Genomic DNA, 115,343 nt, shown 5'->3' on the forward strand with positions numbered 1-115,343 from the left:
GGAGGCGCTGGCCGGGTCCGGCATCCACATCGCCGCGGTCGCCACCGCGTTCCCGTCCGGCCGGGCGCCGCGAGAGGTCAAGCTCGCCGACACGAAGGCGGCCGTCGCCGCCGGGGCCGACGAGATCGACATGGTCATCGACCGGGGCGCGTTCCTCTCCGGCCGCTACGGCCAGGTGTTCGAGGAGATCGTCGCGGTCAAGGAGGCCTGCGGCGACGCCCACCTCAAGGTGATCCTGGAGACCGGCGAGCTGGTCACGTTCGACAACGTGCGCCGGGCGTCCTGGCTGGCGATGCTGGCCGGCGCCGACTTCATCAAGACCTCCACCGGCAAGGTCTCCCCCGCCGCGACGCTGCCGGTGACGCTGGTGATGCTGGAGGCGTGCCGCGACTTCCGCGACACGCACGGCCGCCAGGTGGGCATGAAGCCCGCCGGTGGCATCCGCACCGCCAAGGACGCGATCAAGTACCTGGTGATGGTCAACGAGATCACCGGCCCGGACTGGCTCGACCCGGACTGGTTCCGCTTCGGTGCGTCCAGCCTGCTCAACGACGTCCTGCTGCAGCGCCGGAAGATGGCCACCGGTCATTACGCCGGCTCCGACCACGTGACCCTGGACTGAGGCATGACCTTCGAATACGCGCCCGCACCCGAGTCGCGGAACGTCGTCGCGCTGAAGAACTCCTACGGCCTGTTCATCAACGGCGAGTTCACCGACGGCAGCGGCGTCTTCAAGACCGTGAACCCGGCCGACGAGGAGGTGCTGGCCGAGGTCGCCGAGGCCGGCGCCGCCGACGTGGATCGGGCGGTCTCCGCGGCCCGCACCGCGTTCGAGCAGGTCTGGGGCCCGATGCCCGGCCGCGAACGGGGCAAGTACCTGTTCCGGATCGCCCGCATCCTGCAGGAACGGGCCCGCGAGTTCGCGGTGCTGGAGTCGCTCGACAACGGCAAGCCGATCCGGGAGACCCGGGACATCGACCTGCCGCTCGTCGCCGCGCACTTCTTCTACTACGCGGGTTGGGCCGACAAGCTGTCGTACGCCGGCCTCGGCGCGGCGCGGCCGCTGGGCGTCGCGGGCCAGGTCATCCCGTGGAACTTCCCGCTGCTGATGCTGGCCTGGAAGATCGCACCGGCGCTGGCCACCGGCAACACCGTCGTGCTCAAGCCGGCCGAGACGACGCCGCTGAGCGCGCTGCTGTTCGCCGAGGTGTGCCAGCAGGCCGAGCTGCCGCCGGGCGTCGTCAACATCGTGACCGGTGCGGGCGAGACCGGGCGGGCGCTCGTCGCGCACCCGGGGATCGACAAGGTCGCCTTCACCGGGTCCACCGACGTGGGCCGGGAGATCGCGAAGGCGGTCGCGGGCTCGTCGAAGCGGCTCACGCTGGAGCTCGGCGGCAAGGCCGCGAACATCGTGTTCGACGACGCCCCGGTGGACCAGGCGGTCGAGGGCATCGTCGACGGGATCTTCTTCAACCAGGGGCACGTGTGCTGCGCCGGGTCGCGGCTGCTCGTCCAGGAGTCGGTGGCCGACGAGGTGCTGGCGGCGCTGCGCCGTCGGATGGCGACGCTGCGGGTCGGCGATCCGCTGGACAAGAACACCGACGTCGGGGCGATCAACTCGTCCGCGCAGCTCACGAAGATCCAGGAGCTGGCCGCGGCGGGCGAGGAGGAGGGCGCGGAGCGCTGGTCGCCGCCGTGCGAGCTGCCCGACCGGGGCTACTGGTTCGTGCCGACGCTGTTCACCGGCGTCTCGCAGGCGCACCGCATCGCCCGGGAGGAGATCTTCGGGCCGGTGCTGTCGGTGTTGACGTTCCGGACGCCCGCGGAGGCCGTCGAGAAGGCCAACAACACGCCGTACGGCCTGTCCGCCGGCATCTGGACGGAGAAGGGCTCGCGGATCCTCTGGATGGCCGAGAAGCTGCGCGCGGGCGTGGTGTGGGCCAACACGTTCAACCAGTTCGACCCGGCGTCGCCGTTCGGCGGGTACAAGGAGTCCGGTTACGGCCGTGAGGGCGGTCGCCACGGCTTGGAGGCCTACGTCCGATGAGCCGGTTGACCGTTCGCAAGACCTACAAGCTGTACATCGGGGGCGCGTTCCCGCGCAGCGAGTCCGGGCGCACGTTCCCGGTGACCGACTCGGAAGGAGCGTTCGTGGCGAACGTGGCGCGCGCATCCCGGAAGGACGTGCGTGACGCGGTCGTCGCGGCCTCCAAGGCGTCGGCCGGGTGGGCGGCACGCACCGGCTACAACCGCGGCCAGATCCTCTACCGGGCCGCGGAGATGCTCGAGGCGCGCCGGTCGGAGTTCGGCGCCGACGTCGACGCCGCGATCGACCGCTGGGTGTTCTACGCCGGCTGGGCCGACAAGTACGCCCAGGTCGTCGGCGCGACGAACCCGGTGTCCGGTCCGTACCTGAACCTGTCGACGCCGGAGCCCACCGGCGTGGTCGGGGTGTTCGCGCCGACGGGTTCGCCGCTGCTCGGGCTGGTGAGCGTCGTCGCGCCGGTGATCACGACCGGCAACACGTGCGTGGTGGTGGCCACCGACCCGGTCGCGGCGATCACGCTCGCCGAGGTGCTGGCCACGTCCGACCTGCCCGGCGGTGTGGTCAACGTGCTGACCGGTGACGCGGCCGAGCTCGGCTCGTGGCTGGCCGCGCACGAGGAGGTCCGCGGCATCGACCTGACCGGGGCGTCCCCCGAGCAGGCCGCGGAGTGGGAAGGGCTGGCCGCGGGCACCCTCAAGCGGGTGCGCCGGCCGGACCCGGCGGAGGACTGGGCGGCCGATCCGGCGCTCTCCCGCCTGACCACGTTCACCGAGACGAAGACCGTCTGGCACCCGGTCGGGATCTAGGCTTCAGCGCAGCCCGGCGGCTCCCAGGTGGGAGCCGCCGGTGGCGTCGATCACCTGGCCGGTGATCCAGCGGGCGGCCGGGGAGGCCAGGAACGCGACCACGTCGGCGATGTCGTCGGGTTCGCCGACGCGGTCGAACGCGGAGTAGCTCGCCGCGTGGGCGCGGGCTTCGCCGTGCAGCCACGCCGCATTGGTGTCGGTGTCGGTGATGCCCGGCGCCACCGCGTTCACCGTGATGCCCCTGGCGCCGAGTTCGTGCGCCAGCGTGAAGCTGAACGTGTTCAGCGCGCCCTTCGTCATCGAGTACGCCAGGGTCTCCGGTAGCGCGATCCGGGTGACGCCGGAGGACACGTTGATGATCCGGCCGTCGTCGCGGATGCGGTCGAGGCCGCGCTGGACGAGGAAGAACGGCGCCTTGACGTTGACCGCGAACACCCGGTCGAAGGCCTCGGGCGTGGTCGTCGCGAGCGGCTCGGAACTTCCGATCGCCGCGTTGTTGACGAGGACGTCGAGGGTGGCGCCGGGCCCGAGTGCCTCGTCGAACGCCGCCCAGAGGCGCTCGACGTCGCCGGGGACGCCGAGTTCGGCGCCGATCGCGAACGCGTCGCCACCGGCGCCGCGGATCTCGTCCACCGTCGCCGCGGCGGCGTCGGCGTTGGTGCCGTAGTGCACGGCCACGCGGGACCCTTCGGCGGCCAGGCGGCGCGCGATGGCCCGCCCGATCCCCCGGCCGGCGCCGGTGACGAGGCTCGTCGTTCCGTGGAGCATGTCGGTCACTTTCTCTAGCGGTCGCTACAGAATCACCCTAACCACACTTCTCTAGCGAGCGCTATAGAATGTGCGGGTGACGACGAAGCGAGGCCGGCCGCGGTCGTTCGATCGCGACGCGGCCCTGGAGATCGCGCTCCGGGAGTTCTGGGCCCGCGGGTACGAACCGACGCCGGTTTCCGTACTCGCGAAGGCGATGGGGATCGGGATTCCGTCGCTCTACGCGGCCTTCGGAGATAAAAAAGCGCTGTTTCGAGAAGTGGTCGACGTGTACTCCCGGACATACGGCGCTTTCACTGAGCGAGCGCTCGCCGCAGAGTCGTCTGCACGTGCAGGCGTGGCGCGGATGTTGCGCGAGGCCGCCGCCGAATACACGACTCCGGATCGTCCGAACGGTTGTCTGGTAATTAGTGCGGCAACGAACTGCGGCCCGGATTCAGCCGATATCGAAGAACTGCTGCGTACCCGACGGAATGCGAATATCGCCGCGATCGAACAACGCGTCCGGTCCGACGTCGAAGCAGGCATTCTGCCCCCGGAGACGAACCCCGCCGCACTGGCCCGCCTGACCGCCGTAACGATTCAAGGCATGAGCCAGCAAGCACGAGACGGCGCCACCCGATCCGACCTCGAAGGCGTAGCCGAGCTGGCCATGAGCGCTTGGCCGAACGCGTGAGCGCGAGTGCTCTGACCTGGAGCCCGCTCAGAACGGCGCTGCCGCTCGGGCGCGAATCCGCCGCGTATGGGTGATACTCAAGGGTTCGCGCCCGCGCGGCAGCGCCGTCCTGAGCGGGCCGCCCACCTACAAAAGCCTTACGCGGTGGGATAGGGGGCCAATGCCTGCCCTGTCCCACCGCGCTTCGGCTGCGTCCGGCGCCCGGGGGGTCGGCGTCGGTTCGCGTGGTGTCTGACAACTGGAACGTTACGTTGGCGGATTGATCACCGGGAAGGCCCTTGAGGTTTCGTTAAGGTCTGTCTGAACGCGAGTTAACCCGCGTCTTCCGCATCGCTCGTAATGCGCCGACGGCGCGATGCAGCGGCCGGTAATCACCAGCACCACGAGGCACATCTGGCCACGTGCGATCGGAATCATCACGTTCCGGCATCGTTCCGCCGCCACGCGCCATGTTGCGGAACACAGCCGGATCGAGCATCGCGAGATCGACCCGAATTCGTGCGCCGCCCATCGGACTGGTGTCGATTCGAATCGATCCGCCCGCGGTCTCCGCGACTTTTCGAACGATGTCGAGTCCGAGCCCGGTGGAGCCGCCGCCGCTGTTTCCGCGCCGCACGGCCATCCGGGGGTGCCGGATGCCGGTGCCGGCGTCTTCGATGACGAGCGCGGCGACCGGGCCGCGCAGCACGAGCACGCTCACCGCGAACGCCACTCCGGGCGCGGTGTGCCGGAACACGTTGCCCAGCAGGACGTCGACGCAGGAGACCAGTTCGGTGCGGGAGACCGAGACCGGCACCCGCCGTCCGACGCCGGCCAGCCGGCAGTCGCGGTGTTCGTCCTCGGCGAGCGCGCCCCAGAACTCCACCCGCTCGGAGACGACTTCGGCCAGGTCGCACCATTCGGGCCCGCGCTCGGACAGCGGCCGGCGCGCGGTCTGGATGATGACGTCGACCTCGCGCTCGAGCGTCGCGACGGCGTCGCGGATGCGGGCGGCGTCCACGCCGTCGTCGAGCGCCTCGGCGTCCAGCCGCAGGGCGGTCAGTGGGGTGCGCAGGCGGTGCGAGAGGTCCGCGGCGAGTTCGCGTTCGGCGTCGAGGGTGGCGACGACGCGGTCGGCCATCGTGTTGAACGAGGCGCCGGCTTCGGACAGTTCGCGCGGGCCGGACGGCTCCACCCGGGCTTCCAGGTTGCCGTCGCCGAACGCGCGCGCGACCGCCGCGAGGTTGCGGGTGGCGCCGACGACCTTCGCGGCCAGCCGGTCGGCGACGACCACCGACCCGATGACCAGGCCCAGCGCCACCGCGATGAGCGCCGCGGACGCACCGGCGACACCGCGGGTCAGTGCGTCCGAGGGCACGAACACTTCGATGACCGCGACCTGGCCGGACGAGATCTTCGTGGGCTGCAGGTAGACGACGCCGCCGTCGACGTCGGAGGTGATCGACTTGTCCTCGCTGGCCCGGACCGTCTTGATGTCGGTCGGTTTGGCGCGGGTGGTGCCGATCACCGGGGTCTGCCCGTCGGGCAGGTAGATCGCCAGGCCGTCGGAGTTCCAGGCCGGGATCGTGCTGATCGCGTCCTCGATGACTTTGACGTCGTTCGTCGCCGCCAGCAGGGAGACCGCCTGGTTCGCCTGACGCTGCGCGTCACCGATCGCGCGCTCGCGGGCGATCTGGTGCACGACCAGCAACAACGGCACGACGAAGGCCAGCGAGACCATCGCCGTGGTCGCGAGCGCCACGAGCGCCAGAGCACGCCTCATCGGTGACCCGACCTCATGTGGTGGGATCCACGAGCTTCACACCTACCCCACGAACCGTCCGGAGGTACCGCGGAGCCGCCGCGGTCTCTCCTAGCTTGCGGCGTAACCAGGACAGGTGGACATCGATCGTCTGGTCACCTCCGACCGCCGGCTGGCGCCACACGGCCTCCACGAGTTCGCGGCGGCTGACCACGGTGCCGGGCCGGGCCGCGAGGTAGGCGAGCAGGTCGAACTCGCGCCGGGCGAGGTCGAGCGGGGCGCCGTCGAGCACGGCTTCGCGGCGGTTCAGGTCGATCCGGAGGCCACCGACGGTGAGCGTGGGGTCACGCCGGACCTCGCCCGGGCTGCTGCGCCGGAGCACCGCGGTCATCCGCGCGGTCAGGTGCTCGAACGAGAACGGCTTGACGAGGTAGTCGTCGGCGCCGGAGTTCAGCAGACGAACGATTTCCCGTTCGTTGTCACGGGCGGTCGCAACCACCACAGGAACATCACAAACGCCACGCAACATGCGTAAAGCGTCCGCTCCGTCCAAATCGGGTAGTCCTAGGTCCAGGATCACTACGTCGGGACGCGCAGAGGTGACTTCACGCAGTGCGTCCAGCGCGGTTCCCACAGCACGGACCACGTGGCCCGCCTTTGACAGAGAACGTACAAGGGCACTACGGATCGTGGGGTCGTCCTCGACGAGCAACACGGTCGGCATGTCCGGCACGGTAGCCGGATGAAAGGATGGACGGTATGCCTCGTGCCGTACGGCTCACCTTGCTGTGGCTCGGCACCACCGCCTTAGCTGTGACCGTTTCGTGGTTCGGCGTTCGACTCGTCCTTTATGCAGCCGTCCCAGATCGGTCGAAACTACTCTCAGTGTCGGACTTAAAAAGTGCGTCACCGAGAGCGACCAGGCCACCGCCGGCCGCGGGCGTGACACGCAGTCCGTCACCCACCGTCGAGACGAGCAACGATCCCGCACCGGTGCCGCAGCGGTGGGAGGACGACGAAGGGCTGGTCAACTACACCAGCACGGTGCCGACGGACGGCGGCTGGGCCAAGCTCCAGTGGAACGCCGACAAAGTGATCGTCATCGACATCCTCGCTGAATCCGGCTACAAATCGACGGTTCAGCAGGAAAGCGACACGAGAGTCAGCATCTCGTTCGAGTCGGCCGCGAGAACGACTCTGATCACGGCCTGGTGGGACGACGACCGGCCCCAGCTGGACGTCGACAACGGCAACGGATGAGTCGCGGGGGTGGCGCCCGCCACTCCGATGCGGGACGGCCCTAAGGTAGACGCGACGAAACGGCCGTACCCAGGAGGAGCTGTGGCGGGCAGGCACCCGGAAGACGTCGAGCCGCTCGAGGACGAGCTGTCCGACGATGCCGAGGCCGCCGAGGAGGACTCCTCCGACGAGGTCGAGGACGGCGAGCGCTCGGAGCGAGTGGTCGAATACTGGGCTGCGCTCGGTATCGACCCGGTCGAGATCGCGCTGCCGCGTGGTGGCGTCGGCCTGACGCTGCGCCAGTACCGCGTGGTCGAGGAACAGCTCGTCGAGGACGAGCCCGACGAGGACGACGACCCGGTCGACGGCGACGAGCCCGAGGCGCTCGAGGTGGTCACCGAGGACGCGGACGACGCCGAGCCGGCGCGCGACACCGCGAAGAAGACCGCGGACGACGACGAGGACGAGCCGGCCGCGGCCACCGACGAAGCCGACGAAGCCGACGACGAGGACGAGGACGACGCGAAGCCGTCCGCGCGAAGCCGTCGGGCGCAGAAGTACAGCGACGAGGCCCTCGCCGAGCGTTTCAACCGCGAGTACGAGGACGACTCGGACGACGAACCCGAGGACGAGGACGTCGACGAGGAGGAGGCCGGCCGGGCCCGCGTCGCCGCCGGCGAAGAGGAAGCCGTCTTCCTCGCCACCGACGGCAAGCTGCACCTCTTCCGCGACGCCGCCTCGCTCGTCGCGTTCGTGAAGTCGCCCGCCGTCCACGACCTGCTGGGCGGCGACACCTGGGCCGAGCTGGTCGAGACGATCACGCCCGACCTGGTCGTCCCGGACGACGAGGACCGCTACGAGCTCGACCTGGTCGTCGAGAACCTGCGTGGCGGGCGCGACGTCTGGGAGGGCGACCTCATCGTCGGAGCGGGCGAGCTGGCCCGGGACCTGGCCTACGCGCTCGACCTCCCCGAGGTCGACGCCAGCCTCGCACCCGGCTCCCCGCTGGACGACCTGGACGAGGCCCTGCGTGCGAAGGGCTTCTTCGCCCGGCGGAAGCTGCGTCGGATCGGCGCCGAGCAGGCCGCGCTGGCCTGGCGGAGCGTCATCGGTCGGATCTCGTCGTCGGTCGAGTGGCACGACTGACCCGAGCATGAGCCGGATGGGCCGGGACGCGGAGCTGATCGACGCGGCCGATCCGGCGGCCCTCCGCGCGGAGATCGTGCGGAGGGCGCTGCCCGGCGTCGAGGACGTGGTGCCGGGCGCGCGCACCGTGCTGGTGCGGTTCCGCCCGGGAACCCGCGCCGACCTGAGCTGGGCCGCGTCGTGGCGTGCACCGGAAGCCGCTGAGCGGGCCGGACACGAGGTGGAGATCCCCGTCCACTACGACGGACCCGATCTCGCCGAAGTGGCCGCCTACGCCGATCTCACACCCGGTGACGTCGTCGCCCGGCATTCGGGTGCGGTCTACACGGTCGCGTTCACCGGTTTCGCGCCCGGTTTCGGCTATTTGACCGGGTTGCCGGAGCCGCTGCGGGTTCCGCGCCGGAGCACCCCGCGCACCCGGGTGCCGACCGGCGCGGTGGGGCTGGCCGGGGAGTTCACCGGGGTGTACCCACGTCCGTCGCCGGGCGGCTGGCAGTTGATCGGGCACACCGACCGGACGCTCTGGGACCTCGCCGCCGACCCGCCCGCGCTGCTCACACCGGGTGACCGCGTGCGTTTCGTGCCGTGCTGAGAGTCCGCACCGCCGGGCCGCTGACCACGGTGCAGGACCTCGGAAGGGCCGGGTGGGCGCATCTCGGCGTTCCCCGGTCGGGCGCGCTCGACGTGCCGGCGCTCCGGCGGGCGAACACGCTCGTCGGCAACGACGGGTCGGCGGCGGCGCTGGAGATCACGCTGGGCGGCCTGGTGGTCACGTTCTCCGCCGACGCCGTGGTGGCGCTGACCGGAGCCCGGTGCCCGCTCACGGTGGACGGGGTCCCGGCCGCGCACGGAGCCGCGGTGGGAGTGCCGGCCGGCGCGGAGCTCCGAGTGAACGCCGCGAGCACGGGGGTGCGCGCCTACCTGGCCGTCGCGGGCGGTGTCGCCGCCGAGGAGGTGCTCGGCAGCCGCAGCACCGACACCCTCTCCGGCCTCGGTCCGCCGCGCCTGCGCGACGGCGACACGCTCCCGATCGGCCGCCAGGCCCGGAGCGAGGCCCCGATCCCGGCGGACCCGTGGTCGGCGGCCGCGGAGCTCGACGTGGCCGCGGTCCGGGCCGGGTACGCCGCCCGGTGCGTCGTCGAGCCGGCGATCGCGGCGGAGCCGGTGCTGCGGGTGTTCCCCGGCCCGCGCGAGGACTGGTTCGCCGCGGACGCGATCGAGGCGCTCTACGCGTCGCCCTGGACCGTCACGTCCGAGAGCGACCGGGTCGGCGCCCGGCTCGACGGACCGACGCTGCCCCGCCTGGTCACCGGCGAGCTCCCGAGCGAGGGCATGGTCGCCGGTGCGCTGCAGGTGCCGCCGTCCGGCCCGGTGCTGTTCCTCGCCGATCACCCGGTCACCGGCGGGTATCCGGTGATCGGCGTCGTCCATCCCGACGACCTCTGGGGGGCCGCGCAGGCCGCTCCCGGCACGACGGTTCACTTTCGACGCGAAAATACGTGAGCCGAGGCTCCTTTTCGTACGTGAGTCAGCCGAGGAGCCCGGGATTTCACGGCGCTTCATGGGACTTCACGGGCGACACCACGTGGTAAAAGGGCACACTTACGGGTGTCGGGTCCGAAAACGACGGTTACGGAGCAGCGATGCCCACTTTGGCCAACGGCAAGCTCGCCTATCTCGAGATCCCGGCCGTCGACGTGCGGCAGTCCGCCGACTTCTACAGCCGGGTGTTCGGCTGGGCACTACGTCGGCGTGGTGACGGCGCGCTGGCTTTCGACGACGCGGTGGGCGAGGTCAGCGGCGTCTGGGTGACCGGCCGACCGCCGGCCTCCGAGCCCGGGCTGCTGATCTACATCATGGTCGACGACGTCGAGAAGACGATCACGTCGCTCGTGCAGCACGGCGGCGAGCTGATCCAGCCGGTGGGGGGCGAGCCGCCGGAGGTCACCGCCCGGTTCCGCGATCCGGCCGGCAACGTGTTCGGCATTTTTGAGCAGTAACCCTGAGACGACAGGTCAGGGCGAGTCCCGATGGTGGCGGGACCGATCGGGGCGCACCGTTGATATCGACCCAGTCGAGCAAACGAAAGGTGCTCCCGATGTCCTCGGTGTCCTACGGCCGTCGCCTCGCCCGCCCGCGCAACGACCGGTGGATCGCCGGTGTCTGCGCGGCCATCGGCCGGCGCTTCGGTCTTTCCTCGAACACCGTCCGCCTGCTCTTCCTCCTGTCCTGCCTGCTCCCCGGGCCGCAGTTCCTGATCTACCTGATCGCGTGGTTCATGATCCCGACCGAGTGACGCCTAGCGGATGACCAGGTCGGCCACGATCGCGCGGTGGTCGGAGCCCGCGATCGTGTAGGCGTCGAACCGGGAAGCGTCGGCGCGGGAGTCGACGAGCACGTGGTCGAGCGTCACCGGCGGCGCGTTGTTGCCGTTCATCGGCCAGGTCGGTACGAGCCCCTTACCGACCTCGGCCGCGGCGTCCACGTAGCCGGTCCCGACGAGCTTCCGGAACGGTGAATGGTCGAGCGAGGCGTTGAAGTCGCCGGCCATCACCCGAACCGGGCCGCTCTTCGACGCCGAGGGCAACCGCGAGAGGTCCCCGACCCAGCGCGAGGTCGATCCCCACTCCGCGGCCCGGAAGATCGGCGGGCGCGGGTGCGCGCTCACCACCTCGTACACCCGGTCGTCGGAGACGCGCAGCTGCGCGTCCGTCTGGTCGAACCCCGACTTCGGATCGACGGTGCGGTTGTCGGTCAGCGGGTACCGGGCCCAGATCCCGGTTCCGGACGCACCGGGGAGCGCGCGCAGCGCCGAGTACGGGAACAGCCGCAGCGCCGCGAACTCGGCCGCCCACTCCGGCGTCAGCTCCTGCACGGTCAGCACGTCCGGTTTCTCCCGCCGGACCAGCGCCGCCAGTTCGGCCACCGAACCGGCGCCGATCTTCGTGTTGAACGCCATCACACGCAGCCGGTCACCGTCGGACGGCGCGCCCGACGGGACCGCCCGCGGCACCACGAACGCGCCGAACGCCACCACGACGACGCCGGCCGCCACCGCGACCAGCCAGCGCCGGGTGACCAGCGCGGCCACCAGCGGCACGAGCGAGAACGCGGCCACGTAGGGCGTGAACGAGACCAGCTGCGCGAACGGCGTCCGGTGGTCGTACCCGACGCCCCGGACAAGCAGCCACCCCGCCAGCCCGGCCAGGGTCAGCCAGAGGGCCGCGCTCCACACCCGCACCGCGGCCCGGCGGGCCACCCGTGCCGGGGCGGTCATTTCGAGAGCAGCTCTTCGTAGCCGGGTTTGATGACGTCCTCGATCAGCCGCAGCCGCTCGTCGAACGGCAGGAACGCGCTCTTCATCGCGTTGACGGTGAACCAGCGCAGGTCCGCCCAGCCGTACCCGAACGCCTCCGACAGCAGCGCGAACTCCTTCGACATCGACGTGCCGCTCATCAGGCGGTTGTCGGTGTTCACCGTGACCCGGAAGCGCAGGTCACGCAGGAGCCCGATCGGGTGCTCGGCGATCGACGTCGCCGCGCCGGTCTGGATGTTCGACGACGGGCACATCTCGAGCGGGATCCGCTTGTCACGCACGTACGCGGCCAGCCGCCCGAGCCGGGCCTCGCCCGGCTCCGCGTCGCCCGTCTCGATGTCGTCCACGATCCGGACGCCGTGGCCCAGCCGGTCGGCACCGCACCACTGCAGCGCCTCCCAGATGCTCGGCAGGCCGAACGCCTCACCGGCGTGGATCGTGAAATGCCCGTTCTCCCGCTTGATGTACTGGAACGCGTCCAGGTGGCGGGTGGGCGGGAACCCGGCCTCGGCGCCGGCGATGTCGAACCCGGCGACGCCGGCGTCCCGGTAGGCCACGGCCAGCTCCGCGATCTCACGCGAGCGCGCCGCGTGCCGCATCGCGGTGAGCAGCGTACCCATCCGGATCGAGTGCCCCTCGGCCGCGGCCTGGGCCGCACCGGCCTCGAAACCGTGCAGGACGCTGTCGACGACCTCGGTGAGCGCGAGGCCCTGCTCGATGTGGAGCTCCGGCGCGAACCGCACCTCGGCGTAGACCACGCCGTCGAGCGCGAGGTCGTAGGCGCACTCGGCGGCGACGCGGCTCAGCGCGTCCTTCGTCTGCATGACGCCGACGGTGTGGCTGAAAGTCTCCAGGTAGCGCACCAGCGACCCGGAGTCCGCCTGCACCCGGAACCACTCGCCGAGCTCGTCGGCGTCGGTGGTGGGCAGGTCGCGGTACCCGGTCTCGGCGGCCAGCTCGACGACGGTGCGTGGCCGGAGCCCGCCGTCGAGGTGATCGTGCAGCAGAACTTTCGGGGCCCGAACGATGTCGGGGTAGGCCAACGGATCACTCATGCCCGCAGAGGTTATCCCAGTCCGACACCGGGATTTTCATCGCATTGACCAGCAACGATGTCGTTGCGGGTTTGTTGCGCGACTAACCGTAGGAGTTCACCGGGGCGATACCTAGGTATTAGGGGTCGTCGTCAGGGACTAATCAGGGGGCCTACCTGATGCCCCTCCGTGCCGCACGACGAGAAAGTGAGCCCCGTCGACGTGCCCGACGGGGGTGCGGGCGCACGGAGGGGTACACCGATGTTCGGTCGGTTGAGCCAATTCTGTTTCCGGCACCGCCTGTTGGTGGTGGCCGTGTGGGTCGTGGCGGTCGCCGGTGGCGTCTTCGCCAGCGGCCCGGTGTTCGACTCCCTGGACAAGAAGTCGAACGAGGTGGAGTTCGAGTCGGCCACCGGTGACGACGTCCTCGACGCCGCTCGGACCGAAGGCGGCACGGTCATCGCGGTGATCGACCGCGTCGACCCGAACGCCGCGGCGACCAGGACCGCGGTCGACGCCGCCGCGGCCGACCTGAAGACCGAGCCCGGCGTCGTCGGGGTCGACACCCCCTACTCGGCCGGGCCCGCGCTGGTGTCCCAGGACAAGCGCGCGTTGATGGTCATCGTCCACTACCAGAAAGACCTCGCGGACGACGTCGAGGACAGCTCGGTGGAGGCCGCCCGGAAGCGGCTCGACGCGATCGACCTCCCCGGCGCGACGATCGAACTCGGCGGCGACCAGCTCCTCGGCCGTGAGATCAACGCCCAGGTGCAGAAGGACCTGTCGACGGCCGAGATGATCTCGCTGCCGCTGACCCTGCTGTTCATGGTGCTCGTGTTCGGTGGGTTCATCGCCGCCGGGCTGCCGGTGCTCGGCGCGGTCGCGTCGGTGGCGACCGCGATGGTGACGCTGTGGGGCTTCTCGAAGTTCGTCGGGTTGGGCAGTGACACGGTCACCGTCGTCACGCTGCTCGGGCTCGGGCTCTCGATCGACTACGGGCTGCTCGTCGTCTCCCGGTACCGCGAGGAACTGGCCGCGCTGGTGGCCACGGCCGGCCCGGACCTGATGCCGAAGAAGGTGCGTGTCGGCCGGCCGATCCTCCCGCTCGCGCTCCGCGAGGAGGCCGTGCGCCGCGCCGGTGCGACGTCCGGGCGGACGGTCGCGTTCTCCGCGCTCACGGTCGTGGCGTCGTTCGCCGGCCTGGTCGTCGTCCAGATGCCGTTCCTGCAGGCCATCGGCGCGGCCGGTATCTCGATCGCGCTGGTCACGATGCTCACCGCGGTCACGCTGATCCCGGCGCTGCTGCGGCTGGTGGGTCGCCGGATCACACCGGCCGGTACGAAGCGCTTCCGCCAGGCCCGTGCCACCGACCCGAACCGGGGGCTGTTCGCCGGCATCGCCCGGGGCGTGCAGCGGCGCCCGGTGGTCGTCCTGATCGGTTCGCTCGCCGTGCTGCTCGTCGCCGCGGTGCCGGTGCTGTCCACGACGATCAGCTCGCCGGGCATCGGCGAGATCCCGACGTCGATCGAGTCGCGCCGGGTGCTCGACACGCTGGACAACCGGTTCGGCCGCCAGGAGGCGCCGGCGATCTCGGTGGTGGCGCGGACCGACGCCGCCGCACTCGACCAGTGGGCCGCCGGTTTCGCCGACGACCCGGAGGTCCGCCGGATCGGTGCCGCCGAGCAGGTGCGACCGGGTACGTCGGTGGTCTCGATCGACGTCGAGGGCGACGCCAACGGGTCCGAGGCCCGCGAACTCGTGGAGCGGCTCCGTGCCGACCGCCCGGACGGCGGTCAGTCCTGGGTGACCGGTCAGGCCGCGTTCTTCCACGACGAACTGACGCTTTACCAGCGGGACCTGCCGCTGGCCGCCGGCGTCATCGCGGTCGCGATGTTCGTGCTGCTGTTCCTGATGACCGGTTCGGTGGTCGTGCCGATCAAGGCGCTGCTGATGAACCTGGTGTCGATGGGCGCCACGTTCGGCGCGATGGTCGCGGCGTTCAAGTGGGGCTGGGGCGCCGGCCCGCTGGACCTGCTGGTCAACCCCGGTCTCGACCCGGCCGTGCTGATGGTGATCTTCGTCTTCGCGTTCGGGCTCTCGATGGACTACGAGACGTTCCTCCTGGCCCGGGTGAAGGAGGAGTACGACAAGGGCCTGTCGAACGACGCCGCGGTGCGGACCGGTCTGCAGCGCACCGGGCGGATCATCACGTCGGCGGCGATCGCGATGGTGATCGTGTTCTCCTGCTTCGTGATGGGTGACATCGGCACCGTCGAGCAGATCGGGTTCGGCCTGGTGGTGGCGGTGCTGGTCGACGCGACGATCGTCCGGTGCCTGCTGGTGCCGGCCACGATGACGCTCCTCGGCCGGGCGAACTGGTGGGCGCCGCGTCCGCTGAAGCGGGTGTACGACCGGTTCGGTCTCAAGGAAGCGCCCTCGGCGCCGGAGCCGGTGTCCACTCCGGACGAGCCGGCGCTGGCCTCCAAATAGGGGCACGAACTTCTGGGTCGGCTCGTCAGTCGACCCAGAAGTTCGACCGTTCGGCGCGAATCGGGTTAACGGTCCTGCACGGAGAGTCCCACCCAGGGCAGGATGTGCCGGGTGACAACGTCGACGTACGACCTCCCCGCCGCCGTCGCGAACGTCCCCCTGGCTCAGGATCGGCTCGCCAACACGCTCAGCGCGCTCACCGACGCCGAGATCCGGGAGCCGTCGGTGCTCCCCGGGTGGACCAGGGGCCACGTCATCGCCCATCTGGCGCGCCACGCCGAAGCGATGGTCCGGCTCATCGACGGCGTGCTGACCGGGCGGCCGGCCCAGGCCTATCCGGGCGGCCCCACCGTTCGTGAGGCCGAGATCGAGCTCGGCGCCCGCAGCAGCGCGGACGAGCTGGCCGACGAGGTCTACTCCACGAACATCGCGATAGTGCACGCGTTCGCCCGGATGACCACGCCCACCTGGGGCCGTCAGGTGCAGTTCCCGAGCGGCTCGTTCCCGGCGTCCCGGTGCGCGTGGGCGCGCTGGCGCGAGGTCGAGATCCACCACGTCGACCTGGGGCTGGACGTCTACACGATCGAGTCGTGGCCGGAGGAGTTCGTCTCCACCCACCTGCCGCACGAGCTGGCGAAGCTGCCGAACCGGCTGCCCCCCGGCACGGCCGTGCAGGTGGGGCCGAGCCGGTTCGGCTCCGGCGAGGTCGTCGCCTCGATCGACGGCCCGGACGCGGCCCTCCTGGCCTGGCTGTTCGGCCGCGTCGGCCTGGCCGCGCCGTCGCTGACCATCACCGGCTCGGTCGAACTCCCACCCTGGAGCTAGCTAGGCCTTCGGCAGGGGCGACCAGGTTTTGCCGTCGGCGCTCACCCAGTTGCCCTTGGCGCCGTAGACGAGCACCTGGGCCCCCAGGTCGTAGACGGCGCCGCTCACCTCGGACACCGGGGTGAGCTCGCCGCCCGGCGACACCACGGCGACCCGGCCGTCGGACGCGATCACCGCGTCGCCGGAGTCGGTGACACCGATGCCGCTGCCGGTGTTGAGACGGTACTTCTCCGGCAGCTTGACGCTCTCGAACGAGCCACCGGAGTTCGTGCTGTAGAGCAGCGACTGGCGGGTGCGGCGGCCGGTCTCGGACGGCGCGGTGCCACCGGTGCCCCCGGAGACGCCCGGTTCGGCGAGCGACAACGCCCACGCCACCTCACCCGCGCCCGCGAGGTCGACCGACGACGCGGACGGCGCGGGCACCCGGTTGATCGTCCAGTTCCGGCCGTCGTCGCGGCTCACCGCCAGCACGATCCGCCCGACACCGTCCCGGCCCTGCACCCACAGCGAGCCCTCGGCCACCCGCGTCGCGCTGACGGTCTCGGTGAGCTGGGGCGGCGGCGGCCCGAACGACTTCGACGTGCCGTTGGGACCGATCACCCGGAGGAACGGTTCGGCGCAGTCGGCGTCCTGCGAACACCAGCCGACGAGCGCCGAGTTGGACGGCACCACGTTCGTGACGCCCAGCGGCTGGGCGCTGTGCTCCGGCCAGGTCTTGCCGTCGGTGGTGAGCCGGGCCGGACGGTCGGCGCCGACCTGGATCTCGGTGACGACCTGCCCACCCGGAAGTACCGCGGCGTAGGCGTCGTCGAGCGGCGTGCTCGTCACCGGCTCACCGGGCACTGTGGACGCCGTCCAGCTCTGCCCGCCGTCGGAGGTGCGCAGCAGCTGGTAGGAGCAGCTGTCCGCGGTGCACTTGGCGCGGACCAGCGCGCCGTTCTCGGCGTCGCGGAACCGGCCGCCGATCGGCAGGCCGTCGTACGCGACCAGGCTGGAGCTCAACGTTTCGTCGTTGCCCGTCGGCGACGCGGTGCTCTCGCTGTCGGCGGCGGAGCGGTCACCACAGGCGCCCAGCAGGAGCACGGTGGCGGCGAACAGGGCCAGGAACGCGTGGCGCTCCGTCACGGTCGAATCCCTCCGTCAACTTCCGGCACGGAGGTCCCGGGAGCATCCCGCGCCGCTTTGCCACTCTAGAGAGGCAAGGTCACGCTTCGGAGGGTTTTCAACTGGCCAGATCAACCTCATCCCAGCGTGGTGGAGCCTGATGGTACGGCCCGCGGAAGGTTACCGCCCATTCCAGCGCCCACCGTCGCTGACCGATCACGTACGGTAGCGTCACGCCGGGTGGTGGTTCGTCGTTCATCAACGCTTGGACGTGGCCCCAGTCGAGGCAGTAGTGGAGGTCGAGCAGGGCCGCCACCTCCGCCGCCGGGCGCGGGTGCGCACCGGCCCGCTGCTGCCAGTCCGTGAACGACTCATCGGAGCCGATGTCGGGCAGCCACGCCGCGAGGCCCTCGCCGCAGTAGCGGCCCGGGTCGAGGTCCTCCCCCACTCCGAGCACCCAGGCGAACGCCCAGAGCGCCTCGACGTGCAACCCGTACAGATCTCCCGAGCCCTTGCGCTCGGACAGGAACGCCCGCTCCGGCTCGGTGACCGCGTCGACCAGGCCGTTGCGCTCCAGCCAGCCGAACGTGAGCTCGGACGGGGCGCCGAACACCCCGGCGAGCACCGCGTTGAGCACCGCGCACCGGGCGAGGATCTCGACCGTCGGGCGCAACGCGACCGCGTCGCCGGGCTCCCAGACCAGCGGATACCCGTCCGGCGGTGGCGGGAAGCCGAGCTCTTCCAGGTCGGCCAGCGTGCCGTTGCGGATCATCACCGGGTCGGGCGCCGGAGTCTCCTCGCCCGGTGCGGGCTCGTCCGGCTCGGCCCCGGCCCGCCGCCTCGCCCGCGACGCACCGGTGGCCCCGTCGGCCCGCAACGGCGCCGCGACCGGCGGAGCGGACCCCGCACGGTTACGAGCCCGCCCAGCGGCCCCCGCGCTCTGGACCGCGGGGTCCGGGGCGAGGTCGGGTGGGGTCAGCACGCCGGCCTCCGGGTCGGGATCGTTCGCCATGGTCACCCCCGTCCGGGGCGGCACGGGGGCACGATCAGCCGCCGATCCGGCCGAGTACGAGCGGCCCACCGGTCACGGCCGAATCCGCCGGGCCGACGACCACGCCACCGGAGAGCGCGTCGAGCGCGGACGGGATGCGGTCGGCGTCCTCGGTGCGCAGTTCCAGGATCGGGTCACCGGCGGCGACCTCGTCGCCCTCCCGGCGGTGCAGCAGGATGCCTGCCGACGCGGAGACCGCGTCCTCTTTGCGCGCCCGCCCGGCCCCGAGGCGCCAGGCCGCGACACCGACCGCGAACGCGTCCAGCCGGCTGACGACACCGGCCTGCTCGGCCCGCACGACCTCGGTGACCGGCGCGACCGGCAGCGGCGCGGACGGGTCGCCGCCCTGGGCGCTGATCATCGCGCGCCACGTGTCCATCGCTTTCCCGGACGCGAGCACGTCGGCCGGGTCGACGTCCAGGCCCGCCGCCGACACCATCTCGCGGGCCAGCGCGACGGTCAGCTCGACGACGTCGGCCGGGCCCCCGCCGGCCAGCACCGCGACGCTCTCCTCGACCTCGACGGCGTTCCCGACCGCGTAACCGAGCGGGGTGTCCATCGCGGTGAGCAGTGCGACGGTGCGCACCCCGCGGTCGGTGCCGATCGCGACCATCGTCTCGGCCAGCTCCCGAGCCTGCGCTTCGGTCTTCATGAAAGCGCCGGTACCCACCTTGACGTCGAGTACTAGCGCCGACGCCCCTTCGGCGAGTTTCTTGCTCATGATCGACGACGCGATCAGCGGAATCGACTCGACCGTGCCGGTGACGTCACGCAGCGCGTACAGCTTGCGGTCGGCCGGCGCGAGCGTGTCGTTCGCGGCGCAGACCACGGCGCCGACCCGGTCGAGCTGGGCGAGGTACTCGGCCGTGGTGAGGCGCGCGCGCCAGCCGGGGATCGACTCGAGCTTGTCGAGCGTGCCGCCGGTGTGGCCGAGACCGCGCCCGGACAACTGCGGCACGGCGGCACCGCACGCCGCCACCAGCGGAGCCAGCGGAAGCGTGATCTTGTCGCCGACCCCACCGGTGGAGTGCTTGTCGACGGTGGGGCGCGGGACGGCGCTCAGGTCCATCTGCTCGCCGCTGTCGATCATCGCCGCGGTCCAGCGGGTGATCTCCCGCCGCTCCATCCCCCGCAGCAGGATCGCCATCGCGAGCGCCGCCATCTGTTCCTCGGCCACCCGGCCGTGGGTGTAGGCGTCGACCACCCAGTCGATCTGGGCATCGGTGAGGGCAGCGCCGTCACGCTTCGCCCGGATCACATCGACTGCCGTGAAGTGCACGCCTACCTCCTGCTCAAGACCCGGCCCACGATCGTACGCGTGAGTCGTCGCCCGATTTCCGCCCAGGAGCGTCGCGCCACATCTGTATGGCGTTTACCGGGTGACGAGATCCTCCGGCCCGAACGCGTCGGGCAGCACGTCACGCATCGGTTTGACGCCGGACACCGTGTCCAGCAGGCAGTCGGGGCCGCCGAACTCCCAGATCAGCTGCCGGCACCGTCCGCACGGCATCAGCCGGTTCCCGGACCGGTCGACGCACGCCACCGCGACCAGGCGGCCCCCACCGGAGGCCGCCAGCGCCGAGACCATGCCGCACTCGGCGCACAGCCCGATGCCGTACGACGCGTTCTCCACGTTGCACCCGACGACGATCCGCCCGTCGTCGACCAACCCGGCGACGCCGACCGGGAACTTGGAGTACGGCGCGTACGCCTTCTCCATCGCGGCGGTGGCCGCCGCACGCAGAGCGTCCCAGTCCGGCGTCATCCTTCACCTCGGCGATAGGGCAGACCGTCGGCCGCCGGCATCCGCAATCGCTGGGTGGCGAACGCGAGCACCAGCAGCGTGGCGATGTTGGGCGTGACGCCGACGAACTGGTTCGGCACTTCGAACCCGGTCAGGGTCAGGACACCGAGCACCACCGCGGTCGGGAGGTAGAGCGTCAGCGGACCGGCTTCGGTGGTGCGGCCCAGCCGGACACCGAGGTAGCCGATCGCGGCCGCGACCAGCAGGCCGAGAGTCACGATGCCGGTCGTGCCCCAGCCGTCGGCGACCGAGACGCCCAGCGCGACGAACCCGGCGAACACGCCGACCGCGACGAGCCAGACTCCGCTCGGAGCCAGCCGGCGCACGAGCCCGCCCGGCCCGTCGGTCTGGTAGATGCGCCACATCTGGCGGACCGCCAGGAAGATCAGCGCGACCGCGGCGAACGCGAGCAGCGCCGGCACCGACGAGTTGTCCGAGCGCAGGCGCAGCGCGTCGGTGTAGCCGAACAGCAGCGCACCGGCGAACGTGCCGCCGGGCGTCCAGTTGCCGAAGATCATCGCGGCGAGGCCGATGAAGCCGCGGCCACCGGTCTGGCCCTCCAGATAGGTGCCGCTGGAGACCGTGACCAGGTAGACGCCGCCGAGGCCGGCGAACGCGCCCGAGATGACGACCGCGAGGAACTTCGTGCGGTAGACGTTGACCCCCAGCGTCTCGGCCGCGGTGGGGTTCTCACCGCAGGAGCGCAGGCGCAGGCCGAAGCTGGTGCGCCACAGGATCAGCCAGCTCAGCGGAACCAGCGCGATCGCCAGCACGGTGAGGGGCGAGAGTCCGACGAACACGCCACGCAGGATGCCCGCGAGGTCCGACAGGATCACCCAGTGCTTGCTCTCGAGCGTGCCGAGCGGGCCGTCGATACCGGGGATCGACCAGGTGCCCATGTCGGGGATCGGCGGTGACTGCCGCTCGCTGGCCGACTCCTTGCCCTCGAAGAACACCTTGCCGAGCACGCCGCCGACGCCGAGCGCGAGGATGTTGATCGCGACGCCGGAGACGATCTGGTCGACCGCGAACACGACGGTGGCGATCGCGTGCAGGGCGCCGACGAGCGCACCGGCGATCAGGCCGGCCAGTACGCCGGTCCACGGGCCCCACTGGTAACCGGCCCACGCGCCGAACAGCGTGCCGACGATGAGCATGCCCTCGAGGCCGATGTTCGTGACGCCGGCACGCTCGGTCCAGACGCCGCCCAGGCCGGCCAGGCCGATCGGCACCGCGAGCTGCAGCGCCGCGCGGATCGCACCGGCGGACGTGAGGTCGTCGGCGCCGAGCAGCGCACGGACGACGAAGAACGCGATCAGCACCGCGGCCAGCACGTAGTAGAGCCGCACCCGGCTCACCCGGGAGGTCTTCCCCGGCTCGGCGGGCGCCGGAGCGGTCCCCGCATCGATCAGGCTCATCGCCCCTCCTCCCGATCGTCGGTACGGGCCGAGTCGGTCTTTTCGGCCCCGACCGCGGCCGGTTCCGGGGTCTCGGTCGACAGGTCGTGGCCGGAGGCGAGTTCGCGGGCCACCTGGCGCGCCTCCTGCGCCTTGGTCCAGCGGTTGACGACCACGTACGCGATGACGACGCAGAACACGATCAGCGCCTGGACGATGTACGCGACCTTGTCCGACGTGTCGTTCGGCGGGTCCAGGATCGCCAGCGAGCGGGTCGTGACGTCGACCCAGCCCCACAGCAGCGCGGCCAGCGCCATCCCGATCGGGTTGTTGCGCCCGAGCAGCGCGACCGCGATACCGGTGAACCCGATACCGCTGGGGAAGTTCAGCGAGTAGTTGTGCCCGCGACCTTCGAGCAGCTCCGGCATGCCGATCAGCCCGGCGACCGCGCCGGAGAGCAGCATGCTGATCAGGATCATCTTCTTCGTGCTGACGCCGCTGGCCACCGCCGCCGTCGGCGACTTGCCGCTGGCCCGCAGGTCGAAGCCGAACCGCGTGCGGTCGACGAGCACCGCGTACAGGATGCCGAGGAGCACGGCGACCAGCAGGAAGCCGTAGACCTCCTTGGAGGCCGGCAGCTTCGGGCTCTTCACGGTGTCGGTGTCCAACAGACCGGAGCTGCTCAGCGCCTCGATGATCGGCCGCGCGATCGGGTCGAGCGACGGGAACCAGCCCGACTCCGGGATCGGCTTCGTGCTGACCTCGTTGCCGCTGTCGGAGAGCACCCCGAGGATGCCGTCACGCAGCAGGAACGCGATCACCGCGGTGGCGATCGCGTTCAGCATGATCGTGGAGAGCACCTCGCTGACGCCCCGCGTCACCTTGAGGATCGCCGCGATCCCGGCCCAGGCCGCGCCGACCACCATGCCGACGATCAGGATCAGGCCGATGTGCAGCGGCCCCGGCAACGCGACCGCGCCACCGACCGCCGCGGCCAGGAACGCCGCGAGGCGGTACTGGCCGTCGACACCGATGTTGAACAGGTTCATCCGGAACCCGATCGCGACCGCGAGCGCCGCGATGTACAGGAACGTCGCCCGGTTGACGATGTCAACGATGTTCGCGGGCCGTTTGCCCGACTGCACCATCGCGTCCAGGACGACGCCCGGCTCCTTGCCCAGCGCCAGCAGCAGCACGGTGACCAGCAGCGAGGCCAGCACGAGCGCCAGCACCGGTGCGGCCAGCATCAGGCCGACGCGCCGCAGCCGCAACGCGAGAGTCATGCCGCTTCTCCCGCTCCGGTCATCGCGGCACCGAGTTCCTCGGGGGTCACGTTGTGGGGGTCGACCTGGGCCACGATGCGGCCGCGCAGGATCACGTAGAGGGTGTCGGACATACCGATCAGTTCGTCGAGGTCGGCGGAGATCAGGAGGGTGGCGAGGCCGGCCGCGCGGGCCCGGCGCAACTCGTCCCAGATCGCGGCCTGGGCGCCGACGTCGACACCCCGGGTGGGGTGGGCGGCGATCAGCGCCTTCGGCTCGTGGCTCATCTCCCGGCCGATGATCAGCTTCTGCTGGTTGCCACCGGAGAGCGAGGACGCGGTGACGTCGACGCTCGGCGTGCGGACGTCGTACTCGCGGACGATGCGCTCGGTGTCCTCCCGGGCGCCCTTCCGGTTGATGAACGCGCCCCGGACGTTCGGCGCCTGCGTCTGGTGGCCGAGGATGCGGTTCTCCCAGAGCGGCGCGTCGAGCAGCAGCCCGTGGCGGTGCCGGTCCTCCGGGATGTAACCGATGCCGGCCTCGCGGCGCTCGCGGGTGCCCCAGGCGCTGATGTCCTGGTCGCCGAGCCGCACCACACCGGTGGACTCGCGCATGCCCATGATCGCCTCGACCAGCTCGGCCTGCCCGTTGCCCTCGACGCCGGCCAGGCCGACGACCTCGCCGGCGTGCAGCGCCAGGTCGACGCCGTCCACCACCGGTCGCCCGGCGGCGGTGAGCACGGTCAGCTGCGAGACGCCGAGCACGACCCGGTCGGTGACCGTCGACCCGCGCAGCTCCGGCTCGGGCAGCTCGCTGCCGACCATCAGCTGGGCCAGGTCGCGGGCGGTGACCTCGGTCGGGAGGACGGTGCGGACGGTGGTGCCGCGGCGGATGACCGTGATCCGGTCGGCGACCGCGCGCACCTCGTCGAGTTTGTGGGAGATGAACAGCACGGTCAGGCCCTCGGCCTTGAGCTCGCGCAGGTTGCCGAACAGCTCGTCGACCTCCTGCGGCACGAGCACCGCGGTCGGCTCGTCGAGGATCAGGATCCGGGCGCCGCGGTAGAGCACCTTGAGGATCTCGACCCGCTGGCGGTCACCGACGCCGAGTTCCTCGACCAGCGCGTCCGGGTCGACGTCGAGGTGGTAGGCCGCGGCGAGTTCCCTGACCTTCGTGCGGGCGCGCCGCCGGTCCAGGAGACCGAACCGGGTGGGCTCGCTGCCGAGCACGATGTTCTCGAGCACGGTGAGGTTGTCGGCCAGCATGAAGTGCTGGTGCACCATGCCGACGCCGGCCTTGATCGCGTCCGACGGCGAGGAGAATCCGATTGGTTGTCCGTCTATCCGGATCTCGCCCTCGTCGGGTTTGTGCAGGCCGTAGAGGGTCTTCATCAGCGTCGACTTGCCGGCGCCGTTCTCCCCGACGATCGCGTGCACCTCACCGCGGTTGGCCGAGAGGTTGACGTCGGAGTTGGCGACGACGCCGGGAAAGCGCTTGGTGATGCCACGCAATTCGACGGCGGGGGCGGGCGTCTCGGAGATGGCCGTCTCCTGTTCTGGGTCGTGCGGGGTTGCCGGAACATGACCCGGCCGGTCCTACCCCCGCCTGGGGGGTAGAACCGGCCGGGTGAGGATCACAGCTTGTCAGGCACCGTGATCGTGCCGGCGATGATGTCGGCCTTGGCCTTGTCGACCTGCGTCGCGTACGTCTTGAACTGCTCGTTGTTGATGACGTAACCGACGCCGTTCTCCTTGAGACCCAGCACCGTGTTCCCGGCCTTGAACTTGTCGTCCTCGACCGACTTGATGAAGTCGTACACGGCGGTGTCGACGCCCTTGAGCGCGGAACCGATGATGTACTCCTTCACCGCGGCGTCGGCGCTCTGGTACTGGTCGGAGTCGGTACCGATGGCCCACTTCTTGCTGGCCGCGGCCGCCTCGAAGACACCGTTGTTCGACAGACCGGCGGCGGCGTAGATGACGTCCGCGCCCCGCTCGTAGAGACCGGTGGCGGCGACCTTGCCCTTGTCGGGCGCGGCGAAGCCACTGAAGTCCGGCGGCTGCGAGATGTAGGTCGACAGCACCTTGATGCCCGGCTTGGCGGCCGTGGCGCCCGCCTTGAAGCCCGCCTCGAACTTCTGGATCAGCGGGTTGTTCACACCACCGACGAAGCCGACGGTGCCGGTCTTGCTGCCCAGCGCGGCGAGCGTGCCGACCAGGTACGCAGCCTCGTTCTCCTTGAACGTGTACGAGGACACGTTGTCGGCGGTGACGCTGCTGTCGTCGATGATCTGGAACTTCACGTCCGGGTAGTCCGGCGCGACGGTCTTCAGGGCGTTCGCGTACGCGAAGCCGACCGCGACGATCGAGTTGTAGCCGGCGTCGGCGAGCTCCTTGAGCCGCGCCTCCTTGTCGGCGTCGACCTCGTCGGCCTTGGCCGCGAGCTCCTTGTTCTCGAGCTTGAACTCCTTGGCGGCCTTGTCGAAGCCGGCCGCGGCAGCGTCGTTGAAGGACTTGTCGCCCCGCCCGCCGATGTCGTAGGCGAGCCCGATCTTCAGCGTCTGGGCGGAGGCGGACGAGTCAGAGCTCGTCGAGTTCCCGTCGTCGCTCCCGCCGCAGGCGGTGAGCGCCATCGCCAAGACCGCGGCCATCGCCGCGAATTTCATCCCACGCGGGTAGCGCAAGACAGTCTCCTTCCCCTGTGCACAGGCCCCGGTCTGCATCCGTAGGTGCAGAACAGAGGGAGCGTAGGCGCAGGTAGACGTGGATTGAAGTGGAGCGGGCAGTCGTCACCGGAACGTGACTGAACTGGGATCACCGCAGCGGGACCTTAACGGGCGTTACGTAACCGTCCGATGAAACAGATGTTGCGTCAGCGTCACCCGAGAATTGGTCGGCAAGATTTGCCGGATATAGCGTTCTATTCTGGTAATTTTGACGCTGGTTTTCTGTATCGTTTCGGGACCCGTATCCCATGTGAGAGTGGCCACTCACCAGGTCGGACACATCACACCCTCATGGGGGTGTCCGGATCCTGGGAATAGCATGCGAAGACGCGGGGATGTCTGCTTCCTGACAGTCCCGTCAACCGGAAACAGCCAGCACGCTGCTTCCGGACCCACCTGTCACCACGGAGGCGTGTGTCGGATGCCCAGCGCCGCACCCACCGCCCGTCGCCTTCCGGCGGGCACGCTCTACCGGGGTCGTGAGGGGATGTGGTCGTGGGTCGCCCACCGGGTGACCGGCGTCCTGATCTTCTTCTTCCTCTTCGTCCACGTACTCGACACCGCGTTGATCCGGGTGTCGCCCGACGCTTACAACGACGTCATCGCGTCGTACAAGCACCCGATCATGAGCGTGATGGAGCTCGGCCTGACGGCCGCGATCGCCTTCCACGCCCTGAACGGGATCCGGATCGTGCTTGTCGACTTCTGGTCGAAGGGCACCAAGTACCAGGCCGTGATGCTGCGAGTGATCGTCGTGCTGTGGGTGGCCCTGATGGTGCCCAGCGCGTACTACCTCCTCAAGCACGCGTTCCTCGAAGTGTTCGGGAGCTGAGCGATGGTCACCATTGAGGCCCCCCGGTCTCCGCGGCGCCGCGCCGCGAACCGCACGAACTTCGAGATGTACGCCTGGGTGTTCATGCGCCTCTCGGGCCTGCTGCTCGTCGTGCTGGTCTTCACCCACCTGTTCGTGAACGCGTTCATCGACGGCGGTGTGCAGCGGATCAGCTTCGCGTTCGTGGCCGGCAAGTACGCCAGCCCGTTCTGGCAGGTGTTCGACCTCGCGCTGCTCTGGCTGGCGCAGCTGCACGGCACCAACGGCCTGCGCGTGATCATCAACGACTACGCGGAGCGCGACGGCACCCGGTTCTGGCTGAAGATGCTGCTCTACGTGACGACGACGCTGATCATCGCGCTCGGCACGCTGGTCATCTTCACCTTCGACCCGACGATTTCCTGAGGCGGGAGCGCACATGCAGTTCCACCGGTACGACACCGTCATCGTCGGGGCCGGCGGCGCGGGTATGCGAGCCGCTCTCGAAGCGGGCCAGCGTTGCCGCACCGCCGTTCTGACCAAGCTCTACCCCACCCGCTCCCACACCGGCGCGGCGCAGGGCGGCATGTGTGCCGCGCTGGCCAACGTCGAGGAGGACAACTGGGAGTGGCACACCTTCGACACGATCAAGGGCGGCGACTACCTGGTCGACCAGGACGCCGCCGAGATCATGGCGAAGGAAGCGATCGACGCGGTCCTCGACCTCGAGAAGATGGGGCTGCCGTTCAACCGCACCCCCGAGGGCCGCATCGACCAGCGCCGCTTCGGCGGGCACACCCGTAACCACGGCGAGGCCGCCGTGCGCCGGGCCTGCTACGCGGCCGACCGCACCGGCCACATGATCCTGCAGACGCTCTACCAGCAGTGCGTCAAGCACGGGATCGAGTTCTACAACGAGTTCTACGTCCTCGACGTGGTGATGACCGAGACGCCCGACGGCCCGGTCTGCACCGGCGCGGTCGCGTACGAGCTGGCCACCGGCGAGATCCACGTCTTCCACGCCAAGGCGGTCGTGTTCGCCACCGGCGGCTTCGGCAAGGTCTTCAAGACGACGTCGAACGCGCACACGCTCACCGGCGACGGCATGGGCATCGTCTGGCGCAAGGGCCTCCCGCTGGAGGACATGGAGTTCTACCAGTTCCACCCGACCGGCCTGGCCGGCCTGGGCATCCTGCTCACCGAGGGCGCGCGGGCCGAGGGCGGCATCCTGCGCAACGACGCCGGCGAGCGGTTCATGGAGCGGTACGCGCCGACGATCAAGGACCTCGCGCCGCGCGACATCGTCGCCCGCGCGATGGCCACCGAGGTGCGCGAAGGTCGCGGCGCCGGTCCGCACAAGGACTACGTCTACCTCGACCTCACGCACCTGCCGCCGGAGCAGCTCGACGCGAAGCTCCCGGACATCACCGAGTTCGCACGCACCTACCTGGGTGTCGAGCCCTACACCGACCCGGTGCCGGTGTACCCCACCGCGCACTACGCGATGGGCGGCATCCCGACCAACATCCACGGCGAGGCGCTGCGCGACTCCGAGCACGTCATCCCCGGCCTCTACGCCGCGGGTGAGGTCGCCTGCGTGTCCGTGCACGGCGCGAACCGGCTCGGCACGAACTCGCTGCTCGACATCAACGTGTTCGGCCGCCGCGCGGGTATCTCGGCCGCCGAGTACGCGCTGGCGCACGAGCACGTCGAGATGCCGGGCGACCCGGAGAAGGTCGTCGTCGAGCTCGTCGAGGGGCTGCGCAGCTCCACCGGCGAGGAGCGGGTGGCCGACATCCGCCGCGAGCTGCAGAACACGATGGACCTCAACGCGGCCGTGTACCGCACCGAGGGCTCCCTCAAGCAGGCGCTGGACGACATCGCCGGCCTCAAGGAGCGCTACGCCCGGATCTCGATCATGGACAAGGGCCAGCGGTACAACTCCGACCTGCTCGAAGCGGTGGAGCTGGGCTTCCTGCTCGACCTGGCCGAGGTGCTCGTCTACTGCGCGGAGGCCCGCAAGGAGTCGCGCGGCGGTCACTCCCGGGAGGACTACACCACCCGGGACGACGAGAACTACATGAAGCACACGATGGCGTACCGGCAGCCGAACGGCGACATCAAGCTCGGCACGAAGCCCGTCGTCGTCACCCGCTACCAGCCGATGGAGCGCAAGTACTGATGGCTTCCACGATGGAGATCACCCGCGAAGCGACCGACGAGGAGCTGGTCGAGAAGACCGTCTCCGGCACGGTCATCCGCACCGTCAACCTCAAGATCCGGCGCTACAACCCGGAGACCGACACCGAGCCGCACTGGGAGACCTACGAGGTCCCGGTCACCCCGGGCGACCGGCTGCTCAACTCGCTCGGCCACGTCAAGGGCTACCTGGACGGCACGCTGACCTACCGCCGGTCGTGCGCGCACGGCATCTGCGGTTCGGACGCGATGCGCATCAACGGCGTCAACCGGCTGGCGTGCAAGGTGCTGCTCAAGGACCTGCTGACCCGCGACGGCGAAGAAGTGACGATCGAGCCGATCAAGGGCCTGCCGGTCCTGAAGGACCTGATCGTCGACATGGAGCCGTTCTTCGCCGCGTACCGCGCGGTGCAGCCGTTCCTGATCTCGTACGGCAACGAGCCGACGAAGGAGCGCCTGCAGTCGGCGGAGGACCGCGCCCGGTTCGACGACACGACCAAGTGCATCCTGTGCGCGGCGTGCACGTCGTCGTGCCCGGTGTTCTGGAACGACGGTCAGTACTTCGGGCCGGCGGCGATCGTCAACGCGCACCGGTTCATCTTCGACTCGCGTGACGAGGGCGCGGAGGAGCGGCTGGAGATCCTCAACGACGCCGAGGGTGTCTGGCGGTGCCGGACGACGTTCAACTGCACCGACGCCTGCCCCCGCGGCATCGAGGTCACCAAGGCGATCCAGGAAGTGAAGCGCGCGCTACTGTTCCGCCGCGTCTGACGTCTGCAGTTCGGGAGCCCCGCCCATGTGGCGGGGCTTCCGTGCGTTCCGGAGTCCTTTGAGGCCCAGGTAGGCGATGACGGTGCCGATGATGAGCGCCGTCACTATGAGTACGGCGTGGACGATGAGGAACGACGTCGGCGAGCCGTCGTTCCAAGCCCGCGGATCGTCCCAAATCGCTTTCGCGAAGCGCGGCCAGATAAGCCAGTTCCACCCACCGGCTACCAAAAGGAATGCTGCCCAGCGACGCGTTAGGACCACGCCGTTTAGTATGCACCGCTACTCTGGGTTTGCCCCGCGGCCGGACGAGGTACGGCCCGGGAGGTACCCGAAGTCGACCCGGAGGCGCTAACCGTGTCCGAGCCACTGCCGGGTGATGTCGTGCCCTCCGACCCGGAGGAGGTCCACACCGAGGCTGAACTCGAGGCGTTAGCCGAGATCATGCCCTCGCTCGAGGACACTTCGGAATCGGCGGCAGACGCATCGTCCTGGCCCCGCGAGGTCCTCGACCCGGAGGAACCACTCTCCGGGCAGATCTCTCCACCCGCCAACCAAGCCGCCCGGCAGGGCGCGGCCACCGCCACGGTGGTGAGAGCCGCCGGCATCCGCAACGGCGGCTCGGTGATCCGCCCCTCCACCGGTGCGAGCGTCCGCTGGACGCCGATCGAGGCCGTCGCGGACGAGTACGACGACGTCCAGCGCCTGGCGAACCGGGGTTACCGCTGTCTCGGCGTGATCGGCAACGCCTCCCACTTACGCGGCTCCGGCGGCCACACGCCCTGGTGCTCCGAAGGCTGGAACGGGCGCGCGTGCCGGTTCGGCAAGGTGTACGCAATCGACCTCACGGCCCCCAACATGTCGGGGCTCGAACGTTGGCTGGTCCCCCGGCTGCGTAACGGCGCGTACAAGTGGGTCTACTACATCAACATCAACGGCCACCAGTACACCCGCAAGGACTCGTTCCGCGGTACGTACTCGTCGGCCGACCATCACCTGCACCTGTCCGGCCTCGCCGGTCACGAGTCCGACAACTCGTCGATCATGCGGGACTGGGAGAACTTTCGGACCAGCGGAGGAGAAGACATGGCCCAGGTGCCGCAGGCGCAGTGGGATCGGGTGCGCAAGCAGCTCGACGCGATCGACGACACGGTCCACGGCGGCAAGGGTGGCGCGTACCGCGAGTCGGTGCTGCGCAAGGACCACTCCGACCAGGTCACCGAGCTGAAGGAGTACGTCGACCAGCGGTTCGACGCGATCGAGAAGAAGCTCGACGCGTTACTGGAGAGCACCTCCACCACGCCACCCGTGGTGTGAAACACGGCGGCGCGCCCGGGCCCGGGTAGCGTTCGCCCGGTGAAGCCGGTTCGACTCGCAGCAGCGGCGCTCGCGGTGGTGTGCTCCGTCAGTTTTCCCGGAGCCCGGCCGGCCGCCGCGGCTGACGACAAACCCTGCCCGATCGCCAAGGCGTCACCGCCGGTCAGCGCGCCGCCGCGGCCGACGCCGCCGGAGCAGGAGGACACCGACGACCCGGTCGGCGGCGAGCGGATGGGCAGCACCGGGCTGGTGCTGCCCGACGGTGTCACGGCCCCGCTCCCGAAAGGGCTGAACGCGCACTCGTGGGTGCTGGCCGACCTCGACAGCGGTGAGGTGCTCGCGGCCTGCGCCCCGCACGCGCTGCACCAGCCGGCCAGCACGCTCAAACTGCTCACCGCGCTCACCGCGCTGCCCAAGGTGAAGCCCGACCAGGTCGTCACGGTCACGTCGGCCGACCTGGCGTTCGAGTCCGGCAGCTCGGCGGTGGGGCTGGTCGAGGGCGGCCGGTACAAGGTGGAGACGATCCTGCTGGGGCTGATGCTCGTCTCCGGCAACGACGCCGCGAACGTGCTGGCGCGCCTGGCCGGCGGGGAGAACGGCGTCAAAGGCGGGCTGGCCGCGATGAACGAGACCGCGGAGAAGCTCGGCGCACGCGACACCCACGCGGCGACACCGTCCGGGCTCGACGGGCCGGGCCAGTGGACCAGCGCGTACGACCTGGCGCTGATCGCGAAGGCCGACTTCGCCCGCGCCGACTTCCGCAAGTACACCGCGACGAAGTCGGCGCAGATCCCCGGCCAGAAGCCGAACGTGCAGCCGCCGCGCACCTACGCCGGTTTCCAGATCCAGAACGACAACAAACTGCTCTACAACTACGACGGCGCGATCGGCGGCAAGACCGGCTACACCGACACCGCCCGGCACACCTACGTGGGCGCGGCCAGCCGCAACGGGCGGCGTCTGGTCGTCACGATGCTCGACGGCGAGCACCGGCCGCAGCCGCTCTGGCAGCAGGCGGCCGGCCTGCTCGACTGGGGCTTCGCACTGCCGTCGACGACGGAGTCGGTGGGCCGCCTGGTCAGCGACGCCGACGACGCGAAAGCCACCGCCCCGGAGAAGGCACCGGAAGCGTCCCGGACGGAGGCCGTGGTTCCCGACGGCACCGCGGAGGGGCCGTCGCCATACTTCGTGGGCGCCGGGGTGACCGGGATCAGCCTGCTGGTGCTCGGGATCGGGCTGCTCAGGGCTCGACAGGTGCGCGCCCGGGCACGGCGACGTCGGTCGGCGCGGCTACCGCATCCGGTCGGTCCCGGCGGGGCGCCCCGGACCCAGCGTCGCGAACCGGATCGGGGTCCGTCGGGTCCTCGACCGCGGGCGGCCGGTCGTCCTCCGCAGCGATATAGCTCACCTTCGGCTCGGCGGCCGACTGACCCTCGTCGGCAGGAGGGGCCTCGATGACCGCGACCACCTCCACGCAGTCGCCGTCCTCCGGGGAGGCGTTGCGGTCGATGACCACACCACCGCGCGCGGCCACCGCGGTGAGCGCGGCGCAGTAGAGCAGCAACTGGTCGAACAGGTTCAGGAAGACGAGGAGCCCGACCGTGCCGGCCACCACCGTGTAGGCCGGGTTGGACTCGGTCGTCCTGATGTACACCCGGCCGACGGTCTTGAGCAGCTCCAGGCCCACCGCGCCGAGCAGCGCCGGGCCGATCACCCGTCGGAACGACATCCGCAGCCGGGGCAGCCCGGCCAGGAACCCGACGAACGCGACGACGTTGACGACCAGCCCGGCGACGAAGGCCAACACACCCAGCGTGGTGTCCCCGACGCCGTGGCCGTCCTGCCCGGCCGCGCCGAGCAGCCACTCCGCGCCGCTGTTGAGCACGACCGTGACGCCGACCGAGAGCAGCAGGGCGGCACCGAGCCCGAGCAGCGCCGCCAGGTCGCTGAACGTGCGCAGGAACCAGTTGCTCGGGTACTCGTTGCGCCGCCAGACGGCGCGCACCGACGTGCGGACGCAGTCGACCCAGCGCCACCCGGCGAACAGGAAACCGATGACGCCGATGACGCCCGCGGTGTTGCGCGCGTCGGCGATCGCGGTGACCGGCAGGCCCGGGATGTTCTGCCGCAGGAACGTCTCGACGCGCAGCGTCAGCACGGCGTCGTCGGAGAGCAGGAACCCGAGCACGGAGAACGACAGCAGCAGGAGCGGGAAGACCGCCAGGAACGCGTAGTAGCTCATCGCCGCCGCGAGGCGACCGCCGTTGACCTGGTCGAACCGGACGGCGGCCCGGATCATCGTGTCGAACCACCGGTGGCGTTGCCGGGCACGGCGCACCGGACCGACGACGCGGGCCGGAATCCCGGGGAACGCGACGAACCTGTCAGTCATGCCGCGCCCCCCTCGGCCCCCTACGTGGAGAAGGGGAAATCCTGCTGCGGACGCCATCGCCCGTCGACGCCGTGCTCGAACAACGTAAATCCCGGTACCCGGAATCGCGCTTCGAAATGCGCGAGCTGCGCGTAGACGCGGTCCAGCGTGTCGTCGTCGAGGTCGTGCGCGACGGTCACGTGCGGGTGGTACGGGTAGAGCCGTTCGCGGTCGAGCGGACCGGTACGGACGTCCTTCTCCAGCATCTCGCACTCGCTGATGCCGCTCGCGACGGCCACGAACACCACCGCGGTGATCGGCCGGAACGTGCCGCTGCCCCGCAGGTGCAGGTCGAACGACGTGTGCCGGGTGGCCGCCACGCGCAGGTGCTCGACGACGGCGGGCACCTCGTCGTCGGCCAGCGCCGTCGGCCCGAGCAGCGTGACGTGCGCCGGGACGAACTCCGCCATCGGATCGCCGGCGGCCCGCCGGAACTCGTCCAGCTGGCCGCCGTACGGGGCGGGAATCGGCAGCGCGACGCCGATGGTGCGCGTCACGGCACGGCCGGGAGGAACCCGATGCGGTCGTACGCGGCGGCCAGCGTCGCGCTCGCGACCTCGCGGGCCTTCCCGGCTCCGATCGCGAGCACCCGGTCGAGCTCGGCCGGGTCGTCGAGGTAACCCTGGGTGGCCTTCTGGATCGGCGCGAGCGCGTCCGACACCACCACCGCGAGGTCCTTCTTCAGGTCGCCGTAGCCCTTGCCATCGTAGGCACCGGTCAGGTCCTCGATAGTGCGTCCGGAGAGGGCCGCGTAGATCGTCAGCAGGTTGCTGACGCCGGGCTTGTTCTCCGGGTCGAACACGATCTCGCGGCCGGTGTCGGTGACCGCGGACCGGATCTTCTTCGCGGTGCGGTTCGGCTCGTCGAGCAGGTCGATGATGCCGGCCGGCGACGAGGCCGACTTGCTCATCTTCGCGGTCGGGTCCTGCAGGTCGTAGATCTTCGCGGTCTCTTTGACGATGTACGGCTTCGGCACCGTGAAGACCGGCCCGAACGTGTTGTTGAACCGCTGCGAGAGGTCGCGGGACAGCTCGACGTGCTGCCGCTGGTCCTCGCCCACCGGAACCGCGTCGGCCTGGTACAGCACGATGTCGGCGACCTGCAGGATCGGGTACGTGAACAGGCCGACGCTCGACCGGTCGACGCCGCCCTTGGCCGACTTGTCCTTGAACTGGGTCATCCGGCTGGCCTCACCGAACCCGGTGATGCAGCTGAACACCCAGGCCAGCTGCGCGTGCTCGGGCACGTGGCTCTGCACGAACAGGGTGGATTCCTGCGGGTCGATGCCGACCGCGAGCAGCTGCGCCGCGCTCACCCGGGTGCGGCGCCGGAGCGTCTCCGGGTCGTGGCCCGCGGTGATCGCGTGCAGATCGACGACGCAGTAGAAGCAGTCGTGGGTCTGCTGCATCGACACCCAGTTGCGCAGGGCCCCGAGATAGTTGCCGAGATGGAACGAGTCGCTGGTGGGCTGAATGCCGGACAGCACCCGGGGACGTGTCTCACCCATGGCCAGCATTCTGTCAGGGTTGACCGCCCGGACGCTTCCCAGGCTTGATCGCTACGATCTGTGACATCCGGGGCAGTAACGAGGAGCTGACATGAAACTGCTGGTGACGGGCGGCGCGGGCTACATCGGCGGGGTGGTGGTGCGGCTACTGGTCGACGCCGGTCACGACGTCACAGTGCTCGACGACCTCTCCACCGGCCACGCCGACGTCGTTCCGGACGGGGTGACGCTGCATGAGATGTCGGTGCACGACGTGGGTTCCGTGCTCGACTCCAGCTTCGACGGCGTGCTCCACTTCGCGGCCAAGATCGCCGCCGGCGAGTCGGTGCAGTTCCCGGAGCGGCACTACCACACGAACGTCATCGGTTCGCTGGCCCTCCTCGACGCCGTGCGCGCGGCCCGGGTGCCCCGGCTGGTGTTCAGCTCCACCGCGGCGGTCTACGGCAACCCGCAGGAGGTGCCGATCACCGAGGACGCGGTGAAAGCCCCCACCAACCCCTACGGCTGGACGAAGCTCTCGGTCGACGCGGCGATCGGGGCCGAGTGCACCGCGCACGGCCTCGGTGCGATCAGCCTGCGGTACTTCAACGTGGCCGGTGCGTACATCCCGGCCGCTGGCGACGCCCTGGGTGAGCGGCACGACCCCGAGACGCACCTGATCCCGATCGCGCTCGACGTCGCGGCGGGCAAGCGCGAGAAGCTCCAGCTCTTCGGCGACGACTACCCGACGCCCGACGGCACCTGCGTCCGCGACTACATCCACGTCGCCGACCTGGCCGCCGCGCACCTCCTCGCGCTCGACGCGGTGGAGCCTTCGCGTCACAAGGTCTACAACCTGGGCAACGGCAACGGCTTCAGCAACCGCCAGGTCGTGGACGTCGTGCGCGAGGTGACCGGGCGCACGGTGCCGGTGGAGATGGCGGAGCGCCGCGCCGGCGACCCGGCCGAGCTGGTCGCGTCCAGCGCGCGGGCCGCCAGTGAGCTCGGCTGGGTGCCCCAGCGCCCCGATCTGCACTCGATCGTCGCCGACGCGTGGACGTTCTACCAATCACGCGGGTGAACTTTTCTGTTCGCCGCAAACGTGTGGGAAAGACGTGATCGTCGACAGTGTGGTCGGCGTCGCGAACGGGGAGACCGATATCCGACTGACCCGTGACGGCCGGTAGCGGACGATGCCGTCAACGGGGTGTGCAGACCAGTTGGTTGGCACACAGAACGGCTGGCATCGGGCGTGTACGGTCAGGCGGGAGTCAATGGGACAGGGCGGGAACCTCGAAGTGGAAGACCAGGCGGCACCTGTGGCACCTCCGGTACCTCCGGCTCCCCGGCATCGGCGGCCCCAACGGATTGGCACACCGCTGATCATCGGGCTCGCGGTCGTCGTCGCTCTCGTGGCTTGCGGGCTGACGATCATGTTGACCTCGGGCGGCTCCGACGACGAACCGCTGACCTCGAAGCCGACGGCCAAAACCGACCCGGACAACCCGTTGTCCGGCAAGAAGTTCTACGTCAACCCCCAGAACCCGGCGTCGCAGAACGTCGCCCAGCTCGAGGCCGACGGGAACAAGGCCGACGCGGAGCAGATCAAGAAGATCGCCTCCCGGCCGGTCGCGACCTGGCTGGCCGCGGGGAACGGCGGCACGACCGACGAGGTGTCGGCGCTCACCGACGCCGCGCACAAGGCCGGCCAGGAGGCGGTGATGACCGTCTACAACGTTCCGCACCGTGACTGCGGCCAGTATTCGTCCGGCGGCGCCTCCGACGCCGCGGCCTACAAGGCCTACATCGACGAGATCGCCGCCGGCCTCAAAACCCACGGCGGCGTGATCATCCTCGAACCCGACGCGATCCCGCACACCCTCGACGGCTGCATCTCCGACGAGGGCCAGATCGCCGAGCGCTACGAGCTGCTGGCCTACGCGATCACCACGCTCAAGACGAACCCGCAGACCCACGTGTACGTGGACGCCGGCAACGCGTCGTGGATCAAGGACTTCTCGCGCATGGTGGACGCGCTGAAGAAGGTCGGCGTCAACAAAGCCGACGGGTTCGCGCTGAACGTGTCGAACTTCGAGACGACCGACGCGAGCGTCGAGTACGGCAACAAGCTGTCGGAGGCGCTCGAAGGTGAGCACTTCGTCATCGACACCAGCCGGAACGGCAACGGCCCGTACACGGAGACCTCGGACGATTTGAAGTGGTGCAACCCGCCGGGGCGGGCGCTGGGCACCCCGCCGACCAGCGACACCGGCATCCCGGGCGTGGACGCTTTCCTCTGGGTGAAGCAGCCCGGCGACTCCGACGGCGCCTGCCGCGACGGAGCCCCCCAGGCGGGCCAGTGGTGGACGGAGTATGCGCTGCAGCTGGCGAAGGCGTCCACGTAGCGCTGAGAGCCGTTTAAGGCTTATTACGTTCACTTGAGTGAGCCCCGGCCGAGTGGTCGGGGCTCACTGCTTTTCCGGGCGTCGAGGGCGGCACCCGCCGACCAGAGAGGCGCAGGGCAGGGCAGGGCAGGGCAGGGCAGGGCAGGGCAGGGCAGAGCAGGGCAGAGCCGCGCAGGGCAGAGCCGCGCAGGGCAGAGCCGCGCAGGGCAGAGCCGCGCAGGGCAGAGCCGCGCAGGGCAGAGCCGCGCAGGGCAGAGCGGATCAGGGCAGAGCGGATCAGCGCGAGGCAGCGCAGCGCAGCGCGGGGCAGCGCAGCGCGGGGCAGCGCAGCGCGGGGCAGCGCAGCGCGGGGCAGCGCAGCGCGGGGCAGCGCAGCGCGGGGCAGCGCAGCGCGGGGCATGGGCACCGGACGGCTGCGGGGCACTTGCCACATGGAGCACGGGGCGGGCGGCAGAACAGCACGCGGCGGCGCGGGCGACACAGGACGCGGCCGACACAGGGGGCGCGACGTCATTGCGGGGTGACACGGCGGAGCACGTAGAACGGCACGGTGCACAGCGGTACGGCGAAGAGCGGCGCGGGAGCAGACGGAGATCCCGGAACGGGCACGACCCCGGACGGCTGCAAGGCATCTGGAGGGGAGTGCGCGAACCGGGGCGCTCGGTGCGTGGTGCGTGGTGCGGGACGCGTGGCGCCAGGCGCGTGAGCGGGACGCCTGGTGCCAGGCGCGTGAGCGAGGCACCTGCTGCCAGGCGCGTGAGCGAGGCGCCTGGTGCCAGGCGCGTGAGCGAGGCGCGCGGTACGAGGCGCGAGATGCGAGGCGCGCGGTGCGAGGCGCGAGATGCGAGGCGCGAGATGCGAGGCGCGCGATGCGAGGCGCGAGGCGCGCGATGCGAGGCGCGCGATGCGAGGCGCGTGGCACGAGATGCGAGGCGCGCGGTGCCAGCGCGAGATGCGAGGCGCGCGATGCGAGGCGCGCGATGCGAGGCGCGTGGCACGAGATGCGAGGCGCGCGGTGCGAGCGCGAGATGCGAGGCGCGCGATGCGAGGCGCGTGGCGCGAGATGCGTGGTGCGAGGCGCGTGGCGAGATGCGTGGTGCGAGGCGCGAGTCGCGGGCGCGGGCGCGAGGGAGGCGGGTCGCGGGAATGCGGAGCACAGCGCGAGCGAGGTAGGGCGCCGGCGGCGCGGAGCGTAGGCGAGGCGTTAGGTAGGGCCTGGGCACTGTGGGGTGAGCGGGGCAGGTGAATGGGAGTGTGCGAGCAGGCTTGGGCCTGGAGGTGGGCGCGGGCGGACTCGCCGGGGCGCCGTTCCACCGCATGGGGCGCAGGTTCGCCCGCTAGAAGAAGTTGGCCGTCGCTGAGCCCGCGTTGGCGCCCGCTGGTGTGAGCCCAACGCACAGGGCGGAGAGGCGGCGCGCGTGGATGGCCTGCCTGCCGCTGAATATCGGCGACCAGCGCTTCGCGCAGTCCCCACGCCTCGAGGCGATAGCGCGGGACGCCGGTGCGCGGACGTGCCCAAGGGTCGCCCCGCAGCGTGCACGGTCGATGCTCAAGGCCGCCAAGGTATTCGCGCCACGGCAGCAGCGGCGCGGCGCGTAGGGCGAGCGGGACCGCGGCGCGTTCGGCGAGTACAGAGCGAGCGGAAGCACCTGGAAGCGCATGGCAAACAGGAGCGGAAGCTTCAGCACAGCAGCACAGCACAGGCGCACAGCAGCGCAGCACAGCACGGGCGCACAGCAGCGCATAGGCGGGGCGCAGGCCGGGCGAATGCGGGCGCGAACGGGCTCGAGGCCGTTGAGGGGCGCGGGCGGGGCGTGGAGAGGGCCAGCAGAGCGGGACGGTGGCGGCCCCAGCACCTGGCGCAGTGCACGCGCCTCCGAGTGGCGGTGGGGAACGTCGATCTGGGAGGTACACGCGGGGTCGACGGCCACGCTGATCGGGCATCTAGGCCGCTGGTGCGGTGTCGCCGCTGGAGTCGCGGAGCGGATGCGCTGCTCGGGTTGCCAGTCCGGCCCGCGCATGCCGGCACCCGGAGAGTGAACGGCTGACCGAGTTCTCGCACAGCGCTCCCGCAGGCCACTCCCCCACGCCGAACCGTGCGGACCCGACCAACCGCGTAGAGCGGCAAACCAGCCGAAACGCGAGCCGCTACCAACCGGCACCTCGACGGCAAGCGGCAGCCTCGATGCGGCCCCAGCGATCCGAGCCCAACGCCCAGCGATCCGAGCACCGCACCCCCCGGCACCCCGAGCACCCCGGGAAACGAAACAGCGGGCCACCCCCCGTAAGGGATGGCCCGCCGTATCAAGAACGACTACTGCACCTGCACGAACTTCGCCACCGACGGGGTTCCGTCCCCGTTGGTCACGAACAGCATGTACCAACCCGACGGCACCAGGCCCCGCTCCTTCGGGATCGTCACGCCGATCCCGTCCGCGGTCTTGGTGAGGTCCAGCGCGATCGAGCGCTGCTCCACGTCGGTTGAGTGGGTCACCGTGCTCGGTCGCATCAGGCGCGCGGTCGCGATGTTGCCGGCGTCCGGCGTCGCGAACGTGTAGCTGCCGCCGCGCTTCACGGACTTGGGTCCGTCGGTGATCGTCGGCCGGTCACCGTGGTACAGGTACGCCGGCGTGAAGATCTCGATCCGCTTCTCGAACGTGCCCGGGTTCTTGTCGGACTTGTCGTACAGCGGGTCGGAGCCCAGCGTGATGACGCGGCCGTCGGGCAGCAGCATCGACTCGGCGTGGTAGTTCCGGCCGACGGTCGGGTCGGCCGCCTTGGTGAACTTGTTGGTGTCCGGGTGGTAGATCTGCGCGGTCAGGTGGTCGCTGTTGCCCTTACCGCGGTAACCCGACGAACCGTGCCCGGTGTAGAGCGTGTCGTCCGGCAGCAGCACCGTGCCCAGGTAGCGGGTCGGGGCCGGCAGGTCGGGGCCCGGCTTGAAGGTCGGCGTGGCTTCCTTCAGGTCGATGATGTCGGTGCGTGCCGTCGACTTCGGGTCCTCACCGACGCCACCGCCGCCGAGGACCATGACCTTCTGGTCCTGCGCCGGGGCGAGCAGCACCGAGGCGCTGGTCTCGTTCATCTCCGGCTGACGCAGCCCGGCGACCTTCTGGAAGGTGTTCTTCTTCAGGTCCCAGATGCCCGGGTCCCGGCCTTCCTCGGCCGGGCCGTAGCCGGCGTTGGAGCCCGAGTAGAACAGCTTCTCGTTCTGCATCAGGAACACCGACGGGTACGTCGGGAAGTACCGGTTGAGCTTGGGCTGGAACTCCCACTTCTTCGTGGTCTCGTTGTAGACCTCGGTCTTGCCGGTGTCGATCCGGCCGAACTGGTCGAGGCCGGAGAGCGCCAGCACCTTGTTGTCGGCGGTCGGAATGAGCGTCGGGTACCACCGCGGCTCGTTCAGGTTGCCGGTCCGCTCGTACTTCTCGGTGAACGGGTTGAACTCGTAGGAGTACTCCGCGCCGGTGTACTCCTGCTTCTCCATCGTCAGCTTCTCGGCGATGCCGTACATCGTCATCTTGTCGTCACCGGTGAGACCCGCGATGTCGAACTGCGTGGGGGTCGGGATGACCGAGCCCTTGCCCGCGTTCACGGCCTCGACCCAGACCTCGACCTCGCTCGGCGTGATCGTGGTGTCGGCGTGGACGCTGACCTTCTTCGCGGCGGGCACCTTCACGTCGGACGTGAGCTTGTACTTCACCCCGGTCTTCGACGTGACGATCGTGCCCTTGTCGAGCTCGGTGACGCCGCTGTCCGGCGACTCCTGCTTGATCTTCAGGACACCCGCGGCCTTCTTCACCTTGTTCTCGAGCACCTCGTACTTCTTGGTGCCGCCGGCGACCAGCAGGTTGCCGTTGGTGAGGAACGCGTGACCGGCGCAGAAGATGTCGGTCGGCGTCGTGACGATCTTGAAGTGGTTCGTGGCCGGGTCCCAGATCAGCGTCTTGAACGTGCCCGCCTTGAACTGGTCTTCCTTGTTGCCCGAGCCCGCGATGATCAGCACCTTGCCGGTCGGCAGCAAGGCCGCGTGGATCGCGTTGACCTTGAAGTTCGACGGCACGGGAAGCATGTCCCAGTGGCCGTACTCGGACTTGTACGAAGCCCGGTTGATCTGGAACTGGTGGTACTGCTCCTGGCCGAAGGCGACCATCGGCCGGTTCACGATCGCGAGGATCGCGATCACTCCGGCGGACGTCACGAGCGTGACGAGGCGGCGGCCTAACGACGGCTTTTTCCGGGGACTCATGCAGCGGTCTCCAGGTGCTGGTTGCGTGCGGACTGCGGATGGGCGGCGGCGGCCTTACGTGCCTGACGGCGACGCAGCGGGGTCTCGTAGCGCCAGATGATCACGGGCAGCAGACAGACGAAGCAGTTCAGCAACGGCCAGATCCAGAGCGGACCCCAGGCATGCCCGAGTGGGATGGAAACGATGACCAGGGCGGCGAAGAACGCGGCCCAGGCGAGGTGGAGGCTGAACGTCCGCATGCGGTCGGGGCTCGCCGAGTCGCCCTTGGGCGTGACGACGAAACCGCTCTTGCGGCCCAGCAGGGCACCGACGAACGACGAGACGTAGATCGGCGCCGACATCGTGGACATCAGCATGCCCACCGCGCCGGACGAACCGGCGCTCTCGTGCGGGCTGACGTTGTGCCGCCGGTTCCAGAGGTACAGCCCGACCTGCAGCACCGCGGCGTCCACGTAGAGCATCAGCCAGACCTGCAGCGGAACCTGCACGCCCTTCGTGCCGAGGAGGACCGAGAGAGCACAGGTGGCCGCGCCGAGCATCCAGGCGACCGCGGTCAGCGGGTAGAAGGACATCAGCAGCATGTAGTGCAGCATCCGGCGCGGGCCGAGCTTCCAGCCGCGCTTCCAGAACGAGCGCATGAGCACCTCGTCGGTGCCACGCGACCAGCGGTGCTGCTGGGTGAAGAAGTCGGTCCAGGACGCGGGGCCCTCACCGACGGCGAGCACGTCGGGCGTGTAGACCGAACGCCACTTCTTGCCGGTCGCCGGGTTCTTCGTGGTGTGGGCGACGATGCTCGTCGCCATGTCCTCGGTGATCGAGTCCTGCAGGCCGCGGATCGACAGCAGCGCGTCGATGCGGACCGCGTTGTTGGTGCCGACCAGCATCGGGATGCCGAGCCGGTTGCCGGCCCGCTGCAGCACCGAGTGGAACAGGTACTGCTGCGACTCGGCCCACCGGGTCACGAAGTTGTCGTAGTTGCCGTAGACCTGCGGCCCGATCACGAAGCCGACGTTCGGGTCGCGGAAGTACCCGAGCATCCGCTCGCAGTAGTTCGGCAGCGGCGCGTGGTCGGGGTCGACCGAGACGAACGCGTCGTACTCGCGCGCGTGGCTGATGATCCAGGCGTTGTAGTTGCCGTGCTTGGTACGCGCCTTGTGCGGACCGTGCTTGGTGTTCCACTGCGGCACGTGACGGCGGGTGAAGTGCCGGACGCCGAGCTCGGCGCACATGGCCTTGACCTCGTCGTCGTCACCTTCGTCGAGCAGCCAGACGTCGAACGGGCCGTCGTGGCGGATGTGCTTCGCGGCGATCAGCGTGCGCCGGACGACGTCCACCGGCTCGCGGCCGGGGACGATCGTGGTGAGGAACGCGACCCGCATGCCCGAGGGCGGTGCGACCGGGATCGGGTCCCGGACGCTCAGCGTCATGATGCACAGCGTCAGGACGTTGATCAGGCGGAAGAGCTCCACCAGCGCCGTACACACGATCACGAAGATCGTGGCGGCGTAGAGCGCCTGGTGGCCCTCGACCTTCGGCATCTTGCCGGCGATCAACAGCCAGGCGAAGAACGTCACTTCGACGACGAGCGCGAGCAGCGTGACGAGCGCGGTGCGCAGCGGGCGGCGGCGGAACAGCCGGCGCATCTGCACCCGGTACTCACCCTGCGGCGCGGCCTGGATCGGGCCGGCCAGCGTGCTGTAGCCCTCGTAGTCGTAGGTCTCACGGGGGCCGTGGATGCGCTCGATGCCGAACTGGCCGGTCTTGTCCAGTTCGAACGCGGCGTCGAGGCCCGTCTCGGGAACCTCTTCGCGCGCGTCGGGGCGCGAGAAGACCGGAACCGTGGCGCGGCCGATCGCGACCATGCGCGGGGCCGGGCCGAACGGCTCGTGGACGATGTTGAGCAGCGCCGTCTCTTCCGCGCTCGGCGCCGGCATCGGCGGAGCGTCGATGAAGATCGGGCGGATGTACTCGCCGCTGTCCTCGTAGCCGTGGCCGCCCCGGGTGGCGGGCTGCCGGTACTGACCGTCGGGCTGCGGGCGGGTGTCGTACTGCTGCGGAAGCGGGCCGCTCGGCGGCGGCGGCGCCTGGTGCGGCTGCTGCTGCGGCGGGGCCGACTGCGGGCGGGCCGTGCCGTAGGCGGACGGCTGGTCGTACCCCTGGTCGTAGCCCCGCTGGTCGTAGCTCTGGTCGTAACCGGGCTGGGATAAGTAGCCCTGGTCGGCGTCCGGCTCGGGGCGGGCCACCGGGATCCGGGCCCGGCCCGACGCCTCGTTGGACGGCCCGGCCCAGTCGCGGGGCTCCGGCGGAGGCGGCACGGAGGCACGACCCGGCTGCGACGGCACCGACGCGCGGCCGCGGCCGTCGTCGTCCCGGCCGGCCGGTGGCGGCACCGGGACGCTCGCGCGCCCGGAGGAACCCGGCACCGACGCAGCGCCACTGACGGGAGCACCGCTCACCGACGCGGAGCCGCTGACGGACGCGGACCCGGAGGCCGGCGCTCCGTACGCCGGGGCGCCGCTCACGGACGCGGAGCCGCTGACGGAGGCAGAGCCACTCACCGACGCGCGACCGGACGCCTCGGGCGGCCTGCCCGCGGCGTCGTTACGGTCCTCGGCGCGATCGGAACCGCCTGCCGATCCCTCGGAATCGGCGGCCGGGCGCGCCGAGGGGACGCGCACCCGGCCAACTGCCGAGTTTTGGGCTGACGAGTCGTCTTCGCTCGTCGCAGCCCGGTTCGGCGCGGTCATTGCAGCCCTCCTCCGACAGGGGCGCGCCCCTGACTGACACGGACGTGGAAATTTCCGGTGTGGCGATGGGTGACGATGGCCGACCGCTCCGTCAGCGGGCCGAAAAACTTGGATGTAACGACCACGGCGTTATTCACGCACCGTGACTCGGCAGGTCCCCTCCATGCCGTCCATCCAAGAATCGCCCTGCATTGCACGCATCTACCCTTATGTCCAACTTACTTGGCTCGGAAGCAAACGGTGCCTCCGAAGGACCGATCATAAGCAACATGCGCACTCTCATGTGAAGGTGCGGTCAAAACTTCATGTCGCTTTGTCAATCGCCGCCCAAAGCGTAGAGCAATTTCGGATTGATGACTGAAAGTCCGTTTCGGCGATCGTCAGCGATCAGTTGAAGTTGCAACGATAGAACGGAAAGTGTTGAAGGTCCGAGTTGTGCGGAAGCACTTATGTCCAGCTTTGGGGGTTCTGTAAAAGTTCTCAGGAACAGTCTCTCCCCTGGGCTGCGTGAGCGTTGTCAACCTTGCGACGGAACGGCCGCCGCTTAGAGTGTCAGAAACCTGACAGCGATAAAACGCCGGGTCCCCGTAACACTCGCCACGATTTTCTCGGGACAGTCAACGGAAACGTCGATCCGTACCGGATAAATAACGCAGAGTTAATTCATTACTCGATGTCCGCCGAGTCGGAAAACTGACGGCCCGCACGGATCATCCGGGCGGGCCGTCGCTAATAGTGATGAGCGTTTAACCGAGAGTCGCTATTCGGCGAATCGCTCGGCGGTTTCGACTACGTTCGCCAGCAACATCGCCCGCGTCATCGGGCCGACCCCGCCCGGCATCGGAGCGAGGAAACCCGCGACCTCGGCGACCGCCGGGTCGACGTCGCCGGCGAGGCCGAGCTCGGTCCGCGTGATGCCGACGTCGAGCACCGCGGCGCCCGGCTTCACCATCTCCGGCGTCAGCATGTGTGCGTGACCCGTCGCCACCACGACGATGTCCGCCGCCAGGGTGTGCTCGGTGAGGTTGCGGGTGCCGGTGTGGCACAAGGTCACGGTGGAGTTCTCAGTGCGCCGCGTGAGCAGGAGACCCAGCGGCCGGCCGACCGTCAGGCCGCGGCCGACGACGACCACCTCCGCCCCGTCGAGTTTCACGCCGTACCGCCGCAGCAACTCGACGATTCCGCGCGGTGTGCAGGGCAGGGGCGCGGGCACACCCAGCACGAGCCGGCCGAGGTTGGTCGGGTGCAGGCCGTCGGCGTCCTTGTCCGGGTCCATCAGCTCCAGCACCCGGTTCGCGTCCAGCCCGCGGGGCAGCGGCAGCTGGACGATGTACCCGGTGCAGGCCGGGTCCGCGTTCAGCCGGGCCACCGCGCCTTCGACGTCCTGCTGGGTGGCGTCGGCGGGCAGGTCCACCCGGATGCTCTCGATGCCGACCTCGGCGCAGTCGCGGTGCTTGCCGGCCACGTAGGCACGCGACCCCGGGTCGTCGCCGACGAGCACGGTGCCCAGCCCCGGCGCCACCCCGCGCTTGCGCAGCGCGGCCACCCGGTCGCGTAGCTCGGCCCGAACCAGGGCCGCCGTTGCCTTACCGTCCAGGAGAGTCGCGGTCACGCCCTCATCTAACCCGAAGTGGTTCAGACCGGCAGGACCCGACTGATCACTTGGGTGAGCTGATCGGCGTTACGGCACTCGTACATGTTCACCAGCGTGCGGTAGGCCTCGGTCGCCGAGTCGCCGCTGCCCCACGAGGCGCGCGGCTCGGGGTTGAGCCAGTACGTCCGCTTCGCGCGGTCGACGATCTGGCGCAGGTCACCCAGGTTCGGGTCGCCGCCGTTCGTCCGGGCGTCGCCGAGGACGAGCACGGACGTCCGCGGACCGATCGCGTCCAGCGAGTCGGTGACGAAGTCGCGCAGCGCCCGCCCGTAGTTGCTGTGCCCGTCCCACCGCACCACGCCGGACTCGGACAGGATGCGCTCCACCAGCCGTGCCGGATCGGCGTCGTTGTCGGCGACCAGCTCGGTCACCTCCGCCGTCGAGTCGACGAACGCGAACGCACGCACCAGGCTGAACTGGTCGTGCATCGCTTCGACGAGCATCAACGTGAAGTGCGCGAACCCGGCCACCGAGCCGGAGACGTCACAGAGCAGCACGATCTCCGGCCGCCCCGGACGCGGCTTCCGGAACGCCGGGCGCATCGCGACCCCGCCGGTCGAGAGCGACCGGCGGAACGTCCGCCGCAGGTCCAGCGCGCCTCTTCTGGCGTGACGCCGACGCGCCGCGAGCCGCGTCGCGAGCCGCCGGGACAGCGGCTGAACCGTGCGGCGCAGTGCCGCGAGCTGCTCGCGGTTCGCGGTGACGAAGTCGCGGTGGTCGGCGGCCTTCGGGATCGAGTACCGGGCGATCCGGTCACGGCCACGCAGCTCGGCGACCCGGCGCCGGGCCTCGGCCGCGACCAGCTTCTCGAACCCGGCGACCCGCTGCCGTGCCTCGTCGCGCGCCAGCCGGTCGGCGAACTCCCCCGCCGCCATCCGCTCGGCGACCGCCGCGATCAGCGTCTGCGGGCGAAGCCGCTCCATCGCCTGGTGGGCGGACCAGCCGCCGGAGCCGGGTGCGCCTTCGCCGCCCGAGCCGACCTGCCCGTACGCGCCGAGCTGCGCGACGGCCTCGGCCGCGAGCTGGGCCAGCAGTGCCTGGTCGCCGCTGACCAGCGCGTCGGCGAGGCGGGCGCGGAGCTCGTCCAGGCTCTGCGGCTCCCCGTCGGCGCGGGTGGCTTCCGGCGCGCCGGTGGCGACCGGGAAGTAGAGGTCGAACACCGCGTCGAACACGGCCTCGTGGCCGGAACGGCGCAGCAGCGTGGCCGCCAGGCCGTGCCGGAGCTGCTCGCGGTCGTCGAACCCGAGCGCGTCGACGGCACCGGCCGCGTCGATCGTCTCCCCCGGCCCGATCTGCAGGCCGTGCTCGCGCAGCGCCTGCACGAACTCGACGAGCCGGCCCGGCACCGTCATCGGAGGACCGTGTCCAGCCGCAGTCGCTTGGTCGCGTGCACCACGTCGGCCTGGTGCTTGAGCAGGACACCGAGGCTGTCGGTGACCACCTGCTCGTCGAGCGTTTCGGCGCCGAGCGCGAGCAGCGTGCGGGCCCAGTCGATGGTCTCGGCGACCGAGGGTGCTTTGCGCAGCTCCATCGTGCGCAGCGCGTTGACGACGCGGACGACTGAGTTCGCGAGTGCCTCGTCCAGGCCGGGGACGCGGAGCCGGACGATGCGCTCCTCGAGTGCGGCGTCCGGGAAGTCGATGTGCAGGAACAGGCACCGGCGACGCAGGGCCTCGGAGAGTTCGCGGGTGGCGTTCGAGGTGAGGACGACGAACGGGGCGCGGGTCGCGGTGATCGTGCCCAGTTCCGGCACGGTGATCTGGAAGTCGCCGAGCACCTCGAGCAGCAGGCCCTCGATCTCGACGTCGGCCTTGTCGGTCTCGTCGATGAGCAGGACGGTGGGCTCGTCGCCCTGGATCGCGGTCAGCAGCGGACGCGGGAGCAGGAACTCTTCGCTGAAGACGTCCGCCTTGGTCTCTTCCCAGCTCTCGTCCTGGCCGGCGGTGATGCGCAGGAGCTGCTTGGCGTGGTTCCACTCGTAGAGCGCGCGTGACTCGTCGACGCCCTCGTAACACTGCAGCCGCACCAGCCGCGCCCCACCCGCGGCCGCGACCGCTTTGGAGAGCTCGGTCTTCCCGACCCCCGCCGGCCCTTCGACGAGTAACGGCTTCTCCAGCCGATCAGCCAGGAAGACGGTAGTGGCCACGGCCGGGGACGCGAGGTACCCGGCCGTGGCCAGCTTGTCGGTGACGTCGGCAACCGACGTGAAGAACGCCATACTTACTGACGATAAACGTCAGTGGTAGAAGTGACGCGTCCCTGTGAAGTAAAGCGCGATTCCCGCTTTCTGGGCCGCGGCGATGACCTCGTCGTCGCGGACGCTGCCGCCCGGCTCGACGATCGCCTTGATACCGGCCTCGGTGAGCACCTCGAGCCCGTCCGCGAACGGGAAGAACGCGTCCGACGCCGCGACCGAACCGGCGGCCCGGTCACCCGCACGCGACACCGCGAGCCGCGCCGAGTCGACCCGGTTCACCTGCCCCATGCCGACGCCGACCGTCGCGGTGTCGGCGGCGAGCAGGATCGCGTTGCTCTTCACCGCACGCACGGCCCGCCACGCGAACTGCAGGTCGGCGAGCGTCGCCGCGTCCGCCTGCTCGCCGGTGACCAGCTTCCAGCCGCTGACGTCGTCGCCCGGCGCGTCCACGCCGTCGACGGTCTGCACCAGCCCGCCGCCGGAGACCTGCCGGAACTCGACCCCACCGCGAGCACGCTCGGGCGCGGTCAGCAGCCGGATCGACGGCTTCTTCGACAGGATCTCGACCGCGCCGTCCTCGTAGGAGGGCGCCACCACGACCTCGGTGAAGATCTCCGCCACCTGCTGCGCCATCGCCACGCTCACCGGCCGGTTCACGGCGATGACCCCACCGAACGCGCTCACCGGGTCGCAGGCGTGCGCCTTGCGGTGCGCCTCGGCGATGTCGCCGGCCGACGCGATCCCGCACGGGTTCGCGTGTTTGATGATCGCGACCGTGGGCTCGGTGAAGTCGTAGGCGGCGCGGTACGCCGCGTCGGCGTCGACGTAGTTGTTGTAGGACATCGGCTTGCCGTGCAGCTGCTCGGCCTGCGCGATGCCGGCCACCGCGTCGTGGTCGACGTAGAGCGCCGCGGCCTGGTGCGGGTTCTCGCCGTACCGCAGCACTTCGGCGCGCTCGAGCGCGATGCCCGCGAACGCCGGCCACGCGACGTCACCGGCTTCGTCGACCAGCTCGCGCGCGGTCCAGCCGGCCACCGCGACGTCGTACGCGGCGGTGTGCGCGAACGCACGCGCGGCCAGCTGACGACGGGTCGCGAGGTCGAAGCCACCGGCGCGGGCGGCCTCGAGCACCAGCGGGTACGCACCCGGCTCCACCACGATCGCGACGTTCGCGTGGTTCTTCGCCGCCGCGCGGACCATCGACGGGCCGCCGATGTCGATCTGCTCGACGACCTCGTCGTGCCCGGCTCCGGACGCGACGGTCTCGCGGAACGGGTAGAGGTTGGAGATGACCAGCTCGAACGGCGTGATGTCGAGCTCGGCGAGCTGCTGGACGTGCGCGGGGTTGCGCAGGTCGGCGAGCAGACCGGCGTGGATGTGCGGGTGCAGCGTCTTGACCCGGCCGTCGAGCGTCTCCGGGAAGCCGGTGACCTCGGCGACCTGGGTGACCGCGACCCCGGCGGCGGCGATGCGTGCCGCGGTCGAGCCGGTGGAGACGATCTCGACGCCGAGCTCGGCCAGACCGACGGCGAGCTCTTCGATCCCGGTCTTGTCGTACACGCTGATCAACGCGCGCCGGATGGGCTTCCGGTCGGGTTGCGCCTGCGTCATGGGATCGAGACCTTCCTTCCAGTGACGGTCCAGCCCTCGCGGGCCAGCCGGCCGATCGAGTCGACGAGCATCTCCCGCTCGGCGACCTTGATGCGTTCGTGCAGCTGACCGACGTCGTCGGTGGACAGCACCGGGACGACGCGCTGGTCGATGATCGGGCCGGTGTCGACGCCGGCATCGACGAAGAACAGCGTGCAGCCGGTGACCTTGACCCCGTAGTCGAGCGCGTCGCGGGGGCCGTGCATGCCGGGGAACGACGGCAGCAGAGCCGGGTGGCTGTTGACCATGCGGTTCTGGAACCGGCCGAGGAACGTGGGCCCGACGAGCTTCATGAAGCCGGCCGAGACGACGAGGTGCGGGTCGTGGGCGGCGACGTCCTCGGTGAGGGCGGCGTCCCAGGCTTCCCGGGACTCGTGGTCCGACACGCGCCGGACGAACGTCGGCACGCCGAGCTTCTCGGCCCGGGTGAGGCCCTCGATGCCGTCCCGGTCGGCCCCGACCGCGACGACGTCAGCGCCGTACGCCGGATCCGCGGCGGCGTCCAGCAACGCCTGCAGCGTGGTGCCTGACCCCGATACGAGGACCACGACTCGGGCGGTCACGACGCTCCTAACCTCCGGCTGACGCCCCGAGCCTAACCCGTGGGCCCCCGCGCCGGGCACCGCGCCTACCGCACCTGACCCCGCGGTGTGAGTCGCCGCACGGACCCGGCGCGGCCCGGTCAGCCTTCGCCGGTGCGGCGGTGCGGCTGGGGCGCGCTGTCGGCGGTGGGTTCGGGCTCGCGGGGCTCCCGCGGCGGCGGGGCGGCCCGGTCGGCGGCGTCCGGCCCGGAGAACAGACCGACCACGAGCCGGCGGGCCCCGAACGGCAGGCGGTTCGCCCACGGCGGCGCGGCGGCCCCGGTGGCGTCCGGCGACCAGCGGCGGGTGGCCGACCACGCGGCCCAGGACGCCGCGGTGCGGGCGACCGTGGCACCGACCAGCGCGGCCACGGCCACCTCGACGGCGAGCACGATGCCGACGTGCCACGGCGACGGGCCGAGTTCGGAGAGCCGCCCGTCGCCGAGCGGCCCGCGTGACGCCGCCGCGGCCAGCGCGACCAGCACACCGGCCACCGGCCCGGCGATCAGCGCACCGCCGAGCGCGATGCGCCAGCGCGGCAGGGCGGCGTCCTCGGTGCGGGGCGGGCGGGCGGTGACGGCCCCGGCCAGCAGCCCGGCGATCAGCGGCGCCGCCAGCGTCAGGCTGACCATCGCCGACGCCGGCCCGGTCGGAACGGCCGCCAGCAGCGGGAACGACGGCAGTGGCGCGAGCTGCACGGTGCTGGCGTCCACCGCGGTGCCGGTGCCGACCGCGAACCCGGGCCCCACCAGGTAGGCGGTGGCCCAGACCGCCGCGGTCGGCGCGTAGAGGACGCAGAGCGCGGTGATCGCGACGCCGCCCACCACACCGGCACGCAACGAGCCGAAGACGCTGCGGAACTCCTCGTGGGTGACGACCATCTGCGCACCGGCCGCGAGCACACCCGCGGTGAGCACGGCCGCGGCCGCGACACCACCGGCCGAGGCACCGCGGCGGACGACGTCGGGCAACCCGAACGCCATCGCCGCTCCGAGGCCGACCGCCCTAGCCGCACCCCAACCGGCGCCGAACCCGGCGAGCAGGCCGGTGACGACACCGGCCGACGCCGGATCCGCCCGGACCCCGGAGGTGGCGCCGAGCAGCGCGGCGACCATGCCGAAGAACCCGTACGCGAGCCCGACCGCCACCGCCACCCGGATCACCCCGAGCCAGGACACCGCCCCGGTGGCGAGCGCGCTGTTGCGCCCGGCCCGGTAGAGCTGGCGCAGCACCACGAGGCTCAGCAGCAGGGGCGTCAGCCCGAACGGCCCGCTCGGCGTCTGGAGCCGGACGCCGTGCGCCAGCAACCAGCCGTCCGCGGCGAGCCGGAGCGCGTCACCCGCCGGCGCGCCGGACTGGTTCTCCGCCACCCAGACGACGAGCCCCACCGCGGCCATCGGCACGAGCACCACCAGCGCGGCCCAGCCGGCCGTGGTCAGCGCCGCTGCGGGCAGGGCCACCCGGGCAGGCGATGAGGGAGGAGCGCCGGGGGACACCGCCTTACTGTGACAGGCGAGTACCAAGCGGGCCTATTCGCGTCCCCCGGCGTGTCGTCCCCGGACACGACGGAGCCGGGCCCCGTCAGACGGGACCCGGCTCCGGAAAAACTCAGGCGGTGACGATCTCGCGCATGAGACGCGCGGTCTCGGACGGCGTCTTGCCGACCTTGACCCCGACGGCCTCGAGCGCTTCCTTCTTGGCCTGCGCGGTGCCGGCCGAGCCGGAGATGATCGCGCCGGCGTGACCCATCGTCTTGCCCTCGGGGGCGGTGAAGCCCGCGACGTACGCGACGACCGGCTTCGTGACGTGCTCGGAGATGTAGGCCGCGGCCCGCTCCTCGGCGTCGCCACCGATCTCACCGATCATCACGATCGCGGTGGTCTCCGGGTCGGCCTCGAAGGCCTCCAGGCAGTCGATGTGCGTGGTGCCGATGACCGGGTCACCGCCGATGCCCACCGCGGTGGAGAAACCGATGTCACGCAGCTCGTACATCATCTGGTAGGTCAGCGTGCCGGACTTGCTGACCAGCCCGATCTTGCCGGACTTGGTGATGTCGGCCGGGATGATGCCCGCGTTCGACGCCCCGGGCGAGATCAGCCCCGGGCAGTTCGGGCCGATGATGCGGGTCTGGCCGCCCTCGGCGCGCTTCTTCTGCGCGTAGTCCCAGGCCCAGGTGGTGTCGTGCACCGGGATGCCCTCGGTGATGACCACCGCGAGGCCGATGTTGGCGTCGACGGCCTCGATGATCGCGGCCTTCGCGCCGGCCGGCGGCACGAAGATGACGCTGACGTCGGCGCCGGTCTCCTTGATCGCCTCGGCGACGCTGCCGAACACCGGTACCTCGGTTCCACCCTCGAACTCGACGGTGGTGCCGGCCTTCTTCGGGTTGACGCCGCCCACGATCTGGGTGCCCGAACGGAGCATGCGCTGCGTGTGCTTGCGCCCCTCCGACCCGGTCATGCCCTGGACGATGACCTTGCTCTTCTCGGTCAGGAAGATCGACATTTCTCTCGGCGTCCCTTACTTCGCAGCCAGCTCGGCGGCGCGGCGGGCGGCGCCATCCATGGTGTCCACCTGCTCGACCAGCGGGTGGTTCGCGTCGGTGAGGATCTGCCGACCGAGCTCGGCGTTGTTGCCGTCCAAGCGGACGACCAGCGGCTTGGTGACCTCGTCGCCGCGCTCGGCGAGCAGCGCCAGCGCCTGCACGATGCCGTTGGCGACCGCGTCGCAGGCGGTGATGCCGCCGAAGACGTTGACGAAGACGCTCTTGACCGACGGGTCGGAGAGGATGATCTCCAGCCCGTTCGCCATCACCTCGGCGGAGGCGCCACCGCCGATGTCGAGGAAGTTGGCCGGCTTCTTGCCGCCGAACTCCTCACCCGCGTACGCGACGACGTCGAGCGTCGACATGACCAGGCCCGCGCCGTTGCCGATGATGCCGACCTCGCCGTCGAGCTTGACGTAGTTGAGGTTCTTGGCCTTGGCCGCCTGCTCCAGCGGGTCGACCGCGGAGACGTCCTCGAGCTCGTCGTGCCCGGGCTGCCGGAACCCGGCGTTGGCGTCGAACGTGACCTTGCCGTCGAGCGCGATGATCCGGCCACCGGGGGCCTTGACCAGCGGGTTGACCTCGACGAGCGTCGCGTCCTCACCCACGAAGACGTCCCAGAGCGCGACGACGGCCTTGGCCGCCTCGTCGAGGGTGTCCTCGGGGAACTTGCCGGCGACCAGGATCTCGCGGGCCTTCGCCTCGTCGACCCCGTCGACCGCGCTGACCGGGATCTTCGCGAGCGCGTCGGGGTTGTCGACCGCGACCTGCTCGATCTCGACGCCACCCTCCCGGCTGGCCATCGCGAGGAACGTGCGGTTGGCCCGGTCGAGCAGGAAGGAGAAGTAGTACTCCTCCTCGATGTCGCTCGCCTCGGCGACCAGCACCCGGTGGGCGATGTGGCCCTTGATGTCCATGCCCAGGATGTCGGTGGCGCGGGCCTCGGCCTCGTCCGGGTTCTCGGCGAGCTTGACGCCGCCGGCCTTGCCGCGGCCGCCGACCTTCACCTGTGCCTTGACGACCACCTGCTTGCCGACCTTCTCGGCAATGCTGCGCGCCTCGGCCGGGGTGTCGGCCACCGAGCCGGCCAGCACGGGAACCCCGTGCTTGGCGAAGATGTCCCTCGCCTGATATTCGAACAGGTCCACTGCCGCGTCCGTCCTCGCTCGTTTCGACGCGGGTCGAAGCCGCCGCTCGGCCCGCTGTCGCTGCCTCGTCGCATGGTGCCGAAGTGCATCCGTCGGTCGCGGAGCGGCCGGGCCGGCCGAGCCGGTGGCACGACGATGACGGGTATCCGACACCTCTCGCCGCAGGCTATCGGGGCCGACACGGGCCGTGCGTCTCCGCGCCGGTGTGTTACCTCACAAGCACGACGATACGAACATCACGTGTCCGGTCGGACACCGGGATGGCTCCAGGTCACGGCGGTATCACTGACCTCACGAGCCCCGGATGTGACATCCGCCCCCGTGGCCCCGTTACCGCGGGCGCGGCCACGCGTTGTTCACTGCGACCGCCCACCGGCAACGGTCGGGTGAGCGGTCGGGGTCGGGCGTTCGAGGGGTGCGCCCGACCCCTCCGCTCAATCTCACCCTCCGTAAGCGTGATCGGGTCCCGTCCCGCCCGCCGAGCGACGCTCAGCCATTCGGGGGATCAGCGTCGGCCGTCCCGCTACGTGTGACCCAGACCGTCTTTAGCTAGGTTTAAGGGAGCGTTCCGCGCCCGGTACGGCCGGGTATCGCCCAGTTCGACCCCATGCACGGAAGAGCACCAGCGAAACCAGCGATAACAAATGGTGCGGTTTCAACTACTGGTAGCGCTGATTTTTACGCGCACAAAAGGGATTCGAAGGGCGGAAAGCCACCAGTTCCTTGGTCGTTCTTGCTCCGGCCGCCCGGGGCTGGCATCGTGACGCCTTGTGTCGGAAACCGGTCTGCCGTTTCCGACCGACTCCGGACTCGATCCGAATGTGAACGCACTCGCGGCGCCACACGTGGATCGAACAGGGAGCAGGTAGGCCGTCGAAAGGCAGTTAGTGCAAGAGAGCGGGAATGTCCGGCACGTCGGACGCCATCGCGCACCGACAGCACCACGCGCCGGATACGCCATGGCTGTTACGACCGCAGTGGTCGGCGTCAGTGTCGCCGCCCTGGCGGTCGGCTCGGCGCTTCCGGCGGCCGACACGGCATCCGCCTCCGCCGCACTCGGCCAACAGGTCGACGCGGGCAAGCTCTCGTCGCAGTCGAGCGACGTCGGCAACACCACCCAGAAGGAAATCCGCAGCGGCGATACGCGCGCCTCGCGATCACTCAAGCGCAGCGGCGTCGGTGAGCCGGAACAGCTCCCCGTCTGGGTCAAGCCGGCCAGTGGGCCGCTCAGCTCGCTCTACGCCGCCCGCTGGGGCACGTTCCACTACGGCATCGACTTCGCCGCCGCCTACGGCTCGACCGTCAAAGCGGCGAGCGCGGGCACGGTCATCCGCGCGGGCTGGTACGGCGGGTACGGCCAGATCGTCATCATCGACCACGGCGACGGGGTGACGACCCGCTACGGGCACAACTCGGAGCTGCTCGTCTCGGTGGGTGACCACGTCGAAGCCGGCGACGCGATCTCCAAGGTGGGCAGCACCGGCCAGTCAACGGGCCCGCACTGCCACTTCGAGGTTCGCATCAACGACGTGCCGGAGGACCCCCTCAGCTGGCTCGAGGACCACGACGTCTCGGTGACGAGCGTCAACACCGGCCTCTGAGAAACCGGGGCGATACGCCTCGAGCACGACCCGGCCGGTGGACGGCCGCGCCGACGCCGCCGACCGCACCGTCGGAGCCGCGCAGTACCGCGCCCGACGAACCATCACGACCGCGCCATTCGTGGTCTCGCTCATCCCCGCACCACCCTCACCGTTCGACTCATCGTTCGAACATATGTTCGATTGTATCGGTAGAACGACCGTATAGCCAGCCGTTCGGTGGATCAGTTTGCGCCCGCGGACCACATCGGACTGTGGACCACTTCGGACTGTTGTGACGGACGCGACCTAGAGCTTCTCTAGTGGTGCGTAGCGAAGGAGGAACCAGCGGGGCTTGCCGTCTCCGAAGTCGACGGCCGCCTGGGCCCGGTCGCCGTCGCCCCGCTTCTCCACGACGCGGCCCAGCCCGTGCGCGTCGTGGGTGACCCGATCGCCGACCTCCAGCGAGATCGCCGGACGGTTGCCCGCTCCGGCCGCACGGGACGCGGGCCGCGCGGCCGACGCGTACTGCTGGGCGAGCCGCTCCTGGGCCGAGCCGGTGCCGCTCCACTTCGAGAGCGTCTCCTTCGGCGCCGGAGCCTGCCGCTCCCAGCTGAGCAACCCGGTGGGCACCTCGTCGAGGAAGCGCGAGGGCGGGTTGTACTGGGGCTGGCCCCAGGCGCTGCGCGTGATCGCCCGCGACAGGTACAGGCGCTCCCGCGCCCGCGTGATGCCGACGTAGGCCAGCCGGCGCTCCTCCTCCAGCTCCTTGGGATCGCCCAGGGACCGCAGGTGCGGGAAGACACCGTCCTCCAGCCCGGTGAGGAACACGACCGGGAACTCCAGGCCCTTCGCCGTGTGCAGCGTCATCAGCGTGACCTGACCCTGCTGGGCGGCCTGGTCGGCCCCCTCGGCGTCGTCGGGGGCCGGCGGGACGCTGTCGGCGTCGGCGACCAGCGCCACCTGCTCGAGGAACTCGACCAGCCCGGCCTCGGTCTCGGCGGCCGCCGCGCGCTCCTCGAACTCGCGAGCGACGCTCACCAGCTCCTGCAGGTTCTCGACCCGCCCCTCGTCCTGCGGATCGGTGCTCTCCTCCAGCTCGGCGAGGTAGCCGGTGCGCGAGAGCACCTCCTCCAGGACGATGCTCGGCGGCTCGGTCTCGGCCAGCTGGCGCAGCGAGGCCATCAACGTGGTGAAGTCACCGATCGACTTGACCGCGCGGCTGCCGATGCCGGGGGCCTCCCCCGCCCGTTCGAGCGCGGCACCGAAGCCGATGCGCTCGCGCGAGGACAGCGCCTCGACACAGGCCTCGGCACGGTCGCCGATGCCCCGCCGGGGCGTGTTCAGCACCCGGCGGACGCTCACGGTGTCGTCGGGGTTCGCGATGGCGCGCAGGTACGCCAACGCGTCACGCACTTCCTTGCGCTCGTAGAAGCGGACGCCGCCGACGACCTTGTACGGCAGGCCGACCCGGATGAAGATCTCCTCGAACACCCGGGACTGGGCGTTCGTGCGGTAGAACACCGCGACATCGCCCGGGCGGTGCGTGCCCGAATCGGTGAGCCGATCGACCTCGCCGGCGACCCAGGCGGCCTCGTCGTGCTCGTTGTCGGCCACGTACGCGGTCAGCGGGTGCCCGTCGCCGGCCTGCGACCAGAGGTTCTTGGGCCGCCGGTCGGGGTTGCGGGCGATCACCGCGTTGGCGGCGCTCAGGATCGTCTGGGTGGAGCGGTAGTTCTGTTCGAGCAGGATCGTGGTGGCCTGCGGGTAGTCACGCTCGAACTCGAGGATGTTGCGGATACTGGCGCCGCGGAACGCGTAGATCGACTGGTCGGCGTCGCCGACGACGCACAGCTCCGCCGGCGGCGGGTCGCCCTCGGCGTCGGTGCCCACCAGCTCGCGGACCAGCGCGTACTGGGCGTGGTTGGTGTCCTGGTACTCGTCGACCAGGACGTGGCGGAAACGCCGCCGGTAGTGCTCGGCCACGGCCGGGAACGCCCGGAGGAGGTTCACCGTGGTCATGATGATGTCGTCGAAGTCGAGCGCCTGGGCCTCGCGGAGGCGCCGCTGGTAGAGCGCGTACGCCTCGGCCAGCATGCGCTCGGCCGTACCGGACGCCCGGGAGGAGAACTCCTCCTCGTCGACCAATTCGTTCTTGAGGTTGCTGACCTGGGCCAGCAGCGAGCGGGCCGGGTACCGCTTGGGGTCCAGATCGAGCTCGCGGGCGACGAGCGTCATCAGGCGCCGGGAATCGTCGGCGTCGTAGATCGAGAACTGGGACTTGAGCCCCGCGGTCTTCGCCTCGGCCCGCAGGATGCGGATGCAGGCGGAGTGGAACGTGGACACCCACATCGACCGGGCGCGGTTGCCGATGAGCTCGGTGACCCGCTCCTTCATCTCGCCCGCGGCCTTGTTGGTGAACGTGATCGCGAGGATCTCGCCCGGCTGGGCACCGCGTTTCGCCAGGATCCACGCGACCCGGTGGGTGAGCACCCTGGTCTTGCCGGAGCCGGCCCCGGCGACGATCAACAGGGGCGTGCCCTCGTGGACCACGGCCGCCCGCTGCTGGTCGTTGAGCCCCTCGAGCAGCGCGGACGGGTCGACCTTGAGGTGGACGGGCCGACGGGCATTGGGGATGTCGAAGAGGGTGCTCATCGCCTCGCGACATTACTCCGGAGCACCGACAGTTCCGACCGCCGCTGGCCGAACGGCGCCCCTCGTGCAACACTGTTCGCGTGGTTCGACTGACGGCACGATTTTTTTACGGCTCCGGGCATCCGGCAGCCGTCTTCGTCGTCTGAACCCAGACCACTTCGACGCCCCGGGGCCCGGCCCCGGGGCGTTTTTTGTGCGCCCCGACGGACGGGTGCCCACCCGAAACCCTTGGAGAGCACGCCATGACCGCACCGACCACCACCACCGAGCAGGCGAACGACGAGATCGCCGCGCTCCGAGAACGCATCAACGCCGCGGACGACGAGCTGATCCGCATCTGGCGCGAGCGCGCCGAGCTCAGCCGGCAGGTGGGCGCCGCCCGGATGGCCGCCGGCGGTACCCGGCTCGTCCTCTCCCGGGAGCAGGCCATCGTCGACAAGTTCCGCCGCGAGCTCGGCACCGACGGCGCCCAGCTGGCCATGCTCGTTCTCCGGGCCGGGCGCGGACCGCTGTAGTCTCGCTGGAGTGAGTTTTCCGCCTTCGGTGAGCCCCATCGACGACGTCCAGCGCGTCCTGGTCGTCACCGCGCATCCCGACGACGTCGACTTCGGTTCGGGTGGCACCATCGCCACCTGGACGAAGGCCGGCATCGAAGTCGCCTACGTGATCGCCACCAGCGGTGACGCCGGCGGCTTCGACGAGTCGACCCCGCGCGACTCGATAGCGGGCATCCGCGAGGCCGAGCAGCGCGCCGCGGCCGCGGTCGTCGGCGTCACCGACGTCACGTTCCTCGGGTACCCCGACGGCGCGCTCTACGTCACGAACGAGCTGCGCCGGGACATCGCCCGGCAGATCCGGCGCGTCCGGCCCGACCGGGTGCTCACCACGTCGCCGGTCCGCGACTGGGCACGCACCCCCGCGGCCCACGGGGACCACGTCCGGATCGGCGAGGCGACGTTCGACGCGGTGTACCCGGACGCACGCAACCCGTTCGCCCACCCGACGCTGCTGCGCGACGAGGGCCTCCAGCCGTGGACGGTCCGGGAGATGTGGTTCTCCGGTACGCCCACCGCCGACCACGCCGTCGACATCACCGACGTCTTCGAGCAGAAGATCTCCGCGCTGCGCGAGCACGTCAGCCAGCTGCCCGGCGAGCTCGACGCGATGCGGACGCGGATCGAACAGTGGAACGGCGCCAACGCCGCGAAAGCCGGCCTCCCGGAGGGCCGGCTCGCCGAGCTGTACTCGGTGATCAGCACGGCATAGGTGCGCCGCGCATCGGGGTCTGATCGCGGGAGAAGGGGCCGCCTCCCGGCGGCCCTTTCTCAGCGGCCCGACTGGCTCGGGCCGAGCAGGAACTGGGTGTAGCGCACGCTCATCCGCGCCATGCCCTTGGTGACCCAGGCCGACACCCACAGCAGCACCAGCCCGACGCCGACCCACGGCATCGCCGACGCGAAGCTGTCGACGACGAACGGGTTGCTGCCGTCCCAGACGCCGAACAGGTAGATCTTGTCGTCGGGCATGGCCCAGTACCAGGTCCACAGCGTCATCGACCCCAGCGACGCCGCCCAGAACGCGAGCGAGACCGCCGCGGCCGTCAACGTCACCGGGAAGACGAACAGGTGGTGGAGCAGGTCACGCCAGGTCGACGGGGCGGCCAGCCACTGCCTGATCCGCTGCAGCAGCGTTCCGCTGACCACCGGGTAGGGCAGTGCGACCGGGGCACCGAGCAGGATCGAGGCCCGGCGCCGTTCCACTTCGGCCATCCCCCGGCTGACCGCGAACGCGGCCAACAGCACCGGCACCCCGACGACGAGCGCGGAGAACGTGGCGCCGAACGTCACGACGAGGATGAACGTGATCAGGCCGAGGATGCCGGTGAGGAAGCCGACGGCGAGATAACCGGCCGAACGCGCGGTCTCCCCGTCGAACGCGCGGGCAATCGGGTTCGGGACTGGCCGGGCAACGGCGGTCGCGGTCATCGGAACGTCCTCTCTCGGTTTCGACACCTCTGAACCTAGGGATCGGCGACGTCCGGCGAATCACCGTCATTAGCCACACCTGACCTAGCTCTCAGGTACTACTGGCCGGATGAGGTTCACGGTGAGCACCCCGCCGTCGCCGCCCCTGCCACCCGTGAGCGCCCTGCTGGCCGGCGCGGCCGAGGTCGATCTCACGCCGCCGCCGGGCCTCCCGAAGGCCGGCTATTCACGCAACGCGCGCACCGGTGTCGGTTTCCGCGGCCGGTTACGCGCCCGCGTGCTGCACCTGCGTGCCGGCACGGCGTCGGTGGTGATCGTCGCCTGCGATCTGCTCGGCGGCTCCGCGGTGGTGCAGCGCCAGGTGGCCGCACGCACCGGGGTGCCGCTCGCGGGGCTGTTCCTGGGCGCCACCCACACCCACGGCGCACCGGGCCAGTTCCTCGGCACCGACCTCTACAACGGCTTCGCGTCGAACCGGCCGGGCTTCGACCCGGTCTGGACCGAGTTCCTGGTGCGCCGGATCAGCGCCGGAGTGGAACGGGCGGTGGCTTCCCGGCGCCCGGCGGCGGCCGCGTGGGGCTCCACCGACGTGTGGGGGCTGACCCGGAACCGGTCGCTGGCCGCTCACGTCCGGAACGCCGACCGGGACGACCGGCGGATCGCGCCCCACCGCACGTACGCGTCGGTGGATCCGCGCCTGCGCGTACTGCGGGTGGACGGCACCGACGGGGACCCGATCGCGGCGCTCGCGGTGTTCGGCGTCCACGGCACCGGTATCCCGATGCGCAACAGCGTCTACAACGCCGATCTGTGGGCGTACGTCTACGAGGAGATGCGCGGCTGCGCCCCGGTCGTCGGCGCGCTGCAGGGAACGCACGCCGACGTCGCGCCCGCGCTGCGTCCGGGGCGGGCCGGTGACGTCGAGGCGGCCCGGGTGGGGCGGGGCATCGGCCGGGCCGCCGCCGCCCTCCACGCCGCGCTGACCCCGACCACCGACGTCGAGCTCGGAGCCGGGCTGCGTGAGGTCGACCTGACGGCGTCACGCACCTACGACGGGATCACGCTGCCGGAGCGCCCGGCGCTGGGGGCGGCGTTGATCGCCGGGGCCTACGAGAACGAGACACCGGTCGTGCACCGCATCCCGCCGTTCCGAGCGGGGGTGCCGAAGCCGCACGCGCCGGGCGATCCGCACGGAGCCAAGTGGGTGATCGGCTCCCGGTGGTTGCAGCCGGCCGTCGTCCCGCTGCGCCACTTCCCCCGGGTGATCCCGGTGCACGTGCTGCGTATCGGTTCCGCGCTGCTGGTCGGAGCGCCGTTCGAGATCACCGTCGACGCCGGGCGCCGGGTCGCGGCGGCGGCCGGGCCGGGTGACGTGATCGTGTCGTCGGTGGCGAACGAGTACGCCGGCTACTGCACGACCGCGGAGGAGTACACCAGGCAGCACTACGAGGGCGGCCACACGCTCTACGGACCGAACACGGCCGCGTTCCTGGCCGCCCACGCGGCCTCACTGGCGGCCGCGGTGACGCCGGGCGCCATGGTGACCGAGGCACCGCCCGAGCGGACGTTCGACCTCCGCGCCCACCGGTACTGGCCTCCCCGCGGGCCCGGAGGCAGCCCCCGGCGGGCCGGGACGGCACGGTTCGTCGACGTCACCGCCGAACAGGACGCCTACTGGGAGCAGGGCTGGTTCGACGCCGCCCCCGGCGACCTGGTCTGGCACGAACCGATCGCCCGGGTCGAGTGGCGGTCACCCGACGGCTGGCGACCGCTCGTCGACGATTCGTCCTGCGCCGTCGAGGTGCGGCACCACGGTGACGACCGCTACCTCGTGCGGTGGCACGACCCCGACCTGCGGCCCGGCCGCACCTACCGGTTCGTCGTGCGCGGCCTGGCCCTGGAGCCCTTTAACTAGTCCGGTCGACCACGTAGTACGTCAGCGACTCCAGCGCGTTGCGCGCGGGCACGTCCGGCAGCGTCGCCAGCAGATCGCGGGCGCGCTGGGCGTAGGCCGCCAGCGTGTCCCGGGCGCTGACCATCGCCGGCGACCCGCGCAGCAGCCCGAGCGCCTCCGCCACCTCGTCGTCGTCGGTGATCGGCCGGGAGATCAGCTCACGCATCCGTGCCTCGCCCGGATCGTCGCCGGCCAGCGCGTGCAGCACGGCCAGCGTCGGGACGCCCTCACGCAGGTCGGTGCCGGGCGTCTTGCCCGACTCCGCCGACGTGGACGCGATGTCGAGCAGGTCGTCGGAGAGCTGGAACGCCACCCCGATCTCCTCGCCGTACGCGGTGAGCGTCTCGGTGATCGCCGGACCGCAGCCGGAGAACATCGCCCCGAACCGCGCCGACGTCGCGATCAGCGAACCGGTCTTCTCGGCCAGCACGTGGAGGTGGAACTCCACCGCGTCGTCGCCGTCGGCCGGACCGGCGGTCTCCCGGATCTGGCCGGTGACCAGCCGGGCGAACGTGCGTGCCTGCAGCCGCACGGCGTCCGGGCCGAGGTCGGCGACCAGGTCCGACGCCCGGGCGAACAGGTAGTCGCCGGTGAGGATCGCGATCGTGTTCGTCCAGCGCGCGTTCGCACTGGGTGCGCCGCGCCGCACGGGCGCCTCGTCCATGACGTCGTCGTGGTAGAGCGTCGCCAGGTGGGTCAGCTCGGCCACCACTGCCGCCTGCACGACGGCGTCGGCCCCGGCGTTGCCGAAGTGTGCCGCCGACAACGCCAGCAGCGGCCGGAACCGCTTGCCGCCGGCCTCGACCAGGTGGCGGGCCGCGCTGTGCACCAACGGGTCGGCGTCCGACACCGCGGTGCGTAGCGCGTCTTCCACCTGGGCCAGGCCGGCGCGGACGGAAGCGGCGAACTCAGGCTCGATGGCCTCGATGCCGAGCAGACCTGTGCCGGTAGGTGCCACGTCCATCCCTGCTGTGCGCGTGTTCATCGAACAAATTGTGCCGCCTGCCCTGCGAGGTCGAGCAGTTGAGTCGGCACAACGCCCAGGGCGAGTGTGGCGAGCACCCCGATCGTCAGGGCAGCCGCGGTGAAACCACCCGGAACCGAAACGGTCGGACCATCCTCAGCAGGGTCAGACAGGTACATGAGCACAATTACCCGAAGATACGGGAAAGCGAGCACCATGCTCGCGATGACACCGACGATGACGAGTGACACCGCATCACCGTCGATCGCGGCCGCGAAGACCGCGAACTTCGAGATGAACCCGCTGGTCAGCGGCAGACCCGCGAACGCCAGCAGGAACAGCGTCATCACGCCGGCGTAGAGCGGCGAGCGGCGCCCGAGCCCGGCCCAGCGGGAAAGGTGCGTCGCCTCGCCGTCGGCGTCACGGACGAGCATGACGACGGCGAACGCGCCGATCGTCGTGAAGCCGTAGGCCGCCAGGTAGAACAGCGTCGAGGACACGCCCCGGTCGTTGAGCGCGACCACACCGGTGAGGATGAAGCCCGCGTTCGCGATCGAGGAGTAGGCCAGCAGGCGCTTGATGTCGGTCTGGGTCACCGCGAGCACGGCGCCGACCACCATCGTCAGCATCGCGATGCCGATCAGCACCGGACGCCAGTCCCACTTGGTCGACTGGAAGGCCACGTAGAACACCCGCAGGATCGCGCCGAACGCCGCGACCTTGGTGCAGGCGGCCATCAGCGCGGTCACCGGCGTCGGAGCGCCCTGGTAGACGTCCGGCGTCCAGGAGTGGAACGGCACCACACCGGCCTTGAACAGCAGGCCGATCAGCAGCATCGCCAGGCCGATGAAGAGCAGCGCGTCGTTCGCCGCCGAGCCGTTCACCGCGTCGTGGATCGCGGCCAGGTCGACCGCACCCGCGTAGCCGTAGATCAGCGCGACGCCGTACAGGAAGAACGCCGAGGCGAACGCACCGAGCAGGAAGTACTTGACCGCGGCCTCCTGGCTGAGGAGGCGACGGCGACGGGCCAGCGCGCACAGCAGGTAGAGCGGCAGCGAGAGCACTTCCAGGCCGATGAACATGATCAGCAGGTCGTTCGACGAGACGAACACCAGCATGCCCGCGAGCGCGAACATCGCCAGCGGGAACGCCTCGGTGTGCGACGTCGGCTCGCTGGCCAGACGCCGGTCGGGCGGGGAGCCCGCGACGACCGCGGCCTGCGCCACGAACGAGCCACCGGCGTCGAGCGAGCGCTCGGCCATCAGCAGGACGCTGATCGCGCCGAGCACGATGATGCTGCCGGACAGGAACAGCGCCGGCCCGTCGATGACGATGGCACCGCCGGCCGTGATCACCTCGCGCTGGGCCACGAGCACCACCGCCACGAACGCGGCCGCGAGCCCCACCAGCGAGAGCACCACCTGGACGAAGTGCCGGGCCCGGCGGGGCACGAACGCCTCGATGAGGATGCCGACGCAGGCCGCGCCGAGCAGGATCAGGATCGGCGAGAGCGCCGCGTAGTCGAGCTTCGGCGCCTGGATGTCGGCGGCCAGCACGTCAACAGCCGTGCTCATCGGTTTCCTCCGGCCACTTCACTGGGTTGCGGGTCTTGCTGGCCCACGTCGGTGAGCGTGGCCTTCACTGCCGGATTGATGACGTCGAGCAGCGGCTTCGGGTACACGCCCAGGCCGATGATCAGCACCAGCAGCGGGGCGATGACCCAGGCCTCGCGGCGGCTCAGGTCACGCCACTTCGGCGAGCCCTCCTCGAGCAGCTTCGGGTTGGTGGGCCCGTGCATCGTGCGCTGGATCATCCAGAGCACGTACAAAGCCGCCACCACGATGCCGAGCGTCGCGACGACACCGGCCACCGGGTTGCGCGAGAAGACGCCGAGCAGCACCAGGAACTCGCTGACGAACGAGTTGGTCATCGGCAGCGCCAGCGACGCCATACCGGTGACGAAGAACGCGCCGTAGATCCACGGCACGAGCCGGCCGACGCCCCCGTAGTCGGCGATCAGCGCCGAACCGCGGCGAGCGATCAGGAAGCCGACGACCAGGAACAGCGCGCCGGTGGCGATGCCGTGGTTGACCATGTAGAGCACCGCGCCGGAGCCGCCCTGCGTGGTGAACGCGAAGACGCCGATCGCGATGAACCCGAAGTGGGCCACCGAGGTGTAGGACACCAGGCGCTTCATGTCGTTCTGGCCGATCGCCAGCAGCGCGGCGTACAGGATGCCGATGATGCCGAGCACGATCACCAGCGGTGCGAAGAACCGCGAGGCCTCGGGGAAGAGCGGCAGGTTGTACCGCAGGAAGCCGAACGTCCCGACCTTGTCGAGCACGCCGACGAGCAGCACGGCCGCACCGATCGGGGCCTGGCCACCGGCGTCGGGCAGCCAGGTGTGGAACGGGAACAGCGGCGCCTTCACCGCGAACGCGACGAAGAACCCGAGCCAGATCCAGCGCCCGGCCGTGGTCGACATGTCCATTCCGGCGAGCTTGTCGAAGGCGAACGTGCCCTCGCCCAGCTCACGGACGCTCACCACGTAGAGCGCGATGACGCTGGCCAGCATGAACAGACCGCCGACCAGGGAGTACAGGAAGAACTTCACCGCCGCGTACTGCCGCTTCGGGCCGCCGTAGGACCCGATCAGGAAGTACATCGGGACGAGCATCGCCTCGAAGAAGACGTAGAAGAAGAACACGTCGGTGGCGACGAACACGCCGATCATGCAGGTCTGGAGCGCGAGCATCAGCGCGTAGTACGTCTTGACCGAGCGCCGGCCCTGCCCCGACTCGTGCCAGGACGCGAGCAGGACGATCGGCGTCAGCACCGCGATCAGCGCCAGCATCACCAGCGCGATGCCGTCCACACCGAACGCGAGCCGGGTGCCGAACTGCGGGATCCAGGTGTACGACGTGACGAACTGGAACCGGTCGCCGTCGGGGTCGAAGTTGGCGCAGACGACGATCGTCAGCACCAGCACCACGAGCGACCAGCCGAGGGCCAGCAGCTTCGCGAGCCGGTCGGCGCCCTTCGGGAGGAACGCCAGAACGATCGCGCCGACCAGCGGCAGCGCGGTCAGTACGGGGAGCCAGGGACCGTTCATCCGAGCCGCACCACCAGCAGCGACGCCAGCACCACGACCGCACCTCCGAGCATCGTCAGGGCATACGACCGGACGAATCCGGTCTGCAGGCGGCGGAGGCGGCCGGAGCCACCGCCCACCGCGGCGGACAGGCCGTTGACCAGGCCGTCCACCCCACGGCTGTCGACGTACACCAGCGCCCGGGTGAGCCACTGGCCGGGCCGCATGAAGACGGCCTCGTTGAACGCGTCCGCGTACAGGTTGCGCCGGGCGGCGACCACGAGCTGGTTGGCCGGCTGCTCGGCCTTGGCCGTGCCACCGCGGAAGAGCAGGTAGGCCAGCCCGGCGCCGACGAGCGAGAACACGATCACCAGCGCGGTGATCACGATCGGCTCCAGCTTGTGCGCGGCCTCGGGCGCCTCCGCCCCCCGCACCAGCACCGGCTCGAGCCAGTGCGACGTGCGGTCTCCCTGGGTGAGCAGGAAACCACCGGCCACCGATCCGACCGCCAGCACCATCATCGGCACGGTCATCGAGAGCGGCGACTCGTGCGGGTGGGGCTTCCCACCCTCTTCCTCGGTGGTCCAGCGCGGCTTGCCCAGGAACGTCAGCACGAACAGCCGCGTCATGTAGAACGCGGTGAGGCCGGCACCCAGCAGGGCCGCGCCGCCGAACAGCCAGCCCGACCAGCCGGGCCGGTCGAAGGCGTGCTCGATGATCGGGTCCTTGGAGAAGAAGCCGGAGAGCGGCGGGATGCCGATGATCGCCAGCCAGCCGAGCCCGAACGTCACCGTGGTGATCGGCATGTACTTCGCCAGCCCACCGAACCGCCGGATGTCGACCTGGTCGTTCATGCCGTGCATGACCGAGCCGGCGCCGAGGAACAGCCCGGCCTTGAAGAAACCGTGGGCGAGCAGGTGGATGATGCCGAGCGCGTAGGCCTCGCCGCCGAGCCCGACGGCCAGGAACATGTAGCCGATCTGGCTGACCGTGGAGTACGCCAGCACCTTCTTGATGTCGTCCTTGGCGCAGCCGATGACGCACCCGATGAGCAGCGTCAGCGCACCGATGACGCAGACCACCGTGCGGCCGGTCTCGGTCAGGTCGTAGATCGGCGCGGACCGGGCGATCAGGTAGACGCCCGCGGTGACCATCGTCGCGGCGTGGATGAGCGCGGAGACCGGCGTGGGGCCGGCCATCGCGTCCGGGAGCCAGGCCTGGAGCGGGAACTGGCCGGACTTGCCGCAGGCGCCCAGCAGCAGGAGCAGCGCCACGATCGTGACCGTCGTCGACGAGAGCTGGTCGACGTTGCTGAACACGCCCTCGAACGACGTGTCGCCGAGCGTCGCGAACAGCAGGAAGATGCCCAGCGCCAGGCCGACGTCGCCGACCCGGTTCATGATGAACGCCTTCTTCGCCGCGGTGGCGGCCTCCGGGCGCGTGTACCAGAACGCGATCAGCAGGTACGACGCCAGACCGACGCCCTCCCAGCCGACGTAGAGCGCGACGAAGCTGTTGCCGAGTACCAGCAGCAGCATCGCGGCCACGAACAGGTTCAGCATCGCGAAGAAGCGCCGCCGGCCCTCGTCGTGCGACATGTACCCGATCGAGTACACGTGGATGAGAAACCCGACGCCGGTGATCAGCAGCACGAACAGCGCCGACAGCGGGTCGTAGAGCAGCCCGGCGTCGACCTTCAGCCCGCCCACGTCGATGAACGTGAACAGGTGCTGGGAGATCTGCCGGCCCTCCTCACCCAGGCCGCGCAACTCGAAGAACTGGATCACGCCCAGGACGAACGCGACGCCGACCGTCGCGCACCCGAGCAGGTGCCCCCAGGCGTTCGCGCGGCGCCCGAGCAGGAACAGCACGAGCGCTCCGGCCAGCGGCAGCGCGATCAGCAACCAGAGCAGGGAAAGAGACCCCGTCGGCTCTGCATACTCCACGGCGCTTTATCCCCTCAGTACTTCAGCAGGTTCGCGTCGTCGACCGAGGCCGACTTACGGGTGCGGAAGATCGACATGATGATCGCGAGCCCGACGACGACTTCCGCGGCGGCGACCACCATGACGAAGAACGCCATGATCTGGCCGTCGAGCGTGCCGTTGATCCGGGAGAACGTGACCAGCGTGAGGTTGGCCGCGTTGAGCATCAGCTCGATGCACATGAACACGACGATCGCGTTGCGCCGCACGAGCACGCCGACCGCGCCGATCGTGAACAGCGCCGCGGACAGCAGCAGGTAGTAGGTAGGAGTCACGCCCTCAGCCCTTCGGGGTGGTCAGGCCACTGTCGAGTTCGCGTCGCTCCACCGAGGGCGCGACGCTGCCTTCGGCGGGCGTGCCGTCGGGGAGCAGGCCCGGGGTGGCCACCGAGTCCGACAGCGCGTAGACGCCGGGACCGGGCTTGGGAGCCGGGTGGTTGCCCTTCCGGAACCGGGCGATCGACCGCTCGCGCTGCGTCGGTACGCCGCCCTTGTCGCGCTCGACGTGGGCCAGGATCATCGCGCCGACCGCGGCGGTGATCAGCAGTGCGCTGGTGGTCTCGAACGCGAACACGTAGCGGGTGAACAGCACCGCCGCGAGCGAGTCGACGTTCCCGCCGCCGGCCTCATTGGTGCGGGCCAGGCCGACGGCCGACACCTCACCGAGCGCCCGGTAGAGGCCGGTCGTGACCAGCGCCGCCAGCCCGATGCCGAGCAGCACGGCGGCGAGGCGCTGCCCGCGTAGCGTCTCGACGATCGAGTCCGACGAGTCGCGGCCGACGAGCATCAGCACGAACAGGAACAGGATCATGATCGCGCCGGTGTAGACGATGACCTGCACGACGCCGATGAACGGCGCGGCCTGCAGGACGTAGAACACGCCGAGGCTGAACATCGTGCACACCAGGAACAACGCCGAGTGGATCGCGTTGCGGGCCAGCACCATGCCGAGCGCGCCGCCCAGCGCGACCGGCGCGAGCACCCAGAACGCGACCTTCTCGCCGGTCGGCGGGTCACCCGGTGCGGCGGCGGCCAGCACATCGAGAGCAACGCTCACCGGACGACCTCCTTCGATTCCCGCTCCGGACGCTCGGCACCGGCCGAGGCACCCGGGTTGGTGGGGCCCTGCACGTAGTAGTCGGTCTCGTTCTCGCCGAGCCGCATCGCGTGCGGCGGCAGCTCCATACCGGGCAGCAGCGGCGCGAGCAGCTGCTCCTTGGTGTAGATCAGGTCGGCCCGGCTGTCGCTGGCCAGCTCGTAGGTGTTCGACATGGTCAGCGACCGCGTCGGGCACGCCTCGATGCAGAGCCCGCAGAAGATGCACCGGGCGTAGTTGATCTGGTACACCGCGCCGTACCGCTCACCGGGCGAGTAGCGCTCGTCCTCGGTGTTGTCGCCGCCCTCGACGTAGATCGCGTCGGCCGGGCAGGCCCAGGCGCACAGCTCGCACCCGACGCACTTCTCCAGCCCGTCGGGGTGCCGGTTGAGCACGTGCCGACCGTGGTACCGGGGCGCCGCGGGGTGCGGCACGTCCGGGTACTTGATCGTCACCCGCTTCTTGAACATGGTCGAGAAGGTGAGCCCGAAGCCCTTGACCGAGTCGAGCACGTCAGTCCTCCTTCTCTTCGGTGGGCGGCTGTTCGTCCGCGCCCACCTTCGCGGGAACCTGCGGCTTGAGCCGCGGGGACGGCGGGACGACCAGGTCCATCGGCGGCACCGGGAAGTCGGACTGCGGGTTCGGGTCCCGGGCGTCGACTTCCTTCTTGGCGCGTTCGGGCACCAGCAGGCTGAGCGCGACGACGACCAGCAGCACGACCGCGAGACCGATCAGGACGTTGCGCGTGGAGAGGTCGTACTCGCGGCTGATCGTGCGCATCGCGGCGACGAGCAGCAGCCAGACCAGGCTGACCGGGACCAGGACCTTCCAGCCGAAGTGCATGAACTGGTCGTAGCGGAGCCGGGGCAGCGTGCCGCGGAGCCAGATGAACACGAACAGGGCCGCGACGACCTTGAGCAGGAACCAGAGGATCGGCCACCAGTTCTCGTTGGCGCCCGGCCAGATCGTCCCGATGCCGAACGGCGCGCGCCAGCCGCCCAGGAACAGCGTCGCGCAGAGCGCCGACACCGTGACCATGTTGATGTACTCGCCGAGGAAGAACATCGCGAACTTCAGCGAGGAGTACTCGGTGTGGAAGCCGCCGACCAGCTCGCTCTCGGCCTCGGGCAGGTCGAACGGGGCCCGGTTGGTCTCACCGACCGCCGAGATCGCGTAGACGACGAAGCTCGGCAGCAGCGTGAACACGAACCAGGTGTTCTCCTGCGCCCCGATGATCTCGCTGGTGGACAACGAACCCGCGGTGAGCAGCACCGGCACGATCGAGAGGCCCATCGCGATCTCGTACGAGATCATCTGCGCCGCCGACCGCATACCGCCCAGCAGCGGGTAGGTGGAGCCGGACGCCCAGCCGGCCAGCACGATGCCGTACACACCCAGCGACGAGCAGGCCAGGATGTACAGCACGCCGACCGGCAGGTCGGTGAGCTGTAGCGCGGTGACGTGCCCGAAGACCGAGACGTTCGGCCCCAGCGGGATCACCGCGAACGCGACGATCGCCACGATCGCCGAGATGATCGGCGCCAGGATGAAAACGGCCTTGTCGGCCGCCGCCGGGACGATGTCTTCCTTGAACGCGAGCTTGATGCCGTCGGCGAGGCTCTGGAGCAGACCCCAGGGCCCGACGCGGTTCGGACCCGGGCGCACCTGCATGTACCCGATGACCTTGCGCTCGCCCACGATCGTGAACAGGACGAGCAGCACGAGGATGGCGAAGATCGCGACGATCTTCACCAGGATCAGCCACCACGGGTCGTTGCCGACCGCGGCCGGTTCCGTGGCCGCCAGCACAGCGCTGGTGCTCATCAGGCCTCCCCCTCGGTGTCGACCGCCGGCCGGCCACCGTCAGCCGGGTCACCGCCGTCGCTGGTGGCGCGGGCCTCGACGTCGCCGAGGCCACCGTCGGCCGGAACACTGCCAGGGGCCCCCGACAGAACCGGGCCCGAGGCCGACCCTGCCGTAACCCGGACCACATCGCCCGCACCCACGCCGAGCGTCGGGCGCACCCGGGAGTCGACCGAGTTCGTCGGCACCCAGACCACCCGGTCGGGCATCTCGGTGACCGCGACCGGCAGCTGGATCGCGCCCCGGTCGGTCGAGACCAGGATGTGCGCGCCGGGCCGGACGCCGAGCTCGGCGGCCGTGCCCGGCGAGAGGTGCGCGAACGCGGGCTTCGCGGTGCCGGCCAGGTGCTCCTCGCCGTCCTGCAGCGTGCCCAGGTCGAGCAGGTGGTGCCAGGTGGCCAGCACGGCCTCGCCGTCACCGGGGCTCACCCGGGGCGCGGCCGGCTCCATCGGGGACGGCGGTGGGTCGGCCTCCGCGCCCGCGGTTCCGAGCGCGGTGGCCTCGGCCAGGATCGCCTCCGGCGTCGCGGCGCCCAGGTAGGCGCCCAGCTCCGAGGCGAGCGTGTCGAGCACCCGGGCGTCGCTCAGCGCGCCGGTGCCCTGGAGGGTGAGCCCGAACGGGCGGACCCGGCCCTCCCAGTTGATGAAGCTGCCGGCCTTCTCGGGCGCCGGAGCGACCGGGAACACGACGTCGGCGTACTCGGCGACCGCCGAGGAACGCAGCTCCAGGCTCACCACGAACGGCGCCGCCGCCAGCGCGGCGCGTGCCGCCACCGGGTCGGGCAGGTCGTCGGGGTCGACGCCGCCGACCACCAGGCCACCGAGCGTGCCGTCGGCCGCGGCCGCGAGGATCCCGGAGACCGAGCGGCCCGGCGCCTCGGGCACCGACGCACCCCAGGCGGCCTCCACCGCCGACCGACCGGCCGCCGAGGACACCTGGCGCCCGCCGGGCAGCAGGTTCGGCAGCGCACCGGCCTCGACCGCGCCGCGCTCACCGGCGCGACGCGGCACCCAGCCGAGCTTCGCGCCGGTGGACAGCGCCAGCAGCGAGGCCGCCGAGTACGCACCGCGGATGCTCGCCGCGCGCTCACCGACCAGGATCACCGCGCCCGGTGTGCGCAGGGCGTCGGAGAGCGAGGTCAGGTCGGGCAGCTCGCCGCCGCGCAGCGCGTCGAGCACCTTCGGCTCGGCGCCCGGCGTCGCCTGGATCAGCGTGCCGCCGAGCTTGTCCAGGCCGCGGGTGGCCAGCGGGGCCACCGACCAGACCTTCGCACCGCGCTTGCGCCAGGCCTTGCGCAGGCGGAGGAAGACGATCGGCGACTCCTCCTCCGGCTCGAACGCGACGAGCAGCACGGCCGGCGCGTTCTCCAGGTCGGCGTAGGTGACGTCGAGCGGACGCCCGGCCACGTGCGCGCCGAGGAACAGCGACTCCTCGTCGGAGTGCGGGCGGGCCCGGAAGTCCACGTCGTTGGTGCCGAGGGCGACCCGCGCGAACTTCGCGTACGCGTAGGCGTCCTCGTAGGCGAGACGGCCACCGGGCAGCACGCCGACGCCGCCGTTCTCCTTCGCGGCCTCGAGGCCACGGGCCGCGGCCTCGAACGCCTCGGTCCAGGAGACGGGTTCGAGCGTGCCCGCCGCGTTACGCACCAGCGGCTGCGTCAGCCGGGCCTTGCCGGTGGCGTAGGTGAACGCCCACCGGCCCTTGTCGCAGTTCCACTCCTCGTTGACCTCGGGGTCCTCGCCGGCCAGCCGGCGGAGCACCTTGCCGCGCCGCCAGTCGGTGCGCAGCGAACAGCCGCTGGCGCAGTGCTCGCAGACACTCGGCGTGCTGACCAGGTCGAACGGGCGGGCCCGGAACCGGTAGGCGGCGCCGGTGAGCGCACCGACCGGGCAGATCTGCACCGTGTTGCCGGAGAAGTAGGACTGGAACGGCTCGTCGGACGCGATGCCGACCTGCTCCAGCGCGGAGCGCTCCAGCAGCTCGATGAACGGGTCACCGGCGACCTGCTTGGAGAAGCGTGTGCAGCGGGCGCAGAGCACGCAGCGCTCGCGGTCGAGCAGCACCTGCGACGAGATCGCCAGCGGCTTCGGGTAGGTGCGCTTGACGTCACGGAACCGCGACTCGGCGGCGCCGTTGCTCATCGCCTGGTTCTGCAGCGGGCACTCGCCGCCCTTGTCGCAGACCGGGCAGTCCAGCGGGTGGTTGATCAGCAGCAGCTCGAGCGTGCCCCGCTGCGCCTTCTCGGCGACCGGGCTGGAGAGCTGCGTCTTGACCACCATGTCGGGCGTGACCGTGGCCGTGCAGCTCGCGACCGGCTTGCGCTGGCCGTCCACCTCCACGATGCACTGCCGGCAGGCACCGACCGGCTCGAGCAGCGGGTGGTCGCAGAACCGCGGGATCTGGATGCCCAGCTCCTCGGCGGCCCGGATGATCAGCGTGCCCTTCGGCACGGTGACGCTCAGGCCGTCGATCGTCAGCGTGACGGTGTCGACTTGCTCAGGTGCAACGGTCATCAGTGCGCTCCGGCGAGTGCGGCCTGCTCGGCCGAGAAGTACGGCGCCTTGCGGCCCTCGATGTAGTCGAGGTAGTCGTCGCGGAAGTACTTGAGCGACGACGTCACCGGGCTGGTCGCGCCGTCACCGAGCGCGCAGAACGACCGGCCGAAGATGTTGTCGCAGGTGTCGAGCAGCGTGTCGAGGTCGGCCTTGGTGCCCTGGCCGGACAGGATCCGGCGGAGCACCTGCACCATCCAGTAGTTGCCCTCGCGGCACGGCGTGCACTTGCCGCAGGACTCGTGCGCGTAGAACGCGATCCAGCGGTAGGTCGCGTACACCACGTCGTCCTGGTCGCTGAACACCTGCACGGCGGTCGTCCCGAGCATCGACCCGGCGGCCGCGGCGCCTTCGAAGTCCAGCGGGACGTCGAGGTGCTCGGCGGTGAACAGCGGCGTGGACGAACCACCCGGCGTCCAGAACTTCAGCTGGTGGCCGTCCTTCATGCCACCGGCCAGCTCCAGCAGCTCGCGCAGCGTGATGCCGAGGTGGCACTCGTACTGGCCCGGACGGTTGACCCGCCCGGAGATCGAGAAGATCTTCGGGCCCGGCGACTTCTCGGTGCCCATCGTCTTCCACCACTCGGAGCCACCGAGCACGATGTACGGGACGCTCGCGATCGTCTCGACGTTGTTCACGACCGTGGGGCCGCCGTAGAGACCGGCCACCGCGGGGAACGGCGGCTTGAGGCGCGGCTGGCCGCGGTAACCCTCGAGCGAGTCGAGCAGCGCGGTCTCCTCGCCGCAGATGTAGGCGCCGGCGCCGGAGTGGACGACCAGCTCCAGGTCGAAGCCGCTGCCGAGGATGTTGCGGCCGAGGTAACCGCGGGCGTAGGCCTCGTCGACCGCGTTGCGCAGGCGACGGGCGGCGTGCACGGCCTCACCGCGGATGTAGATCGCGGCGAAGTTGGCCCGGATCGCGTACGAGGCGATCACGATGCCCTCGATCAGGCCGTGCGGGTCGGCCATCATGTACGGCAGGTCCTTGCAGGTGCCGGGCTCGCCCTCGTCGGCGTTGACCACGAGGTAGTGCGGCTTGCCGTCGCCCTGGGGGATGAAGCCCCACTTCAGACCGGTCGGGAAGCCGGCGCCGCCGCGGCCGCGCAGGCCGGAGTCCTTGACCAGCTGGATCAGGTCGTCCGGGTGGGCCTTCATCGCCTTGCGCAGCCCCGAGTAGCCGTCGAGCCGCTCGTAGACCGAGATCTTCCAGGCCTCGGGCGAGAGCCAGCGCTTGGTGAGTACCGGGGTGAGGACTTCGCGCTCGCTCATTTCTGCCCCTCGTTCTGGTTCCTGGGGTCGGCCGGGGGTGCGTCACCGGCCGGCTTGGAGTCGGCGGCCGGCTCGGGCACGGTCGGGGAGGTCTCGGCCGGGTTCTCCGGGGTCTCGACGTCCTTGACCTGCGGGTCGGTCGTGGCCTGGGCCGGCTGCGCCGGAGCCTGGGCGACCGCCGGGGCCGAGCGCTCGGTTCCCGGGGTGCGCTTGGCCGGCCGACGCTTCGCCGGGTCCGCCGTCGCCGACACGAGCGGGCCGCTGCTGCGGCGCCGAGGGGTCTTGGGCGCGGCCGCGTCACCGGCCGGTTCGGCCGTCTTCGGGCCCTCGTCCGAGGTGGTCGCCGCCGCGGCCTTCGCCGCGGGCGAGGCCGCCGCCTCCGCCGGCGCGGCGGCCGGAGCAGCAGCCGCGGGAGCCGGTGCGGCGGCCGCCGGAGCGGCCTTCGCGGGGGCGGCCTTCGCCGGTGCGGACTTGGCGTCCTGGTCGGCCTTCTTCGGGATGGGCGTGTTCGGGTAGTAGCCCGGGACGCTCACTCGGCGCTCCTCCGCCACCCGGTTACCGGCGACGGTCGGTTCGATCCCGTTCATCGGGTCCGCGACCGCGCTGCGGTCGTCGCTGAACCCGGCGAGTTCCCGCGAGATCTGCTTGAACGAGCAGAGCCGCGCGCCGCGCGACGGCACCGGACGCTCCCCGTCCTGCAGCTGCTTCACCAGCGTGAGCGCCGAGTCGGCGTCGATCTGGTCGAAGTACTCGTAGTTGACGGTCATCACCGGCGCGTAGTCGCACGCCGCGAGGCACTCGGCGTGCTCGAGCGTGATCCGGCCGTCCTCGGTGGTCTGGTCGTGCCCCACCTCGAGGTACTCCGAGAGTGCCTCGTAGGCCTTGTCGCCGCCGAGCACCCCGCACATCGTGTTGGTGCAGACGCTCACCAGGTACTCGCCGGTGGGACGGCGCTTGTACATCGTGTAGAACGTCGCGACCGCGGCCACCTCGGCCTTGGTGATGCCGAGCTGCTCGGCGCAGAACGCGATGCCCGCCGGGCTCACGTACCCGTCGACCGACTGCACCAGGTGCAGCATCGGCAGCAGCGCCGAGCGCGAACGCCCCTCGGGGTAGCGCGCGACGATCGTCGCGGCCTGCTCGACCAGGTCGGCCCTGACCGTCTCGTCGGTCAGCTCAGTCATCGATCCACTCCACCCATAACGGGATCCAGCGAGGCGCCGGACGCGATCGCGTCGGCGATCGGGGCACCCTCGACCATCGCGGGGAACGCCTGCAGGTTCACGAAGCTGGGTTCGCGCACGTGGACGCGGTACGGCCGGGTGCCGCCGTCGCTGACGACGTGGAAGCCGAGCTCGCCGCGGGGCGACTCGACCGCCGTGTAGACCTGGCCGGGCGGAACCCGGAAGCCCTCGGTGACCAGCTTGAAGTGGTGGATCAGGGCCTCCATCGACTGGCCCATGATCTGCCGGACGTGCTCCAGCGAGTTGCCCATGCCGTCCTTGCCGAGCGCGAGCTGCGCCGGCCAGGCGATCTTCTTGTCGGCCACCATGACCGGGCCGGGAGCCAGCCGGTCGAGCGCCTGCTCGACGATGCGCAGCGACTCACGCATCTCGTTGACCCGCACCAGGTAGCGACCCCACACGTCGCCGGTGGTCTCGGTGATCACGTCGAAGTCGTAGTTCTCGTAGCCGCAGTACGGCATCGTCTTGCGCAGGTCCCACGGGAGGCCGGCCGAGCGCAGCACGGGCCCGGTGACGCCGAGCGCGAGGCACCCGGTGACGTCCAGGAAGCCGACGTTCTTCGTGCGGGCCTTCCACACCGGCTGACCGGTGAGCAGCCGCTCGTAGTCGTCGATCTTGGACCGCATGTACGGGATGAACTCGCGGATCTTGTCGACCGCACCGACCGGCAGGTCCTGCGCCAGCCCACCCGGCCGGACGAACGCCATGTTCATCCGCAGACCGGTGATGTCCTCGAACAGGTCGAGCACGTGCTCCCGCTCGCGGAAGCCGTAGATCATCATCGTCGTGGAGCCGAGCTCCATGCCGGTGGTGGCCAGCCAGACCAGGTGCGAGCTGATCCGGTTGAGCTCCATCAGCAGGACGCGCAACGTCGTCGCGCGCTCCGGCACCTCGACGCCGAGCAGCTTCTCCACCGCGAGGCAGTAGCCGGTCTCGTTGAAGATCGGCGCGAGGTAGTCCATCCGGGTGACGAACGTGGTGCCCTGCGTCCACGTGCGGTACTCGGTGTTCTTCTCGATGCCGGTGTGCAGGTAGCCGATGACCGAGCGCGCCTCGGTGATCGTCTCGCCCTCGAGCTCGAGGACGAGGCGCAGCACGCCGTGCGTCGACGGGTGCTGCGGACCCATGTTGACGACGATGCGCTCGCTGGCCAGCGGGTCCTCGGCCTGGATGGAGTCCCAGTCGCCGCCGGTGACCGTGTAGACGCGTCCCTCGGTCGTCTGCCGGGAATCGGCGTAGGGGTCGGTTGCCTGTGTCATGTCACGACCTCCTCTACCGGTAGGCCCGGCGGGTGTCGGGCGGCGGGATCTCCGCGCCCTTGTACTCGACCGGTACTCCACCGAGCGGGTAGTCCTTGCGCTGCGGGTGGCCGTCCCAGTCGTCCGGCATGAGGATCCGGGTCAGCCCGGGGTGGCCGTCGAACAGCACGCCGAACATGTCCCAGGTCTCGCGCTCCTGCCAGTCGGCGGTCGGGTAGACCGAGGTGACCGACGGAACGTGCGGGTCCTCCACGCTGACCGCGACCTCGAGCCGGATCCGGCGCCGGAAGGTCATGCTCGTCAGGTGGTAGACGACGTGCAGGCGGGCGGCCTGCTCGTCCGCGTCGTTGCCCTGCGGCGCGTCCAGGTAGTCGACGGCGGACACCGAGCTGCAGAGCTCGAAGCGCAGGCCCTCGTCGTCGCGGAGCAGCCGGCAGACCTCGACGATGCGCTCGCGCCGCACGTGCAGCGTCAGCTCGCCGCGGTCGACCACGACGCGGGTGACCGCCTCCTCGAAGCCGACGTCGGCCTTGGCCAGCCCTTCGCCGAGCAGGTCGGCGACCTCGTCGAAGTAGCCGCCGTACGGGCGCGGGGTGGAGCGCGGGTCGGCGACGTTGCGGACCAGGCCACCGAACCCGGACGTGTCGCCGGAGCCGGAGACCCCGAACATGCCTTTCTGGGCGGCGTCGTCAGTGCTCACTTGCGTGCCACTCCCGATTCGGTCTGCTTCGCGGCGACCTCGAGCCGGAGCTGCTCGGTGCGGCCCTCGGCTTCGGCCTGCTCCCACTCCTTGCGGAGCGTCTTGTCGTACCGGAACGAGGACGGCATCGTGCCGTAGCGCTTGAGCGTGCCCTCGGACCTGGCCTGCTCGAGCTCGGCCCGGCGCTTGGGCCCGAGCGGCTCGTGCATGACCTTCTCGTGCAGTTTCAGGACGGCGTCCAGCAGCATTTCCGGCCGCGGCGGACACCCGGGGAGGTACATGTCGACCGGCACCACGTGATCGACGCCCTGGACGATCGCGTAGTTGTTGAACATGCCGCCCGAACTCGCGCAGACGCCCATCGAGAGCACCCATTTCGGGTCGGGCATCTGGTCGTAGATCTGACGCAGCACCGGCGCCATCTTCTGGCTCACCCGGCCGGCGACGATCATCAGGTCGGCCTGGCGCGGAGTGGCGGCGAACCGCTCCATTCCGAAACGGGCGAAGTCGTACCGGGCGGCGCCGGTCGTCATCATTTCAATGGCGCAGCAGGCCAGGCCGAACGTGGCCGGCCACATCGACGACTTCCGGCTCCAGTTGACGAGCTTCTCGACGGTGGTCACCAGAACCCCGCCGGGGAGTTTTTCTTCGAGCCCCATCGCACGGACCCCTTTCGAAAGAGAACGGGCTGGTCGGGGACGACTCAATCCCAGTCGAGGCCGCCGCGACGCCACACGTACGCGTAGGCGATGAACACGGTGAGGATGAACAGCACCATCTCCACCAGCCCGAACATGCCGAGCGCCTCGTTGGCGACCGCCCACGGGTACGTGAAGATGATCTCGATGTCGAAGATGATGAAGAGCATCGCGGTCAAGTAGAACTTGACCGGGAATCGCCCACCGCCGGATGCCTGCGGTGACGGCTCGATACCGCATTCGTAGGCTTCGAGCTTGGCTTTGTTGTAGCGCTTGGGCCCGACCACGGCCGCCGCACCCACGCTGCCTACCGCGAAGACAGCAGCGAGCACGAAAAGGCCGACGATCGGCGCGAAAAGCGCGAGTGAACCACCGGTGTCCATCGGTTCCCTTCCCTGACGTCGGTGTGCAGCGAGGAGGTGCCGTAGAGCTTTATTACTGGGGGTTACGCTGTCTTCGGGGTAGCGGGACAGTTAACGGAAAGCAGCTGTCCACGGTTAAGTCGGACGTACTCAATCACACTGCGGGCGCGAGCTTGGACAGGCCGTTGATGACTCGGTCCATGGCGTCCCCACCACGCGGATCGGTGAGGTTCGCCAGCAGCTTCAACACGAATCGCATGAGGAGCGGGTGCGGCAGACCGTGCCGCGTCGCGACCTTCATGATCTCGGGGTTGCTGATCAGCTTCACGAACACCCCGCCGAGGCGGTAGTAGCCGCCGTACCGCTCGGTGAGCAGCGTCGGGTAGGCACGCAGCGCCCGCTCCCGGCTCGGGCCGGCGGAGCGCGCGAGCGCCTGCACGGCGACCTCGGCGGCGATCTCGCCGGACTCCATCGCGTACGCGATGCCCTCGCCGTTGAACGGGTTGACCATGCCGCCGGCGTCACCGACGAGCATCAGGCCCCGGGTGTAGTGCGGCTTGCGGTTGAAGCCCATCGGGAGCGCCGCGCCGCGGATCGGGCCGTCGGCGTTCTCCTCGCGGAAACCCCACTCCTCCGGGGTGCCGTTCATCCACGTCTTGAGCAGCTGGCGGTAGTTGACGTCCTTGAACGCCGCCGAGCTGTTGAGGATGCCGAGGCCCACGTTGGACCGCCCGTCACCGAGCCCGAAGATCCAGCCGTAGCCCGGGAGGAGCCGGTCGCGACCGTCGACCTTGTCCCACAGCTCCAACCACGACTCCAGGTAGTCGTCCTCGTGGCGAGGGCTCTGGTAGTAGCGGCGCACCGCGACGCCCATCGGCCGGGCCTCGTTGCGGGCCAGCCCCAGCGCCAGCGCGAACCGGCCGGAGACGCCGTCGGCGGCGATCACCAGCGGGGCGCGGAAAGTGGCCTTGGTCTTCTCCGGACCGAGCTCGGCCTCGACGCCGACCACGCGGCCGGCGGTGGAGAGCACCGGGCCGGTGACCGTGGTGGACGTACGCAGCTGGGCACCGGCCTTCACGGCCGCCTTCGCGAGCATGTCGTCGAAGTCCATGCGGGTGCGGGTGAGGCCGTAGTTCGGGTAGGCCGCGAGCTCGGGCCAGGGCAGCTCCATCCGGACGCCGCCGCCGATGACCCGCAGCCCCTTGTTGTGCAGCCAGCCGTTCTCGGTGGACACGTCGATGCCCATCGAGATCAGCGACCGGACCGCACGCGGGGTCAGCCCGTCGCCGCAGACCTTCTCGCGCGGGAACTCGGTCTTCTCCAGCAGGAGGACGTCGAGCCCGGCCGAGGCGAGGTGGTAGGCCGCCGCGGATCCGGCCGGGCCGGCACCCACGACGATGACATCAGCATCCGACCCGCCGGCGACGCCGGGCAGGCTCAGGGAACTGCTATCGGCGGCGGTGTCGACCACGGGGGGCTCGGCACCGCGGGGAGCGGGCTCGGTGGTCACGGCAGCCTCTCGAAGGGGCCTGGGGGCAGGGCTTTCGTGCGCTTGTGAAAATGTTCACGAACTCACGGTCGGCAGTCTATGCCGCTCATCACATGCCTGGGTACTAAGGCTCACCTAACCCGGATTGCGCCGGTGCACGGGGTCACCGCCACCCACAGGTTCCAACCCCGGGGACGACCACTGTTTACGTGGTTTTGCCCGCGTTCACTGCCGCCTCGGCGATTGTTCCCGGGGTCACAAAAAATCGACGCACCGAGTAGCGTGCCCCTCACGCGGTATATGTACATATCCGTACTTAGCCTGATCATTACCGCAGGGGGACACGTGATTCGCCGGACCGCAGGATTCGTCGTCGTAACCGCCGCATTGCTGGCCGCTGCCGCCTGTGGTGGCGCGGAGCGGCAGAGCACGTCGGAGACCGCGACCTCGGGCGCGATCGAGGCGACCCAGCCGACCGTCGCCGAGGGAACGTTCGCCCCGTACTCCCCCAGCGCCACGGCGATCGCCTACGACCCGAAGCTGATCCCGTCCGGCGCCTCGGCCCACCTCACGATCGCCGAGATCGTCGACACCACGACCGTGACGCTCGACGTCCGGGGCCTGCTGCCGAACCGGGTCTACGGCGCGCACCTGCACACCCAGCCGTGCGGCCCCACCGGCACCGCGGCCGGCCCGCACTACCAGCACCGGCCCGACCCGGCCCTGTCCGCGTCGGCGCCGTCGGTGGACCAGCTCTACGCCAACCCGCAGAACGAGGTCTGGCTCGACGTGACGACCGACTCACAGGGCACCGGCACGAGCAAGAGCACCCAGCAGTGGCGCTTCATCACCAAACCGAAGTCACTGGTCATCCACGCCAAGAAGACCGAGACCGAGGACGGCAAGGCGGGCATGGCCGGCGACCGGCTGGCGTGCCTCACGGTGAACCGCTGATCCGTGTTGTCCGGCTAACAAAGTTCGACATTTCCGGCCAGTACCGTCTCGGGGCGTTGACACCTTCCCGAAAGGCGGGGAAATGTACCGATCAGCTGGATTACTCGTCGTCACCGCCACGGCCACGGCTCTGTTCGTCGCCGGATGCGCCGACCCGGAGCCGGAGACGTCCACACCGGAGAGTTCCGCGTCGACCGCGGTGAAACCGGCGTCGGCGACCAAGGGGACGTTCGGCCCGTACTCGTCGAGCGCCCGGGCGGTGACGTACGACCCCGCGGTGGTGCCACCGGGAGCCACCGCGGAGGTGACGATCACCGAGTCCGACGGCGCCACCGTGGTGACGCTGACCGCCCAGGGCCTGCTCGCCGACCGGGTCTACGGCGCCCACCTGCACACCAAGCCGTGCGGGGAGACGGGCAAGGCGGCCGGGCCGCACTACCAGCACGAACACGACCCGGCCGCGAAGGCCTCACCGCCGTCGGTGGACCCGAGCTACGCCAACCCGCGCAACGAGGTGTGGCTCGACCTCACCACCGACGCGCAGGGCGCGGGCACCAGCCGGAGCACCCAGGAGTGGACGTTCACCGCGAAGCCCCAGTCGCTGGTCATCCACGCCAAGAAGACCGAGACCGCCCCGGGCAAGGCGGGCACGGCCGGCGACCGGGTGGCCTGCCTGACGATCTAACTCTTGATGGCGTGGTGCAGGGCGACGATTCCGCCGGTCAGATTGCGCCAGCGCACCGATCCCCAGCCGTTCGCCGCGATCAGCCCGGCCAGGCCCGCCTGGTCGGGCCAGGCACGGATCGACTCGGCCAGGTACACGTAGGCGTCCGGCGCGCTGCTCACCGTGCGGGCCACCTGCGGAAGCGCCCGCATGAGGTATTCGGTGTAGACGGTCCGGAAGGGCGCCCACGTCGGGCTACTGAACTCGAGCACGACGAGACGGCCGCCCGGTTTCGTGACCCGTGCCATCTCGGCCAGCCCGGCGGCCGTGTCGGCGACGTTCCGCAGCCCGAGCGAAATCGTCACGGCGTCGAAGGCCGCGTCGGGGAACGGCAGGTGCATCGCGTCGCCCGCGACGAGCGGGACGCCCCGATCGAGGCCTTCGCGGAGCATGCCCAGCGAGAAGTCGCAGGCGATGACCTCCGCGCCGGAGTGGGCGAGCTCGGCGGTGGAGACCGCGGTGCCGGCCGCCAGGTCGAGGCACCGCTCGCCCGGGCGGAGGTCGAGCACGTCGGCGGTGAGCGCGCGCCACCGACGGTCCTGGCCGAACGAGATCACCGTGTTCGTCAGGTCGTACCGGCGTGCGACCTGGTCGAACATTGCCGCTACTTCGTTCGGTCGCTTCTCCAGTGATGCGCGCGTCATGCCGCTCAGACTAATCGGCGAGTTGACCGAAAGCCTGGCCCGACTGTTTAACTCGGGAGTAACCTACTGGCGCGTTAAATACCGACCCGAGGGAGCCCGCCGTGTCGTCCTTCGACATCGACCCGAAAACGATCAGCACCGAGGAGTTCCGAGCGCTGCTCTCCCGGGCCGACACCCTGGAGGGGTTGGACGACGTCGACCCGGCCGTTTTCGCCCGCCTGATCGGACGCGCCCGGCGCGACCAGCTCGAGGCCGTGATGAGCAGCCCGGCCCGGACGGTCGTCCTCGACCAGATCCTCCGCCGGTTCACCGAGCACTACCGGGCCGGCGAGAAGCGTCCGCCGAAGGTCATCCACTGGAAGGTCACCGGCCGTCCCGACGGTGGTCAGGACGAGTTCGAACTCGTCCTGCACGGCGACCGCTGCGAGGTCAACACGGTTGCCGAGCACGGTGCCGACACGACGATCATCCTCGGCGGCCCGGAGTTCCTGCTGCTGACGTCGGGCAACGGCAGGCCCACGACGATGTTCATGACCGGCAAGCTCAAGGTCCGCGGCGACCTGGGCCTGGCGGCCGTGCTGGCCAAGATCTTCGTCGTGCCGACGGCGGCCTGACGTGTACGCGACCCAGCTGGCCACCACGCTGGTCAAAGCCGGTGTCGTCGCGCCGGGGCGCCCCGACCGCATCACCAGGCAACTCGTCGCGCTGAAGAGCTGGGGGCTGAGCCTGGCCGGTGGCTACACCAGCGCCGCGGCCCGCGACCCCGAACGGATCGCGCTGATCGACGAACGGCGCCAGGTGACGTTCGCCGAGCTCGTCGACCGCGCCACCCGGATCTCCCAGGGCCTGGCCGCGCTGGGCGTCCGCGGGAAGAGCCGGGTCGCCGTGCTCTGCCGCAACCACGCCGGGCTGATCGAAGCGCTGGTGGCGTCGGCGACGCTGGGCGCCGACACCGTGCTGGTGAACACCGGCCTGTCCGCGGCCCAGCTCGAGACCGTGCTGCGTGAACAGAGCGCCGAGCTCGTCATCGCCGACGAGGAGTTCCTGCCGCTGATCGGCGAGCCGGGCGTCCCGGTGATCGTGGCCTGGGCCGAGCAGCACCCCGGACGGACCACTCTCGACGACCTCGTCGCGCGGAATCCCGGCGGTAGGGCCGCGCCGCCCGAGGTGGTCGGGCGCACGATCGTCCTCACGTCCGGCACCACCGGCGCACCGAAGGGCGCCCGGCGGCCGCCGCCGCACGGGCTCGGTGCGCTGGCCTCGATCCTGTCGAAGATCCCGCTGAAAGTGCGGAACACGGTCGCGATCCCGGCACCGCTGTTCCACACCTGGGGATTCGCCGGGCTGCAGGTCGGCATGGGGTTGCGGGCCACGCTGGTGCTGCGGCGACGGTTCGAGCCCGAGGCGCTGCTGAACGACGTCGCCACCCACCGGGTGAACGGGGTGTTCGTCGTCCCGATCATGATGCAGCGGATGCTGGAGCTGGCCCCGGAGGCGCGGGCGACGTACGACCTGAGCACGGTCCGCGCGATCGCCAGCAGCGGATCGGCGCTGATCGGCGACTTCGCGGTCCACTTCATGGACGCGTTCGGCGACGTCCTCTACAACCTCTACGGCTCGACCGAGGTGTCCTGGGCGACGATCGCGACGCCGTCCGACCTGCGCCGGGAGCCCCGGACGGCCGGTCAGGCGCCGCTGGGCACCCGGCTGGCCATCCTGGACGAGAACGGCAACGACCTGCCCGCCGGGACGCCGGGCCGCATCTTCGTCGCGAACGGGATGCTGTTCGAGGGATACACGAACGGGGCGTCGAAGGAGGTCCGCCGGGGCTTCATGAGCACCGGCGACGTCGGCCACCTCGACGCGACCGGCCTGCTGTTCGTGGACGGGCGGGACGACGACATGATCGTGTCCGGCGGCGAGAACGTGTTCCCCCGCGAAGTGGAGAACATCCTCACCGAAGCCGAGTGCGTGCGCGAGGTGGCCGTGATCGGGGTGCCGGACGACGACTTCGGCCAGCGGCTGGCGGCCTACGTCGTGCTGCACGAGGGCCACCCGGCCGACGCGGACACGATCCGGGACCTGGTGAAGGCGAAGGCGGCCCGCTACTCCGTGCCCCGGGACGTCCACTTCCTGGACGAGCTCCCGAGGAACGCGACGGGCAAGGTGGTTCCCCGCCTCCTCCGCGGTTAGGCCCTCCGGTCCACGGCGGCGATCGCGAGGGTGCGCAGGGCTTCGCGGCCCTCGGTCGTGAGCGGCGCGTGCTCCAGCACCGCGAGCGCGTGGGTGCAGCGCTCCGCGATCATCTTCTCGACGCGGTCACGCGCACCGCAGTCGACGATCAGCTCACGCAGCGCGGTGACGCCGGCCTCGTCCAGGCCGGGATCGCCGAGGCGCTCCACGAGCAGCGCCCGACCGGCCTCGGTGGCCTGCTCCCGGGTGGCCGCGATCAACACGGTCTGCTTGCCCTCGCGCAGGTCCTCACCGGAGGGTTTCCCGGTCACCTCGCTGTCACCGAACACGCCGAGCAGGTCGTCGCGCAGCTGGAACGCCTCGCCGATCGGGAGCGCGAACGCGGTGTAGGCGTCGATCACCGCCGCCGGTGCCCCCGCGACCGCGGCACCGAGGTGCAGCGGCGCCTCCACGGTGTACTTGCCGCTCTTGTACTGCGCGATCCGCAGCGCCCGCTCCAGCGGCACGCCGCCGCGCGTCGGGGCCGAGATGTCGAGGTACTGGCCCGCCATGAGCTCCAGGCGCATCGTCGCGAACACGTCACGCGTGCGCAGGGCGGCGGGTGCGGACAGCCCGGCCGTGGCGAGCATCTGCTCCGAGAGCACCAGCAGCAGGTCACCGAGGAGGATCGCGGCCGCCGAGCCGTAGCGGTCCGGGTCGCCGTGGCGCCCGGCCACCCGGTGCGCCGAGGCCAGCGCCCGGTGCGCCGACGGGCGGCCGCGACGCAGGTCGGAGCCGTCCATCACGTCGTCGTGGATCAACGCGAACGCGTGCAGGAGTTCCAGCGACGCGGCCGCCCGGATCAGCGGCTCGTCGTCCGGAGCGCCGGCCGCTCTGGCGCCCCAGTAGGCGAACAGCGGACGCAGCCGCTTGCCCCCGGCCAGCACCGAGGCCTGCAGCGGCGCCTCCAGGTCGGAGAGCTCCTCGCCGACCCGGCCCAGCACCGCGACGTAGTCGGCGAGGAAGTTCTCCAGCGCCAGACCGACGCGCGCACGCACGTCGACGCTCGTGACCTTCATCCGCGAAACCGGTCGAGCTGTGCTCTGGACCTGCGTGCTCATCTCGACCTCGTCCTGTCGGCGGTGCATCGGTTGTGCATCGATTCCTACCGCGAGGCGCGGCGGCCCGCATCTCGAGATGACACCGGCCCACCCAACGCGGCCAGTACACCCTCTACGGCTTCCACCAGCGAAGTCGGCAACGCAACGCCGGGCGGCATGCGGCGCCGGGCCGGCCCCGACCACCCCGGGCCCCCGGCGATCAGCCGGATCGGACGGCCGAGCGCCGCCAGTTTCGTGAACACCGTCGGGTCGGCGGTGTCCGGGATCTGCGACCACAGCACGACGACGGCCGGGCCGGTACGCCGCACCGCCTCCACCATCGCGTCGGCGGGCACCCTGGCGCCGAGGATGCGGGTGCCTCGGCGCGCTTCACGCAGAGCCGCCGCGAGCGCTTCGAGCGGCAGCGTGTGCTGCTCCTCGTCCACCGACGCGAGCAGCGTGCGTGACGGAGCCAGCGCGGGCACCGGCTCGTCGTCGGCCCGCGCGCGCCGCGGCCCGGCCGGACCGGGTACGACCATCCGCAGTTCGGTGGAGATGTGCCAGGACAACAAATGCTCGATCTCGACGACGCTGTGCCCGGCCTGCCAGCGCTGGCCCAGCGCGCTGAGCACCGGAACCAGCACCTCGGTCCAGGTCAGCACCGTGCCGTACGTGCGCAGACAGCTCCGGATCTCCTCGGCGATCGCGTCGCCGTCCATGCTTCCGGCGGCGCGCGCGATGCCCCGGGCCGCGGCCTGGGCCTGACCGACCGGCATCACCCGGCGCCCGGTGGAGCGGGCGGCCGCGACCCGCGGAGCCGGCTCGGCCAGCTCACCCGGTTCGGCGGCCAGCGCGGTGCGGGCGGCGTCGGCCGGGGAGACCCCCTGGAACGTCAGCCGGCGCATCATCTCCAGGCGGCGGACGTCCTCGGTGGTGTAACGCCGATGGCGCCCGGCTTCGTGCTCGCTGGGACCGAGCCCGTACCGCTGGTCCCAGGTGCGCAACGTGGTGACCGCGACGCCGAGCCGCCGGGCCACCGCGCCCGCGGTCAGGCGCGGTCCGCCCCAGGTAGGGCGGACCACCTCACGCTCGTCGTCACTCGCCACGGCTTGATCATCGCGCGCAACGGCCGAATGCGCGCGTTGAAGTCAGCTCGCTTCCACCAGCGGCAGGTTGCGGCCGACTCCACCGCCCGGCAGTGCGATCGACGCGAAGTGCGACACGATGTGGTCGTCGCTCGGGTCGTTCGCCGGGTCGTCGTGCACGAGGATGTGGTTGTAGAGCGTGTCGCGCTGGGCCGGCGTGCGGCCCGCGCTGCGCATCAGCGAGATGAGCTCGGTGCGGTTGGAGCGGTGCTTCGCGCCCGCGCTGGAGACCACGTTCTCCTCGAGCATGACCGAGCCCAGGTCGTCGGCGCCGTAGTGCAGCGTCAGCTGACCGATGTCCTTACCGGTCGTCAGCCAGGAGCCCTGCAGGTGCCTGACGTTGTCGAAGAAGAGCCGGGCCACCGCGACCAGGCGCAGGTACTCCAGGCTGGTGGCCTGGGTGCGGCCCTTCAGGTGGTTGTTCTCCGGCTGGTACGTCCACGGGATGAACGACCGGAACCCACCGGTGCGGTCCTGCACGTCACGGACCATGCGCATGTGCTCGATGCGCTCGGCGTTGGTCTCGCCGGTGCCCATCATGAACGTGGCGGTGGACTCGACGCCGAGGTTGTGCGCGGTCTCCATCACCTCGAGCCAGCGCTCGCCCGATTCCTTCAGCGGCGCGATGGCCTTGCGCGGACGCTCGACCAGGATCTCCGCGCCGGCACCGGCGAACGAGTCGAGACCGGCCGCGTGGATGCGGGTGATCGACTCCTCGATGCTGACCTTGGAGACCTTCGACATGTGCATGACCTCGGACGCGCCGAGCGAGTGCAGCGTCAGCGACGGGTACTCGCGCCGGATCGCGCCGAACACCGTCTCGTAGTACTCGACGCCGTACTCCGGGTGGTGCCCACCCTGGAGCATGATCTGCGTCGCGCCGAGCTTCACCGCCTCGTCGCAGCGGCGCAGGATCTCCTCGAGATCGTGCGACCAGCCTTCCTTGTGCTTCGGCGCGCGGTAGAACGCGCAGAACTTGCACGCGGTGACGCAGACGTTCGTGTAGTTGATGTTCCGGTCGATGATGTACGTCGCGACGTGGGCCACGTCGCCGTACAGCCGGCGCCGGACCGTGTCGGCGGCCTGACCGAGCGCGTGCAGCGGCGCCTCGGTGTAGAGCAGCAGCGCCTCCTCCGGCGAGATCCGGCCGCCGTCGGCGGCGCGCTGGAGGATTTCGGCAGTGGCAGCGTTTCCGGTCACGACGTCGAGCGTAACCCGGTTCGGCCGCGCGCCGTTTGTGGTGTCCACAACCCCGGCCCGCGTCAGCGCACCTCGACGTCGACGCGGTGGTAGCCCTCGGAGCCGTTCGGCGCGGGGGGCCGGGGCTCGGCCGACTGGGTCACGCCGGTGGCGTCGGTGGCGCGCACCTCGAGCGCGTGGTTGCCGGGGCCCGCGGACGTGGTGTCCCACCGCCAGCTCCACTGGCGCCACGTGTCGGTCGAGTCGGACGCCGCGAGCGTGGCCGGCTGCCAGGCTCCGCTGTCCACCCGGACCTCGACCTTCGTGATGCCACGGCGCTGCGCCCAGGCCACGCCGGCGACCGTCACCGTGCCGGAGACCTCCGCGGACGCGCGCGGCGTGTCGATGCGTGACGCGGTCTTGATCGGCGCCTGCTGCGACCAGCCGCGCGGCACCCAGTACGCGTCGAAGTCGCCGAACCGGGAGAGCTCCAGGTCCACCAGCCACTTGGTGGCGCTCACGTAGCCGTAGAGGCCCGGCACGACCATCCGCACCGGGAAACCGTGTGCGATCGGCAGCGGTTCGCCGTTCATGCCGACCGCCAGGATCGCGTCCCGTCCGTCCCGGCAGGCCGCGGTGGGGGTGCCGCAGGTCCAGCCGTCGGCGGAGCGACCGACGAGCTGGTCGGCGTCCGCGTCCGGCTCCACCCGGTCCAACAGGTCCTTCAGCCGGACGCCGAGCCAGCGGGCGTTCCCGGTGAGGTCACCGCCGACCTCGTTGGAGACGCAGGCCAGCGTGATGTCGCGCTCGACCAGCGGGAGACCGAGCAGGTCGTCGTAGGTGAGCGTGAGCTCGCGCCGGACCCGGCCGTGGATGCGCAGCCGGTAGGTGTCCGGGTTCACCTGGGGCAGCACGAACGCGGTGTCGACGCGGTAGAAGTCGACGTTCGGCGTGGTCCAGGGCGTGATTCCGGCGACGTCGAGCTTCGCTCCGGCGGGCACCGGCGGGGCCGGCGACGCCGGGGCCGGCAGACGGATCGCGGCACGCTGTTCGCTCACCCCGCGCCAGCGGGCGAGCAGACGCCCGGCCCCGCCCGCGACGACGGCCGCTCCGGCGGTGCCCCCGGCCAGCAGCAGGAACGTCCGACGCGACGCTCCACCGCCCCCCAACCAGGGGGTGTCGGCGGCGCCGGGAGCGGAGCCGGCCGCACCCCCGACATCGGCCGGCCCCGCAGATCGCCGGGAGTCCGGGGCCGTGCTCGCCTCGGCGGCCCTTCGGACCAGCGGAGACAGCGCCAGCATCGCCGCGCCGGCACCCACCAGCGTCGGAATCACCGCGTAGCTGGTGGAGTCCGGGCGCTCGATCGCCGCGAGAGCCCCAACTACTGCAAATACCGCAATTACTCCCAAACCGAAGCCTATATGACGCCGAGCCAGGACGCCCGCCAGCGCGGCCGCACCCGCGACCACGAGGATCACGACGACCGTGAGCAGCGGTTTGTCCCAGCTGCCGAACGTCTGCACGCCGAACTGCTCGAGCGAGCGCGGAACCCGGTCGACGACCGCGCCGGCCACCGCGGTCAGCGGGGACGACGACGGCCCGACGAACGCCGCCACCAACTCCGCCACGCCGATCGCGATCGCCGCCGACGCGATCCCGGCCAGCGCGAAGAGCTTCCACGGGGTGTTCACGTCGCCACCATCCCGCGCCTCGGCAAGGCCTACAGCTCGACGAACTCCGGACCACCCGCGGGCAGCGGCGGCGCCTCCCCGGCCGCTGCCGCCTTCGCGGCGAACGCGCTGAGCCCCTCCACCTGCCGGGCACCGAGCGAGAAGTCGAGCGTCCGGAAGTAGTTCGCCAGCGTCGCCGCGTCGAACACCTCCCAGCGGGCGGCGTCGGCCGCCACGTCGTCGATCTGGGTCAGGCACAGGTCACGCGAGCGCAGGAACGCGTCGTGCACGTCCTTCACCTGGCCCGGGTGCCGCTCGGCGAAGTCGCGCCGCACGGCCCAGACGGCGAACACCATCGGCAGGCCGCTCCACTCCCGCCAGGCCGCGCCGAGGTCGGTCACGGTCAGCCCCATCGCCGGACCCTCGTAGAGCGCACGGAGCGCGGCGTCGCCGATCAGCACGCCGGCCTCGGCCTCCTGCATCATCACGCCCAGATCGGGCGGGCACACGTAGTACTCGGGCCGGACGCCGTAGCGCTCGGCCAGCAGCATCCGCGCCAGCAGCACGCTGGTGCGGCTGGTCGAACCCAGTGCGACCCGCCGCCCGTCCAGCTCGCCGAGCGGCCGCTGCGAGACGACGTTCACCGACAGCACCGGGCCGTCCGACCCGACCGCGATGTCGGGCAGCAGCAACAGCTGGTCGGCGTTGCGCAGGTACTCGACCAGGCTGATCGGCCCGATGTCGAGGTCGCCGCGCACCAGCGCGTCGTTCAGGTGGTCGGGGGTGTCCTTCGTCAGGTCGACGTCGAGCAGGGCACCGGTCCGGACCAGCCCGTAGTAGATCGGCAGGCAGTTCAGGAACTGGATGTGTCCGACCCGAGGGCGTCGCGGCGCGTCCTGTCTCACCCTTCGACAGTACGTCGACCTCAGACCACCAGGACGCTGCCCTCGGAGTCGATGCTGTCCGCCTCGGCCTCGTCGAGCCACAGCCCACCGGTACCGAGGTAGCGGAAGTGGTGGGTGCCGGACGGCAGCGTGAGCGTCACGCTGCGGGTTCCGTTGCGGCGCGGGGTCAGTTCGTGCCTGCCGGGCTGCCACCCGTTGAAGTCGCCGACGACGCTGATCGAGGGCGTCGTCTCGTCCATCGGCAAGCTGAACGTGATCTTGGTCTTGGAATCCTTCAGCGGTGTGCGCTTGAGCACGAACAGGCTCCTCTCCCTGTCGAGGGGGGCCGAAATGGTACTTACTGTGCATATTACCCATTCACCGTGGGGTTTTGTCACGTCCTGCTGGCCGGCGGAGCCGCGGTACGCGGATCGGCGCGTTCCGCGTAAAGGGTTCGCCGCCTGGCGTAGTGAGGTTTATGGTTTTGGGCCTTGTGTTGTTGACCCCGTCGAAGCCGGGCGTCCCGGAGCGTGGAGCGCGCCGGGCCTAGGGCAGTGGGGACCCGTTCCACGGTCCCGGAGGCCCGAGATGACGTCGTTGGAAACCGAGCTCGTCCGGGAAGTCGCGCATCTGGAGACCTCGCGCGCGGCGCTCACCGCGATGCGTGCCCGCACCGAGGCGCTGACCAGGGCCGACGTGGCCGGTGACGAGTTCTCCGCCGAGGCGCTGGCGCGTGCGCTCGCCCGCCGGATGGAGTCGCTGCTCGACGACGGGACGACCCCGCTGTTCTTCGGCCGGCTCGACTTCGACCGCGGGTCCTACGCGGGCGAGACGTTCCACGTGGGGCGCAGGCACATCACCGACGCGGCCGGCGATCCGCTGGTGGTGGACTGGCGCGCGCCGGTGTCGACCGCGTTCTACCGGGCCGGCGCGCACGACCCGCTGGGGGTGCGCCAGCGCCGGCGGTTCGGGTTCGCCGGTGGCCGGCTGACCTCGTTCGAGGACGAACACCTGACCGCCGGCGAGGAGTCGGGGCTGGGGTCGCGGCTGCTCACCGAGGAGATCGAGCGGCCACGGGTGGGCCCGATGCGTGACATCGTGGCGACGATCCAGCCCGACCAGGACGTACTGGTCCGGGCCGGCCTGGAGACCAGCCTGTGCGTGCAGGGGGCGCCCGGCACCGGCAAGACCGCGGTCGGGCTGCACCGCGCCGCGTACCTGCTGTACGCCTACCGCGAGCGGCTGAGCCGGGCCGGGGTGCTCGTGGTGGGCCCGAACGCGGAGTTCCTGCGCTACATCGCGGAGGTGCTGCCCGCACTCGGCGAGGTCGACGTGGTGCAACGCACGGTGGCCGACCTGGTGGCGCGGGTGCCGGTGAGGGCGGAGGACACGCCGGAGGCGCTGGCGGTGAAGGGTGACGCACGGATGGCCGCGGTGCTGGCCGCGAGCCTGTCGGGTGCGTTGCGTGAGCCCGACTCGCCGCTGGTCCACGCGGAGCCGGGCGCGCGGTTGCGGCTGGGGCCGGGTGAGTTGGGGGAGATCGTCGCCGAGGCACGCTCCTCGTACCTGGACGGAGTGCCGTACTCGACGGCGCGCGAGCGGGTCGCGCACCGGGTGGCGGAACGGTTCCGGCGGCAGGTGGAGCGCCGGGGCGGGACGCCGACCGACGCGTGGGTCACCCGGGTGGCGCGCTCGCGCGGGATGAAGGCCTGGCTGGAGTCGGTGTGGCCGGCGGCGGACCCGGCGGCGATGCTCGCGCGCCTGCTCGGGGACCGGGCGCTGCTCGCCGCGGCGGCCGCCGGTGTGCTGTCCGAGGCCGAGCAGGACGCGATCGCGTGGCCGTCGGTGCCGCGCCGGCCGCGCTGGACCGCCGCGGACGCGGTACTCGTCGACGAGGCGGCCGGGCTGCTCGACCGGGTGCCGGGATTCGGGCACGTGATCGTGGACGAGGCCCAGGACCTGACGCCGATGCAGGCGCGGGCGATCGCCCGGCGCTCCACCCACGGTTCGCTGACCGTGCTCGGCGACCTCGCGCAGGGCACCGCGATCGGCGGCGCCCGCGACTGGCCGACGCTGCTGGACCACCTGGCCAAGCCGGGCACTGTCGTCACACCGCTCACGACCGGTTACCGGATGCCGGCCGAGATCGTCGAGTTCGCGAACCGCCTGCTCCCCGACCTGGGGGCGGACGTGGCCCCGGCGCGGTCGATCCGGCGCACGGCCGGGGCGCTGCGCGTCCGCGCGGTGGCCGACCCGGTGGCGGAAGCCGTGGAGGTGGTGCGCGCCGCCGTCGCCGAGCCCGGCTCCGTAGCCGTGATTTCGGCCGACGCCACGAGCGCGCGCGTCGGCCGCGCCCTCGGCGTCCTCGCCGACGCCGTCACGGTGCTGCCGGCCACCCTGGCCAAGGGGCTGGAGTTCGACACGGTCGTGGTGATCGAGCCGGCGGCGATCGTGGCGGCGGAGCCGCGCGGGCTCAACCGCCTCTACGTGGTGCTGACCCGGGCGGTGTCCCGGCTCACGGTCCTGCACCGCGAGCCGCTACCGGCCCGGCTGGCTTAGTCAGTCCTCGTCGCCGGCCAGGGCGGCGCGCAGCTTCGCCTTCTCCGTCTGGCGCTTGCTCATCCGCCCCTCGACGCGCTGGGCGAACGCTTCCCGCTGTTTGCGCAGCAGGAAGAACGACAGCGGCGCGGAGAGCAGCAACGCCCCGAACACCAGAATCCAGGAGCGGAACCCGATCAGGAACAACACGAGCGCGCAGGCGGCGAACACCATCGCCCGCGCGGTCGTGTACAGAAAACCCGGGTGCAACTGCATGCTCAGCTCCACATCGGCTGCGGTTCACGGCGACGCTCGGCGAGCGGCGTCGGGCCCTCGTACTCGCGCACCACCTCGTACCGGGTGTTCCGCTCCACCGGCCGGAACCCGGCGTCGCGGATCAGGTCGAGCAGTTCCTCGCGGTGCATGGTGTTCGGCGTGCCGTAACCGTCGGCGTCGTGCGTGATCTTGTACTCGACCACCGAGCCGTCCAGGTCGTCGACGCCGAAGTTCAGCGACAGCTGCGCCAGCGACAGCCCGTGCATCACCCAGAAGCACTTGACGTGCGGCACGTTGTCGAACAGCAGGCGCGAGACCGCGAACGTCTTCAACGACTCGGCCGGCGACGCCATCCGCGTGCGCTCCTCGAGCCGGTTGCGGACCTTGCCGTCGGCCGGCTTCGCCCCGTCGTGCTGGTAACGCAGCGGAATGAAGACCTGGAACCCGCCGGTCTCGTCCTGCAGCTCACGCAGCCGCAGCACGTGGTCGACGCGGTGACGCGGCTCTTCGATGTGGCCGTAGAGCATCGTGCTCGGCGTCTTCAGGCCCTTGGAGTGCGCCAGCCGGTGGATGCGCGACCAGTCTTCCCAGTGGGTGTCGTGGTCGACGATCTGGCGGCGGATCTCCTCGTCGAAGATCTCGGCGCCGCCGCCGGTGAGCGACTCCAGCCCGGCGTCGATCAGCTCGTCGAGGATCTCGTCGGCCGGGAGCCCGGAGATCTTCTCGAACCAGTGGATCTCGGTCGCGGTGAACGCCTTCAGCGAGACGTCGGGCAGGACCTCTTTGAGCGCACGCAGCGAGCGCGGGTAGTACCGCCACGGCAACGTCGGGTGCAGCCCGTTGACGATGTGCAGCTCGGTGAGGCCCTCGGACTCCATGTCCTTCGCGAGCCGCACCGCCTCCTCGATACGCATCGTGTAGGCGTCCTTCTCCCCCGGCTTGCGCTGGAAGGAGCAGTAGGCGCACGACGCGGAACAGACGTTCGTCATGTTCAGGTGGCGGTTCACGTTGAAGACGACGGTCTCGCCGTTCTTCGCGGTGCGGACCTCGTGTGCCAGACCGCCGAGCCAGGCGAGGTCGTCGCAGTCGTAGAGCGCGACGCCGTCGTCGTAGGAGAGCCGTTCACCGGCTCGTACCTTCTGCTCGAGCTCGCGTTTGAGGCCGGAATCCATGGGTCCAGCATAGGCGGGCCGTGGAACGACTCAGGCACGTGACTGTTTACGCATATTTTGCTATACCCCCATAGTGGGCTCAAACGGATTTATCGGTTCAGGCCACCCGGCAAGCGGTGGGAACTCCGGCAACGGGATCCAGGGCTGATGGGCGGCGCGCACCGGAAACCGACCCTGTTGACCGACGTGTTCGGAAGTCACGACCACCAGGCCGCGACAATCGCGGTCGGTACGGCGTTGGCGCTGGTGGCGGGGGCCGGGGTGGCCTGGGGGGACGCGGCCTGGGGCGAGGTGCCGGCGGGGACGTCGAACCGGCCGTTCGTGGCACCGGCCCGGCCCGCCGAACCGCGCGACGACCAGCCGGTCCGCGTGCTCGGGGTCCCGACCGGTACGACGAACTCGGCCATGGCCAGGACCGGACGTCATCACATCCCGAACGAGTCGATCACCACCCGGATCACGCGGGTGTCCGCCGCGGCCGAGGCGGTCGCGGAACGCCTCACCGAGGCCCGCGCCGCCCTCGACACGCTCGTCCGGGCGCAGATCCAGGCCACCGTGAGCCTCACGCTGGCCCGGACGTCCACCGAGCAGGCCGAAGCCGCCGCCGCGACCTGGACGCGTGAGTCGTTCATCGCCGAAGCCAGCCGCCCGGAAGGTCTGGTGGCCGATCCACGCACCGGCATGCTCGGCCGACCCACCGCCGTGCTCGACCTCGAAGCGGCCCGAGCCCGGCAGCACACCGCCGCCGACGCCGCCACCAGGGCCACCGAGGCGGTCACCGCCCAGCGCAACCACGTCGCCGCGATCCAGCGTCAGCTCGACGCCAGGGCCACCGAACTCCGCCGGCTACGCACCGAACAGGCCGCGGCCCTCCTCGAGGCGCAACGCCAACGCGACGCCGTGGAAGCCGCACTGGCGCGCAAATACCTGCGCGACGCCGACGGGTCCGCCGGTAAGGCCGCCCTGTCGGCCGTGAGCTTCGCCCTGGCCCAGCGCGGAAAGCCGTACGAGTGGGGTGCCGAGGGCCCGGACCGGTTCGACTGCTCCGGATTGGTGCAGACGGCCTACGCGACCGCGGACGTGGTGCTGCCCCGCACCGCCCGGCCCCAGTACCGAGTGACCAAACCCGTGCCGGTGACCGCGCTGCTCCCCGGTGACCTGCTGTTCTTCGCGACGGACCACGCGGACTGGAACACGATCCATCACGTGGGGGTGTATTTGGGACGCGGCTTGATGGTGCACGCTCCGACGACCGGGGACGTCGTGCGCGTGGCCCCGGTGTGGTGGTCGGAATTCTTCGCCGCGGGGAGGGTGGTGCCCGGGCGGGCCGGCCATTCGTCGCTGGCGGTCGATCTGCGGGGTGTGGGTCCGGAGCGGGGTGTTGGTCCGGGGCGGGGTGTTGGTCCGGGGCGGAAGGTTTCTCCCGGGCGGGGGGCTGCGTCGGAGGGGGCTGATGGTTCGGCGCGGGGTGAGCGTCGGCCGCGAGGGGCGGTGCCGACGCCGTCGGAGTCGGAGCCGGTGTCGACACCGGCCGATCCGGCGACGGCTACGCCGCTGGTGGAGGGGTCGAAGTCCCCGGGTCCGTCCTCGTCGGACGAGCCGCCGGCGGCGGAAGGACGCACCGCTACTCCCTCGCGGTCCAAGTTGACCCGGTCGGACGAGCGCCGCACGGCCCGTTTGAAGGGTTCTCAACGCGACGCGGTCGCTTCGGAGGCGGGTCGCTCGAAAGCGGGTCGCTCGGAGGCGGGTCGCTCGGAGGCGGGTCGCTCGGAGGCGGGTCGCTCGGAGGCGGGTCGCTCGGAGGCGGGTCGCTCGGAGGCGGGTCGCTCGGAGGCGGGTCGGGCCCGTTCGGCTCGTACGGATGCCGCTCATCGGGGGGCGGATCGTTCTGACGTGTCGGGTGGGCGGCGGGCGGGCCAGGCCACCGAGGCAGGCGAATCGCGAGCCGCGAAGGCCGGTGCGAGAGGCACCAAGGCCAGCGCGCGTGGCACAAAGACCGGACCGCGAGCCGCGAAGACTGGGCCGCGAGAGGCAAAAACCGGGGTACGAGATCAGGAGGCCGGGGCACGAGATCAGGAGGTCGGGGCGCGCGATCAGGAGGCCGGAGCGCAAGATCGGGAGGCCGGGGCGCGCGGCGCGGAGACGGGGGCGCGGGCCGTCGAGGCGGGCAAGTTGCGGGCGACCACGGCAGGCAAGACGAGGGCGATTGTCGCTGCAGAGGCGCGCATCGCGGAGGCGGTTGAGACGCGTACTGCGCACGCCGGCGATCAGCACGGCGCTGAAGTGGGCCAGGTCGGCATCGCACGGGCCGGTCGGGGGGCGGGTGCTCCGGCCAAGGTGTCGGGCTCGATTCCGGTGAGAGGCGGGCGGGCGGCGCTGCTCAGCTCGCCGGGCATCGGGCCGATCGAGCCGAGCCCTCCGACGGAACCCCTCCCACCGCGGGATCCGCAGTAACCAACAGTCCCTCTGGCATCACTGACATCACCAGCACTGACACCGGGAAACGAATCAGGCGCACACGGTGACCGTTACGCCATAATTTTCGGCCCTGTCGCGAGATATCTGGGTTCTGTCAGCCGTCCAACGGAAATCATCACTCCCACATGGCACCGTTTTGGCGGCCGCCCGTTCGAACCGGAAGGTGGGAGATAGTCATGGCCGAGGAGGAAGAGGGGCCCCGGACCGTACGGCTCGATCCGTCACAGCTCCCGGGTGGGTCTCGCTTCACACCGCCGGTCATCCCGGACCAGCCGGCGACCCCACCGGCCAAGGGCGACTCCCCCACCGAGCCACCCGCCGACACCCCCACCAACGCCGCGACACCCACCGGCTCTGCCTCCGCGGCGCCCGCCCCCACCGGCGCAGCCTCCGCGGCGCCCAGCTCGGCGCCTGCTCCTGCGACAACCGCGCCTTCGGTGTCTAATCCCTCGGGGTCTGGGGCCTCGGTACCCGCGGATGCCGGTACGACCGCCGGTGCCAGCGATTCCGCCGGTGCCAGCGATTCCGCCGGTGCCAGCGATTCCGCCGGTGCCAGCGGTTCTGCCGGTGCCAGCGGGTCTGCCGGTGCCACTGCCTCGGCCGGTGCCACTGGTTCGGCCGGTGCCACTGGTTCGGCCGGTGCCACTGGTTCGGCGGGAGCCAGTGGTTCGGCCGGTGCCACTGCCTCGGCTGGAGCCAGTGGCTCGGCTGGAGCCAGTGGTTCCGCCGAGGTCTCCGGTTCTGGGAAGTCCGGTGGTTCTGCCGGATCTAGCGCGGACTCGGAGCGCGGAGGTGCCGGGAGGTTGCCGGTCGTGGACGGGGCGGACGATGTCGAGCGGAATGCTCAGACTCGGATCGCGCCGCTTCCTCCGGACCTGATCACTCGTCTCGCCGAAGCTCGCCCGACGAGCGGGCCCGGTGCGCCCGCCGATGGCCCGGCGGCTTCTGCCGGCCCGGCCAAGGGCTCCGCCTCGGTCGGCCCTGCTATGAAGGACTCCGCCTCACCCATCCCTACCGCCAAGAGCTCCGCCCCTGCGGCTAAGGGCTCCGCCTCGGTCGCACAGGGCTCCGCTACACCCATCCCCGCCGCTGAAGGTTCCGCCGTCCCGGCCCCGGCCACTAGCGGGGCCGCCGCTCCGGTCCCGACCACTAGCGGGTCCCCTGCTTCGGCCCTGGCCACTAGCGGGGCCGCCGCTCCTGCCCCGGCCACTAGCGAGCCCCCTGCTCCGGCCCCGGCTGCTAGCGAGCCCCCTGCTCCGGCCCCGGCTGCTAGCGAGGCCACTGCTCCTATCCCTGTCGCTCAAGGATCCGCTGCGCCCACCGGCCCGGCCGCGGATGAGTCTTCGGCACCTGCTGGCACCGCCGCTGAAGACTCGGCCGGGCTCAGTGCTGGATCTGTAGCTGTGGGCGCTGGATCCGAGGTCTCACGCTCCGATGACGGGGCTCCGCACTCGGAGACCGCCTCGCTGGGTGCCGAGGCTGCGGATCCAGAGGGGAATCAGGCTCGCGGGTCTGGGCCGGCGGCGACGGTTAAGGGGACTTCACCGGTTGTTGCGGCGCAGGGAGGGCCGGGCACGCCGGCGGCGGATGTTCGGACTGATCGGACCGCGGTGCACCAATCGCCGGTTGCGTCCTCGGCCGGGTCGGCGCGGGTCGACCAGACCCTGATCAGCCCGCCCAGCCCTCCAGCGCCGAGCATCCCGGCCCCCACTTCAGGCGGCCCCGCCCCAAGCGCCCCAACCCGGAACGCCCCCACCCCGAACGCCCCCACCGCGGCCGACCCCGGTCCTAGCGCCCCCGCCCCAAGCACCCCAGCTCCGAGTGCCCCCAACCCAGGCGCCCCCAACCCAGGCGCCCCCGCCTCGAACGCCCCCACCTCCGGTGCACCAGCTCCCTCCCCCGCGGCCGGCAAGGCGTCCGTTCGAAGCCCGCAACCCCCGAGCACCGGCAAAGCCTCAGTCCCGACCCGCCCCGACGCAGACGCCCCCCACGCGCCCGCCGAGAACCAAGGGCGCGGCTCGGCTCGGGTGCCTGAGCCCATGGCCGACCCGGACATGCCCACCGTCGCCCGCCCGGGCTGGACCATCGAGCCGGGCTGGTCCGCCTACCCCAACGGCGTCCCGCCGCAGACCCCCGACCAGCCACCCTCCTTCGACGACCCGCACGTCACACCCACACCCACGAACGCACCCACAAACACGCCCACGAACGCCCAGACACCCTCGGTCGAGCACACGTCCTCACTGGCCGGTGCGCTGCTCGGGTCCGCGGCCACCCCGGCGGACGCCCCGCCGGAGCCGAGCAACAACCGGCGCACCGTGCTCGTCGTCGCGATCGTGCTGATCGTCGCGGTGGCGGTGGGGGCGGGCATCGCGATCGTGGCCGGCGACACGATCATGTCCGTCCTGGACGGCGTCCTGTCCTGAGCGCCGTCTCCAGACGGTCCACCGCCTCGGCCAGCAGAGCGGGCGAGGTCGCGAAGTTCAGACGCACGAAACCGGCGCCCTCCGGGCCGAAATCCAGGCCGCGGTAGAGCGCCACCCGGCCCCGCTCCAGCAGCACCGGAGCGGGGTCGTCGCCGAGGCCGTGGTCACGCAGGTCCAGCCACGCCAGGTACGTCGCCGACGGCGCCCGGCACCCCACCCCGAGCTCCGACAACGCCGACGTCAACCACCGGCGGTTGACGTCCAGTTCGGCGCGCAGATCGTCGAGCCACGCCTCACCGGCGTCCAGCGCCGCGATCGACGCGATCACCCCGAGGTTCCCGGTCGACGACACCGTGTCCTCCGGGATCCCGGACAGCGAACCTCCCACCAGCAACGCGGCCTTCAACCCGGCGAGGTTCCACGCCTTCGACGTCGACACCGCCGCGTACGCCGTGCCGGTGCCGTCGAGCGACAGGTACGGGGTGAACACCGCTTCGCCGAGCGTCAGCGGGGCGTGGATCTCGTCCGACACCACCGTGACGCCGTACGCGGCGGCCAGCGACGACACCTCGGTGAGCTCCGCAGGAGTGTGCACGGTGCCGGTCGGGTTCTGCGGGTTGCACAGCAGGTACACCCGCGCGCCGGCGGCGAACGCGGCCTCCAGTCCGGACAGGTCGAGCCGACCCGACCGCAGTGGCACCGACACCAGTCGCCGCCCGGTCATCTCGAGCCACTCGAAGAACGGCGGGTACACCGGCGGGTTGATCACCACCGGGTCACCCGGTGACGACGCCAGCTCGATCGCGGTCCGGGCCGCCCGGGCGACGTCGGGCATCAGCGCCATCGCGGCCGGGTCGGGGTGCCAGCCCCACCGCCGCCCGGCGAAGCTCGCGTACGCCGTGGGCAGCGCATCGGGCTGGGCGTACCCGGTGTCGGAGACCGACAGCGCCGCGTCGAGCGCGGCCCGGATCGGTGGCGCCAGCTTCGTGTCCATTTCCGCGACGAACAGCGGGAGCACGGCGGCCGGGTAGCGCCGCCACTTCTCGCTCCGCCGCTGCCGGAGTTCGTCGAGATCGGCCCAGAGGTCCATGGGCTCCATGATCCGTGGGAGGGTGGAGAACATGGGTACGTTCGCATGGAACCGGGTGGGATTTGGGGCCGAGCTCGCGGTCGTCCACGCCGGTCGTGGTCTGCGCGCCGAGGGCTGGACGCTCGGCGCGGCCCCCGAGCCGTACACCTGTCACTACACCGTGGCCACCGACGAGGACTGGGCCACGCTCTCGCTGGAGCTCCAGACCGAGGGCGAGGGGTGGGCCCGGTCACTGCGGATGACGCGGAAGTCCACCCGCGACGAGTGGAAGATCCGGGCGAGCGAGACCGGCACGTTGAACGGCTCACCGGCCGGCTCGGAGTACCCGGAGCGGATCGTCGACGCGCTCGACGTCGACATCGCGTTTTCGCCGTTGACCAACACGCTGCCGATCCGCCGCCTCGACCTGCTCAACCAGCCGGTGGGGACGGAGTTCCAGCTGAACGTGGCGTTCGTCGAGCTGCCGTCGCTGGCGGTGATCGCCAACGACCAGCGGTACGTGGTCGCGGGCGACCGTGAGATCGGGTACCGCTCCGGCGACTACCGCGTGCAGATCACCGTGGACCCGGACGGTTTTGTCGTCGACTATCCCGGGCTGGCCACCCGGTCCACCGATCAGTGACGGTCGACGGTTAGTTCGAGCCGGCTCTGGTGGATGACCGTCGCCCGGTGCCGCACCGCGATGTGCACGCGGTAGACGTCCGGTCGCCGCGGGGCGACGAACGGCAGCTCGAGCCGTTCCGAGCGCTCGTGCGGCAGGCAGCTGTGCGGGCCGTCGGGCGGGCAGGGGCAGGTCCAGGCCAGGCCCTGCGGCGGGACGAACATCGGGTGCGGGCCGGGCGGCAGGGTGAGGGCCTCGGCGACGGTCGACACCTGCACCCAGGCCCCGGCCTCGCCGGCGGGCCCGGCCGACTGCATCACGATCTGGATCAGGTAGTACCCGCCGGGCGCGAGCGGCCGGCTCACGAGCGCCCCGTCGGTGTCGACGACCGACACGGACAGCTCCAACGCCGGCCCCGACGCCGACGGCTCGGTACGCCGCCACCACCGACGGCGCCCGGTGGTCGGCGGCGGCTCGTCGGGCGGCTCCGACGCCCCCACCGGCACGGGTTTCGACAGCTCCGCCGCCGCCTCCGACCACGCCCGGCGCGCGGACGGCACCTCCGGCGCGACCGGACCCAGCCGGGCGTCCGGTACGAGTTCGGTGACCGGCCGCACCCCCCGGATCGCCTGCTCGTCGACGCTCACGACCGCGCCGTGGCGTAACGCGAGCGCGCCGAACGCCTCGGCCTCGGCGAAGTCGTCGAGCACCAGCACCACCGTGCGCCCGGGCGTCACCAGCGCGCTGACGGTCTCCGCCGCGCCCGCGCCGCCCAACGCGGCGGCCAGACCACGGAACGTGTCGACGAGCACGACCGCGGGCGGGGCCGCGACGGCGCCGATCGCTCCGGCGATCGCCTCCCAGCCCTTCCGCCCGGCCGCCGAGGGTGCGCCGTTGAGCCGCACGGTCCGGGGCCGGTCGGCCGGCGGGTCGACGGCCATCCAGAGCGCGCCGAGGTCGATCATCGTGCCGCCGGCGGCCGGGCCGGCGAGGATCGTCAGCGCGGCTCTGCGGCCGGCGCCGGCCGGCCCCACCACGAGCACCAGCGGCTGCTTGGCCACCAGTGAAAACACCAGGTCGGCGTAGTCGCCCCCCGCCGCACCCACCGGCGGCGGTCCCGGCACGTTTCCAGTCACCGTCGTCCCCGCTAGCTCAGGCCCGGCGCCCTACTTCTGACCACTCCCCGACAATGCTGCCTTGCGCTGAGTGCCAAAGCCAGCGGTTCAGACCCACTCGCCGGTCCGGTCGAAGCGTTCGAGGGTCTCGGTGTACGGCCCGAGGTCCAGTCCGGCGGCGCGCAGCCACTCGTCGTCGTAGTAGGTACGCGCGTACCGCTCACCTCCGTCGCACAGCAGCGTGACGACGCTGCCGGTGCTTCCGCGCAGCGAGTCGAGCAACGCGAAGACGCCCCAGAGGTTCGTGCCGGTCGAGCCGCCCACCGGCCGGCCGAGCCGTTTCGTCGCGTAGCGGGCGGCGGCGATCGAGGCGGCGTCGGGGACGCCGATCATCCGGTCGACGACCCCGCCGACGAAGCTGGGTTCGCCCCGCTGCCGCCCGATGCCTTCGATCCGCGAACCCCGGGCGGTGGTGACGCTCGGGTCGGCGGCCGACCACGCCGGGAGAAAAGCCGAATTCTCCGGGTCGACGACGCACAAGCGCGTGTCGAACCGTCGGTAACGCAGGTAGCGGCCGATCGTCGCGCTGGTGCCGCCGGTGCCGGCGCCCACCACGATCCAGCGCGGTACCGGGTGCCGTTCGGACGCGAGCTGGCCGAAGATCGACTCGGCGATGTTGTTGTTGCCGCGCCAGTCGGTGGCCCGCTCGGCGTAGGTGAACTGGTCCATGTAGTGGCCACCGAGGTCCGCGGCCAGACGGCGCGATTCGTCGTAGACGTGCGACGGGTCGTCGACGAGGTGGCAGCGCCCGCCCTGGAACTCGATCAGCGCGATCTTCTCCAGGCTGGTGCGGGCCGGCATCACGGCCACGAACGGCAGCCCGAGCATCCGTGCGAAGTACGCCTCGCTGACCGCGGTCGAGCCGGACGAGGCCTCGACGACGGTGGTGCCCTCCCGGATCCAGCCGTTGCAGAGCGCGTACAGGAACAGCGACCGGGCGAGCCGGTGCTTCAACGACCCGGTCGGGTGGGTGGACTCGTCCTTCACGTACAGGTCGAGCCCTTCGAAGCCGGGTGGCAGCGGGAAGGTCAGCAGGTGCGTGTCGGCGGAGCGGTTGGCGTCCGCCTCCACCTTGCGCACGGCCTCGTCGATCCAGTCCCGGTCACTGCCCACCGAGGTACTCCAGGTACTTCGCCGGGTCGACGTTCCCGCCCGAGACGATCGCGACGGTCGTGGCCGCCGGCGGAAGGTCGGCGAACAGGTAGGCGGCGGTCGTCACCGCGCCCGACGGCTCGACCACGAGCCGCGACTTGCGTCCGAGTATCCGGGTCGCCTCGACGATCTGTTCCTCGGACACCGTGATCACGTCGTCGACGTAGCGGCGGAGGTGCTCGAACGGCAGCACGCCCACCGACGTCGTCCGCAGTCCGTCGGCGATCGTGCGGTAGGTCTGCTCGGGTGTCCAGGTGACCCGCTTCCCGCTGCGGAAGCTCTCCACGGCGTCGGCGGCGAGTTCGGGCTCGACCCCGATCACCCGGGTCCGCGGCGAGAGGGCCTTGATCGCCGTCGCGACGCCGGAGATCAGACCGCCGCCGCTCACCGGCACCAGAACGAGGTCGGGTGAGAGATCCGACGCGATCTCCAGGCCCACCGTGCCCTGCCCGGCGATGATCCGCGCGTCGTCGTAGGGCGGGATGTGGGCGTACCCGTGCTCGGCCACGAGCTCCAGCGGGCGGATGTCCCGCTCGGCCGGCGGAACGATCACCACCTCGGCGCCGAACCCGCGGGTCGCTTCCAGCTTCACGGCCGGCGTGGTGTCGGGCATGACGATCGTCGCCCGGATGCCGAGGCGCGCGGCGGCGTAGGCCACGGCCTGGGCGTGGTTGCCGCTCGACTGCGCGACGACGCCGCGGGCGCGCTGCTCGGCGTCCAGCTGCGCGAGCGCGTTGCTGGCGCCGCGGAGCTTGAACGCGCCGGTGGCCTGCAGGCTCTCCGGCTTGAGCCAGAGCTGGCGTCCGGCTTCTCCCCAGACGCACGGCAGCAGTGGTGTCCGCACCACCAAATCCCGAATCCGGGCAGCTGCTGCCTGAATGTCGCTCAGCGTCACCAATGAGGAGGATGCGGTAGGGATCGCGGTCATACGGTCACGATAGCCAGAGCCGCGGGCGCGGTCCGGGCCGGAGACCTACTAGCTGCTCCCACCTCGTAATTTATCCGCTTTTAGGAGCATGCTATTTCGATCAAGAAAGGATCGTTGCGTATTCCGACCATCCACCGACCCGCTGAATCCACTCAGCCGTTCCCCCTATCCGTCGACCACGCTGGGTATCGGGAAATTCATATGACGATTCCCGAACGGCGACATCAATCGCTGCGAAGCGCCGCTGAATTGTCGCCACCGCAGCAATTGTGGGACGTCCGGCGTCAAACGAATTTTGTGTGCCAGGACGTTGAAACGGCGTCTCACGAAGCGAGACAGAGGAATACGCGGCGCTAATTTCCTAGGCGTCGTCCAACGGGCGCGCCCGGCCTTCCCATTTCGTTGAAAGCACAACGGTCGTACGGGTACGCGCCACTCCGTGGATACGGTTGAGCCGGCCGATCGTGTGCTCGAGCGCAGCGACGTCGGGAACGCGTACGAGGAGCAGAAACGACTCCTCACCGGCCACGAACCAGCAGGATTCCACTTCCGGCAAGCGATTGAGCGCGGTGGCGATCTCGTCCTGCTCCGAGCTTTCCGCTTGCAGCACGCCGATCAGCGCGGTCACGCCCAGGCCGATCGCCGTCGTGTCGACCGCCGCGTGGTAGCCCGTGATGATCCCGGCGGCCTCGAGCTTGCCGACCCGGTCGTGCACGGCCGGCGCCGAGAGCCCCACCCGCCGCGCCAACTCGGCGTACGTCTCCCGGCCGCTGTTCCGCAGCGTGTCCAGCAACCGCCGGTCGATCTCGTCCACGAGTTCTCCCCCCGGTGGTATCCGCCCTGCGCATCGTAAGCCGCATCCGCATCCGACGCTGACCCCGCCGACCCGGGGCGTCCGTTCGTTGTGGACCTGGCCTCACTCGCTGAACTCTGCTCAACAATTCGTGACCGCAGACACAGTGATCGGCAACGGTTTGAACGAAGGCACCTCGACACGTTCCGACGACAGCTGTCCCGCACCCGAATTCATCGTCATAATCGCAGGTCAAGCCGGGGGCACGAGTACTGCGGACGCGCCGAATCCTGGTTTCGCCATACAATCGGTGACGCATCGACCTTCCGCGACCGAACAGATCAGTTTGGCCGTTTCCAGTCGCCGACCACTCCTCCGGTGCTTGAATGACTCGCGAACCAATAACGCCGCGCCGCTTTGGGCGCATCAACGTGCGATTACGCACCGGCGAGAAGAGAGGCGAAAGTGGAGGTTGGCGAGCGTCTACTCACCCCAGGTGAGGTCGCGGCGCTTTTCCGGGTGGACCCGAAGACGGTGACGCGGTGGGCGGCGGCTGGGCGAATCAGCAGCATCCGTACCCCCGGCGGCCATCGCCGATTCCGGGAATCCGAGGTCCGCGCGCTGCTCGCATCGGGGGACCCGGATGTCGAACTCGAGGATCGCAGGGCGTCCGGGCACTAGTGGGCGGACGGGGCTTGCGACCGGGCAGCACCCAATTCACCGCGCCACCGGGTGAACAGCGTGTGGGTCACGCCGAGAGTGTCGAGCACCTTTCCCGCGACGAAGTCGACCAGCTCCTGCACCGTCGAGGTGCCGGCGTAAAACCCCGGGCTGGCCGGCAGCACGACTGCACCGGCGTCGTGGAGCGCGAGCAGGTGGACGAGGTGCCCCCGGGAGAGCGGGGTTTCCCGGGGCACCACGACCAGCGGTCGTCGTTCCTTCAGGTTCACGTCCGCGGCGCGTTGCAGTAGATCCTTCGAGAGGCCGAGCGCGATGCCGGCGACCGCCGCCGTGCTCGCCGGCACCACGACCATGCCGCGCACCGGGTACGACCCGCTGCTCGGCCCCGCCGCCAGGTCTCCGGCCGGCCAGAAGCGGACGCCGGTCGGAGCGCGGCCGAGCCAGGCCTCCAGGTCCTCTTCCCAGTGGGCGTCGCGGATCGTGCGGCCTACCTCGTCGAGCAGCGTCAGCCGGGCCGCGCGGGAGACGACCAGGTCGACCGACTCCCCCGCGTCGAGCAGGCCGTTGAGCACCGACCGCGCGTACGGAGTGCCGCTCGCACCGGACACACCGACCACCCAGGGCGTCCTCACCACCGCAGCCCTTGCTGGATCACCAGATCCGCGAGCGCAAACAACAACAAAACAATTCCAATGACGCCATTCGCCGTGAAAAATGCTCTATTGACGCGGGACAGGTCATTGGGACGAACAATTGCGTGCTCGTAAGCGAGTACCACTGCGGTGAACACCATTCCGACCCACCAGAACCAGCTGTAGCCGGTCAGTGCCCCGAACCAGACGAACAGGGCCACGGTGACCACGTGCACGACCGTCGACGCGTGCAGTGACGCCGCGATGCCGAACCGCACCGGCACGCTGCGCACCCCGATCCGTCGGTCGACCTCGACGTCCTGGCAGGCGTAGATGAGGTCGAAGCCGCCGATCCAGGTGCCGACGGCCAGGCCGAGCACGAACGCCTCCCACGACCACGACCCGGTGACACCGATCCAGGCCCCCAGCGGGGCGATGGCCTGAGCCAGCCCGAGGAACGCCTGCGGGAAGTCGGTGAAGCGTTTCGCGTACGAGTAGATCGTCAGGAAGAACAGCGCGATCGGGGACAGCACCAGGCAGAGCCAGCCGAGCCAGGCCGCGGACGCCAGGAATACGACGAGCGCGACACCCAGCCCCACCCAGGCCGACCGCACCGACAACGCGCCGGTGACGAGCTCACGCTGCGCGGTGCGGGGGTTCTGGGCGTCGATCCGCCGGTCGATGATGCGGTTCGCGGCCATCGCGACCGTGCGGGCCGCGACCATCGCGACCGTGATCACGAGCAGCGTCACCCACTGGACCGACGGGCCCTCGGTACGCATCGCGGTGAGCGCGGCCACGTAGGCGAACGGCAGCGCGAACACCGAGTGCTCGATCATGACCAGCCGGAGGAACGCCTTCACCTTGTTGGGTGCCTCGGCGGTGGTGCTCACAGCCCGAACTCCCGCCAACGTGCGTCAACCGCAGCGACCACCTCGGGGCTCATCCGCATCTCCTCCGGCCAGCCGCGGTGATAGCCCTCGGACGGGAGCTTGCGAGTGGCGTCCACCCCCAGCTTGCCACCCCAGAACTGCTGGTAGGACGCGTGATCGAGGTGATCTACCGGACCATGGGTGAGCAGGATGTCGTGTGCGTAGTCGACGTTGCCGAACGCCCGGAACGCGACCTCCTGGTAGTCGTGCACGTCACAGTCCGCGTCGACGACGACGACCAGCTTGGAGAGCGAGAGCAGCCCGGCGCCCCAGATCGCGTTCATCACCTTCATCGCGTGCTTGGGGAACCGCTTGTCGATCGAGACGATGCAGCAGTTGTGGAAGACACCGGCGTCCGGCAGGTCGAAGTCGACGATGTCGGGGATCATGAACTTGATCAGCGGCAGGAAGATCCGGTTGGTGGCCTTGCCCAGCGGGCCGTCCTCCTGGGGCGGCTGGCTGGTGACGATCGACTGGTAGATCGGCTTGCGCTGCATCGTCATCACCTCGACGTGCAGCACCGGGAAGTCCTCCACCGGCGTGTAGAACCCGGTGTGGTCACCGAACGGCCCCTCCGGGGCACGCTCCCCCGGCTCCAGGTAGCCCTCCAGCACCACCTGGGCGTGGGCGGGCACCTGCAGCGGCACGGTGAGGCAGTCGACCATCTCGACGCGCTCACCGCGCAGGAAGCCGGCGAAGAGGTACTCGTCGATGTCGCCGGGCAGCGGCGCGGTGGCGGAGTAGGACACCGCCGGGTCACAGCCGAACGCGATCGCCACCGGGAGCCGCTGGCCGAGCCGCTCCGCGACCGCGTGGTGGGCGGTGGAGTCCTTGTGGATCTGCCAGTGCATGCCCAGCGTGTTGCGGCTGTGCTGCTGCAGGCGGTAGAGGCCGAGGTTGCGGGCGCCGGTCTCCGGGTGCTTCGTGTGGGTGAGGCCCAGGTTGTGGTAGATCCCGCCGTCGCCGGGCCAGACCTGCAGGCCGGGGAGTTTGTCCAGGTCGACCTCGTCGCCCTTGTACACGACCTCCTGGCACGGCGCCGTCTTCACCCGCTTCGGCGGGACGTTCTTGAGCTGGGTGAGCTTGCCGAGCGCATCGCGGAAGCCGCTGAACCCCTGCGGCAGCTCCGGCTTGAGCATGCTGCCGATGCGCTGCCCGATCTCGTCGAGCGAGTCGACGCCGAGCGCCATCGCCATCCGGCGCTCGGTGCCGAACACGTTGATCGCCACCGGCATGTCGCCGCGGGTGGGGTTCTCGAACAGCAGGGCCGGGCCACCGGCACGCACCACCCGCTGGGTGATCTCGCTGATCTCGAGCGTCGGATCGACCGGCGCGGTGATCCGCTTGAGTTCACCGGCCTTCTCCAGCCGCTTCAGGAACTCACGAAGATCGGTGTGGGCCATGAACACAAGTATTCATGGCCCACGGAACAGCGCGATCTAGGGGCGGCCGGCGCCCGCGAACGGCATGTTGTTGATGCTCTCGACCTGGACGTTCTGCCCCTCGGTGGGCGCGTGGACGACCTGGTTGTTGCCGATGTAGATGCCGTCGTGGTGCAGGTCGCCGTAGAAGAAGACGATGTCGCCCGGCTGCAGGTTGGCCCGCGACACGTGCGGAACCGAGTTGTACTGCTGGCGGGCGGAGTGCGGCAGGTTCACGCCGACCTGCTTCCAGGCCATCATCACCAGGCCCGAGCAGTCCCACTGGTTGGGGCCGGCACCGCCGAACACGTACGGCTCGCCCTGCTGCGCCATCGCGTACTGCACGACCACCGCGGCGTTACCGCTGGCCTGGCCGTTGTAGGTGACCGTGGCCGGAGAGCTGCCGTACTTCTTGACGTACGCCGACCGGCGGATCTCCTCCCACTTCGACTGGTCCTTCTTTATCGACTTCTGCTGGGAGCCCAGCTGCGACTCCAGCCGCTGAGCCGCCTTGACCTGGTTGTCGACGCGGGTCTTGGTGGCGTCGTACTTGGCCTGGTAGGCCTTCGCCTCGTCGATCGTGTCGCGCTGACGCGACGAGAGCCACTCCACCGCGGCGAGCTGGTCGAGGTAGTTGGCCGGCGACCCGTCGTTGACCATGGCGGACGTGAGCGACAGGCTGCCGTCGCGGTACGCGGTGGCCGCGATCTTGCCGACCTCGGCCTGGGCCGCGTCGAGCTTCGCCTGCGAGGCGGCCAGCTGACGGTTCAGCCCGGCCTGCTGGGTCTTGACCCGCTTGAGCTGGACCTTGGCGCTGTTCATCTGCTCGTTGACCTTGTCCATCTTGACGCCGAGCGCATCGAGTTGCTTCTCGGCCTCGGTCAAGGACGGGGCCGCGCTGGCGCCGCCTCCGGGTAACAGCACCACGCACAGAAGGGTGACGAGGACGCTGGCCAGAACGACGGGACGGCGAGCGTGAGTCCGAGAGGATCTCACCGGTGCGGCACTCCCTGGTGAACGATGGACACTAGAACAGCACTGGGACACGGTATGGCATCTGTTACTGACCGGTCCAGCCTCGTGTGGGAATCCTAATGAAGGCCCCGGGGACCACCACAACGCGTAGTTGGTCCACTCCAGAACGGCTTCTTAAGTGCTCCTTAATGCGGTTTCATCGCGGCATCCGCCGAACGGTGGACGTCACACACCACAGTAGACAGACGAACGGTTGATCACATCACCGTTACCCGCGGGACATCCGATTCACGCGCTATCTATCGTCCCAAAGAGTCCTTTTTTGGTAATTTGTCGGAAACGACAGGTTGACCAAGGGGGACGATTCGATGCCACAGCAGGCCGAACACGAAGACGTGGTGGTGGTCGGCTGGCTCCGGGGGGACGACTACGAGGCCGCGCTCGCCTATCGCCGGCGCGACGACATCACCCCGAAGGACGATCAGCCGAAACGCCAGCAGTCCCAGCCGCCCGAACACTGATCGGCGCACCCAAGAATTAAGGTTTCGCGCCCCTCGGGAAGTGGCGTGGAACACAGCGAAGTGCGCGCCACCCGATACGGGTGACGCGCACTTTCTTAGGATTTACAGGCCCGAGTACGAGTGCAGGCCGCTCACCGCGAAGTTGATGACGTACAGGTTGATCATCATCGTGACGAAGCCCAGCACCGCGATCGCGGCGGCGCGGGGGCCGCGCCAGCCGGTGGTGGCCCGCGCGTGCAGGTACGCGGCGTAGACGACCCAGGAGATGAACGCCCAGGTCTCCTTGGGGTCCCAGCCCCAGTACCGGCTCCACGCCGCCTCGGCCCAGATCGCGCCGCAGATGATCGCGAACGTCCAGATCGGGAAACCGAACGCGTGCAGGCGGAACGTCATCCGCTCCAGACCGTCGGCCGCGGGCAGGTGCCGCCCGACGCCGAACGGGAAGCCGGGCGCGTTGGCCGCACGGCCGGCCGCGACCCGCCGGTCGTAGCCCTCACGCAGCAGGTACAGCACCGAGAGCACGCCACCGATCAGGTAGATGCCGACCGAGATCGAGGCGGTGGAGACGTGGATCCAGAGCCAGTACGAGTTCAACGCCGGCATCAGCGGCCCGGCGTCGACGTAGAGTACGGTGCCGGCCAGCCCGAGCAGCAGCACCACCGGCAGCATCACGAACATGCCGAGGTAGCGCACCGGACGCCGGGCCGAGACCACCAGCCACGTGATCGTGCCGACCACGCACGCCACCGAGACGAACTCGTACATGTTGCCCCACGGCACCCGGCCCGCCGCGAAGCCGCGAGCGGCCAGGCAACCGAGCTGAGCGAGCGCACCGATGACCGCCGCGGCCACGCCGAAACGCCCGAACCAGGCCGCGCGTCCGGCGGTGGGGGCGGGCGGGGCCGGCGGCGCCGTGGCCTCCTCCTGCTCGGGGCCGCCGGCGCCGACGAGCACCCGTTTCGCCGGTGCCGCGGCGCGGGAGGCCACCACCCCCTTGCGCCCGAACGCGAACTCGATGGCGTAGCCGAACATCGCCACCGTGTACGCCAGGATCGCGACGACGAGCAGCGTGTTCGAGAGGTCGGCGAGCTGGGCGTCGGTCATGACGCTCCTTCTTTCGCGGGTGCGGTGCGTTCGATCCGTTCGACGAGGCTCTGGAACTCGTCGGCGAAGCGGTCGGGGTCGGTGCGGGCGAGGCCGCCGACGGTGAGCTCACCGTCGCCGGTGACGCGGACGAACATCCGGCGACGCCGGACGGTGAGCGACGCGATCAGGCCGACGAGCATGAACCCGGCCGAGACCAGCACCAGCATCTCGCCGGGGTCGTGTCCGACCTGGACGGTCATGAACTCGCGGTAGCCGGCGAACTGCAGCGTCGTGCCGTCGTCGAGCGTCCAGACCTCGCCGACCGAGAGCTTCTTCGAGCCCACCGACTTGAGCGCGCCGCTGTCGACCTGGTTCTGGTCGATCGAGTACACCGAGCGGGCGATGCCGGAGTCCAGGCCGGTGTCACCGCGGTAGCCGACGAGCGTCACCGCCGGGTCCTTGGCCTCCGGGCTGATCGACCGGATCGGCGGGCCGGACGGCGGAGCGGTGGGCAGGAAGAACCCGGTGAACGCCATCTGAACGTCGGTGGTGCGTACGGTCGACTTCGGATCCTGGTTGACGTCGGGCAGCACGAACGCGCCCTCGCTGGTGAGCTGGACGTCCTGCGGCAGGAACGCGGGCGTCTCCTCGAACACCCTGCCGTACCGGTCGGTGTACCTGAGCACCGGCGCGTAACCGTGGTTGATCAGGTAGACGTTCGCGCCGTCGAGCCGCAGCGGGTGGTTGACCTTGAGGTCGTACTCGGTGTCCGGGTCCTGGGTGAACGCGCGGTCGCCCTGGATGTACTTCACCTTGGCCAGGAAGTCCTCGGGCTGGCCGTTCGCCAGGTAGGTGCCCTGGAAGTCGTCCAGCTGGACGCAGAACGACGGCAGGGCCGCGTCACGCATGCGGCTGCCCGGCGAGAACGAGTCGTAGGCCTGGACGGTGTCGCAGAACGCGTTGCCCTCGACCGTGAGCACGCTGGCCTTCCAGCCCCACAGCGAACCGGACGCGACGCCGACCAGGAGGCCGACGAGCGCGACGTGGAACGCCAGGTTGCCGGTCTCGCGCAGGTAGCCCTTCTCGGCGCTGACCGTCACCGCGCCGGACTCCTCGGTACGCACCACCGTGCGCCAACGTGCGCGGCGCAGGACACCGCGGGCGGCGTCGGCGAGCGCGGACGGGTCACCGGTGACCGGGGCCGACGCGGAGACCGGCAGACGGTCGAGGTGGCGTGGCGCGGCCGGGGGGCGCTTGACCATCGCGCGGGCGTGCACCCGGATGCGCGGCACGAGGCAGCCGACCAGCGAGATGAACAGCAGCAGGTAGATCGCCGCGAACCAGGGTGAGGCGAAGACGTCGAACGCGGACAGCTTGTCGAGGACCGGCGCCAGCTTCGGGTGCTCGGCGAAGTACTCCTCGACCTTGTTCTGGTTGAGGTCGCGCTGCGGGAACGTGCTGCCGGGGACGGCGGCCAGCGCCAGCAGGAACAGCAGCACCAGCGCGGTGCGCATGCTGGTGAGGATCCGCCACCAGCGCCGCGGCTCCTCGAGGAGCGCGTTGAGCCGGCCGGGGCCGCTCGGACCACGGCCACCGCCGTCGGGCTCGGTGCGGCCGGCGCGGCGGTCCTCGCGCGCGGTGGCGTCCTCCGGGGCGGTGGCCAGCCCGGTGAGGGCGTCCTGCTCGTCCGGTGGCGTGACGGTCTCGCCGGAGGGTGTGACGGTGGACATCAGATCGCCCACCCGTCGACGCCGAACACGCTGCGGATCCAGATCACCAGGTCGTCCCAGAAGCCGAACAGCAGCGCGACGCCGACCGCGATCAGCAGCACACCACCGATCCGCACCACCCACGCGCTGTGCCGACGCACGGCCGCGAACGCACCCAGCAGGCGCCGGAAGCCCAGCGCGAAGAGCACGAACGGCACCCCGAGGCCGACGCAGTACGCGAGCGCCAGGAACGCGCCCCGCCCGGCACCGCCCTGCACCGTGGCGAGGCCGAGCACCGCACCGAGCGTCGGGCCCACGCAGGGGATCCAGCCGAGGCCGAACACCGCGCCGAGCAGCGGAGCTCCGGCCAGACCCGACACCGGCAACCACCGGACCCTGGCCTCACGCTGCAGCCCGGGCAGCACGCCGAGGTACCCCAGCCCGAACACGATCACCAGTGCGCCGACGACCCGCTGCAGCGTCACCTGGTTCTCGAACAGGACCCCGCCGAGGCCACCGAACGCGAACGCGACGAGCGTGAACACCGCGCTGAACCCGGCCACGAACAACATGCTCCCGGCGAGCAGGCGCCCGCGGACCTGGACCCGGGACGGGCGCGTGGCCACCGCCACGCCGCCCGCGGAGGACACCGGCCGGCCGGAGGGGTCGGTGCCCAGCGCGGCGTCCAGGTCGGCGCCGGCGATCCCGGTGACGTACGAGACGTAACCCGGCACCAGCGGCAGCACGCAGGGCGAGAGGAAACTGACCAGCCCGGCCAGCACGCTGACCCCGGCCGCGACGATCAGCGGCCCGTCGGTGACGAGACCCGCGGCGTTCATCGCTTCTCCGCCGCGATCTTCTCGACCACCGGCTGCAACTCGGTGTCCAGCAGCGCTTTCCGGAACACCGCGGCGATCCGGCCGTCGCGGTCGATGACGATCGTCGCCGGGACCGCGTTCGGCGGCGCCGCTTTGAGCTGCAACGCCAGCCGCTGCGACGGGTCGACCAGGCTGGGGTAGGTGATGTTGAACTTGACGTCGAAGCCCTTGGCGCGCGACTCGGTGTCCTTGACGTTGATCCCGAGGAACCGCACGCCGCTCGCCTTGGTGGCCTGGTGGACGCGCTCCAGGTCGTCGGCCTCGGCTCGGCACGGCCCGCACCACGACGCCCAGAAGTTCAGCACGACGACGTCACCGCGGGTCGACTCGAGCTCGAACGAACCGCCGTCCAGCAACTTGCCGGAGAGGTTCGGCGCGGCCTTGCGTTCCCCGACCGCGTACACCTCCTGCGACCCCGACCCGGCCACGAACCGCTGCGACGTGCCCGACGCCTGGTCCACGGCGTCCGTGCCCGTCGAGCAGGCCGCCAATGCGGCCAGTGCGACGAGGGGGACACCACGGCGGAGCCAGGAGGGGGCATACATCGGATTCAGGCGCCTCGCTCGGTTTGGGCGGTCTTCGACTGGGCGATGAGGGCGGCGGCGGGGTCGGCGTACTCGACGCCGACGACCTCGTCGTCCTCGAACTTCACCGACGTCACGCTGGCCAGCGCGCACTGCCGGCGACGGGGGTCGTGCCAGAGCGTCTTCTTCTCCAGGAACCGGCGGAGGATGACGATCGGCGACTGGTGGGAGATGCACACCGCCTCGTGGCCCTCGGCGGCCTTGCGGAAGTCGGTGATCGCCGACATCATCCGCTCGGCCTGCTCCTGGTACGGCTCGCCCCACGAGGGACGGAACGGGTTACGCAGGTAGTGCCAGTACTTGCGGTGCCGCCAGAGACCGTCGCCGGGGCCGAACGGCTTGCCCTCGAACAGGTTCGTGGCCTCGATCAGCCGCTCGTCGACGACCGCCTCGAGCCCGAACCGCTCGGCGAACGGCTCCATCGTCTGCTGCGCGCGCTCCATCGGGCTGACGAAGAGAT

100 protein-coding genes and 2 pseudogenes (2 of these 102 running past the window's edge) are annotated in these 115,343 nt (G+C 70.5%); 34 read left to right on the plus strand and 68 right to left on the minus strand.

The features are described 5' to 3' along the window. The 3 genes in view from deoC to ABD437_RS06985 are tightly spaced (at most 3 nt apart) and all read left to right on the plus strand, a layout consistent with a single transcriptional unit that may run on beyond the window. A protein-coding gene (deoC, locus tag ABD437_RS06975; RefSeq protein WP_344647902.1) for a deoxyribose-phosphate aldolase crosses the window boundary here: on the plus strand, nt 1–622 show its 3' portion. The gene continues 311 nt to the left of window position 1, outside the view; the window shows 622 of its 933 coding nt (coding positions 312–933); its start codon lies off the left edge, out of view; it ends in the stop codon at nt 620–622. Between the two features lie 3 nt (nt 623–625). Continuing rightward, nucleotides 626–2,047, plus strand: coding sequence for an aldehyde dehydrogenase family protein (locus tag ABD437_RS06980; RefSeq protein WP_344647903.1), 1,422 nt, complete (start codon nt 626–628; stop codon nt 2,045–2,047). Continuing rightward, nucleotides 2,044–2,853, plus strand: a complete 810-nt coding sequence (locus ABD437_RS06985) for an aldehyde dehydrogenase family protein (protein ID WP_344647904.1) — start codon at nt 2,044–2,046, stop codon at nt 2,851–2,853. The genes ABD437_RS06980 and ABD437_RS06985 overlap by 4 nt, the downstream gene beginning before the upstream one ends. Nucleotides 2,854–2,856: 3 nt before the next feature. Here ABD437_RS06985 and ABD437_RS06990 read toward each other — a convergent pair whose 3' ends face one another. After that, the gene (locus tag ABD437_RS06990) at nt 2,857–3,621 is read right to left on the minus strand and encodes an SDR family oxidoreductase (protein WP_344647905.1); all 765 of its coding nucleotides are present in this window, start codon (nt 3,619–3,621) and stop codon (nt 2,857–2,859) included. Between the two features lie 70 nt (nt 3,622–3,691). Here ABD437_RS06990 and ABD437_RS06995 point away from each other — a divergent pair, with 70 nt between their 5' ends. Then, complete coding sequence (locus ABD437_RS06995) at nt 3,692–4,297, plus strand: TetR/AcrR family transcriptional regulator (protein ID WP_344647906.1); 606 nt, start codon at nt 3,692–3,694, stop codon at nt 4,295–4,297. Nucleotides 4,298–4,586: 289 nt separating this feature from the next. Here ABD437_RS06995 and ABD437_RS07000 read toward each other — a convergent pair whose 3' ends face one another. Then, the gene (locus ABD437_RS07000; protein ID WP_344647907.1) at nt 4,587–6,059 is read right to left on the minus strand and encodes an ATP-binding protein; all 1,473 of its coding nucleotides are present in this window, start codon (nt 6,057–6,059) and stop codon (nt 4,587–4,589) included. 13 nt (nt 6,060–6,072) lie between these two features. Further along, entirely contained in the window at nt 6,073–6,762 is a 690-nt protein-coding gene (locus ABD437_RS07005) for a response regulator transcription factor (RefSeq protein ID WP_035869599.1), read from the minus strand. A 218-nt stretch (nt 6,763–6,980) separates the two neighbouring features. On the opposite strand from ABD437_RS07005, the gene ABD437_RS07010 reads away from it, so the two are divergent. From ABD437_RS07010 to ABD437_RS07035, 6 genes are all read left to right on the plus strand, one after another. Further along, on the plus strand, nt 6,981–7,298 hold the full coding sequence (locus tag ABD437_RS07010; protein ID WP_344647908.1) for a hypothetical protein: 318 nt from the start codon (nt 6,981–6,983) through the stop codon (nt 7,296–7,298). An 81-nt stretch (nt 7,299–7,379) separates the two neighbouring features. Beyond that, a complete protein-coding gene (locus tag ABD437_RS07015; RefSeq protein ID WP_344647909.1) occupies nt 7,380–8,423 on the plus strand; it encodes a DNA primase in 1,044 nt (347 codons plus the stop codon). A 16-nt stretch (nt 8,424–8,439) separates the two neighbouring features. After that, nucleotides 8,440–9,015, plus strand: a complete 576-nt coding sequence (gene pxpB, locus ABD437_RS07020) for a 5-oxoprolinase subunit PxpB (RefSeq protein ID WP_344647910.1) — start codon at nt 8,440–8,442, stop codon at nt 9,013–9,015. After that, nucleotides 9,009–9,926, plus strand: coding sequence for a 5-oxoprolinase subunit C family protein (locus ABD437_RS07025; RefSeq protein ID WP_344647911.1), 918 nt, complete (start codon nt 9,009–9,011; stop codon nt 9,924–9,926). The genes pxpB and ABD437_RS07025 overlap by 7 nt, the downstream gene beginning before the upstream one ends. Nucleotides 9,927–10,066: 140 nt before the next feature. Then, on the plus strand, nt 10,067–10,423 hold the full coding sequence (locus tag ABD437_RS07030; RefSeq protein ID WP_035858245.1) for a VOC family protein: 357 nt from the start codon (nt 10,067–10,069) through the stop codon (nt 10,421–10,423). A 98-nt stretch (nt 10,424–10,521) separates the two neighbouring features. Next, the gene (locus ABD437_RS07035) at nt 10,522–10,719 is read left to right on the plus strand and encodes a PspC domain-containing protein (RefSeq protein WP_344647912.1); all 198 of its coding nucleotides are present in this window, start codon (nt 10,522–10,524) and stop codon (nt 10,717–10,719) included. Between the two features lie 3 nt (nt 10,720–10,722). On the opposite strand, the gene ABD437_RS07040 is transcribed toward ABD437_RS07035, so the two are convergent. Then, nucleotides 10,723–11,700: an endonuclease/exonuclease/phosphatase family protein gene (locus ABD437_RS07040; RefSeq protein ID WP_344647913.1), complete on the minus strand. Its 978-nt coding sequence runs from the start codon at nt 11,698–11,700 to the stop codon at nt 10,723–10,725. After that, entirely contained in the window at nt 11,697–12,794 is a 1,098-nt protein-coding gene (locus tag ABD437_RS07045) for an adenosine deaminase (RefSeq protein ID WP_344647914.1), read from the minus strand. Before ABD437_RS07045 ends, ABD437_RS07040 begins: the two co-directional genes overlap by 4 nt. A gap of 294 nt (nt 12,795–13,088) precedes the next feature. Between ABD437_RS07045 and ABD437_RS07050 the strand changes: the two genes are divergently transcribed. Both ABD437_RS07050 and ABD437_RS07055 read left to right on the plus strand, forming a co-directional pair. Then, nucleotides 13,089–15,263, plus strand: a complete 2,175-nt coding sequence (locus tag ABD437_RS07050; RefSeq protein ID WP_344647915.1) for an MMPL family transporter — start codon at nt 13,089–13,091, stop codon at nt 15,261–15,263. Between the two features lie 111 nt (nt 15,264–15,374). Beyond that, complete coding sequence (locus ABD437_RS07055; RefSeq protein WP_344647916.1) at nt 15,375–16,088, plus strand: maleylpyruvate isomerase family mycothiol-dependent enzyme; 714 nt, start codon at nt 15,375–15,377, stop codon at nt 16,086–16,088. On the opposite strand, the gene ABD437_RS07060 is transcribed toward ABD437_RS07055, so the two are convergent. From ABD437_RS07060 to ABD437_RS07095, 8 genes are all read right to left on the minus strand, one after another. Then, a complete protein-coding gene (locus ABD437_RS07060) occupies nt 16,089–17,213 on the minus strand; it encodes a sialidase family protein (RefSeq protein ID WP_344647917.1) in 1,125 nt (374 codons plus the stop codon). Between the two features lie 97 nt (nt 17,214–17,310). Continuing rightward, entirely contained in the window at nt 17,311–18,204 is an 894-nt protein-coding gene (locus tag ABD437_RS07065) for a DUF4272 domain-containing protein (protein ID WP_344647918.1), read from the minus strand. 34 nt (nt 18,205–18,238) lie between these two features. Next, nucleotides 18,239–19,522 (minus strand): thymidine phosphorylase, encoded by a 1,284-nt coding sequence (locus tag ABD437_RS07070; protein WP_344647919.1) that lies wholly within the window; start codon nt 19,520–19,522, stop codon nt 18,239–18,241. A 93-nt stretch (nt 19,523–19,615) separates the two neighbouring features. After that, the gene (locus ABD437_RS07075) at nt 19,616–20,008 is read right to left on the minus strand and encodes a cytidine deaminase (RefSeq protein WP_344647920.1); all 393 of its coding nucleotides are present in this window, start codon (nt 20,006–20,008) and stop codon (nt 19,616–19,618) included. Next, a complete protein-coding gene (locus ABD437_RS07080; protein ID WP_344647921.1) occupies nt 20,005–21,465 on the minus strand; it encodes an ABC transporter permease in 1,461 nt (486 codons plus the stop codon). The genes ABD437_RS07075 and ABD437_RS07080 overlap by 4 nt, the downstream gene beginning before the upstream one ends. Next, nucleotides 21,462–22,727: an ABC transporter permease gene (locus tag ABD437_RS07085; protein ID WP_344647922.1), complete on the minus strand. Its 1,266-nt coding sequence runs from the start codon at nt 22,725–22,727 to the stop codon at nt 21,462–21,464. The genes ABD437_RS07080 and ABD437_RS07085 overlap by 4 nt, the downstream gene beginning before the upstream one ends. Continuing rightward, nucleotides 22,724–24,247 (minus strand): ABC transporter ATP-binding protein, encoded by a 1,524-nt coding sequence (locus ABD437_RS07090; protein WP_344648172.1) that lies wholly within the window; start codon nt 24,245–24,247, stop codon nt 22,724–22,726. Before ABD437_RS07090 ends, ABD437_RS07085 begins: the two co-directional genes overlap by 4 nt. A gap of 92 nt (nt 24,248–24,339) precedes the next feature. Further along, nucleotides 24,340–25,389: a BMP family lipoprotein gene (locus tag ABD437_RS07095; RefSeq protein ID WP_344647923.1), complete on the minus strand. Its 1,050-nt coding sequence runs from the start codon at nt 25,387–25,389 to the stop codon at nt 24,340–24,342. A gap of 463 nt (nt 25,390–25,852) precedes the next feature. On the opposite strand from ABD437_RS07095, the gene sdhC reads away from it, so the two are divergent. From sdhC to ABD437_RS07115, 4 genes are read left to right on the plus strand one after another with little or no spacing between them, the layout of a single operon-like run. Then, on the plus strand, nt 25,853–26,263 hold the full coding sequence (sdhC, locus tag ABD437_RS07100; RefSeq protein ID WP_035858262.1) for a succinate dehydrogenase, cytochrome b556 subunit: 411 nt from the start codon (nt 25,853–25,855) through the stop codon (nt 26,261–26,263). A 3-nt stretch (nt 26,264–26,266) separates the two neighbouring features. Beyond that, nucleotides 26,267–26,668, plus strand: coding sequence for a succinate dehydrogenase hydrophobic membrane anchor subunit (locus ABD437_RS07105; protein ID WP_344647924.1), 402 nt, complete (start codon nt 26,267–26,269; stop codon nt 26,666–26,668). 13 nt (nt 26,669–26,681) lie between these two features. After that, the gene (gene sdhA, locus ABD437_RS07110) at nt 26,682–28,424 is read left to right on the plus strand and encodes a succinate dehydrogenase flavoprotein subunit (protein ID WP_344647925.1); all 1,743 of its coding nucleotides are present in this window, start codon (nt 26,682–26,684) and stop codon (nt 28,422–28,424) included. Next, nucleotides 28,424–29,212 (plus strand): succinate dehydrogenase iron-sulfur subunit, encoded by a 789-nt coding sequence (locus ABD437_RS07115; RefSeq protein WP_425558100.1) that lies wholly within the window; start codon nt 28,424–28,426, stop codon nt 29,210–29,212. Before sdhA ends, ABD437_RS07115 begins: the two co-directional genes overlap by 1 nt. Here the strand turns inward: ABD437_RS07115 and ABD437_RS42990 are convergent. Then, nucleotides 29,192–29,473 carry an SCO4848 family membrane protein gene (locus ABD437_RS42990; RefSeq protein WP_425558101.1) on the minus strand — a complete coding sequence of 94 codons (282 nt, stop codon included), beginning with the start codon at nt 29,471–29,473 and terminating at the stop codon, nt 29,192–29,194. The genes ABD437_RS07115 and ABD437_RS42990 overlap by 21 nt on opposite strands. A gap of 93 nt (nt 29,474–29,566) precedes the next feature. Between ABD437_RS42990 and ABD437_RS07120 the strand changes: the two genes are divergently transcribed. Together ABD437_RS07120 and ABD437_RS07125 are read left to right on the plus strand one after the other, a co-directional pair. Further along, the gene (locus ABD437_RS07120; RefSeq protein WP_344647926.1) at nt 29,567–30,526 is read left to right on the plus strand and encodes a hypothetical protein; all 960 of its coding nucleotides are present in this window, start codon (nt 29,567–29,569) and stop codon (nt 30,524–30,526) included. A gap of 39 nt (nt 30,527–30,565) precedes the next feature. Next, the gene (locus tag ABD437_RS07125) at nt 30,566–31,984 is read left to right on the plus strand and encodes a D-alanyl-D-alanine carboxypeptidase family protein (RefSeq protein WP_344647927.1); all 1,419 of its coding nucleotides are present in this window, start codon (nt 30,566–30,568) and stop codon (nt 31,982–31,984) included. A 79-nt stretch (nt 31,985–32,063) separates the two neighbouring features. On the opposite strand, the pseudogene ABD437_RS07130 reads toward ABD437_RS07125, so the two are convergent. From ABD437_RS07130 to trpS, 3 genes and pseudogenes are all read right to left on the minus strand, one after another. Further along, nucleotides 32,064–32,975, minus strand: a pseudogene (locus ABD437_RS07130) (YihY/virulence factor BrkB family protein); the annotation flags it as partial. Then, the gene (locus ABD437_RS07135; protein ID WP_344647928.1) at nt 32,939–33,454 is read right to left on the minus strand and encodes a 2'-5' RNA ligase family protein; all 516 of its coding nucleotides are present in this window, start codon (nt 33,452–33,454) and stop codon (nt 32,939–32,941) included. The pseudogene ABD437_RS07130 and the gene ABD437_RS07135, both read right to left, overlap by 37 nt. After that, a complete protein-coding gene (trpS, locus tag ABD437_RS07140; protein ID WP_344647929.1) occupies nt 33,451–34,464 on the minus strand; it encodes a tryptophan--tRNA ligase in 1,014 nt (337 codons plus the stop codon). Before trpS ends, ABD437_RS07135 begins: the two co-directional genes overlap by 4 nt. Before the next feature lie 91 nt (nt 34,465–34,555). Here trpS and galE point away from each other — a divergent pair, with 91 nt between their 5' ends. Beyond that, entirely contained in the window at nt 34,556–35,524 is a 969-nt protein-coding gene (galE, locus tag ABD437_RS07145) for a UDP-glucose 4-epimerase GalE (protein WP_344647930.1), read from the plus strand. Between the two features lie 352 nt (nt 35,525–35,876). Then, complete coding sequence (locus ABD437_RS07150; RefSeq protein WP_344647931.1) at nt 35,877–36,848, plus strand: glycoside hydrolase family 6 protein; 972 nt, start codon at nt 35,877–35,879, stop codon at nt 36,846–36,848. A gap of 2,314 nt (nt 36,849–39,162) precedes the next feature. Here the strand turns inward: ABD437_RS07150 and glxA are convergent. The 10 genes from glxA to sucC form a co-directional block, all read right to left on the minus strand. Beyond that, nucleotides 39,163–41,097, minus strand: coding sequence for a radical copper oxidase GlxA (gene glxA, locus ABD437_RS07155; protein ID WP_344647932.1), 1,935 nt, complete (start codon nt 41,095–41,097; stop codon nt 39,163–39,165). After that, nucleotides 41,094–43,520 carry a glycosyltransferase family 2 protein gene (locus tag ABD437_RS07160; protein WP_344647933.1) on the minus strand — a complete coding sequence of 809 codons (2,427 nt, stop codon included), beginning with the start codon at nt 43,518–43,520 and terminating at the stop codon, nt 41,094–41,096. The genes glxA and ABD437_RS07160 overlap by 4 nt, the downstream gene beginning before the upstream one ends. A gap of 1,084 nt (nt 43,521–44,604) precedes the next feature. Beyond that, on the minus strand, nt 44,605–45,456 hold the full coding sequence (locus ABD437_RS07165; protein ID WP_344647934.1) for a bifunctional methylenetetrahydrofolate dehydrogenase/methenyltetrahydrofolate cyclohydrolase: 852 nt from the start codon (nt 45,454–45,456) through the stop codon (nt 44,605–44,607). Between the two features lie 23 nt (nt 45,457–45,479). After that, entirely contained in the window at nt 45,480–46,850 is a 1,371-nt protein-coding gene (locus ABD437_RS07170; protein WP_344647935.1) for a vWA domain-containing protein, read from the minus strand. Beyond that, nucleotides 46,847–47,716, minus strand: coding sequence for an AAA family ATPase (locus ABD437_RS07175; RefSeq protein ID WP_344647936.1), 870 nt, complete (start codon nt 47,714–47,716; stop codon nt 46,847–46,849). The genes ABD437_RS07170 and ABD437_RS07175 overlap by 4 nt, the downstream gene beginning before the upstream one ends. A gap of 18 nt (nt 47,717–47,734) precedes the next feature. Further along, the gene (gene purH, locus ABD437_RS07180) at nt 47,735–49,306 is read right to left on the minus strand and encodes a bifunctional phosphoribosylaminoimidazolecarboxamide formyltransferase/IMP cyclohydrolase (protein ID WP_344647937.1); all 1,572 of its coding nucleotides are present in this window, start codon (nt 49,304–49,306) and stop codon (nt 47,735–47,737) included. Next, nucleotides 49,303–49,908, minus strand: a complete 606-nt coding sequence (purN, locus tag ABD437_RS07185) for a phosphoribosylglycinamide formyltransferase (RefSeq protein ID WP_344647938.1) — start codon at nt 49,906–49,908, stop codon at nt 49,303–49,305. Before purN ends, purH begins: the two co-directional genes overlap by 4 nt. 119 nt (nt 49,909–50,027) lie before the next feature. Continuing rightward, a complete protein-coding gene (locus ABD437_RS07190) occupies nt 50,028–51,386 on the minus strand; it encodes a cell division protein PerM (protein ID WP_344647939.1) in 1,359 nt (452 codons plus the stop codon). A gap of 148 nt (nt 51,387–51,534) precedes the next feature. Beyond that, nucleotides 51,535–52,431: a succinate--CoA ligase subunit alpha gene (gene sucD / locus ABD437_RS07195; RefSeq protein ID WP_344647940.1), complete on the minus strand. Its 897-nt coding sequence runs from the start codon at nt 52,429–52,431 to the stop codon at nt 51,535–51,537. A gap of 15 nt (nt 52,432–52,446) precedes the next feature. After that, nucleotides 52,447–53,619, minus strand: coding sequence for an ADP-forming succinate--CoA ligase subunit beta (gene sucC / locus ABD437_RS07200; RefSeq protein WP_344647941.1), 1,173 nt, complete (start codon nt 53,617–53,619; stop codon nt 52,447–52,449). A gap of 959 nt (nt 53,620–54,578) precedes the next feature. On the opposite strand from sucC, the gene ABD437_RS07205 reads away from it, so the two are divergent. After that, nucleotides 54,579–55,220, plus strand: a complete 642-nt coding sequence (locus ABD437_RS07205) for a M23 family metallopeptidase (protein ID WP_344647942.1) — start codon at nt 54,579–54,581, stop codon at nt 55,218–55,220. A gap of 288 nt (nt 55,221–55,508) precedes the next feature. On the opposite strand, the gene pcrA is transcribed toward ABD437_RS07205, so the two are convergent. Beyond that, the gene (gene pcrA, locus ABD437_RS07210) at nt 55,509–57,854 is read right to left on the minus strand and encodes a DNA helicase PcrA (RefSeq protein WP_344647943.1); all 2,346 of its coding nucleotides are present in this window, start codon (nt 57,852–57,854) and stop codon (nt 55,509–55,511) included. 242 nt (nt 57,855–58,096) lie between these two features. Here pcrA and ABD437_RS07215 point away from each other — a divergent pair, with 242 nt between their 5' ends. Further along, nucleotides 58,097–58,369, plus strand: coding sequence for a chorismate mutase (locus ABD437_RS07215; RefSeq protein ID WP_344647944.1), 273 nt, complete (start codon nt 58,097–58,099; stop codon nt 58,367–58,369). A gap of 10 nt (nt 58,370–58,379) precedes the next feature. Next, nucleotides 58,380–59,120, plus strand: a complete 741-nt coding sequence (locus tag ABD437_RS07220) for a PIG-L deacetylase family protein (RefSeq protein WP_344647945.1) — start codon at nt 58,380–58,382, stop codon at nt 59,118–59,120. A 59-nt stretch (nt 59,121–59,179) separates the two neighbouring features. On the opposite strand, the gene ABD437_RS07225 is transcribed toward ABD437_RS07220, so the two are convergent. After that, complete coding sequence (locus tag ABD437_RS07225; RefSeq protein WP_344647946.1) at nt 59,180–59,839, minus strand: sensor domain-containing protein; 660 nt, start codon at nt 59,837–59,839, stop codon at nt 59,180–59,182. Between the two features lie 109 nt (nt 59,840–59,948). Between ABD437_RS07225 and ABD437_RS07230 the strand changes: the two genes are divergently transcribed. Next, a complete protein-coding gene (locus ABD437_RS07230) occupies nt 59,949–61,754 on the plus strand; it encodes a neutral/alkaline non-lysosomal ceramidase N-terminal domain-containing protein (RefSeq protein ID WP_344647947.1) in 1,806 nt (601 codons plus the stop codon). Here ABD437_RS07230 and ABD437_RS07235 read toward each other — a convergent pair. From ABD437_RS07235 to ABD437_RS07310, 16 genes and pseudogenes are all read right to left on the minus strand, one after another. Continuing rightward, nucleotides 61,747–62,778 (minus strand): polyprenyl synthetase family protein, encoded by a 1,032-nt coding sequence (locus ABD437_RS07235; RefSeq protein ID WP_344647948.1) that lies wholly within the window; start codon nt 62,776–62,778, stop codon nt 61,747–61,749. The two genes, ABD437_RS07230 and ABD437_RS07235, sit on opposite strands and share 8 nt — an antisense overlap. Continuing rightward, a complete protein-coding gene (gene nuoN, locus ABD437_RS07240) occupies nt 62,775–64,331 on the minus strand; it encodes an NADH-quinone oxidoreductase subunit NuoN (RefSeq protein ID WP_344647949.1) in 1,557 nt (518 codons plus the stop codon). The genes ABD437_RS07235 and nuoN overlap by 4 nt, the downstream gene beginning before the upstream one ends. After that, on the minus strand, nt 64,328–65,869 hold the full coding sequence (locus ABD437_RS07245; RefSeq protein ID WP_344647950.1) for an NADH-quinone oxidoreductase subunit M: 1,542 nt from the start codon (nt 65,867–65,869) through the stop codon (nt 64,328–64,330). Before ABD437_RS07245 ends, nuoN begins: the two co-directional genes overlap by 4 nt. Next, the gene (nuoL, locus tag ABD437_RS07250; protein WP_344647951.1) at nt 65,866–67,794 is read right to left on the minus strand and encodes an NADH-quinone oxidoreductase subunit L; all 1,929 of its coding nucleotides are present in this window, start codon (nt 67,792–67,794) and stop codon (nt 65,866–65,868) included. The genes ABD437_RS07245 and nuoL overlap by 4 nt, the downstream gene beginning before the upstream one ends. A gap of 14 nt (nt 67,795–67,808) precedes the next feature. After that, the gene (nuoK, locus tag ABD437_RS07255) at nt 67,809–68,108 is read right to left on the minus strand and encodes an NADH-quinone oxidoreductase subunit NuoK (RefSeq protein ID WP_035858315.1); all 300 of its coding nucleotides are present in this window, start codon (nt 68,106–68,108) and stop codon (nt 67,809–67,811) included. Nucleotides 68,109–68,112: 4 nt separating this feature from the next. Then, nucleotides 68,113–68,889: an NADH-quinone oxidoreductase subunit J gene (locus tag ABD437_RS07260; RefSeq protein ID WP_344647952.1), complete on the minus strand. Its 777-nt coding sequence runs from the start codon at nt 68,887–68,889 to the stop codon at nt 68,113–68,115. After that, nucleotides 68,886–69,440, minus strand: coding sequence for an NADH-quinone oxidoreductase subunit NuoI (gene nuoI, locus ABD437_RS07265; RefSeq protein ID WP_344647953.1), 555 nt, complete (start codon nt 69,438–69,440; stop codon nt 68,886–68,888). The genes ABD437_RS07260 and nuoI overlap by 4 nt, the downstream gene beginning before the upstream one ends. A 1-nt stretch (nt 69,441) precedes the next feature. Continuing rightward, nucleotides 69,442–70,752, minus strand: coding sequence for an NADH-quinone oxidoreductase subunit NuoH (nuoH, locus tag ABD437_RS07270; protein WP_344647954.1), 1,311 nt, complete (start codon nt 70,750–70,752; stop codon nt 69,442–69,444). Beyond that, nucleotides 70,752–73,304 (minus strand): NADH-quinone oxidoreductase subunit G, encoded by a 2,553-nt coding sequence (locus ABD437_RS07275; RefSeq protein WP_344647955.1) that lies wholly within the window; start codon nt 73,302–73,304, stop codon nt 70,752–70,754. Before ABD437_RS07275 ends, nuoH begins: the two co-directional genes overlap by 1 nt. Beyond that, entirely contained in the window at nt 73,304–74,611 is a 1,308-nt protein-coding gene (nuoF, locus tag ABD437_RS07280) for an NADH-quinone oxidoreductase subunit NuoF (RefSeq protein ID WP_344647956.1), read from the minus strand. Before nuoF ends, ABD437_RS07275 begins: the two co-directional genes overlap by 1 nt. A gap of 287 nt (nt 74,612–74,898) precedes the next feature. Continuing rightward, nucleotides 74,899–75,795 (minus strand): annotated as a pseudogene (gene nuoE, locus ABD437_RS07285) (NADH-quinone oxidoreductase subunit NuoE); the annotation flags it as partial. After that, nucleotides 75,792–77,114 (minus strand): NADH-quinone oxidoreductase subunit D, encoded by a 1,323-nt coding sequence (locus ABD437_RS07290; RefSeq protein WP_344647957.1) that lies wholly within the window; start codon nt 77,112–77,114, stop codon nt 75,792–75,794. The gene ABD437_RS07290 and the pseudogene nuoE, both read right to left, overlap by 4 nt. 13 nt (nt 77,115–77,127) lie before the next feature. Beyond that, nucleotides 77,128–77,832, minus strand: a complete 705-nt coding sequence (locus tag ABD437_RS07295; RefSeq protein WP_344648174.1) for an NADH-quinone oxidoreductase subunit C — start codon at nt 77,830–77,832, stop codon at nt 77,128–77,130. Next, the gene (locus ABD437_RS07300) at nt 77,811–78,473 is read right to left on the minus strand and encodes a NuoB/complex I 20 kDa subunit family protein (RefSeq protein ID WP_344647958.1); all 663 of its coding nucleotides are present in this window, start codon (nt 78,471–78,473) and stop codon (nt 77,811–77,813) included. Before ABD437_RS07300 ends, ABD437_RS07295 begins: the two co-directional genes overlap by 22 nt. Nucleotides 78,474–78,517: 44 nt before the next feature. Beyond that, nucleotides 78,518–78,895 (minus strand): NADH-quinone oxidoreductase subunit A, encoded by a 378-nt coding sequence (locus ABD437_RS07305; RefSeq protein WP_344647959.1) that lies wholly within the window; start codon nt 78,893–78,895, stop codon nt 78,518–78,520. A 133-nt stretch (nt 78,896–79,028) separates the two neighbouring features. Further along, on the minus strand, nt 79,029–80,309 hold the full coding sequence (locus ABD437_RS07310; RefSeq protein ID WP_344648175.1) for a geranylgeranyl reductase family protein: 1,281 nt from the start codon (nt 80,307–80,309) through the stop codon (nt 79,029–79,031). A 399-nt stretch (nt 80,310–80,708) separates the two neighbouring features. Here ABD437_RS07310 and ABD437_RS07315 point away from each other — a divergent pair, with 399 nt between their 5' ends. Next, nucleotides 80,709–81,317 (plus strand): superoxide dismutase family protein, encoded by a 609-nt coding sequence (locus tag ABD437_RS07315; RefSeq protein ID WP_344647960.1) that lies wholly within the window; start codon nt 80,709–80,711, stop codon nt 81,315–81,317. Nucleotides 81,318–81,399: 82 nt separating this feature from the next. Further along, nucleotides 81,400–82,002, plus strand: a complete 603-nt coding sequence (locus ABD437_RS07320) for a superoxide dismutase family protein (protein ID WP_344647961.1) — start codon at nt 81,400–81,402, stop codon at nt 82,000–82,002. Here the strand turns inward: ABD437_RS07320 and ABD437_RS07325 are convergent. Next, a complete protein-coding gene (locus ABD437_RS07325) occupies nt 81,999–82,685 on the minus strand; it encodes a demethylmenaquinone methyltransferase (protein ID WP_344647962.1) in 687 nt (228 codons plus the stop codon). The genes ABD437_RS07320 and ABD437_RS07325 overlap by 4 nt on opposite strands. A gap of 101 nt (nt 82,686–82,786) precedes the next feature. Between ABD437_RS07325 and ABD437_RS07330 the strand changes: the two genes are divergently transcribed. Together ABD437_RS07330 and ABD437_RS07335 are read left to right on the plus strand one after the other, a co-directional pair. Next, nucleotides 82,787–83,299 (plus strand): SCP2 sterol-binding domain-containing protein, encoded by a 513-nt coding sequence (locus ABD437_RS07330; RefSeq protein ID WP_344647963.1) that lies wholly within the window; start codon nt 82,787–82,789, stop codon nt 83,297–83,299. A 1-nt stretch (nt 83,300) separates the two neighbouring features. Beyond that, a complete protein-coding gene (locus ABD437_RS07335; RefSeq protein ID WP_344647964.1) occupies nt 83,301–84,878 on the plus strand; it encodes an AMP-binding protein in 1,578 nt (525 codons plus the stop codon). Here ABD437_RS07335 and ABD437_RS07340 read toward each other — a convergent pair. From ABD437_RS07340 to ABD437_RS07365, 6 genes are all read right to left on the minus strand, one after another. Beyond that, complete coding sequence (locus ABD437_RS07340) at nt 84,875–85,936, minus strand: polyprenyl synthetase family protein (RefSeq protein ID WP_344647965.1); 1,062 nt, start codon at nt 85,934–85,936, stop codon at nt 84,875–84,877. The two genes, ABD437_RS07335 and ABD437_RS07340, sit on opposite strands and share 4 nt — an antisense overlap. 86 nt (nt 85,937–86,022) lie before the next feature. After that, nucleotides 86,023–87,063: a MerR family transcriptional regulator gene (locus ABD437_RS07345; protein WP_344647966.1), complete on the minus strand. Its 1,041-nt coding sequence runs from the start codon at nt 87,061–87,063 to the stop codon at nt 86,023–86,025. Nucleotides 87,064–87,105: 42 nt separating this feature from the next. Further along, complete coding sequence (gene mqnC, locus ABD437_RS07350; protein ID WP_344647967.1) at nt 87,106–88,302, minus strand: cyclic dehypoxanthinyl futalosine synthase; 1,197 nt, start codon at nt 88,300–88,302, stop codon at nt 87,106–87,108. A gap of 62 nt (nt 88,303–88,364) precedes the next feature. Beyond that, nucleotides 88,365–89,972: a molybdopterin-dependent oxidoreductase gene (locus ABD437_RS07355; RefSeq protein ID WP_344647968.1), complete on the minus strand. Its 1,608-nt coding sequence runs from the start codon at nt 89,970–89,972 to the stop codon at nt 88,365–88,367. Between the two features lie 29 nt (nt 89,973–90,001). Continuing rightward, a complete protein-coding gene (locus tag ABD437_RS07360) occupies nt 90,002–90,856 on the minus strand; it encodes a menaquinone biosynthetic enzyme MqnA/MqnD family protein (protein WP_344647969.1) in 855 nt (284 codons plus the stop codon). A 20-nt stretch (nt 90,857–90,876) separates the two neighbouring features. After that, nucleotides 90,877–91,152, minus strand: a complete 276-nt coding sequence (locus ABD437_RS07365; protein WP_344647970.1) for an isoamylase early set domain-containing protein — start codon at nt 91,150–91,152, stop codon at nt 90,877–90,879. Nucleotides 91,153–91,423: 271 nt separating this feature from the next. Here ABD437_RS07365 and ABD437_RS07370 point away from each other — a divergent pair, with 271 nt between their 5' ends. Beyond that, nucleotides 91,424–93,394, plus strand: coding sequence for a HelD family protein (locus ABD437_RS07370; RefSeq protein WP_344647971.1), 1,971 nt, complete (start codon nt 91,424–91,426; stop codon nt 93,392–93,394). On the opposite strand, the gene ABD437_RS07375 is transcribed toward ABD437_RS07370, so the two are convergent. Both ABD437_RS07375 and mqnE read right to left on the minus strand, forming a co-directional pair. Beyond that, complete coding sequence (locus tag ABD437_RS07375; RefSeq protein ID WP_344647972.1) at nt 93,395–93,649, minus strand: DUF4229 domain-containing protein; 255 nt, start codon at nt 93,647–93,649, stop codon at nt 93,395–93,397. A 2-nt stretch (nt 93,650–93,651) separates the two neighbouring features. Then, entirely contained in the window at nt 93,652–94,821 is a 1,170-nt protein-coding gene (gene mqnE / locus ABD437_RS07380; protein ID WP_344647973.1) for an aminofutalosine synthase MqnE, read from the minus strand. 186 nt (nt 94,822–95,007) lie between these two features. Between mqnE and ABD437_RS07385 the strand changes: the two genes are divergently transcribed. After that, on the plus strand, nt 95,008–97,275 hold the full coding sequence (locus tag ABD437_RS07385; RefSeq protein WP_344647974.1) for an NlpC/P60 family protein: 2,268 nt from the start codon (nt 95,008–95,010) through the stop codon (nt 97,273–97,275). A gap of 2,063 nt (nt 97,276–99,338) precedes the next feature. Then, entirely contained in the window at nt 99,339–99,725 is a 387-nt protein-coding gene (locus tag ABD437_RS07390) for a hypothetical protein (protein ID WP_344647975.1), read from the plus strand. On the opposite strand, the gene ABD437_RS07395 is transcribed toward ABD437_RS07390, so the two are convergent. Further along, nucleotides 99,694–100,815: a MalY/PatB family protein gene (locus tag ABD437_RS07395; RefSeq protein ID WP_344647976.1), complete on the minus strand. Its 1,122-nt coding sequence runs from the start codon at nt 100,813–100,815 to the stop codon at nt 99,694–99,696. The genes ABD437_RS07390 and ABD437_RS07395 overlap by 32 nt on opposite strands. Nucleotides 100,816–100,846: 31 nt before the next feature. On the opposite strand from ABD437_RS07395, the gene ABD437_RS07400 reads away from it, so the two are divergent. Beyond that, entirely contained in the window at nt 100,847–101,437 is a 591-nt protein-coding gene (locus ABD437_RS07400) for a putative glycolipid-binding domain-containing protein (RefSeq protein WP_344647977.1), read from the plus strand. Here ABD437_RS07400 and ABD437_RS07405 read toward each other — a convergent pair. The 4 genes from ABD437_RS07405 to ABD437_RS07420 form a co-directional block, all read right to left on the minus strand. After that, nucleotides 101,431–102,552 carry a P-loop NTPase family protein gene (locus ABD437_RS07405; protein ID WP_344647978.1) on the minus strand — a complete coding sequence of 374 codons (1,122 nt, stop codon included), beginning with the start codon at nt 102,550–102,552 and terminating at the stop codon, nt 101,431–101,433. The two genes, ABD437_RS07400 and ABD437_RS07405, sit on opposite strands and share 7 nt — an antisense overlap. Nucleotides 102,553–102,639: 87 nt before the next feature. Further along, a complete protein-coding gene (gene cds1, locus ABD437_RS07410; protein WP_344647979.1) occupies nt 102,640–103,704 on the minus strand; it encodes an L-cysteine desulfhydrase Cds1 in 1,065 nt (354 codons plus the stop codon). Continuing rightward, nucleotides 103,694–104,671: a threonine ammonia-lyase gene (locus tag ABD437_RS07415; protein WP_344647980.1), complete on the minus strand. Its 978-nt coding sequence runs from the start codon at nt 104,669–104,671 to the stop codon at nt 103,694–103,696. Before ABD437_RS07415 ends, cds1 begins: the two co-directional genes overlap by 11 nt. A gap of 361 nt (nt 104,672–105,032) precedes the next feature. Continuing rightward, on the minus strand, nt 105,033–105,485 hold the full coding sequence (locus ABD437_RS07420) for an Lrp/AsnC family transcriptional regulator (RefSeq protein WP_344647981.1): 453 nt from the start codon (nt 105,483–105,485) through the stop codon (nt 105,033–105,035). Nucleotides 105,486–105,929: 444 nt separating this feature from the next. Between ABD437_RS07420 and ABD437_RS07425 the strand changes: the two genes are divergently transcribed. Further along, entirely contained in the window at nt 105,930–106,145 is a 216-nt protein-coding gene (locus tag ABD437_RS07425) for a BldC family transcriptional regulator (protein WP_035858356.1), read from the plus strand. On the opposite strand, the gene ABD437_RS07430 is transcribed toward ABD437_RS07425, so the two are convergent. Genes ABD437_RS07430 through ABD437_RS07445 form a run of 4 tightly spaced genes read right to left on the minus strand, consistent with a single transcriptional unit; the run spans nt 106,142 to nt 110,057 of the window. After that, on the minus strand, nt 106,142–106,777 hold the full coding sequence (locus ABD437_RS07430) for a UbiX family flavin prenyltransferase (RefSeq protein WP_344647982.1): 636 nt from the start codon (nt 106,775–106,777) through the stop codon (nt 106,142–106,144). The genes ABD437_RS07425 and ABD437_RS07430 overlap by 4 nt on opposite strands. Further along, on the minus strand, nt 106,774–107,688 hold the full coding sequence (gene mqnP, locus ABD437_RS07435; RefSeq protein ID WP_425558103.1) for a menaquinone biosynthesis prenyltransferase MqnP: 915 nt from the start codon (nt 107,686–107,688) through the stop codon (nt 106,774–106,776). Before mqnP ends, ABD437_RS07430 begins: the two co-directional genes overlap by 4 nt. Further along, nucleotides 107,667–109,112, minus strand: a complete 1,446-nt coding sequence (locus ABD437_RS07440; RefSeq protein ID WP_344647984.1) for a menaquinone biosynthesis decarboxylase — start codon at nt 109,110–109,112, stop codon at nt 107,667–107,669. Before ABD437_RS07440 ends, mqnP begins: the two co-directional genes overlap by 22 nt. Before the next feature lie 36 nt (nt 109,113–109,148). Next, nucleotides 109,149–110,057 (minus strand): C40 family peptidase, encoded by a 909-nt coding sequence (locus ABD437_RS07445; RefSeq protein ID WP_344647985.1) that lies wholly within the window; start codon nt 110,055–110,057, stop codon nt 109,149–109,151. A 416-nt stretch (nt 110,058–110,473) separates the two neighbouring features. Here ABD437_RS07445 and ABD437_RS07450 point away from each other — a divergent pair, with 416 nt between their 5' ends. Continuing rightward, complete coding sequence (locus ABD437_RS07450) at nt 110,474–110,626, plus strand: hypothetical protein (RefSeq protein WP_344647986.1); 153 nt, start codon at nt 110,474–110,476, stop codon at nt 110,624–110,626. A gap of 102 nt (nt 110,627–110,728) precedes the next feature. Here ABD437_RS07450 and ccsB read toward each other — a convergent pair whose 3' ends face one another. The 5 genes in view from ccsB to ABD437_RS07475 are tightly spaced (at most 5 nt apart) and all read right to left on the minus strand, a layout consistent with a single transcriptional unit that may run on beyond the window. Continuing rightward, nucleotides 110,729–111,730, minus strand: coding sequence for a c-type cytochrome biogenesis protein CcsB (ccsB, locus tag ABD437_RS07455; protein ID WP_344647987.1), 1,002 nt, complete (start codon nt 111,728–111,730; stop codon nt 110,729–110,731). Then, nucleotides 111,727–113,442 (minus strand): cytochrome c biogenesis protein ResB, encoded by a 1,716-nt coding sequence (resB, locus tag ABD437_RS07460; RefSeq protein WP_344647988.1) that lies wholly within the window; start codon nt 113,440–113,442, stop codon nt 111,727–111,729. Before resB ends, ccsB begins: the two co-directional genes overlap by 4 nt. Further along, a complete protein-coding gene (locus tag ABD437_RS07465; RefSeq protein ID WP_344647989.1) occupies nt 113,442–114,260 on the minus strand; it encodes a cytochrome c biogenesis CcdA family protein in 819 nt (272 codons plus the stop codon). Before ABD437_RS07465 ends, resB begins: the two co-directional genes overlap by 1 nt. Continuing rightward, nucleotides 114,257–114,844: a TlpA family protein disulfide reductase gene (locus tag ABD437_RS07470; protein WP_344647990.1), complete on the minus strand. Its 588-nt coding sequence runs from the start codon at nt 114,842–114,844 to the stop codon at nt 114,257–114,259. The genes ABD437_RS07465 and ABD437_RS07470 overlap by 4 nt, the downstream gene beginning before the upstream one ends. A 5-nt stretch (nt 114,845–114,849) precedes the next feature. Then, on the minus strand, nt 114,850–115,343 hold the 3' portion of the coding sequence (locus ABD437_RS07475) for a histidine phosphatase family protein (RefSeq protein ID WP_344647991.1). Its footprint extends 157 nt past the window's final position; 494 of the gene's 651 nt are visible here — the last part of the coding sequence; its start codon lies beyond the right edge, outside the window; it ends in the stop codon at nt 114,850–114,852.

Origin of the sequence: Cryptosporangium japonicum (assembly GCF_039524755.1) — a bacterium.
Classification (GTDB): Bacteria; Actinomycetota; Actinomycetes; order Mycobacteriales; family Cryptosporangiaceae; genus Cryptosporangium; species Cryptosporangium japonicum.

Bases quoted from the DNA above. Each gene is read 5' to 3' on its own strand.
- ABD437_RS07215 (WP_344647944.1), top strand. From the start codon at position 58,097: ATGACCGCACCGACCACCACCACCGAGCAGGCGAACGACGAGATCGCC.
- nuoN (WP_344647949.1), bottom strand. From the start codon at position 64,331: ATGAGCACGGCTGTTGACGTGCTGGCCGCCGACATCCAGGCGCCGAAG.
- ABD437_RS07400 (WP_344647977.1), top strand. From the start codon at position 100,847: ATGGGTACGTTCGCATGGAACCGGGTGGGATTTGGGGCCGAGCTCGCG.
- ABD437_RS07450 (WP_344647986.1), top strand. From the start codon at position 110,474: ATGCCACAGCAGGCCGAACACGAAGACGTGGTGGTGGTCGGCTGGCTC.
- ABD437_RS07390 (WP_344647975.1), top strand. From the start codon at position 99,339: ATGGCCGACCCGGACATGCCCACCGTCGCCCGCCCGGGCTGGACCATC.
- ABD437_RS07415 (WP_344647980.1), bottom strand. From the start codon at position 104,671: ATGACCGCGATCCCTACCGCATCCTCCTCATTGGTGACGCTGAGCGAC.
- ABD437_RS06990 (WP_344647905.1), bottom strand. From the start codon at position 3,621: ATGCTCCACGGAACGACGAGCCTCGTCACCGGCGCCGGCCGGGGGATC.
- ABD437_RS07000 (WP_344647907.1), bottom strand. From the start codon at position 6,059: ATGAGGCGTGCTCTGGCGCTCGTGGCGCTCGCGACCACGGCGATGGTC.
- ABD437_RS07005 (WP_035869599.1), bottom strand. From the start codon at position 6,762: ATGCCGACCGTGTTGCTCGTCGAGGACGACCCCACGATCCGTAGTGCC.
- ABD437_RS07075 (WP_344647920.1), bottom strand. From the start codon at position 20,008: ATGACGCCGGACTGGGACGCTCTGCGTGCGGCGGCCACCGCCGCGATG.
- ABD437_RS06985 (WP_344647904.1), top strand. From the start codon at position 2,044: ATGAGCCGGTTGACCGTTCGCAAGACCTACAAGCTGTACATCGGGGGC.
- ABD437_RS07340 (WP_344647965.1), bottom strand. From the start codon at position 85,936: ATGAAGGTCACGAGCGTCGACGTGCGTGCGCGCGTCGGTCTGGCGCTG.
- ABD437_RS07300 (WP_344647958.1), bottom strand. From the start codon at position 78,473: ATGGGGCTCGAAGAAAAACTCCCCGGCGGGGTTCTGGTGACCACCGTC.
- ABD437_RS07370 (WP_344647971.1), top strand. From the start codon at position 91,424: ATGACGTCGTTGGAAACCGAGCTCGTCCGGGAAGTCGCGCATCTGGAG.
- ABD437_RS07230 (WP_344647947.1), top strand. From the start codon at position 59,949: ATGAGGTTCACGGTGAGCACCCCGCCGTCGCCGCCCCTGCCACCCGTG.
- ABD437_RS07375 (WP_344647972.1), bottom strand. From the start codon at position 93,649: ATGCAGTTGCACCCGGGTTTTCTGTACACGACCGCGCGGGCGATGGTG.
- ABD437_RS07115 (WP_425558100.1), top strand. From the start codon at position 28,424: ATGGCTTCCACGATGGAGATCACCCGCGAAGCGACCGACGAGGAGCTG.
- galE (WP_344647930.1), top strand. From the start codon at position 34,556: ATGAAACTGCTGGTGACGGGCGGCGCGGGCTACATCGGCGGGGTGGTG.
- ABD437_RS07065 (WP_344647918.1), bottom strand. From the start codon at position 18,204: ATGGCGAACGATCCCGACCCGGAGGCCGGCGTGCTGACCCCACCCGAC.
- ABD437_RS07245 (WP_344647950.1), bottom strand. From the start codon at position 65,869: ATGAACGGTCCCTGGCTCCCCGTACTGACCGCGCTGCCGCTGGTCGGC.
- glxA (WP_344647932.1), bottom strand. From the start codon at position 41,097: ATGAGTCCCCGGAAAAAGCCGTCGTTAGGCCGCCGCCTCGTCACGCTC.
- ABD437_RS07105 (WP_344647924.1), top strand. From the start codon at position 26,267: ATGGTCACCATTGAGGCCCCCCGGTCTCCGCGGCGCCGCGCCGCGAAC.
- ABD437_RS07040 (WP_344647913.1), bottom strand. From the start codon at position 11,700: ATGACCGCCCCGGCACGGGTGGCCCGCCGGGCCGCGGTGCGGGTGTGG.
- ABD437_RS07175 (WP_344647936.1), bottom strand. From the start codon at position 47,716: ATGGCGTTCTTCACGTCGGTTGCCGACGTCACCGACAAGCTGGCCACG.
- ABD437_RS07395 (WP_344647976.1), bottom strand. From the start codon at position 100,815: ATGGACCTCTGGGCCGATCTCGACGAACTCCGGCAGCGGCGGAGCGAG.
- ABD437_RS07085 (WP_344647922.1), bottom strand. From the start codon at position 22,727: ATGACTCTCGCGTTGCGGCTGCGGCGCGTCGGCCTGATGCTGGCCGCA.
- ABD437_RS07440 (WP_344647984.1), bottom strand. From the start codon at position 109,112: ATGGCCCACACCGATCTTCGTGAGTTCCTGAAGCGGCTGGAGAAGGCC.
- purH (WP_344647937.1), bottom strand. From the start codon at position 49,306: ATGACGCAGGCGCAACCCGACCGGAAGCCCATCCGGCGCGCGTTGATC.
- ABD437_RS07030 (WP_035858245.1), top strand. From the start codon at position 10,067: ATGCCCACTTTGGCCAACGGCAAGCTCGCCTATCTCGAGATCCCGGCC.
- resB (WP_344647988.1), bottom strand. From the start codon at position 113,442: ATGTCCACCGTCACACCCTCCGGCGAGACCGTCACGCCACCGGACGAG.
- ABD437_RS07150 (WP_344647931.1), top strand. From the start codon at position 35,877: ATGTTGACCTCGGGCGGCTCCGACGACGAACCGCTGACCTCGAAGCCG.
- sdhA (WP_344647925.1), top strand. From the start codon at position 26,682: ATGCAGTTCCACCGGTACGACACCGTCATCGTCGGGGCCGGCGGCGCG.
- ABD437_RS07205 (WP_344647942.1), top strand. From the start codon at position 54,579: ATGGCTGTTACGACCGCAGTGGTCGGCGTCAGTGTCGCCGCCCTGGCG.
- ABD437_RS07045 (WP_344647914.1), bottom strand. From the start codon at position 12,794: ATGAGTGATCCGTTGGCCTACCCCGACATCGTTCGGGCCCCGAAAGTT.
- ABD437_RS07325 (WP_344647962.1), bottom strand. From the start codon at position 82,685: ATGACGCGCGCATCACTGGAGAAGCGACCGAACGAAGTAGCGGCAATG.
- ABD437_RS07465 (WP_344647989.1), bottom strand. From the start codon at position 114,260: ATGAACGCCGCGGGTCTCGTCACCGACGGGCCGCTGATCGTCGCGGCC.
- trpS (WP_344647929.1), bottom strand. From the start codon at position 34,464: ATGGGTGAGACACGTCCCCGGGTGCTGTCCGGCATTCAGCCCACCAGC.
- ABD437_RS06980 (WP_344647903.1), top strand. From the start codon at position 626: ATGACCTTCGAATACGCGCCCGCACCCGAGTCGCGGAACGTCGTCGCG.
- ABD437_RS07035 (WP_344647912.1), top strand. From the start codon at position 10,522: ATGTCCTCGGTGTCCTACGGCCGTCGCCTCGCCCGCCCGCGCAACGAC.
- ccsB (WP_344647987.1), bottom strand. From the start codon at position 111,730: ATGACCGACGCCCAGCTCGCCGACCTCTCGAACACGCTGCTCGTCGTC.
- nuoH (WP_344647954.1), bottom strand. From the start codon at position 70,752: ATGAGCACCAGCGCTGTGCTGGCGGCCACGGAACCGGCCGCGGTCGGC.
- sucD (WP_344647940.1), bottom strand. From the start codon at position 52,431: ATGTCGATCTTCCTGACCGAGAAGAGCAAGGTCATCGTCCAGGGCATG.
- nuoF (WP_344647956.1), bottom strand. From the start codon at position 74,611: ATGAGCGAGCGCGAAGTCCTCACCCCGGTACTCACCAAGCGCTGGCTC.
- ABD437_RS07235 (WP_344647948.1), bottom strand. From the start codon at position 62,778: ATGAACACGCGCACAGCAGGGATGGACGTGGCACCTACCGGCACAGGT.
- ABD437_RS07275 (WP_344647955.1), bottom strand. From the start codon at position 73,304: ATGACCGTTGCACCTGAGCAAGTCGACACCGTCACGCTGACGATCGAC.
- ABD437_RS07080 (WP_344647921.1), bottom strand. From the start codon at position 21,465: ATGAGCCTGATCGATGCGGGGACCGCTCCGGCGCCCGCCGAGCCGGGG.
- sdhC (WP_035858262.1), top strand. From the start codon at position 25,853: ATGCCCAGCGCCGCACCCACCGCCCGTCGCCTTCCGGCGGGCACGCTC.
- ABD437_RS07470 (WP_344647990.1), bottom strand. From the start codon at position 114,844: ATGTATGCCCCCTCCTGGCTCCGCCGTGGTGTCCCCCTCGTCGCACTG.
- pxpB (WP_344647910.1), top strand. From the start codon at position 8,440: ATGGGCCGGGACGCGGAGCTGATCGACGCGGCCGATCCGGCGGCCCTC.
- pcrA (WP_344647943.1), bottom strand. From the start codon at position 57,854: ATGAGCACCCTCTTCGACATCCCCAATGCCCGTCGGCCCGTCCACCTC.
- ABD437_RS07320 (WP_344647961.1), top strand. From the start codon at position 81,400: ATGTACCGATCAGCTGGATTACTCGTCGTCACCGCCACGGCCACGGCT.
- ABD437_RS07170 (WP_344647935.1), bottom strand. From the start codon at position 46,850: ATGACGGTGCCGGGCCGGCTCGTCGAGTTCGTGCAGGCGCTGCGCGAG.
- ABD437_RS07305 (WP_344647959.1), bottom strand. From the start codon at position 78,895: ATGGACACCGGTGGTTCACTCGCGCTTTTCGCGCCGATCGTCGGCCTT.
- ABD437_RS07225 (WP_344647946.1), bottom strand. From the start codon at position 59,839: ATGACCGCGACCGCCGTTGCCCGGCCAGTCCCGAACCCGATTGCCCGC.
- ABD437_RS07290 (WP_344647957.1), bottom strand. From the start codon at position 77,114: ATGACACAGGCAACCGACCCCTACGCCGATTCCCGGCAGACGACCGAG.
- mqnE (WP_344647973.1), bottom strand. From the start codon at position 94,821: ATGGATTCCGGCCTCAAACGCGAGCTCGAGCAGAAGGTACGAGCCGGT.